At 46.0% G+C, this 113,566-nt stretch carries 112 protein-coding genes, 1 tRNA gene and 1 pseudogene (2 of these 114 only partly in view); 60 read left to right on the forward strand and 54 right to left on the reverse strand.

Features of this window, described 5'->3' with window-relative positions; genetic code table 11:
• Together mutY and E2R66_RS02305 are read left to right on the forward strand one after the other, a co-directional pair.
• A protein-coding gene (gene mutY / locus E2R66_RS02300) for an A/G-specific adenine glycosylase (protein WP_240049216.1) crosses the window boundary here: on the forward strand, nt 1–223 show its end. It extends 848 nt beyond the left edge of the window; the window shows 223 of its 1,071 coding nt (coding positions 849–1,071); its start codon lies beyond the left edge, outside the window; its stop codon occupies nt 221–223.
• 23 nt (nt 224–246) lie between these two features.
• The gene (locus tag E2R66_RS02305) at nt 247–678 is read left to right on the forward strand and encodes a single-stranded DNA-binding protein (RefSeq protein WP_240049217.1); all 432 of its coding nucleotides are present in this window, start codon (nt 247–249) and stop codon (nt 676–678) included.
• Nucleotides 679–991: 313 nt separating this feature from the next.
• Here E2R66_RS02305 and E2R66_RS02310 read toward each other — a convergent pair whose 3' ends face one another.
• Nucleotides 992–3,211 (reverse strand): S9 family peptidase, encoded by a 2,220-nt coding sequence (locus tag E2R66_RS02310; RefSeq protein WP_133226757.1) that lies wholly within the window; start codon nt 3,209–3,211, stop codon nt 992–994.
• 381 nt (nt 3,212–3,592) lie between these two features.
• Between E2R66_RS02310 and E2R66_RS02315 the strand changes: the two genes are divergently transcribed.
• Nucleotides 3,593–5,122 carry a serine hydrolase gene (locus tag E2R66_RS02315; protein ID WP_133226755.1) on the forward strand — a complete coding sequence of 510 codons (1,530 nt, stop codon included), beginning with the start codon at nt 3,593–3,595 and terminating at the stop codon, nt 5,120–5,122.
• 434 nt (nt 5,123–5,556) lie between these two features.
• Here the strand turns inward: E2R66_RS02315 and E2R66_RS02320 are convergent, their stop codons facing one another.
• Both E2R66_RS02320 and E2R66_RS02325 read right to left on the reverse strand, forming a co-directional pair.
• On the reverse strand, nt 5,557–6,213 hold the full coding sequence (locus E2R66_RS02320; RefSeq protein WP_133226753.1) for a hypothetical protein: 657 nt from the start codon (nt 6,211–6,213) through the stop codon (nt 5,557–5,559).
• Between the two features lie 29 nt (nt 6,214–6,242).
• Entirely contained in the window at nt 6,243–7,103 is an 861-nt protein-coding gene (locus tag E2R66_RS02325; protein WP_133226751.1) for a hypothetical protein, read from the reverse strand.
• A gap of 182 nt (nt 7,104–7,285) precedes the next feature.
• On the opposite strand from E2R66_RS02325, the gene E2R66_RS02330 reads away from it, so the two are divergent.
• Nucleotides 7,286–8,032 carry a protein NO VEIN domain-containing protein gene (locus E2R66_RS02330; RefSeq protein WP_133226749.1) on the forward strand — a complete coding sequence of 249 codons (747 nt, stop codon included), beginning with the start codon at nt 7,286–7,288 and terminating at the stop codon, nt 8,030–8,032.
• A gap of 305 nt (nt 8,033–8,337) precedes the next feature.
• Here E2R66_RS02330 and E2R66_RS02335 read toward each other — a convergent pair whose 3' ends face one another.
• Nucleotides 8,338–9,642 carry an amidohydrolase gene (locus E2R66_RS02335; RefSeq protein ID WP_133226747.1) on the reverse strand — a complete coding sequence of 435 codons (1,305 nt, stop codon included), beginning with the start codon at nt 9,640–9,642 and terminating at the stop codon, nt 8,338–8,340.
• A gap of 168 nt (nt 9,643–9,810) precedes the next feature.
• Complete coding sequence (locus tag E2R66_RS02340) at nt 9,811–11,550, reverse strand: PAS domain-containing protein (protein WP_133226745.1); 1,740 nt, start codon at nt 11,548–11,550, stop codon at nt 9,811–9,813.
• 191 nt (nt 11,551–11,741) lie between these two features.
• On the opposite strand from E2R66_RS02340, the gene E2R66_RS02345 reads away from it, so the two are divergent.
• On the forward strand, nt 11,742–12,263 hold the full coding sequence (locus tag E2R66_RS02345; protein ID WP_133226743.1) for a 30S ribosomal protein S16: 522 nt from the start codon (nt 11,742–11,744) through the stop codon (nt 12,261–12,263).
• 142 nt (nt 12,264–12,405) lie between these two features.
• Complete coding sequence (gene rimM / locus E2R66_RS02350; RefSeq protein WP_133226741.1) at nt 12,406–12,930, forward strand: ribosome maturation factor RimM; 525 nt, start codon at nt 12,406–12,408, stop codon at nt 12,928–12,930.
• On the opposite strand, the gene E2R66_RS02355 is transcribed toward rimM, so the two are convergent.
• Entirely contained in the window at nt 12,931–13,608 is a 678-nt protein-coding gene (locus E2R66_RS02355) for a hypothetical protein (protein WP_133226739.1), read from the reverse strand. It lies immediately after the preceding gene.
• Between the two features lie 339 nt (nt 13,609–13,947).
• On the opposite strand from E2R66_RS02355, the gene E2R66_RS02360 reads away from it, so the two are divergent.
• The 4 genes from E2R66_RS02360 to E2R66_RS02375 all read left to right on the forward strand — a co-directional run bounded on the left by E2R66_RS02360 (nt 13,948) and on the right by E2R66_RS02375 (nt 17,476).
• Complete coding sequence (locus E2R66_RS02360; protein ID WP_133226737.1) at nt 13,948–14,379, forward strand: MarR family winged helix-turn-helix transcriptional regulator; 432 nt, start codon at nt 13,948–13,950, stop codon at nt 14,377–14,379.
• 1 nt (nt 14,380) lies between these two features.
• Nucleotides 14,381–15,352: a S41 family peptidase gene (locus tag E2R66_RS02365; protein ID WP_133226735.1), complete on the forward strand. Its 972-nt coding sequence runs from the start codon at nt 14,381–14,383 to the stop codon at nt 15,350–15,352.
• A 181-nt stretch (nt 15,353–15,533) separates the two neighbouring features.
• A complete protein-coding gene (locus E2R66_RS02370) occupies nt 15,534–16,931 on the forward strand; it encodes a LutB/LldF family L-lactate oxidation iron-sulfur protein (RefSeq protein ID WP_133226733.1) in 1,398 nt (465 codons plus the stop codon).
• Nucleotides 16,931–17,476, forward strand: coding sequence for a dihydrofolate reductase family protein (locus E2R66_RS02375; RefSeq protein WP_133226731.1), 546 nt, complete (start codon nt 16,931–16,933; stop codon nt 17,474–17,476). Before E2R66_RS02370 ends, E2R66_RS02375 begins: the two co-directional genes overlap by 1 nt.
• An 89-nt stretch (nt 17,477–17,565) precedes the next feature.
• On the opposite strand, the gene E2R66_RS02380 is transcribed toward E2R66_RS02375, so the two are convergent.
• The gene (locus E2R66_RS02380; protein WP_133226729.1) at nt 17,566–18,420 is read right to left on the reverse strand and encodes a DUF4198 domain-containing protein; all 855 of its coding nucleotides are present in this window, start codon (nt 18,418–18,420) and stop codon (nt 17,566–17,568) included.
• Nucleotides 18,421–18,479: 59 nt separating this feature from the next.
• On the opposite strand from E2R66_RS02380, the gene E2R66_RS02385 reads away from it, so the two are divergent.
• The 5 genes from E2R66_RS02385 (at nt 18,480) to E2R66_RS02405 (ending at nt 24,925) form a co-directional block, all read left to right on the forward strand.
• A complete protein-coding gene (locus E2R66_RS02385; RefSeq protein ID WP_133226727.1) occupies nt 18,480–20,456 on the forward strand; it encodes an alpha-ketoacid dehydrogenase subunit alpha/beta in 1,977 nt (658 codons plus the stop codon).
• Nucleotides 20,457–20,467: 11 nt separating this feature from the next.
• Nucleotides 20,468–20,920 carry a hypothetical protein gene (locus tag E2R66_RS02390; RefSeq protein WP_134737897.1) on the forward strand — a complete coding sequence of 151 codons (453 nt, stop codon included), beginning with the start codon at nt 20,468–20,470 and terminating at the stop codon, nt 20,918–20,920.
• Nucleotides 20,921–21,206: 286 nt separating this feature from the next.
• Nucleotides 21,207–21,992 (forward strand): succinate dehydrogenase cytochrome b subunit, encoded by a 786-nt coding sequence (locus E2R66_RS02395; RefSeq protein ID WP_133226723.1) that lies wholly within the window; start codon nt 21,207–21,209, stop codon nt 21,990–21,992.
• A gap of 123 nt (nt 21,993–22,115) precedes the next feature.
• A complete protein-coding gene (locus tag E2R66_RS02400) occupies nt 22,116–24,050 on the forward strand; it encodes a fumarate reductase/succinate dehydrogenase flavoprotein subunit (RefSeq protein WP_133226721.1) in 1,935 nt (644 codons plus the stop codon).
• 86 nt (nt 24,051–24,136) lie between these two features.
• A complete protein-coding gene (locus E2R66_RS02405) occupies nt 24,137–24,925 on the forward strand; it encodes a succinate dehydrogenase/fumarate reductase iron-sulfur subunit (RefSeq protein WP_133226719.1) in 789 nt (262 codons plus the stop codon).
• A gap of 232 nt (nt 24,926–25,157) precedes the next feature.
• Here E2R66_RS02405 and E2R66_RS02410 read toward each other — a convergent pair whose 3' ends face one another.
• From E2R66_RS02410 to E2R66_RS02425, 4 genes are all read right to left on the reverse strand, one after another.
• A complete protein-coding gene (locus tag E2R66_RS02410) occupies nt 25,158–25,631 on the reverse strand; it encodes a TlpA family protein disulfide reductase (RefSeq protein ID WP_133226717.1) in 474 nt (157 codons plus the stop codon).
• 43 nt (nt 25,632–25,674) lie between these two features.
• Complete coding sequence (locus tag E2R66_RS02415; RefSeq protein WP_133226715.1) at nt 25,675–26,691, reverse strand: Gfo/Idh/MocA family oxidoreductase; 1,017 nt, start codon at nt 26,689–26,691, stop codon at nt 25,675–25,677.
• Nucleotides 26,692–26,735: 44 nt separating this feature from the next.
• Complete coding sequence (locus tag E2R66_RS02420) at nt 26,736–29,168, reverse strand: zinc-dependent metalloprotease (protein ID WP_133226713.1); 2,433 nt, start codon at nt 29,166–29,168, stop codon at nt 26,736–26,738.
• A 118-nt stretch (nt 29,169–29,286) separates the two neighbouring features.
• Nucleotides 29,287–29,868, reverse strand: a complete 582-nt coding sequence (locus E2R66_RS02425; RefSeq protein WP_133226711.1) for a DUF4142 domain-containing protein — start codon at nt 29,866–29,868, stop codon at nt 29,287–29,289.
• Between the two features lie 145 nt (nt 29,869–30,013).
• Between E2R66_RS02425 and gcvH the strand changes: the two genes are divergently transcribed.
• The 8 genes from gcvH (at nt 30,014) to E2R66_RS02460 (ending at nt 39,286) form a co-directional block, all read left to right on the forward strand.
• Nucleotides 30,014–30,394 carry a glycine cleavage system protein GcvH gene (gcvH, locus tag E2R66_RS02430; protein ID WP_133226709.1) on the forward strand — a complete coding sequence of 127 codons (381 nt, stop codon included), beginning with the start codon at nt 30,014–30,016 and terminating at the stop codon, nt 30,392–30,394.
• Entirely contained in the window at nt 30,394–30,789 is a 396-nt protein-coding gene (locus E2R66_RS02435; RefSeq protein ID WP_133226707.1) for a VanZ family protein, read from the forward strand. The genes gcvH and E2R66_RS02435 overlap by 1 nt, the downstream gene beginning before the upstream one ends.
• On the forward strand, nt 30,776–30,910 hold the full coding sequence (locus E2R66_RS29080; protein ID WP_262710284.1) for a hypothetical protein: 135 nt from the start codon (nt 30,776–30,778) through the stop codon (nt 30,908–30,910). The genes E2R66_RS02435 and E2R66_RS29080 overlap by 14 nt, the downstream gene beginning before the upstream one ends.
• A gap of 79 nt (nt 30,911–30,989) precedes the next feature.
• Complete coding sequence (locus tag E2R66_RS02440) at nt 30,990–31,205, forward strand: FeoA family protein (RefSeq protein ID WP_133226705.1); 216 nt, start codon at nt 30,990–30,992, stop codon at nt 31,203–31,205.
• 14 nt (nt 31,206–31,219) lie between these two features.
• A complete protein-coding gene (gene feoB, locus E2R66_RS02445) occupies nt 31,220–33,331 on the forward strand; it encodes a ferrous iron transport protein B (protein WP_133226703.1) in 2,112 nt (703 codons plus the stop codon).
• Between the two features lie 86 nt (nt 33,332–33,417).
• A complete protein-coding gene (locus E2R66_RS02450) occupies nt 33,418–34,041 on the forward strand; it encodes a SprT-like domain-containing protein (protein WP_133226701.1) in 624 nt (207 codons plus the stop codon).
• A gap of 147 nt (nt 34,042–34,188) precedes the next feature.
• A complete protein-coding gene (locus E2R66_RS02455) occupies nt 34,189–37,995 on the forward strand; it encodes a carboxypeptidase-like regulatory domain-containing protein (protein WP_133226700.1) in 3,807 nt (1,268 codons plus the stop codon).
• A gap of 145 nt (nt 37,996–38,140) precedes the next feature.
• A complete protein-coding gene (locus E2R66_RS02460; protein WP_133226699.1) occupies nt 38,141–39,286 on the forward strand; it encodes a TlpA family protein disulfide reductase in 1,146 nt (381 codons plus the stop codon).
• A 118-nt stretch (nt 39,287–39,404) separates the two neighbouring features.
• Here the strand turns inward: E2R66_RS02460 and pdeM are convergent, their stop codons facing one another.
• The 4 genes from pdeM to E2R66_RS02480 form a co-directional block, all read right to left on the reverse strand.
• Nucleotides 39,405–40,070 (reverse strand): ligase-associated DNA damage response endonuclease PdeM, encoded by a 666-nt coding sequence (gene pdeM / locus E2R66_RS02465; RefSeq protein WP_240049218.1) that lies wholly within the window; start codon nt 40,068–40,070, stop codon nt 39,405–39,407.
• A gap of 91 nt (nt 40,071–40,161) precedes the next feature.
• A complete protein-coding gene (locus E2R66_RS02470; protein ID WP_133226697.1) occupies nt 40,162–40,704 on the reverse strand; it encodes an SRPBCC family protein in 543 nt (180 codons plus the stop codon).
• A gap of 33 nt (nt 40,705–40,737) precedes the next feature.
• Nucleotides 40,738–41,046, reverse strand: a complete 309-nt coding sequence (locus E2R66_RS02475) for a VOC family protein (RefSeq protein WP_133226695.1) — start codon at nt 41,044–41,046, stop codon at nt 40,738–40,740.
• Nucleotides 41,047–41,179: 133 nt separating this feature from the next.
• Entirely contained in the window at nt 41,180–41,389 is a 210-nt protein-coding gene (locus tag E2R66_RS02480) for a hypothetical protein (protein ID WP_133226693.1), read from the reverse strand.
• Between the two features lie 110 nt (nt 41,390–41,499).
• Here E2R66_RS02480 and E2R66_RS02485 point away from each other — a divergent pair, with 110 nt between their 5' ends.
• The 3 genes from E2R66_RS02485 to E2R66_RS02495 all read left to right on the forward strand — a co-directional run bounded on the left by E2R66_RS02485 (nt 41,500) and on the right by E2R66_RS02495 (nt 43,729).
• A complete protein-coding gene (locus tag E2R66_RS02485) occupies nt 41,500–42,486 on the forward strand; it encodes a GlxA family transcriptional regulator (protein WP_133226691.1) in 987 nt (328 codons plus the stop codon).
• A 170-nt stretch (nt 42,487–42,656) separates the two neighbouring features.
• On the forward strand, nt 42,657–43,298 hold the full coding sequence (locus tag E2R66_RS02490; protein WP_133226689.1) for a DUF47 domain-containing protein: 642 nt from the start codon (nt 42,657–42,659) through the stop codon (nt 43,296–43,298).
• Between the two features lie 113 nt (nt 43,299–43,411).
• Complete coding sequence (locus E2R66_RS02495; RefSeq protein WP_133226687.1) at nt 43,412–43,729, forward strand: hypothetical protein; 318 nt, start codon at nt 43,412–43,414, stop codon at nt 43,727–43,729.
• A gap of 6 nt (nt 43,730–43,735) precedes the next feature.
• On the opposite strand, the gene E2R66_RS02500 is transcribed toward E2R66_RS02495, so the two are convergent.
• The 5 genes from E2R66_RS02500 to rlmF form a co-directional block, all read right to left on the reverse strand.
• A complete protein-coding gene (locus tag E2R66_RS02500) occupies nt 43,736–44,719 on the reverse strand; it encodes a T9SS type B sorting domain-containing protein (protein ID WP_133226685.1) in 984 nt (327 codons plus the stop codon).
• A complete protein-coding gene (locus tag E2R66_RS02505) occupies nt 44,701–45,216 on the reverse strand; it encodes a hypothetical protein (RefSeq protein ID WP_133226683.1) in 516 nt (171 codons plus the stop codon). Before E2R66_RS02505 ends, E2R66_RS02500 begins: the two co-directional genes overlap by 19 nt.
• Before the next feature lie 76 nt (nt 45,217–45,292).
• Nucleotides 45,293–46,222, reverse strand: a complete 930-nt coding sequence (locus E2R66_RS02510; protein ID WP_133226681.1) for an NAD(+)/NADH kinase — start codon at nt 46,220–46,222, stop codon at nt 45,293–45,295.
• A gap of 4 nt (nt 46,223–46,226) precedes the next feature.
• Nucleotides 46,227–47,243, reverse strand: a complete 1,017-nt coding sequence (locus tag E2R66_RS02515) for an SPFH domain-containing protein (protein WP_133226679.1) — start codon at nt 47,241–47,243, stop codon at nt 46,227–46,229.
• A gap of 127 nt (nt 47,244–47,370) precedes the next feature.
• Nucleotides 47,371–48,345, reverse strand: coding sequence for a 23S rRNA (adenine(1618)-N(6))-methyltransferase RlmF (rlmF, locus tag E2R66_RS02520; RefSeq protein WP_133226677.1), 975 nt, complete (start codon nt 48,343–48,345; stop codon nt 47,371–47,373).
• A gap of 81 nt (nt 48,346–48,426) precedes the next feature.
• Here rlmF and E2R66_RS02525 point away from each other — a divergent pair, with 81 nt between their 5' ends.
• A complete protein-coding gene (locus E2R66_RS02525) occupies nt 48,427–49,029 on the forward strand; it encodes a Crp/Fnr family transcriptional regulator (RefSeq protein ID WP_133226675.1) in 603 nt (200 codons plus the stop codon).
• A gap of 5 nt (nt 49,030–49,034) precedes the next feature.
• Here E2R66_RS02525 and E2R66_RS02530 read toward each other — a convergent pair whose 3' ends face one another.
• Entirely contained in the window at nt 49,035–49,400 is a 366-nt protein-coding gene (locus tag E2R66_RS02530) for a nuclear transport factor 2 family protein (RefSeq protein WP_133226673.1), read from the reverse strand.
• A 286-nt stretch (nt 49,401–49,686) separates the two neighbouring features.
• Between E2R66_RS02530 and E2R66_RS02535 the strand changes: the two genes are divergently transcribed.
• Nucleotides 49,687–50,205 carry a CbrC family protein gene (locus E2R66_RS02535; protein WP_158288323.1) on the forward strand — a complete coding sequence of 173 codons (519 nt, stop codon included), beginning with the start codon at nt 49,687–49,689 and terminating at the stop codon, nt 50,203–50,205.
• A 163-nt stretch (nt 50,206–50,368) separates the two neighbouring features.
• Here E2R66_RS02535 and E2R66_RS02540 read toward each other — a convergent pair.
• Together E2R66_RS02540 and metG are read right to left on the reverse strand one after the other, a co-directional pair.
• Nucleotides 50,369–50,440 (reverse strand) — tRNA-Arg (locus E2R66_RS02540).
• A gap of 129 nt (nt 50,441–50,569) precedes the next feature.
• Entirely contained in the window at nt 50,570–52,636 is a 2,067-nt protein-coding gene (gene metG / locus E2R66_RS02545; protein WP_133226669.1) for a methionine--tRNA ligase, read from the reverse strand.
• Between the two features lie 127 nt (nt 52,637–52,763).
• On the opposite strand from metG, the gene E2R66_RS02550 reads away from it, so the two are divergent.
• On the forward strand, nt 52,764–53,681 hold the full coding sequence (locus E2R66_RS02550; protein ID WP_133226667.1) for a S66 peptidase family protein: 918 nt from the start codon (nt 52,764–52,766) through the stop codon (nt 53,679–53,681).
• An 18-nt stretch (nt 53,682–53,699) separates the two neighbouring features.
• Nucleotides 53,700–54,107: a DoxX family protein gene (locus E2R66_RS02555; RefSeq protein WP_133226665.1), complete on the forward strand. Its 408-nt coding sequence runs from the start codon at nt 53,700–53,702 to the stop codon at nt 54,105–54,107.
• Between the two features lie 375 nt (nt 54,108–54,482).
• Here the strand turns inward: E2R66_RS02555 and E2R66_RS02560 are convergent, their stop codons facing one another.
• From E2R66_RS02560 to E2R66_RS02580, 5 genes are all read right to left on the reverse strand, one after another.
• Nucleotides 54,483–55,160, reverse strand: coding sequence for a hypothetical protein (locus tag E2R66_RS02560; RefSeq protein WP_133226663.1), 678 nt, complete (start codon nt 55,158–55,160; stop codon nt 54,483–54,485).
• Between the two features lie 279 nt (nt 55,161–55,439).
• The gene (locus E2R66_RS02565; RefSeq protein ID WP_158288324.1) at nt 55,440–56,498 is read right to left on the reverse strand and encodes a TlpA family protein disulfide reductase; all 1,059 of its coding nucleotides are present in this window, start codon (nt 56,496–56,498) and stop codon (nt 55,440–55,442) included.
• A 143-nt stretch (nt 56,499–56,641) separates the two neighbouring features.
• Nucleotides 56,642–57,616 (reverse strand): DUF1735 domain-containing protein, encoded by a 975-nt coding sequence (locus tag E2R66_RS02570; RefSeq protein WP_133226659.1) that lies wholly within the window; start codon nt 57,614–57,616, stop codon nt 56,642–56,644.
• Nucleotides 57,617–57,633: 17 nt separating this feature from the next.
• A complete protein-coding gene (locus E2R66_RS02575) occupies nt 57,634–59,226 on the reverse strand; it encodes a SusD/RagB family nutrient-binding outer membrane lipoprotein (protein WP_133226657.1) in 1,593 nt (530 codons plus the stop codon).
• A 10-nt stretch (nt 59,227–59,236) separates the two neighbouring features.
• On the reverse strand, nt 59,237–62,362 hold the full coding sequence (locus tag E2R66_RS02580) for a SusC/RagA family TonB-linked outer membrane protein (protein ID WP_133226655.1): 3,126 nt from the start codon (nt 62,360–62,362) through the stop codon (nt 59,237–59,239).
• Nucleotides 62,363–62,547: 185 nt separating this feature from the next.
• Between E2R66_RS02580 and E2R66_RS02585 the strand changes: the two genes are divergently transcribed.
• The 4 genes from E2R66_RS02585 (at nt 62,548) to E2R66_RS02600 (ending at nt 67,450) form a co-directional block, all read left to right on the forward strand.
• Nucleotides 62,548–62,883 carry a PadR family transcriptional regulator gene (locus E2R66_RS02585; RefSeq protein ID WP_133226653.1) on the forward strand — a complete coding sequence of 112 codons (336 nt, stop codon included), beginning with the start codon at nt 62,548–62,550 and terminating at the stop codon, nt 62,881–62,883.
• Nucleotides 62,884–62,908: 25 nt separating this feature from the next.
• A complete protein-coding gene (locus tag E2R66_RS02590) occupies nt 62,909–64,561 on the forward strand; it encodes a PspC domain-containing protein (protein WP_133226651.1) in 1,653 nt (550 codons plus the stop codon).
• Nucleotides 64,561–64,782 carry a hypothetical protein gene (locus E2R66_RS02595; RefSeq protein WP_133226649.1) on the forward strand — a complete coding sequence of 74 codons (222 nt, stop codon included), beginning with the start codon at nt 64,561–64,563 and terminating at the stop codon, nt 64,780–64,782. The genes E2R66_RS02590 and E2R66_RS02595 overlap by 1 nt, the downstream gene beginning before the upstream one ends.
• A gap of 217 nt (nt 64,783–64,999) precedes the next feature.
• Nucleotides 65,000–67,450: an outer membrane beta-barrel family protein gene (locus tag E2R66_RS02600; RefSeq protein ID WP_133226647.1), complete on the forward strand. Its 2,451-nt coding sequence runs from the start codon at nt 65,000–65,002 to the stop codon at nt 67,448–67,450.
• Between the two features lie 286 nt (nt 67,451–67,736).
• Here the strand turns inward: E2R66_RS02600 and E2R66_RS02605 are convergent, their stop codons facing one another.
• Complete coding sequence (locus tag E2R66_RS02605) at nt 67,737–70,232, reverse strand: M14 family zinc carboxypeptidase (protein ID WP_133226645.1); 2,496 nt, start codon at nt 70,230–70,232, stop codon at nt 67,737–67,739.
• A 219-nt stretch (nt 70,233–70,451) separates the two neighbouring features.
• Here E2R66_RS02605 and recQ point away from each other — a divergent pair, with 219 nt between their 5' ends.
• The 4 genes from recQ to E2R66_RS28650 are packed head-to-tail and all read left to right on the forward strand — an operon-like array spanning nt 70,452 to nt 74,658.
• On the forward strand, nt 70,452–72,590 hold the full coding sequence (recQ, locus tag E2R66_RS02610; protein WP_133226643.1) for a DNA helicase RecQ: 2,139 nt from the start codon (nt 70,452–70,454) through the stop codon (nt 72,588–72,590).
• An 8-nt stretch (nt 72,591–72,598) separates the two neighbouring features.
• A complete protein-coding gene (locus E2R66_RS02615) occupies nt 72,599–73,030 on the forward strand; it encodes a DinB family protein (RefSeq protein WP_133226641.1) in 432 nt (143 codons plus the stop codon).
• 52 nt (nt 73,031–73,082) lie between these two features.
• Nucleotides 73,083–74,447 carry a UDP-N-acetylmuramoyl-tripeptide--D-alanyl-D-alanine ligase gene (locus E2R66_RS02620; protein WP_133226639.1) on the forward strand — a complete coding sequence of 455 codons (1,365 nt, stop codon included), beginning with the start codon at nt 73,083–73,085 and terminating at the stop codon, nt 74,445–74,447.
• A 25-nt stretch (nt 74,448–74,472) separates the two neighbouring features.
• Nucleotides 74,473–74,658 carry a hypothetical protein gene (locus tag E2R66_RS28650; RefSeq protein ID WP_192901942.1) on the forward strand — a complete coding sequence of 62 codons (186 nt, stop codon included), beginning with the start codon at nt 74,473–74,475 and terminating at the stop codon, nt 74,656–74,658.
• On the opposite strand, the gene E2R66_RS02625 is transcribed toward E2R66_RS28650, so the two are convergent.
• Genes E2R66_RS02625 through E2R66_RS02635 form a run of 3 tightly spaced genes read right to left on the reverse strand, consistent with a single transcriptional unit; the run spans nt 74,600 to nt 76,265 of the window.
• On the reverse strand, nt 74,600–74,842 hold the full coding sequence (locus E2R66_RS02625) for a Txe/YoeB family addiction module toxin (RefSeq protein ID WP_133226883.1): 243 nt from the start codon (nt 74,840–74,842) through the stop codon (nt 74,600–74,602). The two genes, E2R66_RS28650 and E2R66_RS02625, sit on opposite strands and share 59 nt — an antisense overlap.
• Before the next feature lie 5 nt (nt 74,843–74,847).
• The gene (locus E2R66_RS02630; protein WP_133226637.1) at nt 74,848–75,051 is read right to left on the reverse strand and encodes a DUF2683 family protein; all 204 of its coding nucleotides are present in this window, start codon (nt 75,049–75,051) and stop codon (nt 74,848–74,850) included.
• 53 nt (nt 75,052–75,104) lie between these two features.
• A complete protein-coding gene (locus E2R66_RS02635; RefSeq protein ID WP_240049219.1) occupies nt 75,105–76,265 on the reverse strand; it encodes an NAD(P)/FAD-dependent oxidoreductase in 1,161 nt (386 codons plus the stop codon).
• Nucleotides 76,266–76,329: 64 nt separating this feature from the next.
• Here E2R66_RS02635 and E2R66_RS02640 point away from each other — a divergent pair, with 64 nt between their 5' ends.
• Both E2R66_RS02640 and E2R66_RS02645 read left to right on the forward strand, forming a co-directional pair.
• A complete protein-coding gene (locus E2R66_RS02640) occupies nt 76,330–77,058 on the forward strand; it encodes a zinc metallopeptidase (RefSeq protein ID WP_133226635.1) in 729 nt (242 codons plus the stop codon).
• A 117-nt stretch (nt 77,059–77,175) separates the two neighbouring features.
• Nucleotides 77,176–77,874 carry a hypothetical protein gene (locus E2R66_RS02645; RefSeq protein WP_133226633.1) on the forward strand — a complete coding sequence of 233 codons (699 nt, stop codon included), beginning with the start codon at nt 77,176–77,178 and terminating at the stop codon, nt 77,872–77,874.
• 135 nt (nt 77,875–78,009) lie between these two features.
• Here E2R66_RS02645 and apaG read toward each other — a convergent pair whose 3' ends face one another.
• Nucleotides 78,010–78,396 carry a Co2+/Mg2+ efflux protein ApaG gene (apaG, locus tag E2R66_RS02650; RefSeq protein ID WP_133226631.1) on the reverse strand — a complete coding sequence of 129 codons (387 nt, stop codon included), beginning with the start codon at nt 78,394–78,396 and terminating at the stop codon, nt 78,010–78,012.
• A gap of 47 nt (nt 78,397–78,443) precedes the next feature.
• On the reverse strand, nt 78,444–79,436 hold the full coding sequence (dusB, locus tag E2R66_RS02655) for a tRNA dihydrouridine synthase DusB (protein ID WP_133226629.1): 993 nt from the start codon (nt 79,434–79,436) through the stop codon (nt 78,444–78,446).
• 38 nt (nt 79,437–79,474) lie between these two features.
• Here dusB and E2R66_RS02660 point away from each other — a divergent pair, with 38 nt between their 5' ends.
• From E2R66_RS02660 to E2R66_RS02675, 4 genes and pseudogenes are all read left to right on the forward strand, one after another.
• The gene (locus tag E2R66_RS02660; protein ID WP_133226627.1) at nt 79,475–80,419 is read left to right on the forward strand and encodes a CPBP family intramembrane glutamic endopeptidase; all 945 of its coding nucleotides are present in this window, start codon (nt 79,475–79,477) and stop codon (nt 80,417–80,419) included.
• A complete protein-coding gene (locus E2R66_RS02665) occupies nt 80,400–80,612 on the forward strand; it encodes a putative signal transducing protein (RefSeq protein WP_133226625.1) in 213 nt (70 codons plus the stop codon). The genes E2R66_RS02660 and E2R66_RS02665 overlap by 20 nt, the downstream gene beginning before the upstream one ends.
• Entirely contained in the window at nt 80,609–81,466 is an 858-nt protein-coding gene (locus E2R66_RS02670; protein ID WP_133226623.1) for a phosphatidate cytidylyltransferase, read from the forward strand. The genes E2R66_RS02665 and E2R66_RS02670 overlap by 4 nt, the downstream gene beginning before the upstream one ends.
• 36 nt (nt 81,467–81,502) lie before the next feature.
• A pseudogene (locus tag E2R66_RS02675) lies at nt 81,503–82,156 on the forward strand (phosphatidylserine decarboxylase family protein); the annotation flags it as partial.
• A 349-nt stretch (nt 82,157–82,505) separates the two neighbouring features.
• On the opposite strand, the gene porN (E2R66_RS02680) reads toward E2R66_RS02675, so the two are convergent.
• The 17 genes from porN (E2R66_RS02680) to E2R66_RS02760 form a co-directional block, all read right to left on the reverse strand.
• Entirely contained in the window at nt 82,506–83,399 is an 894-nt protein-coding gene (gene porN, locus E2R66_RS02680) for a type IX secretion system ring subunit PorN/GldN (protein ID WP_133226619.1), read from the reverse strand.
• A gap of 159 nt (nt 83,400–83,558) precedes the next feature.
• Nucleotides 83,559–84,785: a type IX secretion system ring subunit PorN/GldN gene (gene porN, locus E2R66_RS02685; RefSeq protein ID WP_240049220.1), complete on the reverse strand. Its 1,227-nt coding sequence runs from the start codon at nt 84,783–84,785 to the stop codon at nt 83,559–83,561.
• A 72-nt stretch (nt 84,786–84,857) separates the two neighbouring features.
• Nucleotides 84,858–85,205, reverse strand: a complete 348-nt coding sequence (gene rplS, locus E2R66_RS02690) for a 50S ribosomal protein L19 (protein ID WP_133226617.1) — start codon at nt 85,203–85,205, stop codon at nt 84,858–84,860.
• Between the two features lie 293 nt (nt 85,206–85,498).
• The gene (gene trmD / locus E2R66_RS02695) at nt 85,499–86,173 is read right to left on the reverse strand and encodes a tRNA (guanosine(37)-N1)-methyltransferase TrmD (RefSeq protein ID WP_133226615.1); all 675 of its coding nucleotides are present in this window, start codon (nt 86,171–86,173) and stop codon (nt 85,499–85,501) included.
• Between the two features lie 281 nt (nt 86,174–86,454).
• Nucleotides 86,455–87,330 (reverse strand): hypothetical protein, encoded by an 876-nt coding sequence (locus E2R66_RS02700; protein ID WP_133226613.1) that lies wholly within the window; start codon nt 87,328–87,330, stop codon nt 86,455–86,457.
• A 105-nt stretch (nt 87,331–87,435) separates the two neighbouring features.
• Complete coding sequence (locus E2R66_RS02705) at nt 87,436–87,810, reverse strand: VOC family protein (RefSeq protein WP_133226611.1); 375 nt, start codon at nt 87,808–87,810, stop codon at nt 87,436–87,438.
• Between the two features lie 27 nt (nt 87,811–87,837).
• Complete coding sequence (locus E2R66_RS02710) at nt 87,838–88,293, reverse strand: VOC family protein (protein ID WP_133226609.1); 456 nt, start codon at nt 88,291–88,293, stop codon at nt 87,838–87,840.
• A 15-nt stretch (nt 88,294–88,308) separates the two neighbouring features.
• The gene (locus tag E2R66_RS29085; protein ID WP_192901939.1) at nt 88,309–88,506 is read right to left on the reverse strand and encodes a helix-turn-helix transcriptional regulator; all 198 of its coding nucleotides are present in this window, start codon (nt 88,504–88,506) and stop codon (nt 88,309–88,311) included.
• Between the two features lie 17 nt (nt 88,507–88,523).
• Nucleotides 88,524–90,098: a M28 family peptidase gene (locus E2R66_RS02720; protein ID WP_133226607.1), complete on the reverse strand. Its 1,575-nt coding sequence runs from the start codon at nt 90,096–90,098 to the stop codon at nt 88,524–88,526.
• Between the two features lie 29 nt (nt 90,099–90,127).
• Nucleotides 90,128–90,562, reverse strand: a complete 435-nt coding sequence (gene rpiB / locus E2R66_RS02725) for a ribose 5-phosphate isomerase B (RefSeq protein ID WP_133226605.1) — start codon at nt 90,560–90,562, stop codon at nt 90,128–90,130.
• Between the two features lie 190 nt (nt 90,563–90,752).
• The gene (gene tatC, locus E2R66_RS02730; protein WP_133226603.1) at nt 90,753–91,616 is read right to left on the reverse strand and encodes a twin-arginine translocase subunit TatC; all 864 of its coding nucleotides are present in this window, start codon (nt 91,614–91,616) and stop codon (nt 90,753–90,755) included.
• Between the two features lie 76 nt (nt 91,617–91,692).
• Nucleotides 91,693–93,027 (reverse strand): acetyl-CoA carboxylase biotin carboxylase subunit, encoded by a 1,335-nt coding sequence (gene accC, locus E2R66_RS02735; RefSeq protein ID WP_133226601.1) that lies wholly within the window; start codon nt 93,025–93,027, stop codon nt 91,693–91,695.
• 86 nt (nt 93,028–93,113) lie between these two features.
• Complete coding sequence (gene accB / locus E2R66_RS02740; RefSeq protein ID WP_133226599.1) at nt 93,114–93,578, reverse strand: acetyl-CoA carboxylase biotin carboxyl carrier protein; 465 nt, start codon at nt 93,576–93,578, stop codon at nt 93,114–93,116.
• Nucleotides 93,579–93,744: 166 nt separating this feature from the next.
• Nucleotides 93,745–94,740, reverse strand: a complete 996-nt coding sequence (locus tag E2R66_RS02745; protein WP_133226597.1) for a beta-ketoacyl-ACP synthase III — start codon at nt 94,738–94,740, stop codon at nt 93,745–93,747.
• Nucleotides 94,741–94,744: 4 nt separating this feature from the next.
• Nucleotides 94,745–95,683: a phosphate acyltransferase PlsX gene (gene plsX, locus E2R66_RS02750; protein ID WP_133226595.1), complete on the reverse strand. Its 939-nt coding sequence runs from the start codon at nt 95,681–95,683 to the stop codon at nt 94,745–94,747.
• Nucleotides 95,684–95,697: 14 nt separating this feature from the next.
• Nucleotides 95,698–95,889, reverse strand: coding sequence for a 50S ribosomal protein L32 (gene rpmF / locus E2R66_RS02755; protein ID WP_133226593.1), 192 nt, complete (start codon nt 95,887–95,889; stop codon nt 95,698–95,700).
• Nucleotides 95,890–95,905: 16 nt separating this feature from the next.
• On the reverse strand, nt 95,906–96,427 hold the full coding sequence (locus E2R66_RS02760) for a YceD family protein (RefSeq protein ID WP_133226591.1): 522 nt from the start codon (nt 96,425–96,427) through the stop codon (nt 95,906–95,908).
• A 313-nt stretch (nt 96,428–96,740) separates the two neighbouring features.
• Between E2R66_RS02760 and E2R66_RS02765 the strand changes: the two genes are divergently transcribed.
• On the forward strand, nt 96,741–97,025 hold the full coding sequence (locus E2R66_RS02765) for a hypothetical protein (protein ID WP_133226589.1): 285 nt from the start codon (nt 96,741–96,743) through the stop codon (nt 97,023–97,025).
• Nucleotides 97,026–97,051: 26 nt separating this feature from the next.
• Here the strand turns inward: E2R66_RS02765 and gltX are convergent, their stop codons facing one another.
• Nucleotides 97,052–98,581 carry a glutamate--tRNA ligase gene (gltX, locus tag E2R66_RS02770; RefSeq protein WP_133226587.1) on the reverse strand — a complete coding sequence of 510 codons (1,530 nt, stop codon included), beginning with the start codon at nt 98,579–98,581 and terminating at the stop codon, nt 97,052–97,054.
• Between the two features lie 277 nt (nt 98,582–98,858).
• Here gltX and E2R66_RS02775 point away from each other — a divergent pair, with 277 nt between their 5' ends.
• The 9 genes from E2R66_RS02775 to E2R66_RS02815 all read left to right on the forward strand — a co-directional run bounded on the left by E2R66_RS02775 (nt 98,859) and on the right by E2R66_RS02815 (nt 107,161).
• Nucleotides 98,859–99,212 carry an S-adenosylmethionine decarboxylase family protein gene (locus tag E2R66_RS02775; protein ID WP_133226585.1) on the forward strand — a complete coding sequence of 118 codons (354 nt, stop codon included), beginning with the start codon at nt 98,859–98,861 and terminating at the stop codon, nt 99,210–99,212.
• Nucleotide 99,213: 1 nt separating this feature from the next.
• Nucleotides 99,214–100,605: a DUF4178 domain-containing protein gene (locus tag E2R66_RS02780; protein ID WP_133226583.1), complete on the forward strand. Its 1,392-nt coding sequence runs from the start codon at nt 99,214–99,216 to the stop codon at nt 100,603–100,605.
• Entirely contained in the window at nt 100,605–100,784 is a 180-nt protein-coding gene (locus E2R66_RS02785; RefSeq protein WP_133226581.1) for a hypothetical protein, read from the forward strand. Before E2R66_RS02780 ends, E2R66_RS02785 begins: the two co-directional genes overlap by 1 nt.
• Nucleotides 100,785–100,796: 12 nt before the next feature.
• On the forward strand, nt 100,797–101,021 hold the full coding sequence (locus E2R66_RS02790) for a DUF350 domain-containing protein (protein ID WP_133226579.1): 225 nt from the start codon (nt 100,797–100,799) through the stop codon (nt 101,019–101,021).
• Between the two features lie 4 nt (nt 101,022–101,025).
• Nucleotides 101,026–102,534 (forward strand): polyamine aminopropyltransferase, encoded by a 1,509-nt coding sequence (locus E2R66_RS02795; protein WP_133226577.1) that lies wholly within the window; start codon nt 101,026–101,028, stop codon nt 102,532–102,534.
• Nucleotides 102,512–104,194, forward strand: coding sequence for an FAD-dependent oxidoreductase (locus tag E2R66_RS02800; RefSeq protein WP_133226575.1), 1,683 nt, complete (start codon nt 102,512–102,514; stop codon nt 104,192–104,194). The genes E2R66_RS02795 and E2R66_RS02800 overlap by 23 nt, the downstream gene beginning before the upstream one ends.
• Nucleotides 104,172–105,242, forward strand: coding sequence for a hypothetical protein (locus tag E2R66_RS02805; protein WP_133226573.1), 1,071 nt, complete (start codon nt 104,172–104,174; stop codon nt 105,240–105,242). The genes E2R66_RS02800 and E2R66_RS02805 overlap by 23 nt, the downstream gene beginning before the upstream one ends.
• A 208-nt stretch (nt 105,243–105,450) precedes the next feature.
• Nucleotides 105,451–106,671, forward strand: coding sequence for a sensor histidine kinase (locus tag E2R66_RS02810; protein WP_133226875.1), 1,221 nt, complete (start codon nt 105,451–105,453; stop codon nt 106,669–106,671).
• The gene (locus tag E2R66_RS02815; protein ID WP_133226571.1) at nt 106,649–107,161 is read left to right on the forward strand and encodes a DinB family protein; all 513 of its coding nucleotides are present in this window, start codon (nt 106,649–106,651) and stop codon (nt 107,159–107,161) included. Before E2R66_RS02810 ends, E2R66_RS02815 begins: the two co-directional genes overlap by 23 nt.
• A 56-nt stretch (nt 107,162–107,217) precedes the next feature.
• Here E2R66_RS02815 and E2R66_RS02820 read toward each other — a convergent pair whose 3' ends face one another.
• Nucleotides 107,218–107,589: a DUF6249 domain-containing protein gene (locus E2R66_RS02820; protein WP_240049221.1), complete on the reverse strand. Its 372-nt coding sequence runs from the start codon at nt 107,587–107,589 to the stop codon at nt 107,218–107,220.
• 276 nt (nt 107,590–107,865) lie between these two features.
• Here E2R66_RS02820 and E2R66_RS02825 point away from each other — a divergent pair, with 276 nt between their 5' ends.
• The 3 genes from E2R66_RS02825 (at nt 107,866) to E2R66_RS02835 (ending at nt 110,147) form a co-directional block, all read left to right on the forward strand.
• The gene (locus E2R66_RS02825; protein WP_133226569.1) at nt 107,866–108,447 is read left to right on the forward strand and encodes an RNA polymerase sigma factor; all 582 of its coding nucleotides are present in this window, start codon (nt 107,866–107,868) and stop codon (nt 108,445–108,447) included.
• Nucleotides 108,444–108,956 carry an anti-sigma factor family protein gene (locus E2R66_RS02830; protein ID WP_133226567.1) on the forward strand — a complete coding sequence of 171 codons (513 nt, stop codon included), beginning with the start codon at nt 108,444–108,446 and terminating at the stop codon, nt 108,954–108,956. Before E2R66_RS02825 ends, E2R66_RS02830 begins: the two co-directional genes overlap by 4 nt.
• A gap of 336 nt (nt 108,957–109,292) precedes the next feature.
• Nucleotides 109,293–110,147 (forward strand): DUF2911 domain-containing protein, encoded by an 855-nt coding sequence (locus tag E2R66_RS02835; protein ID WP_240049222.1) that lies wholly within the window; start codon nt 109,293–109,295, stop codon nt 110,145–110,147.
• 45 nt (nt 110,148–110,192) lie between these two features.
• On the opposite strand, the gene E2R66_RS02840 is transcribed toward E2R66_RS02835, so the two are convergent.
• A complete protein-coding gene (locus E2R66_RS02840; RefSeq protein ID WP_133226565.1) occupies nt 110,193–111,281 on the reverse strand; it encodes a metallophosphoesterase in 1,089 nt (362 codons plus the stop codon).
• A 419-nt stretch (nt 111,282–111,700) separates the two neighbouring features.
• On the opposite strand from E2R66_RS02840, the gene E2R66_RS02845 reads away from it, so the two are divergent.
• The 3 genes in view from E2R66_RS02845 to E2R66_RS02855 are tightly spaced (at most 59 nt apart) and all read left to right on the forward strand, a layout consistent with a single transcriptional unit that may run on beyond the window.
• Entirely contained in the window at nt 111,701–112,153 is a 453-nt protein-coding gene (locus E2R66_RS02845) for a hypothetical protein (RefSeq protein ID WP_133226563.1), read from the forward strand.
• A 59-nt stretch (nt 112,154–112,212) separates the two neighbouring features.
• Entirely contained in the window at nt 112,213–112,872 is a 660-nt protein-coding gene (locus E2R66_RS02850; protein ID WP_133226561.1) for a hypothetical protein, read from the forward strand.
• A protein-coding gene (locus E2R66_RS02855) for a sensor histidine kinase (RefSeq protein ID WP_133226559.1) crosses the window boundary here: on the forward strand, nt 112,836–113,566 show its 5' portion. Its footprint extends 73 nt past the window's final position; the window shows 731 of its 804 coding nt (coding positions 1–731); it begins with the start codon at nt 112,836–112,838; its stop codon lies off the right edge, out of view. Before E2R66_RS02850 ends, E2R66_RS02855 begins: the two co-directional genes overlap by 37 nt.

The following is a 113,566-nucleotide window of genomic DNA, read 5'->3' on the forward strand; positions in this document are numbered from 1 at the left end:
CGAAATAGTTGATTTTTTTGGCGAAAATGCAGTTATAAAGCAAAAAACAACTGTAATTAAGCATATACTTACGCATCAGCAACTATTTATTCGTTTTGTGATATTAGATGTTGCGCCGCTTAAGTTGAAAAAAAACTGGTTTTATACAACCGTTCGGAATACGGAAAATTTAGCTATGCCGAAGACTATTTTTATATTTATAAAAGATTTTTTTAATTTCTAAATAATTTTCCGTTATTTTATGGCATGTCTGGAATTAATAAAGTAATACTTGTAGGTCATTTAGGAAAGGACCCGGAGGTAAGGCATTTGGAAGGCGGCGTGGCCGTAGCAAGCTTTCCCTTAGCTACTTCTGAAACGTTTAACAAGGATGGCCGTAAGGTAGAGCAAACAGAGTGGCATAATATAGTAATGTGGAGGGGGCTGGCCGATGTAGCAGCTAAATTCTTGCAAAAAGGCAAGCTGGTTTACATAGAAGGCAAATTACGCACCCGTTCTTTTGAAGATAAAGAAGGCATCAAAAAGTACACTACAGAAGTGGTAGCCGAAAACTTTACCATGCTTGGCCGCAAAACCGATTTTGAGCATAGTGACAATACGCCCCGCAACGGCTTAAAGCATAATACTGATGCCAACGAAAGCGTCGAAATAGCCGATACAGACGGACTCTCCTTTTAACCCCTATTTAATTTAAACAATGAAGCCCTGCCGAGATGATCAGCAGGGTTTTTTTGTTTGTAGTTTGAATGTTGAACACCGAATGCTGAATACCGAATGATGAAGTTTTTACTTCGACATTCGATATTCAAATCCTCCAACTTTCCTTTCACCCCCCCCAGACAGTTTAAACAACGAAGCCCTGCCGGGATTCAGCAGGGCTTCGTCGTGTGTAGTTAGAATGTTGAACACCGAACGCTGAACTCCGAATGATGAAGTTTTTACTTCGCCATTCGGAGTTCGACATTCATCATTCGACATTCAAACAAGCCTATTACCTCGCTCCCGGCGGGCAATACTGGCGTAAATAGTTGGTGTACATGGTGTGCAGGTGCGTGCCGGTACCGGGGCCTTCTGATATACTGTGCGTGCGGTTGGGGTACAGCATCAGTTGGAACTGTTTATTGTACTTTACCAATTCGTTTATCAACTGCTCGGCGTTAGTGTAATGCACGTTATCGTCGCCGGTGCCATGTACGTAAAGCAGGTTGCCTTTAAGGTTTTTGGCGTAAGTAATAGGCGAGCCTTTGGTGAATGCTTCACGACCAGCCGCATCTACCGGCACGCCGGTGTAACGCTCCTGGTAAATATTATCGTAAGTAAGCTGGTTACCAACGGCTGCCACGGCTATACCGGTTTTAAATATATCGCCGTATTGGAACATCAGGTTAAGGGTTGATGAGCCACCGCCGCTCCAGCCCCATACCGCTACGCGGCTGCTATCCAGGTAGCTGCGGTCCTTAAGCAATTGCCTGGTACCCATCGCCACATCGCGGACGTTGGTAGTGCCAATGCCTTTGTAAATAGATTTGCGCCACTCGCGGCCTTTAGGCACTGGCGTGCCCCGGTTATCTATCGACATATAGATGTAGCCATCCTTAGCCATATCGCCGGTGTACATAAAGTTGTAATTTATGCCGTACTCATCCTTTACGGTTTGGCCCCATGGCTCGCCGTAAACGTATAGTACCACAGGGTATTTCTTTGTTGGGTCGAAATTATCTGGTTTTTGCATCCAGCCGTCCATTGTAACGCCATCTTCGGTTTTCACCTGGAAGAACTCCACGTTAGATTTTGCTTTTGCATCTGCCGATGCGCTGATGGCTTTCTGTACCTGCTCCTCGCCGCTAAAGGTTTTGTGCGTAGGTAATGCTACCACCTCGCTCACGCCCTGCGTGTAATAGTTAGTGAAAGAATGCGTTGCGGCTTTGCCGTTTGGCGATACATCGTACTCGTGGGTGCCGGGTTCGTTTAACGGCGTAAGGCGTTCGGCTTTGCCGCTGCCATCCAGTTTGGTGCGGTAGAGGTATTTCTGCGTGGCATTATCAGGCGAGGCCGAGAAATACACATAGCCCGAAAGTTCGTCAATGGCGTTTATCTGCATTACATCGTAATTGCCTTTGGTAATAAGCTTCTCCTTTTTGCCATCGCGGCTAATGCGGTACAAGTGGCGCCAGCCATCTTTCTCGCTGGCCCATAAAAACTCTTTGCCTTTGTTGAACCAGTTCCAGCCGCCATAATAATAGGTTGATTCCCACTCGGGCAGGATATCTATCCAGGCGGCATCAGTTTCCTGGTATATGGTGCTGCCTTTGCCGCTTGAAACGTTCAGCATCATTACTTCAGTATGGTTTTGTGCCCGGTTCATGTGCTCAATAATGAGTTCGCTGCTGTTGCCGGCCCACTCCATACGCGGCACGTACGATTGCAGCACGGCATCGGTTGGGATATCCATCCATTTGGTGCTGCCGCCTGCCGCGCTGATAACACCCACTTTAAAAGGCGATGGTGCTTCGCCGGCAATGGGGTACTCTACCGGTTTTACAAAGGGGTATATCGAATCGGTAGTGTTCAGCATCAGATAGTTTTTGGTTTTGCTGGCATCTATCTGCCAGTAGGCAATCTGCTTGCTATCGGGGCTCCAGCGGAAACCATCGCGGCAAAAGAATTCTTCCTCGTACACCCAATCGAAAGTACCGTTGATAAGTTTATCGGTACCATCGGTGGTAAGTTGCTTAATGCTGTTATCGGCCAATGTCTCTACATAAATGTTATGCCCGCTTACATAGCCTACCTTGCTGCCATCAGGCGAAAGCTTGCCAAACATTAAAGACGATACCGGCAATTTGCCGCCAAGCTGGGTGAGCTTTTTGGTGCTCAGATCGTACACCCAATAATCGCCACGGGTGCGGTAGCGCCAAACTTGTTTAGCGTTGGTATATATAAGCACCTTTTGCCCATCGGCACTCAGGTAAAACCTAAAAGGCGCAATGGCTTTGCCGCCTTGCGGGGTAAGCATTTCCTTGCTTAGCAATACGGTTTTTTTGGCGGCATCGCGGGCATCAAGCACCACAATTTCGCCGCTTTGTACTTTATAGTATTGGTAGCCATCATTTGCCCAATGGGTTGATGGTATTTGCGCAAATGCCGCCCTTTGGGCCAGCATCATCAATAAAAACATAACAAGGGCAAGGCCTCGGCGGTTGATTTTCATGTCGAAATGAGATTAAACGTTTGCTGATTTTTGGGGATAGCAGTTAAAAATAAGCGCCTCGGCTTGTAAAAAGAGGCTGCGATATCATAAAACTATTTAATAAAAACCGCTAGAAATAAATCTGGCTTAGTATGCGCTGTGTTTATTCCTTGGTGTGCTTAGTGGTTAATTTTTACCACAAAGAGCACCAGGATTTTGCACAAAGTTCACAAAGATATATTGTGGCTAAATTTTACGCTGTTGTTCGATCGTGGTTTTTGTTTATGATATTGCCCCTTGAAAACTTAAAAGCGATTACTGCTGTTATTTGTTAACAAACCATTACCCCGGTAAATTTTGCGTTAAATTAGCATTTTAAAGCCTTGATTTAAATATCCGCCCATGAAAAAAATGTACCTGCTTGTTTTTGCGCTTGTTGCGTTCGCCAATACGCATGCCCAAAACATCGATCGCAGTAAATTCATTAAAGACAGCCTCGTAAATTACATTAACCGCGCTATTACCAACTGGCGCATACCGGGCGCAGCGGTGTGTATTGTTAAAGATGGCAAGATAGTGCTCATGAAAGGCTTCGGCGTAAAAGAGCTGGGGCTGATGAACAAGGTTGATGAGAACACGCTGTTTATGATAGGCAGCAATACCAAGGCCTTTACGGCTACTGCACTGGCCATGTTGCAGGCCGATAAAAAACTATCGTTGGATGATAAGGTTACCCAATACATCCCCGAGTTTAAGCTGGATAACAAAGCCGCCGGCGAGTTGACTATTGTGAAAGATTTGCTTTGCCATCGATTGGGTTTCCGCACCTTTCAGGGCGATTTTACCTTTTACAATACCAATCTGGCCCGGCACGATGTGATAGACCGGTTAGGCAAAATGAAGGCTATCTACCCCTTCCGCACTACCTGGGGCTATACCAACGCGGCTTTTTTAACCGCCGGCGAAATTATCCCAAGAGCCATTGGCAGGCCCTGGGAAGCCTACGTAAAAGAAAATATTTTTGCGCCGCTGGGTATGGGCAATACCCTGGCCCTTAGTGCCGATATGCCCAAAGCCATTAACCGCACGGTGCCACATACACTGGTTGATGGTAGGCTTACAGCTATCCCCTATGCCGCTATTGATGGCCTTGCACCTGCGGGTTCTATCAGTTCATCGGTAAACGATTTGAGTAAATGGGTAATGGCCCTGCTGAACGATGGCAAGGTTGGTGCGCGCCAGGTGATACCCGCCGCCGCCATACAGGCCACCCGACAGCCGCAGGATATTGTAGGCAGCGTGAAGCACCTCAACGGCGAAACCAATTTTGAACTGTACGGACTGGGATGGGAGATAGAGGATTACAGCGGCCACCGCATTTATATGCATACCGGCGGGGTTAACGGTTACCTAACTTCGGTAACGCTGGTGCCGCAGGATAAGCTGGGCATTATTGTGCTCACCAATACCGACCAGAACAACTTTTACGAGGCCCTGAAGTGGGAGGTGATGGATGCTTACTTTAAGCAGCGTTTCCGTAATTACAGCGAGGTGTACCTGGACCAGTTTAAGGCTGTTGCCAGCCGCCAGCTACAGGCCGACCGAAAATTGCGCGATAGCGTGGCCCTGATGCCAAAACCCAAACTATCCCTAGGCGAATACACCGGCAAATACACCAACGAGTTTTACGGCAATATGGAAATTACCGCCGGAGAGAACGGCACACTGGAAATGCGTTTTGAGCATCACCAAAAAATGTATGCCAAGCTACAGGCCCTGGGTTGCAACCGCTTCTACGTAACCTTTAGCGACCCAACCCTGGGCAAAGCCGTATTCCCCTTTTTCACGTTTAATAATAAGGTAACTGGCGTACGCGTAAAAGTGGCCGATTTTATTGAGTACAACCCTTATGATTTTAAGAAGGTGCAGTGATTTGGGAATTCGGATGTGAGATTTCGGAATTTGAAAGCCGTTTCTTGTCGCACGAAGATTTGACTCACCCTATCTGCCGACAGGCAGGCCCGACGACCCGCATGCGCGGGCGTTGCCCTTCTGCTTCGCAAAGAGGGTTAGGAAAAGAAGTCAAATCAAAAAAGCCCCCTCTTTACGAAGTAGAGAGGGGGGGTGGGCCTGCCTGCCGGTAGGCAGGGGTGAGTCGAATCGCGACGCGGACATTTGCATTAGGTTTCGACACCGCAACTCAAGCCCGCCACTTCATGCCGATTACTTGTTTCGGCACCCCACACGGCAGGTCTACGACATGCAATACGGGTTAGCGCGTTGGCTAGTTTTATGATGGGGGTATTAGCGGGATGGAGATTTGTCAACTTTTAAAAAGTTGACAAATCTAAACGACTCTGAATATTTCAGGCCCGTAATAGTTGCATTGCAACTGCTGCTATAAAGCCCACTATGGCCAAGTAAAATATCACCCGGCCGTGTTCCCGGTCTTTATTGGTATAGGCGTAAACGGTTTCGCCATTAGGCAGAGTTCTTTTATGCCCCATTAAATGCCAGCCAATGAGCAAGCCGAACAAGCCGCCCAAAACTGCGCAGATATAACCGAGGATAATCCAGGTGGTTTGCGGCGGCTCAGGCTGTTTTAACTCGGATATCCTCTCCTGCTCCATCTGCGATAGTTTTTCCGCGCTCAGTTCCACACCGCGATCGCTGAGTATCTTTTGAGCAAGTTGGTAGTCATAGGCGCTCCATTCCTCGCGTTTTGCCAACAGATCCAGCAATTCATCGTTGCTAAAAGCAAATAAATAATGGTCGGACTCTACAGCATCTAAATCAACCGATTGTTCCTCGGCCAATATTTGGTTGGCTCTTGTAAAATCTTCGGGACTTATTTTTATGATGTATTCCTTGTCCAGTTCGTTATTCAGCGCCATCAGCGGGTTGGCACTGGTGGTGACCTGTTGTAAATGGTAGTTTATTTCGTGTTTTTCTAATACCTCCACCAGCGCATCGGCCAGGGTCGGGTCATTAAACGTTTGGAAGGTTGCAAATTCAGGTTCCATAAATGGGGAGGTGTTAATGTTGCGTTATATTATTGTTTAGGGTGCCGTGTTTTCTGGTCAGCGTTTATCCTGTCCCAAGCTTGTTTGGTTAATACGATTAGCGTGTCTTTTTCGCAATCCCAAATAGAGACATATTTTTTCGACATCACATAAGCCTGTTTCAAATCGTTTTCCTTTTCGTATAGCATCAGCGTGCAAATATCTGTAGCGCTCATGATTTCATCTTTTCCAATAAGGTGGGTATGCATAAGGGTCATCCCTTTCTGGCCTTTTGTATCCGTACTGATCAGGGTATTGTGTATCCGCTTTACCGAAGTGATCTGGTTATTGTTGTCTACAGTCAGCTGGTAATCGTTCCCCAGCGCAACCACCCGAAGTGCTTTTGGCGAGGTAAGGATATAGACGCGTTTTACGCCCTTGTTGATAAAAGGGATTACGTTGAAGTCGGTATTAAGGTACATTTTAAAGGTAGTATCGGTATGCAGCGCTTTAAACGCCGCTGCGCGCAAGGTGTACAGATCCATTTCTATGGCGTTCAGGGGCCTTGCAACGGTGTCCAATTGGTAGTTTTGTATATTAAAATCTTTGCCGAAGGTGATAATGCCCATGGTTTGTGGTTTATCGCCTTTGGTATAAAACACATTGATGAGGTTATCGGCGGTTTCGTAAGATACGTAGCCGCCTATCTGGTTTTCCCTTTCTTTAAACCGCTCAAAAAATATATCGGTGCCGTGCCAGGAGGCCCACTCGGAGCGGAACAGTGCCTTCCCTTCCGCTATAACGCTATCCGTTAGGCGGTCAACTTCGGCCCGGTCGGGTTCTTTATCCTGCGCAAAAGCTATCGCGAAGCAAATAAAAAGCATGATGGAGGTGAGGATGGTTTTTAGCATGGCTTAGGTTTTGGTTTTTGTGTTCGGGCGCGAGTTTTTATTATCCAAATATATATCCTTTTTATCTAGGTGTTCAATTTGTCGGAATATAACATCTAACAATTCTCGTTATTAATTTCTAATATTAAATTTGATTGTGAAGAGACCAAAATTTATTGGCTCCTTTTTGAGATTAGAAATTAATGCGGCATAGTTTTTCAATCAGAGATAAATCGATACTTATAGGCCTTTACCTATCCAAGTTTGATGACCAGGCATTAATCTATTTAGGATTTAAAACATTTAACGAAGCCTTTAATGTTTTTGGCTTCGCCCTTGGAACGAAACCTACCTCAATAAAGAATTATAGAGATGAATTCGATCCGTTCTTCCCTAACTTAAGAAAGGGCTGGCATAAGCGTGAAATTAGAGGATATTGCAAACACTTTCTTGATGGATTTTCCGATTTAGACTTCGAAACATTTACAGAATTGATAAAAAGCTTTGTTATAAAGAATTATGAAGTCGAAAGCATTATTGAGAAAATAGAAAAGAAGGATTACTCAGAGACTGTTGCAAAGAGACTGGCGACAGGTATTGCCGCTGAGGAGTACTTTAAGATAAATTATCAACAAGTTAGAAATTTTATAGGTTTTGAACTAAAGGATACAACTAACCTCGCCTGCGGATTCGATTTTAAGTTGTCGCTCGAAATCAAATATTATTGCGTGGAGGTGAAGGGGTTGGATACTAATTCCGGTAGCATTTCAATGACGGAGAAGGAGTTTTTATTGGCCCAATATCTTAAGGAAAAATATTGCCTTTTTATAGTCAAAAACTTTAATGACAAACCAGTTTGCCAGTATCATTTTGACCCACTGAATAGTAGGTTGATGTTTAAAAAAAATGAAAGGCAAACAACTCAAATAAATTATTCTACGTCAATATGAACGATCAGTGGGTGTGTTATTTATGTGGTTTAGCGGATGATTTCGAGAATGAAGCATCTGGCTTTTTGGGTGATTACCATCCTATTTGCCTAAACTGTGCAGATAACGTATATTACGATGAAGACCATGAGGACCGATTTAGACTTACCTACCATGAAGAATTCGGAAGTCTTATGTTTTTTAAAAACACATTTCTTTTTATCGATGACCGTAAGCTAAACTGATAACGCAACAACTCATATTGCCCGGGCAAACAGCATTTTCAGATAATACAGTAAGGTTATGGACGAGTTTAATCTGTCGCCTCATTTCTTCATCGCCATATACTCCAGCGTTAAATTGCACAGGGCCTTTACGCCGAGGCCGAATCCGCTTTCGTCGATATAAAAATCAGGCGTGTGATGCGATGGTGCAATGAGCGCGTTGCTGCCTTTGGGCATGCCGCCTAAAAAGAAGAAGATGCCCGGCGCCTTCTGCTGGTAAAAGCTAAAATCTTCTGCACCGGTTACGGGCGGGCGCAGGCTTACATTGTCTTTACCAGCGGTGCCTTCCAGGGTGGGCAGCATCAGGGCGGTAAGGGCAGGGTCGTTAAAAGTAACGGGGTAATGGTTGCTGTAGGGCAGCAGTACTTCGGCGGTTGCGCCATAAGCTTCGGCGGTTTTGGTGGCAATGCGGCGCACATTATCGGTTATCATTTTCTCGTCGCTTTTGGTAAAATAGCGCACTGTCCCCTGCATCTTTACGCTCTCGGCAATGATATTGAACCGCGTGCCGCCGGTAATGGCCCCTATGGTAACCACGGCGGGGTTCTCGGTGATGTTTACATTACGGCTTACAATGCTTTGCAGGCCGGTGATGATCTGGGCCGATACCACCATTGGGTCGACACTGCTCCAGGGGTATGCACCATGTGCCGAGCGGCCTTTCACGATAATCTGCAGATCGCTTACGCCGGCCATAATACCGCCCGTGCGGTACACAATTTTGCCTACTTCAGTTTGCGAGTTGATATGCAGGCCGAAGACTACATCCACATGCGGGTTCTCCATCACGCCCTCTTTTACCATTTGCTCGGCACCGCCCGCCTCGCCGAAGGGCGCGCCTTCCTCTGCCGGTTGGAAGATGAATTTCACCGTGCCGTGCAGGTCGTTTTTAATGCCCGATAATATTTCGGCAACGGCCATCAGTATAGCCATGTGCGAATCGTGACCGCAGGCGTGCATTACACCTACCTCGTTGCCGTTATATTGTGTTTTTACTTTGGATGCGAAAGGGAGGTCGACCCGCTCGGTAACCGGCAGTCCGTCCATATCGGCACGCAGGGCTACCACCGGGCCGGGCTTGGCACCTTTCAATACACCAACTACGCCGGTTGTTGCCACGCCGGTTTGTACTTCTATCCCCAGCGACTTTAAATGGGCGGCAATAATGCCCGCCGTGCGTACCTCGCGGTTACCCAGCTCCGGGTGTTCGTGGAAATCGCGCCGCCAGGCCACGATCTTAGTTTGCAGTGCATCGGCTTTGGTGCTGATGAGTTTACGGGTAGCGGCGTTTTGGGCCGATGCAGATAAGGATATAGCAGTTAAGGCAAGCAGTAGTAGTTTTTTCATGTGGGGAAGGGCCTGGTAATTTTTTTAAATATAGGTATTTGTGAGGAAAAAAGAGGGGGATTAGCGTGGAGCGGATGGTTTCAAACATCCAAAGCGGGGGGATGTGCGATTCCCCTCTTGTCCGAAGGACTCCTTTGGACAAGAGGGGAACGAAAATCTAAACGCAGCCTATTCCTCTTTATACACACCCGACAGCGAGCCGGTAAAGGTGCTATCTACTATGGCGCGTATTACCTCGTCTATCTCGTTGCCTACCACCAGCAACAGGTCAATGGCTTCCTTGTTATCGGGGTTGGCAAAATCTTCAAAATCTATCACGTTGATCAGGCCCAGCATGCTGGCCACGGGGCGGCGCAGCTCATGCGAGCTTAAAGAGGCAATATTACGCAGCCGTTCGTTTTGGGCGATGATTTCATTTTCGGCTTGCAGGCGCGCGGTAATGTCCCTGGCAAAACAGCCAGTACCCATAATTTCGCCCGCCTGGTTTGCGATGCAATTAAAACTAACATCATAATAAAAAACTTGCCCGGGCACCGAGTGCGTGTTCTCATATACAATAGAAAAACTCTCGCCACTTAGTGCGCGCCGGTAATACTCCGTCCACAACCTACGTGTGGCATCGGGGCCATAAACTACCGCTTCCTGCCCGTTGTGTGGTATTACACCGGCCCCTCTAAACACCGCATTTTTGTAAGCTTGATTGGTATAGATATAGCACCCATTTATACCTATAGACCATACCAGGTCCTCGGTATTGTTTATTAGCGACTCCAGGTTAATTCGCGTACGGTCAAGTTCCTCTTCGGCCATCTTCAGCCCGGTAATATCTTTCATGAAAATAGTAACCCCTTCTGCCGATGGATATAGGGTGTTACGAAACCAGAGCCCCATTACCGGCAAAAACTCGGTAAACTGTAAACTTCGTTTCGTTTCTGCCGCGATATATAGTTTTTTGGCAAAATCCAGGTTTACAATGTTGGGGAAAACCTCCCATACAGTTTTGCCTATCACTTCGCGTTGGGTAAGGTTAAATGTTTGGAGGAAGGCCCCGTTAATTTTAATAAACCGCCAGCTTTTATCCAATATGATGAACGAATCGGTAATGCTTTCAATAAAATTATCCAGCTTTTCGTTAGCGCGCATTACCCTGATCTCGGTTTCCATTCGGAAGCTGGTATCCTGCCCCAGGCCCCTTATCTCGCTCACCTCGCCGCGCTCATTTACAACAGATACAAATTCCCATTCTGTGGGGTGGCGTTTACCGGCTTTATCCAGCTTCTCGCGCGTCAGTGGAATTATTTTACCGGGGTTAGCCAGGCAATATTCAACGGCTGCCTGGGAGAGTGCCCTGTCTTCGGAAACGGAATTCATAGCAAAATGCTGCCCTTTAAGCTCATGGGCTGTGTAGCCAAAAACATCGCAGTATCTTTTGTTTGCAAATGTGAAGCAACCGGTTCTATCCAAACGCACCAGGAAATAGGTATGCGAATCAGCCAGCGATGCCAGGAATTGTTCGCTTTGAAGTGCATCACAGTTGCCATTCCCTGCTAACGGGGCGTGTGCAGCTACCTCGTTCAGCGTACAAAGCAATACCGGGTGCCCGGTGAGCGCATCGGTATAAATGCTGCGCCGCTCGGCAATGTGCCTTAGTGTACTGCCATCGGCAGGCAATATGCGGTAAGTAGTTTCCAGCGTGTTGCCGGGGGTAAGGCTGCTATATTCCTTGCTAACCCGCCCGGCATCATCGGGATGAATAATCGGAATCCAGAAATCAACATGGCTTGGGGTGGTTCCCTGTGGCTGGCCTGCAAGCATGCCCATGCCGGGCCCAATAGTAATATACTGTTGAAGTTGCAGGTTAAATGCTACTATACATTCTTTTATTAACGGCAAAACGCTAGCTTGCATAAGGCCCCGTCGGGTTGAAGTATAAAGTTATAACAAAATATGTATCAATAGATGCTTTTCTACTTAAATAAATCATAGCCTCCATTTATATCCAATTAATAATAAGCCTTTTAATTTATAAATTATTTACATACCTTTGCATCCCCGCAGAAATAACTCCGGGGACAATGTTGAATACATAAAATTTAAAAATGGCAACTAAGATCAGACTGCAAAGACACGGTAAAAAAGGCAAACCTTTTTACTACATCGTAGTAGCAGACGCCCGCGCACCCCGCGACGGCCGTTTCATTGAGCGTGTAGGTTCATACAACCCTAACACCAACCCAGCTACTATCGACATCAATTTCGACAAAACCCTTGAGTGGGTAAACAATGGCGCGCAGCCAACAGACACCTGCCGTGCAATACTGTCATACAAAGGCGTATTATACAAAAAACACTTACAGGGCGGCGTTAAAAAAGGCGCATTAACCGAAGAACAGGCAGATGCTAAATTTGCTGAGTGGCAAGAACAAAAAGACGGTAAAATCACCGGCAAAAAAACCGGTCTGGTTTCTGCAAAAGACGAAGCACGCAAACTTGCTTTAATTGCCGAAGCTAAGAAGAAGGAAGATAAAGCCGCTGCTATTGCTGCCAAAAACGCACCAGTTGCCGAAGAAGTAGCAGAAGAAGCCCCGGCTGCAGATGCTGAAGCAGAAAGCGCTGAATAATACTTTAATAGAAACAAGACAACAAGAAGCAAGAGACAAGAAAACTTTCTTGATTCCTGATTCTTTACTTCTTGATTCTGACACAAATGGCGAAGCAACCCAACGGTTCTTCGCCATTGTTATTTAACAAGGAATTCATCAAATGGATAGAGAAGGTTATTTCAGGATAGGCACGGTGCTTAAGACTAAAGGACTTAAGGGCGAGATGCAGTTGTATATGGATTACGATGGCGTGGAGAACATCAACATCACCTCAATGTTTTTGGATATCGCCGGCAAGCTCGTGCCTTTTTTTGTAGAATCGATAAAGCACAACCAAAAAAACAGTGCCTACCTGTACCTGGAAGATATCGACACCATCGAAAAAGCCAGCACCCTGGTGCGCAAGGATATTTTCCTGCCCAATAAAGCCAAACCCAAAAAACGGAAAGAAGATTTCGGCTTAAAAGATCTGAAAGGGTTTATAGCTGTAGACATCAACGAGGGCGAACTGGGCGAGATTACCGATATCCACGAATTTCCGCAGCAACTGATAGCTGCTGTTACCTATAAAAATAACGAAGTGCTTTTCCCGCTGAACGAGAGCATTATATTGGGGATAGACCGGGTGAAGAACATCGTAACGGTTGACCTGCCCGATGGCCTGCTGGACGTTTATATGGAGTAGTCAATTCCCCGCAAACACTACCGATTTTGTCGCCATCCATTTATTAGCCCGCGTTATTTCGCCCCGGTTTGGCGGATTGAGCCGATAACTTGATATCGTATCGCCCGTGGCGGTGGCAATAAGGTTAATTTCATAATCGAAATCGGCGGCCTTTACGTAACCAAAAAGCGGCGGCTCTACGCCATATCGGGGCGCGGTTAGCACATTCAGCACAAAAAGGCCGGCATTGCCCCAATTCGCCGCCTTTTGAGACATGTAACGCTCCCTATCCATCCGCACTTTTATCACCAAATCGGCACCAATCATACGGCCAACGCTGTCGGCGGGCATCGTCCATGCGGTACGCAGGTCGGCCATTTTGGTGAGCAAGCGTTTATTCACGGTGTCGGCATCCATCAACACTACGGTGTACTGCTGGTTGCCGCGGCCATGGCTGCATTTATAATCAAGCAGGGCCTGTTGCACTTCTGCCTGTAATTCGTGGCTTGCGGTTTGCTCCTGAGCGTACCAATCGTCCTGCCGCGGCTGTTTGCCGCTATAATAAACATCGGCCGGCAAAACAGCCAGCGTTTTGCTTCCAATGTTATGTTGCGATAGATATGCCTTGTTAACGTAGATGCCGCTGCTGCAGGATGCCAGCATAGCCGAAACGATAAGGATAGGTAGCCTGGTTTTCATAGTAAAGCAAATACGGTATATGGAGCAGAATATTATCCGTTATAAGAATAAAATAGGGCGGGAGCTACGTTTCAGCGCAGACACTTGCGCTTTGCAAGTTAATTCACCGTCCCCGTAGCTGTGGGGATTGGTCGCCTCTCTTTTAGGGCGTTAAAGAGGGTGAAAAAGGAACGAAAATACAGCCCCAATGTCTCCACATGTTTGCGCAGCAAATAATGCCAAAGGTTTCCGGGTCTCGAGCATTTCCAAATAAATTGTAAAAAACATTTTTCATCCATAAACCTAGTTAATAGTTGCATTTAATTGACATATCAATTATAATTGCATCAATTAAATAATATGGAAAAATTAGACGGCATACTTTTTTATTCTCTTGAAAAAGCGATTAAGTGTTACAGGCAATTTGCTCAACGCAACATGATGAAACATGGCTTTGATTTGACGATAGATCAGTGGCTTGTTTTAAAAGCAATAAGTGACAATCCAGACTGGACGCAGCAGGAAATAGCAGAAGCTGCTTTTAAAGATTTTGCTTCGGTAACGCGCATTGTCGAAATATTGGTCAAGAAACAATATCTCACCAGAACTATCCACATTAATGACCGCAGAAGATTCAACCTCACCCCCACAGATAAGGCAACGGTAAATTTACAAACCATGCAGCCTATAACCGAAAGTAACCGAAAAAAAGCACTTGATGGAATAAGTAAAGACGAAGTGGCACAGCTTCATGAATATTTAACCAAGATCATCGAAAACTGTAAATCCTAACATGAATAGATTAAACATAACACTGTCGCTAGTGATGGTTCTTGCAATAGGCACAACCAATGCGCAAACCGCGAAACTGACGAAAAAAGTGAAATCCGAAACGGTTGCAAGCATCTCCACGAGCCTTAAAGCAAATTATATCTACTTGGATACAGCTTTAAAGATGGGCGATTTTATTCAAGGCCAGCTTAAATCGGGCCGCTATGACACCATTCAAACTCAGGCTGTGTTTGCTGCTATACTTACCAGCGATCTATTGTCTGTGTATCACGACGGCCATTTATCCATTAGTTATGATCCTCTTTTCTCATCTGCCAATGGCAAAACAGATACAATTATGGAAAAAGAGAGGATGTTAAAATTCAGAAAAAGGGTGAATTTCGGTTTTGACAAAGCAGAGATATTGCCAGGAAATATCGGGTATTTAAAAATTGGTGGTTTTTTTGAGCCAGATTCTGCCGCTAAAGTAATGACACTCGCTGCATTCCGTTTCGTTAGCAACAGCGGAGCATTGATTATTGATTTGAGGAGCAATATGGGTGGAGATCCACGGATGGTGAGTTTCATTTGTGGGTTATTCTTTAATCAACAGACGCATTTGAACGATTTATATTCCAGAAAAGACAAATCCACAACAACATATTGGTCGAGTCCGGATACAATTATAAAGGGGTTTTACAATATGCCAATTTATATCTTAACCAGTAAACACACCTTTTCAGCTGGTGAAGAGCTAACCTACGACCTACAGACCCAAAAGCGGGCTGTTATTATTGGTGAAACTACAGCCGGGGGCGCCCATCCGGTACAACCATTTAGCGTTGGCAACGGATTTGTAGCTAATGTGCCTTTTGCCCGCGCTATTAATCCTATTACAAAATCAGATTGGGAAACAGTAGGGGTCAAACCTGATAAGGATATTCCGGCGGATCAAGCGCTTGATTTTGCAATAAGGATGGTGAATCACAAATAGAATCGCTGTATAACCGCCCCCCCCATGCAGCAAACGCTTCAACGATGGCAATTAACAACTACGTTGCTTTCATCAAGAACAAGGGTTTCTTCTTTCCCGGCAATACCCCCAACCCCTCCCACAAGCAAATAATTTAACCCGTTTAAAACATTCTTGCCCGCGTTTGCTTAATTTCGCATAAATGGGAAACATCGCAGCGGAATTTTTAGAGACGGCCGAACAGAAAGTGTTCGATACGGACCATCGGCGCATCATCAACCATAACATCGGCAAGTACGATGCATCAGTTGCCCGCGGCCTCTCGCGGATGATCAACCTCGATAATTCTAAAAAGAAGGGCCACGCCATCAAATGGAAAGTGATGGAGAACCTGGATAAGTTCCTGCCTGAGTTTGAAGCCAATTTCCAGAAACGTGGCGGCAAAGTAATCTGGGCCAACGATGCAGAGGAGGCCCAGCGCGAAATACTCAACATCCTCACCAGGGCAAACGCAAAAACGGTCATCAAGTCCAAATCGATGGCCACCGAAGAAATACACCTGAACGAGTTTTTGGAAAGCAATGATATTGAATCGGTAGAGAGCGACCTTGGCGAATACATCGTACAATTGCTAGGCCAACGCCCATATCATATTGTTACCCCGGCCATGCATCTTTCTAAGGAGGATATTGCCCGGCTGTTCCACAATCGTTTCGGCACGCCCATAGATGCCACGCCCGAGCAGCTTACCCAAAAAGCGCGCGAGTTGCTGCGCGAAAAATACCTGCGGGCAGATGTGGGCATTACCGGTGCCAATTTCCTGATAGCAGATACCGGCAGCATCTCCATCAGCGAGAACGAAGGCAACGCCAGACTCACCACCACCTTCCCCAAAATACAGATCAGCATCGTAGGTATAGAGAAAATAATCCCCTCCATTGCCGATTTGGATTTGTTCTTGCCCATGCTGGCTACCCACGGTACCGGCCAAAACCTAACCGTTTACAACACCTTGCTCAGCGGCCCGCGCCAACCCGGCGAAACTGATGGCCCGAACGAGATGTACGTCATACTGCTTGATAACGGCCGCACCAACTTGCTTGCCCAAAAAGAGCAGCGCCAGGGCCTCTACTGCATACGCTGCGGGGCCTGCCTTAATGTTTGCCCTATCTACAAAAACATAGGCGGCCACACATACGAAACCGCCTACACCGGCCCCATTGGCTCAGTAATAACACCGCACATGCGCGGCATGGAAGATTTTAAGCACCTAAGCTTTGCCAGCAGCCTTTGCGGGGCCTGTACCAGCGTTTGCCCGGTAAAAATAGATATCCACAAGATGCTGCTGCTTAACCGCCGCGATGCCGTAAAAGAAAACCTGGTAACCAAAAAAGAAAGATGGGGCTGGGCCGGCTGGAAAAAAGGCATGCTGAAACGCAAAACGATGGACTTTTTTAGCGGTAAAATGAAGAATTACCTGCTGAAGCTGTTCTTCAAAAAATCGTGGGGGCAGTATAAAGAGATGCCCGAGGTAGCCGAAAAATCGTTCAGCAAACAATGGGCAGAGCGTAGTCGGCCCGATAAAAACGAAGAAGATTGATGCGTAAAGTTATCTTGAATGTAGCGGTGAGCCTTGATGGGCTTATAGAGGGCCCAAACGGCGAATACGATTGGTGCCTCGACGATCATGATTACGGCCTTGCTGATTTTTTTGACAGCATTGATGCCTTATTTATCGGCCGTAAAAGCTATGAATTAATACGTGCCAACCCCGGCATGTTCCCCGGCAAAAAGCTATATGTTTTCTCAGATACGTTGGTGCCCGAGGAAGATGAAGACATAACCATTATTAACACGGCAAACTTCGAACATGCGGTTGAAAGTATATTGAATGATGCCGGCAAAAGCATCTGGCTGTTTGGCGGCGCAAGCCTCCTTTCGGCATTTATTGCTAAACGCTGGGTAACCGAATTACACCTATCTGTACATCCCGTTATTTTAGGGGCAGGCAAGCCATTGTTCCAAAATTTGAGCGAGCGGTTGAATCTGCAGTTTATTAGGCAGCAGGTTTATAGCAGCGGCCTTATACAACTGCATTATGCTTTAAGCCCAAAGTTTGATATGGAAATGTTGAAAATGCTTTAGGGTGAGTTTGGACCATGATTTTCTTGATTAAAAGATTACTTGATTGAAATCCTGCAGTCCATTAATCAGGAAAATCAAGGTTCAGACAATTAGTGTTTATTCCCGAAACCGAACTCACGATAAGTATTCGGCAGTTCATCCTGATTGCTGAAGGCGAAAGAGAAAGTGGCAAACCAGGTTTCGAAATCGGCGTCGTTGTTTTTAGATGGCTCTATGTGTACGCAGCGCAGCATATAAATACCATCCCTGCTGGGACTAAAAAACACTTGCCCGTTTGCATCCGAGGCTAGCAATTGTGGGTGTACATTTCCCGATGCAGTTTTGACATACAGCAGCACATTGCTGTTTTGAAGCGGTTTGCCCATAAAATAAACCACGGCAGCAATATCGTCGCCATAGCTTCTTTTGTAGGGGTTTTGTTTAAGCACAATCTCCAGATCGTTGCCCAACACCTTACTAAAAGCATTACCCCCGCCGCCATCTACACTCACCAGTGTTTTCAAGTAATAGCGGTATTTCTCTACTAAATTAAGGCGGGTATCGTCTTTTATTTTATCGGCCAGGTTATTGTAGCCTTGCTTGGTAAGATAAGCTACAAAATCTTCATGCGGTAGTTCGATGATATCATCTTTGGTGTTCAGTTCCACCATTACCAGTCCGGCGTTGGTGATGGGGTAACTTAATACCGGCGCGGCACTATCCTTTGCAACCTTTAGCAGGTCGGTTAATTTAGAGCCTTCGTATATGTTGAATTTGTTTGTCCGCTTGGCGTTGAAGCGTTCTTCTCCCTCTTGCACAAGGTTATCGCCAGTGAGCAAGTGCACGTTTAGTTTATCGCCTTTATGCAGGTAAAAGCTTTCGGGCAATAAAAACCCATCTGGTGCAAAGGCAGTTAAGCCCAAAACAGCAAACAAAACAAATAAAATAACGTACAAATGCTTCATAGCAAAAAGATGGATGACGTAAACATACAAAGTTTTAAAAACTTCTTAGCTTTACAGGGATGATTTTCGATCGTAAAAATATCGATAATGACGGTTTAATAACTTTCTACAAGAAATTATTATTACCGAGGCTTGTTGAAGAAAAAATGCTGGTGTTGCTACGCCAGGGCCGTATAGGCAAATGGTTCTCCGGCATTGGCCAGGAGGCTATTGCGATAGGCAGTACCCTGGCTATGGATGCCGATGAATATATTTTGCCCATGCACCGCAACCTGGGTGTATTTACGGCACGTAATATCCCCATTTCGCGGCTGATGGCGCAATGGCAGGGCAAGCTATCGGGCTTTACCCGCGGTCGCGACCGGTCTTTCCACTTCGGCACACAGGAATATAAAATCATCGGCATGATATCTCACCTGGGCCCGCAGCTGGCTCTGGCCGATGGCATTGCTTTGGCTGATAAGCTAAGCGCGCGCAAAAAAGTAACCCTGGTTTATACCGGTGAAGGCGCTACCAGTGAGGGCGATTTCCACGAGGCGCTCAACATTGCCGCCGTTTGGAGCCTCCCCGTAATTTTTTTGATAGAGAACAACGGCTACGGCCTGTCAACCCCTGTAAACGAGCAATACAAATGCGAATCGCTTGTCGATAGGGCCATTGGTTACGGCATAGAGGGCCGCAAGATTGATGGCAACAACGTGCTGGAGGTTTACCACACCGTAAACGAACAGGCAAAAAGTATGCGCCAACGCCCCCGCCCGGTGCTGTTGGAGTGCATGACCTTCCGTATGCGCGGCCACGAGGAAGCATCGGGCACCAAATACGTACCACCCGAGCTTTTTGAGCAATGGCAAAAGAAAGACCCTCTGGAAACTTTCGAAAAATACCTGTTGCAAGAACAGGTATTGCGGCCAGATTGGGTGCCCTACCTACGCAACGAGTTTACCAAACTGATAGATGCCGAAATAGAAAAAGTGTTTAACGAGCCGGATATCATCCCTCACGTACAAACCGAGGTGGATAGTATGTACCGGCTATACAGCATGCCCAAGCACCCGCCTTATGAGGTGTTATCTAACAAACGTTATATTGATGCCATAAGCGATGCCATGCGGCAGGCCATGCGCCGCCACACCAACCTTATCATAATGGGGCAGGATATTGCCGAATATGGCGGCGCGTTCAAAATTACCCAAGGTTTTGTGGAAGAATTTGGCAAGGAACGCGTGCGCAATACGCCCATATGCGAATCGGGCATTGTGGGTACGGCCATGGGCTTATCGCTCAATGGTTACAAAGCTATAGTAGAAATGCAGTTTGCCGATTTTGTAAGCTGCGGCTTCAATCAGGTGGTAAATAACCTGGCCAAAACTTATTACCGCTGGGGCCAGCCTATAGATGTGGTGATACGCATGCCTACGGGTGGCGGCACTGGTGCGGGGCCTTTCCACTCGCAAAGCAACGAAGCCTGGTTTACCAAAACACCGGGGCTGAAGGTGGTTTACCCCGCCTTCCCCGATGATGCCAAAGGCCTGCTGATGGCCGCCATTGCCGACCCTAACCCGGTAATGTACTTTGAGCATAAGGCCTTGTACCGCAGCATTAGCGGCAACGTGCCCGACGATGATTATTACGTAGAGATAGGCAAGGCCAACATTGTACGGCCGGGCACAAAGGCGAGTATCATCACTTACGGCTTGGGTGTACACTGGGCCATTGAATATGTCGAGAAACACCCCGAACACTCCATTGAGATATTGGACCTGCGTAGCCTGCAGCCCTGGGACAAGGAAGCCGTAGTAAAAACAGTAAAGAAAACCTCCAAGGTGCTTATCCTGCACGAAGACACGCTCACCAGCGGTTTCGGCGGGGAGCTAGCGGCCTACATTGGCGAGCACTGCTTCAAATACCTGGATGCGCCGGTAATGCGTTGCGCCAGTTTGGATACGGCCATCCCGATGAACAAAGCGCTGGAAGATCAATTCATGGCCAAAGCAAGGCTGGAAGAATGCATGGATACGTTATTGAAATATTAGTATCTTAGCATATGGTTACTTTGGAAGACATATACAAAGACGACCCCATTGAAAAGGGTATTGACGAAGATGCGGGACTGGGTGCCGAAGCCATGTTAAAAGCAGGCATTCCAATTTTTTACCGCGACGAGCAGTATCCTGAAACTCTTAAAGGCAATCTATTTATCAAAGAGTTTTCAATTGGCACTAAACACCTTGTCAGGATGGAATTGACAGCAGACTACAGGCTTTTAGAAGAAGTGGTTGTGATTTTAAAGGAAGTAGATGTTTCTGGCTGGAGCAATGAGCAATTATTAAAAGCGGGCCATCCGATAACCTATAGCGATGAACAATACCCTGAAACAATGATGGGGGAACTATTTGTTAGAGAATATAAAACAGGAGCAAAATCAATAGTACGGCGATTTATATCGGAAGATGGTCGTGCATTGGAAGAAAAGATAAGATCATTAACAACACTATAAAGTCTCCTTTTTGATAACTCCGGCACAAGGCGTTCACGCGCTGCCATATTCCAGGCTGGCAAATTATGGTGGCTAAACCCAAAGCATCTCCCTTTCATCAGGAGTTATTCGGTACCGACGAGGCTTAACCTAATACCCACTGCCCTAACAGGCCCTTCATAAAAGCTTTCTCGCCAAAATTCTTTTAGATTGTTTCTAAATAATGGATTATGCTTTATAAAGCCGAAACCATTTATATGTTTTGGCTTTTAATAAATACTTTTGCCTAAATAAATCTGAATTAATAATGAGCGAATTCAAACAAACCTTTAACTCATCACTGGGAAAGAAGCTGATAATGGCTTTAACTGGCTTGTTTTTGTGTACTTTCTTAATTGTTCACCTGGGTGGCAACCTGTTGCTATTCAAAAACGACCAGGGTTTCGCATTTAACAGCTACGCAAATTTCTTAACGCATTTTCCGCCGATTGAGGTTATCGCCTACATTCTGTACATCAGCATTATAGTGCATGCTATATATGCATTGGTGCTAACCCTTAAAAACCGTAAAGCACGCCCGGTAGGGTACGCGGTGCAAACCAAAAGCAAAGCATCATGGTCGTCAAAAAACATGGGGCTGTTGGGTTCTATCCTGCTGCTGTTCATTGTAATACACATGAGCGATTTTTGGTATGTGTACAAGTACGATAATGTACTTAAATTTAAAGAGTACCGTACCGATTTGGCAACTAACGTAACCACGGTTGGTGAATACATCCCTGCTACTGCCGAATTTGAAAGGTCGATCTCTACCGAAAACAATGTAGAAATTGTAAGGGTGAAAGATATCCATGCACGTGTGCAGGAAAGCTTTAGCAAACTTTGGTACGTTGCGTTTTACGTGATTGCAATGGGTGCGGTAGCGTTCCACTTATTGCATGGTTTCCAAAGCGCTTTCCAAACCCTGGGTTGGGTGCATAAAAAATACCAGCCGATAGTTTATTTCTTCGGTACCTGGTTCTTTGGCGTAATTATACCCCTTGGGTTTGCGCTGATGCCGGTTGTGTATTATTTCCAGAGTATATCAAAGTAGTAAAAGAGAATCAAGAGGTAAGAATCAAGATTCAAGACATTATTAAACGCACAAGACAGAGAAAAGAATCGCAGCCATTTATCCTGGTTCTTGATTCTTGTCTCTTTAATCTCAAATAAGAATATGGGTTTAGATGCTAAAATTCCGCAGGGGCCGCTGGCCGAAAAATGGAGCAAGCATAAATTTAACTTAAAGCTGGTTAACCCCGCTAACAAGCGTAAATACGATATCATTATCGTAGGTACCGGTTTGGCAGGCGCATCAGCAGCGGCATCGTTGGCCGAGCTTGGTTACAACGTTAAATCGTTCTGTTTCCAGGATAGTCCGCGCCGTGCGCACTCTATTGCAGCACAGGGCGGTATCAACGCAGCAAAAAACTATCAAAACGACGGTGACAGCGTTTACCGTTTGTTTTACGATACCATTAAAGGTGGTGACTACCGTGCCCGTGAAGGCAACGTGTACCGCCTGGCAGAGGTATCGGTAAATATTATCGATCAGTGCGTTGCACAGGGCGTGCCATTTGCCCGCGAATACGGCGGCCTGCTGGATAACCGTTCTTTCGGTGGTTCGCAGGTATCCCGTACTTTCTATGCACGTGGCCAAACAGGGCAGCAACTGTTATTAGGCGCTTACTCGGCCCTTAACCGCCAGATTCATTTAGGTAAGGTGAAAATGTACACCCGCACCGAGATGCTGGATGTGGTTGTAGTTGATGGCCATGCCAAAGGTATTGTAACCCGTAACCTAAAAACAGGCGAGATTGAAACACATGCGGCACATGCTGTGTTATTGGCAACTGGCGGTTACGGTAACGTATTCTACCTGTCTACCAATGCTATCGGCAGTAACGTAACGGCAGCATGGCGTGCCCACAAACGCGGTGCATTCTTTGCAAACCCTTGCTATACCCAAATTCACCCAACCTGTATCCCGGTAACCGGCGATCACCAGAGTAAGCTTACGCTGATGTCTGAATCGTTACGTAACGACGGACGTGTTTGGGCCCCTAAGACAAAAGAAACTGCCGAGAAATTGCGCAAAAAAGAAATTACCGCATCGCAGGTAAAAGAAGACGAAAGAGATTACTTCCTGGAAAGGAAATACCCATCTTTTGGTAACCTGGTTCCGCGCGACGTGGCCTCACGTAACGCAAAGGAAGTTGCCGACGAAGGTAAAGGTGTTGGCGCAACAGGTTTGGCCGTTTACCTTGATTTTGCAGAAGCGATACAACGCCTGGGCGAAGATACCGTACGTGCAAAATATGGTAACCTGTTTGATATGTATTATCAAATTACCGACGAGAACCCGTACAAACAACCTATGCGCATTTACCCTGCCGTACACTATACCATGGGTGGCCTTTGGGTTGATTATAATTTAAGTACAAACGTGCCGGGCCTTTACGCCATGGGCGAGTGTAACTTTAGCGATCACGGTGCAAACCGCCTTGGTGCATCCGCACTGATGCAGGGTTTATCAGATGGTTACTTTGTTATCCCTTACACTTTAGGAGATTACCTGGCTACCATTGGCCCGAAACCGGTTGACATAAACCACCCTGCGTTTGAGCAAACCCGGCAGGATGTAATTGCCTACAACAACAAACTGCTTGCCCTTAAAGGCAACAAAACAGTTGTAGAATACCACCGCGAACTTGGCCACATTATTTGGGAATATTGCGGTATGGCCCGTTCAGAAGAAGGGTTGAAACATGCAAAAAACCTGATCAAAGCCCTGAAAGCAGATTTCTGGAAGAATGCCATCGTGACCGGCGAGAACGATGAAGTAAACGCTGCGTTGGAAAGAGCAGGCCGTGTTGCCGACTTTATTGAACTGGGCGAACTGATGATTACCGATGCCTTAGACCGCAGAGAATCATGTGGTGGCCACTTCCGCCTCGAATCGCAAACACCTGAAGGCGAAGCCTTGCGCGACGACGAAAACTATGCTTATGTTGCAGCATGGGAGTTTAAGGGCGAAGACCAGGAAGAAGTGCTTCATAAAGAAGAACTGATCTTCGAAAATGTTAAGTTATCACAACGTAGTTATAAGTAATGGAGAATAGTTGATTGAGTGAGTAGAGAGTGGTTTAAACCATTCACCTAAGCAACTTAATCAACCACTCACTAATCTCAATAAAAATGAGCGGAAACATGAATCTGACGCTGAAAGTATGGCGCCAAAAAAATTCACAGGCAGCTGGTAAATTTGTTACCTATAAGGCAGAAGGTATTTCTGAGGACATGTCGTTCCTGGAGATGCTGGATGTGGTGAACGAAAGCCTTACCAAAAAGAACGACGAGCCAATTCATTTCGACCACGATTGTCGCGAAGGTATCTGCGGCTCTTGCTCGCTATATATCAATGGCCATCCGCACGGGCCAAAGCAGGCCATTACTACCTGCCAACTGCATATGCGTACTTTTAAAGATGGCGAAACTATCACTATTGAGCCTTGGCGCTCGGCAGCATTCCCGGTGATCAAAGACCTGGGTACGGATCGTTCGGCATTCGACAGGATTCAGCAAGCTGGTGGTTTTATTTCGGTAAATACCGGCGGTGCACAAGATGCTAACGCCATCCTGATACCTAAGGTTGTGGCTGATGAGGCTTTTAACTCGGCTACCTGTATTGGTTGCGGCGCTTGCGTAGCAGCCTGTAAAAATGCATCTGCTATGTTGTTCGTATCGGCAAAAATCACCCAGTTGGGCTTATTGCCACAAGGCCAGCCCGAGCGTTACAGCCGCGTACAAGCTATGGTTGCCCAAATGGACGAAGAAGGTTTTGGTAACTGTACCAACACCGGTGCCTGCGAAGCAGAATGCCCTAAAGAGATTAAGCTTACCAATATTGCCCGCATGAACAATGATTACTTCAGCGCGAAACTATTCCGCGAGCAACATGCCAATGATCACGCAGGTGGTGAATAATTTGAAGATATTCTTCCATCAACAAAAATCCCCGGCTACATCGTAGTTGGGGATTTTTGTTTTATATCTATTTCCCTTCCGCTGCCGCAAGCGTCCTCGCTTGTGGCCGGCAGGACGGGTAGCCATTATGTTTTTGGCAATGCATAGCGGACTTTGCAAACGGGGCCACAAGCGAGGAGGCTTGCGGCAGCGATGACTTCTCTTCCCTCGTAACAAAGAGGTGAATTGGCTATTACGCCTTCTTCACCGCCTCAACCAATTCAGGTATTTTGGGTACCTTTTCAAATGATTGCACCAGATGGCCATCTTTAGCATAAATGGCTATGTAAGGCGTGGTTTTAAGCTGGTAGTATTTCTGCACGGTGTAGGTATAGCCTTCGGTGCCTAAAGTGAAGTTTTTATAAGCCGATAGCCCGAAATCGTCGTTAAAAACCTTCACCATCTTAATATCGGTAAAGGTGATCATCACCACCTGGATATCTTTAAAACTTTTCATCACCGGCTTCATATCGTAAATAAGCTTTTGGCAATGACTGCAATCCGGCGCAAAGTAGATGAGCATAACTGGCTTGTCTTTCTTCAGATCAGCGGGAGTAGTCCAGGTGTTATCCAGTTTCAGCATCTTGTAGGGTGCAATTACCGGGGGTTGGGCTTTTGAGCATCCTGCAGCTATCAGCAGGGTTATGGCGAATAATAATTTCTTCATCTTTATATGTTGGGGGGCTATCAACAATTTTAGTCCCTAATTTCTAAGCTTCCAGCAGTTCTAACTGCCAGGCAATGTGTTCTTCTGTTACAGGGAATAACGCGTTATTGCGTATTGTATGATAAACAGCATCAAATATTTGCATGTAGTCGCCTTTGTCCGATGCTACCTTCTCTACAATTTTCCGGTTATCTTCATCGATCGTTACCAGTTTCCCTTCACTACCGGCAGGTTCCAAGCCGTAACCTTCGTCGGTTGGCATCATGCCTTTATCTAATTGTCCTTCCTGCACATCGGTACGCGCTTTCACGAAGCTGCCTAATGTGCCATTTACGATAAAGCCCGGCTGCTCTTCGGCTATCAGCAGACCCGAAGTTAAAAACACGTTTAGCTGGTTGGGATATAGCAGGTGGAAGTGGAAATAATCGGGTACTTCAGAACCCTCGCGGTAAATACCGGTAGTTTTGTGGAACGATAGCGGCCTGCCAAACAGGGCGATAGCATTATCTACCAAATGTGCGCCAAGGTCGTAAACCAGGCCATTGGCAGGTGTTTCTTTAGTTTCTTTAAATGCTTTCACATTTATCTGCATTTTGTAGCGGTCCAAACGGAAAATCACCTCCTGCAAGGTACCCAGGCGACCACTTTCAATGATGCTTTTAGTAGATATAAAACCACTATCGTACCGGCGGTTTTGGTACACCATTACATGCTTGCCGGTTTCGCGGCCCACGTCAAAAAGTTCTTTTACCTGCGCGGCAGTAGCAGCAGCGGGTTTTTCAACCAGTACATGCTTGCCCGCGCGCATGGCCGCAATAGCATGCTCCAGGTGCAGGTTATTGGGCGTGTTTACAATGATAAGCTCAACTTCCTCATCGGCAAGCAGCTCATCGATACTGTTATAGCTCACGATATCCGTGTAAACAGCGGCGGCCTTTTTCTGGCTACGCTCTACAATGCCTTTTAGGGTAAAGCCTGGGTTGCTATGGATGAACGGCGCGTGGAATATTCGGCCCGACATGCCGTAGGCCATTAAGCCGGTAACAATTGGTACTGCCATGTTTTTTGTTTTAGCGATGCAAGATAAGGGCTTTTGCGTAATTATTAATAAATAAGGTCTGCATCCGCGCCAATTGGTGAACCATCGGGCATGTTCAAAGGTTTTGCAGACTGGAATTTATCCGGCGTTTTTTCAAACTGACTTAACTGCGCCAGGCCGAAAAGCAAATTGGCTTTGCGGTTACCTGTTGCAGTTAGCAATGTGCTTTGCATCCATTTCTTCAAATCATCTATCTGCAGCAGAGCTATCCCACGCACGCTTTCGGCGGCATTAGTATTGGCGGCCAGTTGCAGCAGCTGTTTTAGGGTTAGGTTGTTTACTAACCTTTGCAGCTCGCCTTTATAGCCTGCGGCATCGGGTGCTTTCCAGGTTTGGGCAATCAGTTTATTCAAAACAGGCAACAGGCCGGGCTGCGCGGCATCGCGCGCTTGATACTCTACCAACCGGGCGGCACGCTCGGGTTGCAGCATAAAGGCTAGTGTTGTGCCAGCGGCAGCTTCAGCAGCAGCTAAAGGGTCGAAAGTAAGCCCCGTGCGGGCTTTGAAGGTTTCCCTAGTGCGCGGGTAGCCGGGCGGGCGGGGCGGTATCATGGCTATCAGCTTTTCGGGCATGGCCAGGGCATCGGGCTTTAAAGTGGCCATCAACGCATCAAAGGCTTTCCATTGCTGGGCTGACGGCACAAAGCGCGTTATGGTTTGCCCATCATTTTTTAATGCGTAGGTATAATATAAACCACCCAGCATTTTGGCTGCGGCTTCGGTTTGGTAGCGGTGTATCAGGTACATGGGCACCAAAACCTCTTCCATTGTGGCCATAGGCGCATCCTGCCTTATCGCCCGGGCCGAAAAATTATCCAGCACTTGCCTGCGCAGCAGCAGCAGTCGGTTAAGCTCATCAGCAGCATCGTTGCCGCTATCCCAAAGGTGGGCCTGCGGGTGCGCGCTACCTGCGGGACGCGCATCTTCATCGGTAATAAACAGGAAACCCTGTTTGATGGTTTCGCCAATAATCCCTTTCAGGGCCTCTTCGTCATTTGTCCCTGCTGCAAAATCCTGGTAACCGTAAAGAATGGCGCGTTTATCATATTCCCCAATATTGATTTTATAAGCCTTGTTTACATCAATGCTGCCATCGGCTTTTACAAGGCTCGCCACTGGTGGCGGGTAATCCATTACCGATGCCCTATCGTTTACGCTGGCCGTAAAATTATGCTGCAAGCCAAGTGTATGCCCAACCTCGTGGGCGGCTAACTGGCGCAGCCTTGCCAACGCCTGTTGCAGCATTTTATCACTCACGGGTTTACCATCTTCATAGGGTTGTAAAAGGCCTTCAGCAATTAAAAAATCCTGCCTATCGCGCAGCGAACCTAAAGAAACCTGGCCTTTGATAATCTCGCCGGTGCGCGGGTCGCTGATGGATGCCCCGTAAGACCAGCCCCTGGTTGAACGGTGCACCCATTGGATGATATTGTAGCGGATGTCCATCGGGTCGGCATCCTCGGGCAGTAATTTTACAATGAAAGCGTTTTTGTAGCCCGCCGCCTCGAAAGCCTGGTTCCACCAGCCGGCGCCCTCTATTAGTGCACTGCGCACCGGCTCGGGCGCGCCACGGTCAACATAATAAACGATAGGTTTTACCGGCTCGCTAATAGCGGCACTTGGGTCTTTCTTTTGCAAACGGTGCCTGCTCAGTAATCGCTGTACATTGGGGTCGCCTATGGGCTTGGCAAAATCCATGTATTCCACATCAAAATACCCAGAGCGCGGGTCGAACTTGCGGGGTTTGTAACCAGCATCGGGCAATTTAATGAAAGATTGATGCATGCGCACCGTTACCGCATTGGCATCGGGCGTAACGGAGCTTATCTCTGCCCCTGTGGCTTTACCCGCCAGGGTAACCATCGCTTCGAATTCTGTATTATCCGGAAAGCTTTTGGTATTGGCCAGGTACACAGCCGAGCGGCTCTCATCGGGACTATAGCTTCCCTGATCGCTGCCGCTAAGGCGGTCGGCCAGGCGGTGGCTGTCGCGCAGCAAAAAAGGGGTAAGGTCTATAAGTACTTTATCGCCCTCTTCGGCAAAAACCGTGGTGCCCCATATGGCCGATTGGGCAAAGGCCTCTTCTACAGATTTACGCTCATCGGCATTATTGCTTACCGCCCTAAAGTTGTAGTTCGGCTGTATCAGCATCACCTTAGGACCAATTTTGATGAATTTCACAATGCGGCTATCACCTATCTGCCCACGGTCGAGGCCCAAATCGTTGGAGCCCACGCCGGCCGGTAGCGAGTTCACGTACAAAAACTCCTGGTTAAGCTTATCTATCTCTAAATATACCTTACCTGCTTTTTCGTCCCAATAAAAATTGAAATAGCCGGTGTATTTGGCAAAGCCCTTTGTTTTGGTTTGAATATCCTGGGCTTTGAGTACATGATGGGCAAACAAAAGCGATAGGCATATCAACAGGTATTTTTTCATGAGGCGGCGTAGTTTATCTGCCTAAATTATTCAATAAAGTACGCCTCTGCAACCATAGCGCACAAAAAAGGGAACAGCATATGCCATTCCCATTTTCAGCAATATGTATTGCTATAAATTATTTCATGCTAGCCTTAATAGCCTCAATCTTGGCTAAATGGCCCTTTACTGTTGGCAATAATTTGGTAGCCAAAGTCATCAAATCAGAGTCTTTGCAATTTTTCGATGCATCTTCCAGCAAGTCTACGGTTTTCTTATGACCATCTACCATGGCGTCAACATAAGCAGCGTCGAAATCCTTACCTGTTTTTTCAGATAATTCGGTCATTTTTTTCTGGTGCTCTTCATCAGGTGCTACCGGCAGGCTAATGTTTTTTGTTTTAGCTATTTCCATTAGTTCCTCGTTGGCTTTACCGTGGTCAGATACCATCATTACTGCAAACTCTTTTATTTGCGGGTTGGTGGTTTTGCTTTCGGCAAGTTTGCCCAGGGCTACTTCGGCTAAACCGCCATTGGCAAGCTTGGTTGCAAACTCTGCGTCCATCTTATCAACCGCAATGCCCGTGCTGCCATCAGTGGTACTGTCTTTAACGGCGTTCAAGCTGTCGGCGGTGTCTTTACTGTCTTTTGCGGCATTGTTACATGCCTGGAATGATAATGCTGCAAGCACAACCATTGCCACTAAACTAATTCTTTTCATCTTGTAGATTATTTTTTGTTTTTATAGTTAACAAAAGGCATTCCATTTAGTTTTAGGCGGCAGGGTTTATTGTTGCTGTAAAATAAAGCGGCGTGTTGTTATACCTTAAAGTTTTGTTATTTTTGGGGTAAATAATTTAAGCATCATGAATTTTCCGGCTGAACTGAAATACACTAAAGACCACGAATGGATACGCGTTGAAGGCGATACTGCAACCATTGGAATTACCGAATTTGCGCAGGGCGAACTTGGCGATATTGTGTACGTAGATATCAACACCCTTGGGCAGGAAGTTGCCAAAGAAGCTATTTTTGGCACTGTAGAGGCCGTAAAAACTGTATCAGATTTATTTATGCCGGTAGCCGGTACTGTGGCAGAAATAAACCCACTGCTGGATAGCCAGCCCGAGTTGGTAAATTCTGACCCTTACGGTGATGGCTGGATGGTAAAAGTTACCCTTACAGATGCTGCCGAAGTAGATGGTTTATTATCTGCAGAGGAATACGCTGGCTTGATAGGCGCTTAATGAACGCTCGCTTTAAAGCATACTGGCCTGCAATTTTGTGGGCCTTATTTATTTTAGTGATATGCGGTGTAAAGCTGGGCGGCGTAAGCAAGGCGCCCATGTTTTTTGCCGGCTTTGATAAGCTTACCCACTGCGGTTTGTTTTTTGTACTGGCGGTGCTTTATTGCTATGGCAGCATTCGCAAATTCAAAACTCGTGGCCTGCGCATAGAAATAGCGATAAAAAACACCATCGTGTTGATTAGCTACGGCGCGCTAATAGAAGTACTGCAAAAGTATGTTTTCACCTGGCGCAGCGGCGAGCCTGCCGATTTGTTTTGCGATGCTTTAGGTGCATGCATGGGCATATTTGGTGTTTTAGTAACTTCTTACGCATTAAATAATGAAAGCATTTAAAGTTGGTTTGATAGCCGTTATTGCCGCAGCAGTACTTTCGTCATGCGGCTTATTCAAAAAAGATTGCGGTTGCCCGCATTTCGGGATGAAGAGGCTGCCCGCAAAAGTTTACAGGTCGTAGACATTTTCCTGAAAAAAAACCGCTAATCTTATTTGGATTTAGTATAAATAGCCCTACATTTGTATTCAAATAAATGCAAATGACACTCTCACAGCTTGAAATTGGAGAAACCGGGATAGTAAAAGAATTTACTGATCTGGAAATGTCTGTTAAGTTGATGGAAATGGGCTGCCTGCCCGGCGAAGAAGTGCGCATATCGCGCATAGCGCCGCTTGGCGATCCTATCGCAATTCATGTATCAGGCTACCAACTTAGCCTGCGCAGGTTTGAAGCATCCACCATTATTTTGCAGTAGTTACCTTGTAGCCATTGAAAGCTGATATCAGAGTAGCGCTTGTAGGCAACCCCAACACCGGTAAATCCACGCTCTTTAATGCACTTACCGGACTCAACCAAAAAATAGGGAATTTTCCGGGTGTTACCGTTGATAAAAAAGTAGGCTATTGCCAACTGCCCGATGGCCGCAACGCCGAAATCATTGACCTTCCCGGAACTTATAGCCTTTACCCCAAAAGCCGCGACGAATCTATCGTGTTCTCGGTACTGGCCGAGAAAGAAACTGAACTTACACCAGATCTGGTTGTCGTTATCCTTGATGCCACCAACCTTAAAAGGAACCTGCTGCTATACACCCAGGTTGCCGACCTGAAGATACCCGTTATTGTTGCCCTGAACATGATTGACCTGGCCAACAAAGCCGGTGTAATTATCGACACCGATTTGTTAGCACAAAAACTGGGCGTGCCTGTGGTACAGGTTTCAGCACGTAAACTGCAGGGTATAAAAGAACTGAAAGACACCATATCTTTTGCCAATAAATTTGCTCTGCAGCAAGACAGTATAGACATAAATGCGCTGGCACCCGGATTAATAAGTGCCATCAGCAAGGAAGTAAAAACCGATAACCCATACTTCGCCTTGCAGCTGGCTCACCAGCACGAAACCCTGAAGTTTTTAAGTCCCGCCGAAAGCGAGCGCATTGAAGAACTGGAGAAGCAGCACAGCTTCCATTCGCAAAAAGCACAGGCAGCCGAAACCATTGCGCGATACAACTATATCAATGATGTTTTATACGACACGGTTAAAACGCCCGTAACCGCCCAGGACGAAAGCCACAGTAACAAAATAGACAAGATACTCACCCATAAAATATTCGGCTTTGTTATTTTTATGGGGATACTGCTCTTTATGTTCCAATCGATATTTGCGTGGTCGCAATACCCCCAGGGACTAATTGAGGATGCCTTTGTTTGGGTGCAGGGAGCTTTGCGCGGCGTATTGCCTGCAGGCCCTTTAACCAGCCTGCTGATAGATGGTGTAGTGGCCGGCCTAAGCGGCGTGCTGGTGTTTATCCCACAGATTGCCATCCTTTTCGCGTTCATATCTATACTGGAAGATACCGGCTACATGTCGCGGGTTACTTTTATGATGGATAAAATTATGCGCAAGGTGGGGCTCAACGGCAAATCGGTAGTGCCGCTCATCGGCGGCTTTGCCTGTGCGGTACCCTCTATCATGAGCACCCGCACCATCGAGAATTGGAAAGACCGTATGATCACCATCATGGTCACGCCATTGGTGGCCTGCTCGGCGCGGCTGCCGGTTTATACGCTGCTTATTTCCCTGGTAGTACCCAGCCGCAACGTTTGGTGGATTTTTAACCTGCAGGGACTGGCGCTTACCGGCATGTATGTGCTCAGCCTGGTATCGGCCGTCATAGTAGCCTGGGTAATGAAGTTTATTTTAAAATCCCGCGAACGCGGCTACTTCATTATGGAGCTTCCCGTTTATCGCATGCCCCGGTGGAACAACGTTGCATTCTCGATGTATGAGCGGGCCAAAACCTTTGTCCTGGAGGCCGGCAAGGTGATCATCGCCGTATCGGTTATCCTGTGGGTGTTATCATCCTATGGACCGGGCGACAGGTTCAAAAACATCGATGCCAAATACAGCCAGCCGCAATACGCCAAAAGCATGAATCCCGATAGCCTTACCCGGGTTATTTCTACCGAAAAACTGGAGAACTCTTACGCCGGCGTATTGGGCCATACCATAGAGCCCGTAATAAGGCCCCTGGGCTTCGATTGGAAGATAGGCATAGCCCTGATAACCTCCTTTGCTGCACGAGAGGTATTCGTGGGCACCATGGCCACCATTTACAGCGTAGACGGCGATGCCGATAGGATTGATTCGGTACAGCAAAAAATGCGGAATGCTAAGAGGCCGGATGGCAGCCCGGTATTTACTTTGGGCGTTGCTTTCTCTTTAATGATGTTTTACGCTTTTGCCATGCAATGCGCCAGCACCATAGCCGTTGTTTACCGCGAAACCAAAGACTGGCGCTGGCCTGCTGTGCAATTCGCCTATATGACCCTGCTGGCCTATGGGGCGGCATTTTTGGTGTACCATCTGTTAAAATAGACGCGCTCTGTCATCTCTTCCTAACCTTTTACCTTTCGCCTTTTACCTTTCACCTCAATAAACTATCTTTGATACAGAGGTAACCATTGGATAAAGTAAAAATTTTAGAAAAGTATCTTCCGCCGGATGCGGCACCCTTAATTGGCCGCTGGATAGATTACTTTAAATGCGAGTTCAAGATATCGCGCAACCGCGGCACCAAATTTGGCGATTACCGCGCCCCGTTCGATGGCAAGGGCCACCGCATCTCCGTTAATTTCGATTTAAATCCCTACGCGTTTTTGGTAACCACCGTACACGAGTTTGCGCACCTGCACACCTGGAACGAGCATAAACACAAGGTAAAACCCCACGGGGCAGAGTGGAAGGCGAACTTCAAAAAAATGATGCAGCCTTTCTTCGAAAAAGAGGTTTTTCCGCCGGATATCAGGCAGGCTATTACGGGCTACCTGAATAACCCCGCCGCATCCAGCTGTTCCGATTTAACGCTGTACCGTTCCTTACGCCAATATGATGCACCCAAAGAATCGGTACATACGGTAGAGAAACTGCCCATCAAATCCCTGTTCAAGCTAAAGGATGGCCGCATCTTCCGCAAGGAAGAAAAGCTGCGCAAACGCTATAAATGCGTGGAAGTAAGCAGTCGTAGGGTTTATCTGTTTAGCCCTGTAGCGGAGGTGGAATTACTGACCGCTGATTTTAATGATTAAATGATTTCGCTGATTGGCAATGAATTTGTTCTAATCTACACCTATATCTGCATTTGCGCGTTGGTGTAATAGCTCTTTACATCATTTTTCAAATCTTTTTATGGAATACCGGCTGGTGCTGCATCTTACCTGCAAAACCAGCCAATTATGAAACGATTTTCCTTACTCACCATCCTGCTGATATTGTTCTTTACTGCCGCCCGCGCGCAATCGCCGCAGCTTTCGGTAGATGGTAAAAGCAACAACGGCGTTAAGCTGCAAAACCTTAAGATAGATGTAGCCATCTACGGCAATATCAGCCGCAGCACCTGGCAAATGACTTTTTATAACTCCACGGCGCAGGTACTAGAGGGTACCCTTACCTTCCCCTTAAAGGACGGCGTAAGCGTGAGCCGCTACGCTTTAGACATGAACGGCAAGATGCGCGAAGCCGTACCGGTAGACCGTGGCAAAGGCACGGTGGTATTCGAATCGATAGAACGTCGCAGGGTTGACCCGGGATTACTGGAAAAAGTAGCGGGCAACACCTTCCGTACGCGTATTTACCCCATCAACCCCCACAGCACCCGCACCATCATCATCGGGTACGAAGAAGAGCTACCCATGACCGCCAACGGCAGCCTAAAGTTTACCCTGCCTTTAAACCTGCAGGATACCGTTAAAACCTTCGCGCTTACGGCATCGGTTGTGCAAAGCGCAATGGCACCTATAGCCGATGATACCAGCGGCTATGCGCTCAAATTCGATAAGCATCAGAACACCTATACATCATCTTTTGAAAAAAGCAATTACACGCCGGGCCATACACTATCGTTCTACATCCCCAAACCAAAAGATGTTGCCGAAGTGATGATACAGGCGCAGGGCAATAAGTATTGCTGGTTTGTTAACACGGCCATCCCGGCCAATACCATCAACAAGCCCCTGCCGCATAGCATCGGCCTGTTATGGGATGCATCGCTAAGCGGCGCAGGCAGGGATATCAAAAAAGAAATTGCCCTGCTGGATGCCTACTTCAAAAAAATCAGCACTGTGCAGGTTAGCCTTGTGGCTTTCAGTAACGCTATCATCAAGAATAAAAGCTATGCTATAACAAACGGCAATTGGGCCGCGCTGAAAACCGAACTGGAACAAACCGTCTACGATGGCGCAACAAACTTCGGCAAACTGGACCTGACTAAAATCCCCGCAGATGAATACCTGCTGATGAGCGACGGCCACCAAACCTTTGGCGAAGGGCAGATAAAACTCGTGCGCAAACCGGTGTACTGCATCAACTCCTCCGCGGCAGCAGATTACAGCAACCTGAAACAGCTAGCCCTTAAAACCGGCGGCGAATTGATAGATCTCATCCGCGATGATGAGGCCAAAGCTCTCAGCGCCCTAACCCTGCAGCCATTGCGCTTCTTAGGCATAAAAGCCGGCAGCACCGTTAATGATGCTTATCCATCACTACCCGTTACGGTAAACGGGGCTTTCTCTGTAGCCGGCATTACCAAAAACCCCAACCAAACCATTACCCTGCAATATGGATACGGCAACAACGTAAGTATAGAAAAACAGGTTAGGCTCGATTTACAGGCAAACGCGGTGGACAATGTAGACGTGCCCAAACTTTGGGGTCAAAAGAAAATAAGCGAGTTGGATATCAATTACGCCGATAACCGCCAGGAGATAGAATCTTTAGGCAAACGTTTCGGCATCGTAACGCGTAATACTTCGCTCATTGTGCTGGAGACGGTTGCCGATTACATCCGGTACGGCATAGAGCCGCCCGCTGAACTGCGCGCCGAGTACGATGCCGTGATGAAGCAGCGTGGTACGGACGACGATGACGAGCCAGAAACAGCCGGTGCCAACCTGCCCGCCGCAGAAGAGATGCTAAAAGCCCTTACCAAATGGTGGGGTACCGATTTTACCCCGAAACCGGAGCCAAAACCGGTTAAACAGGCCGGGCATCCGCAACTTGTGGCTGTGCGGCCCATTGGTCCCGGCACAAACGGCAGTAACCGCATAACAAGAGGCACAATTAGAGGAACAATTACAGATTCGGGCACTGGTTTGCCGCTGGTTGGTGCAACCGTAACCGTGCGCCGTAATGGCGCTACGGCAACAACCTATAAGGCTGGACACTATATTATGGATGTGAGGCCGGGCGATATCGTCAAAGTATCCTGCGCAGGGTACAACGCCGAGGAAATGAACATCGGCGACAATGAAGTTTTGAACTTCACCCTCATTAAAACGGGCAACAATACCGCCCAAACCACGCGTACCGATACCGCAATAGCCCAAACAATTAATACGCCTACAGCGCGGGCTACCGGGCCGGGCATACAAGGCAAGATAACCTCCCAAACTGATGGGCTGCCGGTGCCTGGTGCAATGGTTAGGGTAAAAGGGACAAGTACAGGTACCCAAAGCGATGTTATTGGCGATTTTAGCCTGAATGCACCGGTGGGCAGCGTTTTGGTGGTATCTTACATTGGATATACAACTCAGGAAGTTACCGTTGGCAGCAACCGTATTTTAAATGTGCAATTGGAGGGATCCAACAACGCATTGAACGAGGTGGTAGTTGTGGGATATTCGTCCGTAAGACGAAAAGATGTTACAGGTTCAGTAACAACAGTAAGCCCTTTGTCTTATGACAGGCTGGACGAGCCGGTGGGCAATGCCAACAAAGCGGTAGTAACCAATAAAGACATTACCCAACAGTTGCAGGGCCGCGTTGCTGGTTTGCAGGTTACAACGCAGCGTGCCCCGGGCAGCACCAGTGTTGTACTAAGGAGTCAATCTACTATTAGTACAGGCCAGCCCATATATGTGGTAGATGGCGTGCAAACAAGCAGCATAGCCAACTTAAATCCCTCCGAAATAGAATCGATAAATGTACTGAAAGATGCGGGCGCAACCGCCATTTACGGCGCAGCAGGCAGCAATGGTGTGGTTGTGGTAACCACCAAAAACGGCGTAGCCGCAAAGCCATCGGCGCAAAGGGCAGATCCGGTTGCCGATGCACCAACTACCGGCGAAGGCATCACAATAGCCTACCAGGCACCCGATGCCGATTACCTTAAAGCCATACGCATTGCGGGCAAAACGGGCCAGTACCAAAAATACCTGGAGCTGCGCGCATCCAATGCAGGCAACCCGGTATATTACTTTGAAGTGGCCGATTATTTCCTGAAAACAGGGAATACCGAAGAAGGCGGGCGCATCCTCAGCAACCTGGCCGAAATGGGCCTGGACAACTATGAGCTGTATAAAATGCTGGGCTATAAACTGAAACAGCTTGGCGATTATGAGGGCGAAGTATTTGCCTTTAAGAAGGTGATGGAACTAAGGCCGCTGGATCCGCAAAGCTTCCGCGATTACGGGCTGGCCCTGGAAGATGCTGGTCATCATCAACAAGCCCTGGACGTGCTTTATAAAGCCATGGTAAGCAGCTATACCGATGATGCCGAAAACCTTTACGACGGCATCGAAGAGATAATACTGCCAGAGATAAACCGCATCATCGCCCTGAACAAAGGCAAGCTCAATATCAAAAGCATCCCAAAAACAGTGATTAAAAACCTGCCTGCCGATATTCGTATCGTGATGGACTGGAACATGAACAATACCGATATAGACCTTTGGGTAACCGACCCTAACGGCGAGAAATGCTACTACAGCCATAACCGTACCGCGCTGGGCGGCCGTATATCCGATGACATGACGCAAGGTTTCGGCCCCGAGCAGTTCCTGCTGAAAAAAGCCATAAAAGGCACCTACAAAATAGAGATAAACTACTATGGCGACAGGCAGGCCACCATCGCGGGCCCAACCACGGTAATGGCCGAGCTGTTTACCCACTACGGTACCCCGCAGGAGAAAAAAGAACTCATTGTACTGCAAATGAAAAAAGGCGATAAGGGCGGCGTTTACATCGGCGACCTGGATTTTAAATAGGTCCCCTGTCCGTTCGGTCCGTGTATGGCACAAGCCCTCTCGCTAGAGTTGCGGGAGGGCTTGTCTATTCCCTATGGAATCTGTGGCGAATATATTTTGGCTGCCGTGATTTTTTTTGTTTATTTAGCGAGGCTAAACCATACACATGAAAATACTTTATACCGCAAGCGCATCCCTCTTATTATTCCTCTCTGCCTGCAAAGATAACCCTAAATTAAACCTCACCATAAAGGCCAACGGCATAAACAACGGCGTGGTGATATTGAAACAGGCTAACGAAATTACCTTTAACGAACCCATCAAAAATGGTGAGTTGATTATTGACAAAGGCTTGCAGGCACCCGGCTACTATAGTCTTACCGTTATAGATAACGACAAGCCGATTACCTCGAAAGTGGCTTACGATATTTACCTGGAAAACGGCGACTACGTGGTAAATGCCAACGCCGCTAAACCTGCGGAATACCCCGCAGTTACCACCACCTCGGCCACGCAAAACGAATTATCAGCTTATTATAAAATTGCCAATACCTATGCCGGCGAGTTGGATGCCCGGATAGATCAGGCCATCCGTTACCTGCAAACCAGTGCGGCCAGGGCACTCCCCGCAGGCAAACGTGCCGGCATTTATGCCGATACTCGCGAACTGCAACGCCAGCGCCGCGACCTAGACCTGAAAATCATCAAAGAATACACCGATAAATACCCCAAGGCTACCATCGGCGCGCACATTATAGCGCAGGCCTACTTCCCCGAGCACCCGGCAGAGTACAATGCCATTTTTCAGAAACTGCCTGCCGATGTTAAAACCAGCGACGATGGCCTGAAAATAAGCAACAAGCTTGGCCCTGTATTGCAACAAATAGCCGGTGCCGATGCGCCCGAAATTGTGGGTAGCACACTTGCGGGCAAACCGTTCGACAAAAAGGCCATCAACAAGAAAATCATCCTGGTAGAGTTTTGGAAACCGGGCAACGGCACCAGCGACATGACGCACGCCCGGTTGGTACAGGGCATTATCCTAACCCCTGCAGACAATGCAAAGCTGGCCATCATCAGCGTAGCCATAGCAGATAAAACAAGTGATTGGCTGGCAGTTATCAAGAAAGACAATGCGCCTTTTACGCAAGTTAGCGATGGCAAAGGCGATGCATCGCCAAACGTTACGGCATGGGAAATCAAAACCCTGCCGATGTATTGCCTGTTAGATAAAAACTGGAAGGTGATAAAAACCAACGTGCCCTTTGGCGAGATAGATACCGAGGTGCATGATTATTTGCGCAAGAAGTAAGTGGTAAATGGTGAGTAGTGCGTGGTTGATTAGGTGGTGAATGGTTGGATAGCGGCAGTGTCCGCGGCTTTTGCGCCGAAACACAACCACTCTCTACTCAATCAACCACTCACCATTCCTAACCAATTGCAATAACTTTATCCTTCAACACCCCAAAGATACTGTCGTTTTTCTGGCTGCGGATGGCCACTTTCCCGGTGAATTTACCAAAAGAGGGGAGTATGGCCTGGTTTTTTCCGAAAGCGAAACAAGGCAAGGTAATGCTTTGCCTGCCGCGCCCCACCAGGTTTACGCCGGGGTGTATATGCCCGCATAAAACGTAGCCGCCCTCGGGGCGAATAGCCGGGTCGGCAAGGGGGTGGTGCAACATCAGGAAAGGGCCTACGCTCAGTTCTTCGGTCAACACAATATCCAGGTTGAGGTAATGCCGGTCGTGGATGATGTCGTGGTTTCCTTTTACGAGTATGATCTGTAGTTTGGGGAACTGCCTGCGCCACATCACAAACCAATCCCAATCGGCATTCAGGTCGCTGTGGAACAAATCTCCAAGAAAGATGATTTTCTCCGGACGATGCTCTGCAATCAGGTCTGATAGCATGGCCAGGTCGTCCTGCTCCATGTCCCTCGGTACGGCAATCCCCGCCTTACGGAAATGCCCCACCTTACCCAAATGCACATCAGCCGCAATCAAGGCTTTTTCCTGTTGCCAGTAAATAGCCTTTTGCGGCAGCAATAGCAAATCCTGTCCTAAAAAATTAAAAGGGGTACCCGCACTCATCATCATAACGGAGCAAAGATAACGCAGGCATGGGCAAACAAGCGCAGGGCTTGCCCTAAAAATCAAATCCCTTTAGCAAGCAAAAAATGTTAAGTTATTACGGTTGTTTTTCGATGATCTGCTTCAGGTTTTGCAGGCTCTCGTTAAGGTCCTTCCCCAGCATTTCGCCCATATCCATAAAAATCATTATCGCGTTCATGGGGTAAGGCATCTTGCTGGCAAAACCCCATTTTACCACGGTGGTATTATCCATGGTAGGTTCCGTAATCATATATGAATCAGATACAGCCGCAAATGGGCGTATAAATGCTATCTGTACATCAATCCTGCGGGCATCTTCAATTTTGGTAATTAACTGTTCGCCCTGCCCGGCTTGTTTATCGCCATCCCAGGCGTAGGCAAAGCCTACGGTTCCGTCCTGGCCTCGGTAATCTTTCCGGGCCATTGGGTCGCGCATTACCCATTTATTATAGTTATCCATGTTTTTAAGATACCTAACGTACCCAAAAACCTGCGATACCGGCTTATTGATGGTAATTTGCCGCTCAACTTCGTAGTCGCTTTTGGTAAAGGCTGCGGCCAACAATACAATAAGAATGATCGCTGCAATAATGGCCAAGATGATGAAGAGGATAATCATGATTAAAAAAAGACTTTATAAAGGGAAAGGTAATCATTTTTCTGCGCTAAAAACACCCCAGTTCACGCCAAATTTATCTGTAAGGTTACCCATAGCGCCGGCAAAAAATTCCATTATGGGGTGTGTAACTTTGCCGCCCTCGCTTAGCTTATCGAAAATGCTTTGCATCTCATTTTTGGTAGGGCAGCTAATCATCAGCCTGATATTGCCAGAACCTATGGCCTGGTTATTGCCCGGCAAATCGGTGCCGTTCAAGGTAAAATCTGCGCTCTCCAAAGTAGCGTGGAGTATCTTATCCTGGTGCGAAGCCGGGAACATCTCCTCCATCGGTGATTCGCCCACTACCTGTAGCGTGAGTTCGCCGCCAATAATTTCTTTTTAAAAGGTCATCGCTTCGCGGCAGGTATCGCTGAACCCGATGTATGCATTAACTTTTGGCATGGCTTATTATTTTGGTTAAGTAAATATGTTGGTTTTAACTCAGTATTTCGCAGTGGCACCCGTTCTGCTGCAATAGTTCGATGATACCCCTGGGGCAGAAGGTATCGCCTTCAACCCGCAGCACGCGGTCGCAATCTTCCAGATCGAAGTTTATCCGGCAGACTGAAAAACGCGCGGCAATCAAACCCATCAGCATGCGCGACCGGCTCCAATCATCCACATCCGTTTTAAAAACTTCTATCATCACTATGGGCTAACCACACAAAGGTGCAGCGCATTTAACCAAGCGGCAGGGTGCTATTACGACATTATAAGGGGTTGATTGCGACGAGGTTTACACTTATTTTTGATACTATGAAACACCTATCAATCCTTATACCGAAGGGTAACGTAAGCTTAAGCAACATCGAATCGACCTATAAGATGTTTACCGAGGTGAACAATGCCTTCGCCAGGATGAATAAAGCGCCCTTGTTTAAGATACAGTTGGTTGGCCTAAGCAAGGAAACCACGCTAAGCAACGGCCTTTTTGTAATTAAGCCCGATTACACGCTGAGTGAGGTTACCCAAACCGACCTGGTGGTTATCCCGGCAGTGCATGGCGATATGGCCAAAGTAGTGAGCGATAACCAGGAGTTTATTCCCTGGATAATTAAGCAGTACAAAGGAGGGGCCGAGGTGGTATCATTATGCATCGGTGCGTTCATACTCGCTTCAACCGGTTTGCTTAAAGGGCGTAACTGCACCACGCATTGGCTGGCAGCGGCTGAGTTTAGGGCGATGTTCCCGGATGTGAACCTGATGCCTTATAAAATAATTACCGATGAGGGTGGCATTTATACCAGTGGTGGTGCATACTCATCGCTTAACCTGTTGCTTTACCTTATTGAAAAATTTTCGGGCCGCGATATGGCCATCAGTTCCTCCAAAATGTTCGAGATTGATATAGAGCGCAACAGTCAATCGTTGTTCATCATCTTCCACGGGCAAAAAAACCACGAGGACGATGCTATCAAACGGGCACAGGAATTTATAGAATTAAACTATTCCGAGAAAATAACGGTGGACCACCTGGCATCTACCCTGGCCATGAGCCGCCGCCACCTGGAGCGCAGGTTTAAAAAGGCAACCTCCAACACCGTGGTAGAATACCTGCAGCGCGTACGCATAGAAGCCGCCAAAATGAGCCTGGAAACCCTGCGGGAGAACGTGAACGAGGTAATGTACAACGTGGGCTATACCGATACCAAGGCTTTCCGCGAAACTTTCAAGAAGATAACAGGCGTATCGCCGTTAGAGTATCGCAACAAATACAGCAAAAATGCGGCGGCAACAGTGTGATGAACCTCTTAGATGGCAAGATGCAGTTGCACAGCGAACGCCTAAAGGCACCAAAACAGCGATATTCATCCCTGGTGTGTAAAACTATAGGCTATTTGTAAACATTAAACCTAATATTAACATTAGCTTAATATCCATTTTTGTACGTTTGCTCAAATTCCAATACATATATGGTTTCAGCGTTCCGTAAGTTATTCATACCAAAAGAAAAGATATTCTTCGATCTGTTCAACCAGTCGTGCGCTATTAACGTGCAAATGGCCGAGTTCCTGTTCAAAATGGTAAGCAGTGAACCGGGCGACCACCATTTAGAACTTAGCCAGATAAGCCGCCTTAAACAAACAGGCAACGAAACCAAGCATAAAGTTTACCTGGCTTCTGCAAAAGCCTTCGTGTCTCCTTTTGCGCGTAGCGATATGTATGCGCTGGCTTCGTGTATCAACAATATTTGCGATTATATCCATATTTCATCCCGCAGGTTCAGCTTTTTCCAGTCAGAAGCGGCTACTCCTGCCATAAAGGAGCTATCGGGCCTTATTATCGAGAGCTGCAAGGAGCTACAGGCGGCGGTTGCCGGCTTAAGCAACTTAAACAACTCGGACGCCATCAAAGAAAACTGCAACAAGATAAAGCAGCTTGAACATTATGCCGACAAGGTATCGGCACAGGCAGTAAGTGCTGTTATGTCTACCGAAAAGAACTCCGTAGAGCTAATTAAATACACTGAAATATTGGCCGCGTTGGAGCGCACAACCGACAAGTGCGAGCACGCTACTGTGGTGATAGAGAGCATAATCATCAAAAATAAATAGTTGTATATCAAGCACTAAAACCACCCAATATTAACAACCCCTTGAGTTGTTAACATAATGATAACATGGAATTAACCTGTTCTTCATCTATATTTGCATATTAATTTGCAGATATGAAAAAAGATAAACTGAAATCACTGGTTAAATCAGCTAAAAAAAGCACAACCAAAACCATCCAGGCCTCCCTTACCGCGCAATTGAAAGATGCAGCCGATAAACTTGGCGTGTCATCAAAAAAAATCACCAAAGAGATTGAAAAAAGCGCTAAAAAATTAGCCAAAAAGCTTTCTGCAGGCATAAAGGTGGATAAAGTAGCTATTGCGGCAGCAGCAGAACCGATAGCAGCACAGGCACCCACTCCTGCACCAGAAGCCCCAAAGGCTGTTAAAGCCAGCCCGGCTAAGCCAAAAGCCGAAAAAGCAACCGTTTAAGCTTACTTACCTGATGATGGTAACCGCGCCGGAGATCACTTTCCCCGCAGCCAGGTTCACCAGGTAATAATATACCCCGCCGGGGCATGCCGCGCCACTATCATCAACACCGGCCCACGCCCCGGCGTTCCCCACTGCATGGAACACCATTTGCCCGTTACGGTTGTAAATCTTTAGCCTTGCATCGGGATACGCCTGTTGCCCCGGGAAAGCCCAGGTATCGTTTACACCATCGCCATTGGGCGTAAATATATTGGGGCTCGATGCAACTACGGGGATATTTATTTGCACCGTTACCGTGTCGGAAACAACCGTGTTGGAGGCAGTGCAATCGGCATTGCTTATTAATGTGCAGGTTATCTGGTCTCCGTTTCTAAAGGTAGAACTGGTAAATACCCCGTTGCCCGAGGCTGCTTCGATACCATTCACTTTCCAAACATACTGTGGTGCAGGGCCTCCATTATTGATGCTAGCCGTAAAGGTTATCGCCGTGCCTATGGTGGCCACCGTAGTATTTGCTGATATGCTCACCTCCGGCATAACCAGCGGGATGTGCTGCACTACAAACGGCTGGCTTGCGCCCACAGGCGACACCTGGCATATTTTGGCGTTACTTACCACACTGCAGGTTACCTGATCGTCATTTTTTAAAGTGGCAGACGTAAATGTGCTTGCAACGGCACCGGTAACCGCCGCATTGTTTACATACCATTGATAAGTAGGCGCATCACCAGCATTTTTGGGCGCAGCAGTGAACATTAGCGGCGTGCCCTCGCAGGGCTTCGCGGTGTTCAGCGCAAGGATTACCGCAGGATTTTCTACCGGTATATCGTCAATAATAATCGGTGTGCTTTCTACTACGGCCTTGGTGATGCAGTTATCACTGCTGGTCATTTCGCAGGTTACCCTGTCGCCCTTTTTTAAGCCTGTTGGTGCAAAAGCAGCAAGCGTTGTGCGGGGCGGGCCGTAGTTTACGTCATTACTTTCCATTGATAACTGGGAAACTCGCCATTATAAGTTGGCACAGCGGTAAAAACAGGGTCGGGAAAATCGGCACAGATTACATTAGAGCGGGTAGAGATAATAATGAGCGGGACCTTAAGATTAGTTATGGTTACCGAATTGGAATTTACCGCGCAACCACCCACCGTAATTATCTTAACGTAATACGTGCCGGCAACATCGCCTACATAGAATGGTGCCGTTGTTTGTGTAGCCAGCGAAATACCGTTTTCAAATATCCACTGTACCGAAGCTATTGGTTCGGTTGCCGTAACCGAAAGCGCGCTACCAATGCAGGTAGTGCCGGTTAAGTTGCCTATAACGGTGCAGCCATTCGCTTTTTTAGGTTTTTCTTTTTTTGTAGTATCGGTTGTGGCGGGTGCAAACGGAAACTTTGCGGCAAGTATATACCTGTTACCGGCACTGCCAAAGGCAGCAGCACAAAAAACTATGAAAAATAAAATAGCAGCAGTGCCGTGCCTCACGTATCGGGTTAATTGGTATTGCTAAAAATAAGCATGTTTTTGAGATTTTGAGCCTGGTGTAAAGCCTTAATGCAGATTATCGAACGGCTTTCAAAACCAGTTTGGCGGTTTCTGTAGCGAGTGAAATGGTGGCGGTGGCCCCGCTGTTGAATTTGAGGAAATCGGCTTCTACACCGTCACTGAAAATAACGCCGCCACCCGGCATCAACGATTCGATGACAATGCTGTGTGGCTGCCTAATGATACCCGCGGTAATGCCTGTTTGCGTGCGAATGCTTTGAAAAGGCTCTCTTACGGCAAACAGCAGTTCGTTATCTTTTAAGCGAGGCTTCTTAGGCTTAAGGTTTTTTTCGAAAAGCCCCGCAACGCCATAAGCCATGTTAAAAACCGAGCTGAGCCACCCGGTAGAGCCTGCCGGAGTAGATATAATAAGCCCGCTAGACGATTGCTCCTCGGTATTGTTCTTATACGATATTTTATACCGCGCAGAAACATGAGATGCCGCACCAATAAACAAATCGTTAAAGGCGAGCAACCGCTGCCCGTCGTTCAATCGGGCCTCGGCAAAACACATGGTTTTAGATTCATATTTATCTGTAAGTACCTGCTCTATGCCGGTAATAAAATTGGCGGTATTAAAGGGCAAAAGCACGCCATCATACCTTCCCTCATCAGGATTTACCGCAACTATTGGGATGCCACCAGAATACTTCGCCGTGTTAGCCACCAGGCCGTCCTGCCCGATAACGATAATCATTTGATTTGGTGAAAAAATAAATGAGGGTATAAAACCCCGCTCGATTATTTTGTATTTGACAACCTTGGATAGCTGGCCCTGCACCGAGCTTAACGATGCATGGAAGGTTTCGTGTTCCAGCTCATAGTCGTCGAAATTGCCTCCAAGGCTTTCTATGTAAAACCTGGCCTGCGCCTTTGTGTTGAAGCGTTCTACCAGTGCCTCCAGGCGGGTTTTATTTTTTACGATAATGGCATACTCTACGCTCATTTCCTTACGCCTCTGGCTTATCTTTCAACAGGGATTCCAGCAGCTCGGGGCTGATATTTAAGTTGCCTATTTTATCGGCGTTCTCGGCAAGTTGCCTAAAGGCAAGCGCAATATTAAATTTAGGGTCGGGATTATTATTTAATGCGGTAAGCGTTTTCCAATCGATATCCTTGTAAGGTTTCAGCGTAGCTTCAATTACGAAGCCCTGCGTTTCTGCCTCCTGTTTATCGTTGGCCGTTTTCTGCGCTATCAGTTCCTTACGCTGATTTTCCAGGGCAATATCTGCCTCCACCTTCATTTCCCGCAGTTTGCGGTCGTTATCGGCTTTCTGCACATCCGATTCCATCTTTTTCTCGGCTATCTGTTTACGCTTCTCTTCAACAGCAATCTCGGTGTTCAGCTCGGTCTCTTTTATGCGGCGTTCCTGTTCAACGGCAAAGTTGCGGCGTTCGTAAATGGCCTGGTCGGCCTCCTGCTGCAATTTCTCACGAGTATCTGTCTCCAGTGCACGGGCCATCTCGGGCGTGGCCGAAATGCCCAGTATATTAGCCCCTAATATCTCTATGCCCAGCATGCCTATAGCCGGCGATGACTTAAGCCCCTCCAATATCCTTTCTTCGATGGCCTTTGCCGATCGGATAGCATCCTTCAATTTAATACCATGGATGTAAGATGAGGTAGCGGTTTGCGCCTCGTTGATGATGCGCTGGTTCAACTTCTCTATATCGTTCTTTTTATAGGTACCGTAGTCGGTAACGGTAAAATCAAGCACATCGGCAAGCTCTTTAGGCCGACCAATTTTGTAGCTTATTTGCCCCTGTATGTTAACAGACTGGTAATCGTTTGTAGATTCGGCGAAGATAAAAGGCAAATCGTTACTCCCCATTGGGATAGCCACGATAGAACTATTGGGCGAAAAGTAAAAAAACGAAAGCCCACGACCCTCCCTTTTGATGGCGCCATTTTTAAAGTGGAGCACAAAGGTCATCGCGTCGAATTTGATGTGTTTTATACCGAACATAATAAGGTTTATTTTAGGTTAACGGCCATAAAGCCGCAATACATATTTTTTTTACTAATATATGTTTACATGGCATTAACTACAAGCCCGAAATCACATCCACTAACTATCTAGACGGAAAGCGAAATTATTGAGCCGCTTTCCAGTAAGTGTTGCGCCAGGTGCGCTGTGCGGCTTCGCTCAAAAACGTCCAGGCAACAATGCGACTGGTTTTTTGTCCCTGTGCCATCGTGATAGTTTTTACTTCCAACGCTTTTGCCTTGTTCAGCGCGCGGTACACGGCATCCAGGCTATCCTTCTTAGATACCAGCGTAGAGAACCACAGCACCCTATCGGCAAAAAGCGTACTTTGCTCGGCCATGTTACGGATAAAGGCCACCTCGCCGCCGGGGTACCAAAGCTCGGTGTTTTGGCCGCCAAAGTTAAGCGTTGGCTGTTGCGGCCTGCCATTATTCAGATTCTGGAGTTTCTTCAGCGTGCCCGCCTGCGCTTCCTTTTGCGATGCATGGAACGGTGGGTTGCAGATGGTAACATCGTATATCTCGCCTTGCGTAATGGCCCCTTTAAATATGTTGGCTTTATTGCTTTGCGGCCTTATTTTAATAGCAGAGCTAAAAGCGGGGTTAGCGGACGCTATTTTGTTGGACGAGCGGATGGCTTCTGCATCGGTATCTGTGCCGGTAAACTGCCAGCCGTAAACACTGTTACCAATAAGGGGGTACACGCAATTGGCACCTGTGCCAATATCCAGCACCTTTATGCTTTTGCCGGTAGGGCTTACACCGTTATTGCCTTCGGCCAGCAAATCGGCAATGTAATGAATATAATCTGCGCGACCGGGGATGGGCGGACAAAGGTATCCAGCCGGGATATCCCAATACTCCACCCCATAATAAAGTTTCAACAGCGCCTGGTTAAGGGTTTTCACTGCATCCGGAGAAGCAAAATCTATAGATTCAATGCCATGCGGGTTAAGCGCTACGAAAAATTTGAGGGCGGGCAGTACTTTTATCAGCATATCAAAATCATACCCTGCACGGTGCAGGTTGCGGGGGTGCAGGCTTTCTTTTTGGGCGGGTTTCTGTTTTTCGGGAGCGGGCATGATGAGCGTATTAAAAAGCAAATATCCGCATTATTTACTACAGACCATTGGGGATTTTATTTACATTTAGGTATAGTTATAATGAGTGAATCTGCCATATCCTTTGCACCTCTCTTTGCCTACATTGAAGAAAAATCGCAACTGCTTTTGAACGAAGCCGATAAATCAGCGATACAAAAAGCCTTTCGGGCTAAACACCTGCGCAAACGGCAGTATTTGCTGCAGGAGGGCGATGTTTGTAAGTACATGGCCTTTATAATAAAAGGGGCCGGTTGCATGTATAGCGTGAAGGAAAGCGGGCAGAAAACGATTATACGCCTAGGGGTAGAATCGTGGTGGTTAGGTGATTATGAAAGCTACAACCTGAGCACACCTTCGCTTTACCATATCGAAATGATTGAAGACGCTGACGTATTATTAATCACAGCAGAAGGCATACAGGAGTTATTGAAAGCCGTTCCGGCTGTTGACATCATGATACGGGAAATTGACCGGAAAGGAGCCATTGCATCACAGCAACGGATCCATTCAGCAATCAGTCTAAACGCAGAGGAGCGCTATGAGCAATTTGCGCAAACCTACCCGGAATTTATACGTCGTTTTCCACAAACCACTATTGCTTCCTATCTTGGCATTACTGCCGAAACGCTCAGCCGCATCCGAAAGAGTCAATTGCATAAATAGCAGATTTACGGTTTATCCAGAAACAAATACAAAGATTTGATTTTATCGTCTTCAACAACAGCAATGTCCATACCCGAGGCTACGGGCTCCGCTCCCGGTGCGCCAAGCGTCCAGGCGATATGCTGTACTGCATGATTTTTCAGAAACGATTGACTGAGCGCAAACTTAAAATCTAAGGGCCATTGCGCCTGCAAAACCGAGATTAAATTATTGATAGCTTCATGGCCTACAACAGGTTCACGATCATCCGATTCATAAAAGTGAATATCTTGTGCGTAGATATTTGTCATGGCTGCCAACCGGCTTTGGGCATTGCGGTCGTTCCATATTACCAATAGGCTTTCTTCGAGTAATTTTGTGTGTGTTTCCATATGATTATTGAGTTAATCAAATATACCACAGAACCCGCGGTAGATTATTGAGTTACATCATGAATTGATATTGATAAATGTCAATACGATAAGCGAAATATGCCGCCCCCTTAAGAAAATATCGAACCGGTCTGTTCCCAAAATGCATCGTTTCGGTGCACCTTAGACTACCAGACTTGGACTCTTTTATGGATGATTTATATTGTGCAGAGATTGGCCTGTCTAGTTGCTGATGAGGGCAATAATCTCAAACAACTTCTTATTTTTAGGTTCTAAAACGATTCCTATGACCTTCAAATATTTTAAAGGGCCAATTGACGAAATGAGCGGCCTTCTAATCGAACATTCCGTTTGCTCTATTTGTGGAAAAACAGCTTATTGTTTTGAATTAGATTACACCATTACGGATGTATTTAGCGACGATGACAAGGATGGAAAGTTTGGCTGTTACGCTTGTTTAAAGGAAGGAAAATTTGAATTTTGGCACGACACCGAGTTTGGGATGGTTGATGAAAATGGCTTAAGCAAAGTTTATAAACATAATATGGAGAACCCACCATCCATTGAGAACGAAAGGCTAATAGAGTTAAGAAGAACCCCACAAATTATCACCTGGCAACAAGAATTGTGGCTAACGCATTGTAATGATTTTATGACCTACAAAGGGACCTGGGCGCCCAAAGATTTTTATTTAAACAGTAACGATGGCGACGGGAAAGCTCTTTTTATGAGCATGACAGATAAAGAACTAAATCATTTGTGGGATGATAGCTTACCAGATAACGAAACAATACTCACAGAATGATATCCTACTTACTATGTATTCGAGTGCAGCCATTGTGGAAAAATGCGAGGTAACTGGGACTGTGATTAGTATCCCGATCGTTTTAAATTGAAAACCCTTCAGATTACATCTAAAGGGTTTTCAACAATCTTTCCCATGCCCTTCCCATGGATGGGTATAAATGTGGTCCCGACGAGAATCGAACTCATATCTAGAGTTTAGGAAACTCCTATTCTATCCGTTGAACTACGGGACCGGTTGCAGATGTGCAGATTTTAGATGTGCAGATATGCAAATTCTTATCCAAACGCAAAGGTGCAAATTATTGGCGATTTTGGCAACCCCATTTGCACATCTAAAATTTGCACATCTGCACATTTTCCGCTTACCGCACTACCGAGCCGTTCGGTATGGCATCGTGCGGTGCAACAAAGCTTAGCTTGCCATCGGCATCTTCGGCCATTAGTATCATCCCTTGCGATAGTATGCCTTTTATCTCGCGCGGCTCCAGGTTCACCAGCATGCTCACCTGCTTGCCTATAATGGCATCCGGTTCGTAGTGTTCCGCAATGCCCGATACTACCGTACGCTGATCTATACCGGTATCTATGGTCAGCTTCAGTAGCTTTTTAGTTTTGGCTACTTTTTCGGCTGTCAAGATGGTTCCGGTACGGATGTCCATCGTGGCAAAACTATCAAAGCTGATATTCGGCTTGGCGGGTATTACCGGCGGCGCAACTTTGGCTACGGTTGCCTGCTTCTTATCTGCAAGTTTTTGTATCTGGGCATCCATTGCCTCATCCTCTACCTTGGCAAAAAGCAGGGCAGCCTGGTTTAGCTGGTGGCCGTTGACAAATTCGATTTCCTCATCAAAGCCTACGGGCAAAATATTCAACATGCCGAATATCTTGCTGGCGGTAGCCGGTAAAAAAGGTTGCAGGCAGCTAGCAATATGGCCAACTAACACCAGGTTATTATGCAGGGCTGCTTTGGCCGCATCAGGGTCGGCTTTAATGGTTTTCCAAGGCTCTTGCTCGGTTAAATAGCGGTTGCCCATGCGTGCCATATCCATTACGTTTTGCAGCGCCGCACGGAAACGGTAGCCCTCCAGGTTTTTGCCCAGTTCGTCGTAATAACCGCCAAGCTCTGCATCTATTTTGGAGTCCGTCAATTTGATGACTTCGTTGCTGCTCTCTACTTTACCATCGTAATATTTATGCATCAGCACCATAATACGGTTGATGTAGTTACCCAATATAGCCACCAGTTCGTTGTTAACACGAGCCTGATAGTCTTTCCAAGTGAACTCGCTGTCGCTGGTTTCGGGCAGGATGGAGGTTAATACATAGCGCAACTCATCCTGTTTGCCCGGGAATTCCTCCAGGTACTCGTGCAGCCAAACCGCGTGGTTGCGCGAGGTGGAAAGCTTATCGCCCTCCAAATTCAAAAATTCATTGGCCGGCACATTTTGCGGTAAAATATAGTCGCCATGCGCTTTCAATATCGCCGGGAATATGATGCAGTGGAAAACAATATTATCCTTACCGATGAAGTGCAGCAGGCAGGCATCGTCCTCGTCATTATCTTGTTTCTTCCAGTACTGTTGCCAGTCCTTACCATTATCTATGGCCCATTGTTTGGTTGCCGAGATGTAGCCTATCGGCGCATCCATCCACACGTAAAGCTTTTTGCCTTTTGCTTCCTCCAGCGGAACGTCTATGCCCCAATCCAGATCGCGTGTCATAGAGCGCGGCTGCAGGCCCGATTTCAGCCAGGAGCGGCATTGACCAAACACGTTAACTTTCCACTCGCCTTCTTTCTCGTCTATCCATTTTTCCAGCCACGGTTGGTATTTGTCTAGCGGCAGATACCAATGCTTCGTGGGTTTTAGCACCGGGCGTTTATTGCTCAGGGTTGATACGGGGTCGATAAGGTCCGTAGGATTGAGCGATGTGCCGCAATTTTCGCACTGGTCGCCGTAGGCTTTGTCATAACTGCAAACGGGGCAAGTACCGATAATATAGCGATCGGCCAAAAACTGGTCGAAATCTTCATCGTAATATTGTTCAGAGAACTTTTCGATAAACTCGCCTTTCTCGTACAGGTTCAGGAAAAACTCCTGAGAAAGGTCGTGATGTATGGCAGACGAAGTGCGGTGATAGATATCGAACGCAATACCAAACTCCTCAAAGCTCTCTTTTATCTGCTTGTGGTATTTATCAATAATCGCCTGCGGGGTAGTTCCTTCTTTTTTGGCCTTAATGGTGATAGCCGCGCCGTGCTCATCCGAGCCGCAAATGTACACCACATCCTTTTTCATCAACCGCAGGTAGCGCACAAAAATATCTGCGGGCAGGTACGCGCCTGCCAGGTGCCCGATATGTAAGGGCCCGTTTGCATAAGGCAAAGCCGAGGTGATGGTGTATCTTTTATATTGATTAAGTTGCGACATTTAGCGGAGATGTTTATTAATTTGCAAAGATAAATCTTTTAAGTCAGAATTCGGGAAAGACGGCAAGCACGTAACATCGAAAGACTGAGGATATAAGCCCCAGCTACAAATTAATTCTTCCAGACTCATGCAGACTTCCGAGCCTTCGAATTTTAAAACGCCCACATACCTCAAAAAAGGCGATAAGGTTGCTATAACCTGCCCGGCCAAAAAGCTACCCGCACCAATGGCGGATGCAATAAAGCTGCTTACCGACTGGGGCCTGGAGGTGGTACTGGGCGAAACCGTCACTGCCTCTTACCACCAGTTCGCTGGCGACGACCATCTGCGTGCAAAAGATATGCAACGCTTTATTGATGATGACAGCATCAAGGCTGTGATAGCAGCACGGGGCGGCTACGGCACCATTCGGATGATTGATAGGGTTGATTTTAGCCGCCTTGCCACCAACCCTAAGTGGGTAGTCGGCTTTAGCGACATTACGCTGTTACATTCGCATATCATCAGCAACCATCAGATAGCCTGCATACACGGCCAAATGCCATTAAACATCCCCAATGCATCTGCCCATTCCTTAGAAACGCTCCGCATGGCCTTGTTTGGCGAAGACCTGAACTATAACCTGCCTCCTAACGCCTTAAACCGCATTGGCAACGCCAACGGCATCGTAATAGGTGGTAACCTCTCCCTGCTGGTAGCGTTAAACGGCTCGGTAAGCGATATGGACTACAGCGGCAAAATATTATTTGTAGAAGATGTGGGCGAATATCTTTATTCCGTAGACCGTATGCTACGATGTTTGAAACGTGCCGGTAAACTCAACAACCTCGCCGGGCTAATCGTTGGCGGCTTTACCGATATGAAAGATAACGATATCCCCTTTGGGCAAACTATACCAGAGATGGTGATGGATGTGGTAAGCAGATATGATTACCCTGTTTGCTTCGACTTCCCGGTCGGTCACATGCCCAACAATTGCAGCATCTTACTAGGGCAACAGGCCGCCCTATCTGTAAAACAAGATGGCGTAACACTAAGTTATTAAATAAACAAGCAACGATCTATGGCATATTTAAGCAGTTTAAACAAGTATAAGGATTTCGGATTACTCATCATACGCGTTGGGTTGGGTGCCATGTTTATTTACCATGGTTATCCAAAACTGATGGGCGGAAAAGAAGCCTGGATTGGATTGGGAACCTCTACAAAATACATCGGCATCACATTTTTACCTATGATGTGGGGTCTGCTAGCTGCGCTGGTAGAAACTGTGGGCGGACTACTGGTGATATTAGGCTTAACCTTCCGCCCGGTTTGCCTATTGCTGGTTATCAATTTAATTGTCGCAGCACTGTCGCATTTTGGACAGGGTGGCAACCTGGGCGATGCCTCACATGCTATTGAGGATGCTGTTGTATTTGCAGGGTTATTTACTATTGGGCCCGGACGATACAGCGTTGATAAGAAATAAAAAAAGGCATGCAACTCTAGGTAATTCTATTTCCATACAACCTATACAATCTGCAAGATTTTCGGACGATTCCGTACAATTTGGTACGGTTTCGGACAACCATTTTGCAATTTTGCAAATCTTCAAAAAACAGGAGCAAAATGTATAAAAAAGATGCAAAACTCCTGTTTAACGGGAAGCGCGAAATCTTAGGCCTCGAGTAAAGGCCTGCCGCTATCAGCGACACTTTCGCCAACCGGTCTTGCCCGGTGCTTTTAATTTCCTTTTAGGCTTTCTTATTGTGTAATCTATTCGATCCTCGATAGCCTTATTCCACACTAATGCTTCTAAAACCCCCAATTTACTTATCAATCAGCCAATTCTGTCGAATTATGATTAATCGTGCCAGCGGAATCTTCTCTGGCCGGAACCTTCTTCTAACAGTGTAGCATACACAGTAAACTCAGAATATATGGGCTGATTGTTGTACATCGCGGGTATCCAATCAATAGCAAACTTGTCCCCTTTTAGTTTCATCTCTTTAGGGGCTGTTTTCTTACTATTATCCACATAAGCAATGTAATACGTAGCTTTACCATCAATAGCTACATGCGCGGTTATTTCTAACTTAAGAGAATTACCCTTGTTGAAGTTATAAACCTCACTGGAAAGCAACGACGTATAATAGTCAATAGCACAAAGCGGCACGGGTGCCGAGGCGTTTTTAGCTACTTCTTCTTCAACGTTTGGAATTTCAACACCAACGGTGTTAAACATACTGTTATCAATATAAGCCACTTTTTTTTGATCGTAGTTGTAACGGAGCACCAATTTGTTTTCGCCAGAGAAAAAATACCAGTTACCTACACGCACGTCGTTCTTATAATTCCCTTGCACCAACACATTATTATTTTTGGTGTTTTGTATATAATAAGCCCCGTCTTTTATTTGTCCGTCGGGTGTAGAGTACACGAGTTGGGTGCTATCACTGATGCGGCTTTTCTTTTCGGCACGTTGCGCATTTGCCGAAACAGTAGCGACAAGGAACAGGACTGCTAATAGGCTTATCTTCATGATGCTTAAATTTATAGTATAAAGATAAACAACCTTTTTGTATTAAAAACAAACAAAAAAGAGATAAGATGCACTTCCATCTCTTTTTTGTTAAAATAACAAATAGCTGTATGTTCAATGCCGGTACAACAACCATTTTAATACCATAAAAACACCATCACCAAGCCGCCAAAAGATGGCAATCAGCCCAAAGTATATTCGTTTTCGCCGAAGGTGCTTGCAAATACAGAATGGTATAACAAGAGTGAGAATGGTGTTGATAAAAAATGACTGCCCAACCTACTTTAGGTAACGCTTAAGAGTATGAATAAGTGAATCTGGTGAAATCCCTTTAGCAACAATTTTACCGTCGGGCGCAAGCAAAAAATTATACGGTATGCTGTCTGCCTTAAAGGTATATACACTTGTTCCGGTCCAAACATCTTTGTCAATGACTTGGTGCCAATACAATTTATTTACGGATACATAGGCCTTCCAGTCGTTAACGTCCGGATCCAACGCAACACTAATCATCTGAAACTTCGCCGGACTAAACAACGCTTGCGCTTTCCTTTGTTGCTCAATAAAAGGATAACATTGAGGGCACCAGGTAGACCACAAATTAATGAGGCAGACTTTACCCTTACATAAATCTGTTGTAGATAAGGGTTTTTGCAATGTGTCTGGAAGCACCAATCCTGGCAACACATCACCGACATTGTATTCAACCGTCATTATATTAATATATTTTTGAACCTTACTTTCTAAGGCCATAAATGGCCGGTAATGCCCAAAGCGCCTGTGCGCTTTTTGCATAAAAGAATGCAATTTACCATAATCTTTCCCGAAGTCTACGGAATTATACGCCACCATAAATGCTGCGCCACTTTTAACAGTATCGGCATAGGAGATAGAATTCATGGTATATTTATAAAGTAGCGACATACGCTTTTGCTTTAACGACACCAATGTATCCAAAGCATTTGCGCGGTAGGCGCTATCCAAAGAATGGCCGCACTTAGTGATATCCCTGGCAATGTATGCTTGCCTGGAGTTAAATGCCAAAAGACTGACAGTAGCAGGCGAGTTGGAAACATCACTACTCCGTTTAAAATAATCAACATTTACAATTGTGTTGGTGGTATCGCTAATGATACTCACTGTGTAATTGTTAAAGGTTGACGTAATATCGTAAAGGCGGTCTTCATTAGAATGCAATTTCAATACCACCCCTGCCATACTCTCTTTGATAACAGCCGAATCTACAGTAATTTCCCTTTCATCACCAAAGGGCTTCCTGATAACATAAATTTTTTCGCCCGGCGCAATCCTAGGATAAATAGTTACAGTTCTCTTCAATGGGTCGGTTGTAACGCAGGAGTAGAACAATGAGCCTACCATACATACAACAAGAAAAAAAGCGCGGTTGTAATATAACATAATAGATGTAAATGCAAAAAGCTATCCGAAGATAGCTTTTTGCATTATAAATGGCTCAAATTTTATTGTCTAACCCATTTTTCGTAAATCTGACGAGTCCAACCAGTTTGACCCGCTGAGCCAACACCGTATCCATAGTGGAGAAAGAAGGTTTTAGATGCAGCATCGTAAGTGTTATTGTAAGTAGAGTGTACAAATCCATTTGTACCGGGAGTAGAAGGCGACCATGAACCTGTTGCACCAGGCTGGTCTGATGTGAAGAAACCAGATTGTGCACCGGTTGGCGTAGCACCAGCAGGAGCATAATTACTTAAGGCTGAACCATTTACGTCAAAGTCGACATAATAGTTAGAGCCACCTAAATCGCCCAATGGAATCTCTACCCTGACAGCGCTAACTGTAGACATCTTCTTAGTAGAGTTAAGCGCACGCCCTGCACTAGGGTGGAAGAAATAGCCTGTTGTAGTATAGCTAGCCTCGTAAATGTTCTTGGCGATAATTCTGTACAACAATGTACCGAAATTCCCACTTACACTACCAGAAGAAGCGGAAGTAATAGAAATAGGCAATACGTAAGCTGCGTTAAAATCATAGTCCGCAGTGTTTAATTTCAGTGTGATCATTACAACTGCTTTCCTTTGGCCTTTGGGTATAACCACTGATGCAGGAAAGGTTACCAAAGAGGTGGGAATTTGTACGTATGAAGTCTTTACAGCAGCATTGTAAGTAGCGATAGCAGCAGTATTAATCCCTAAGTTAACAGTAACATCCGTTGGAGCTGCAGTGCTACCACCGTATTGAACTGTAATCGGCATTTGCGCAGAGGCTACAGCGTCAAAAGAGCGGTTAAACACGTAAAATGGAGCACCAGCAGGTGATGACCATACCTCACCTACCGTACCATCGCTACCTGATGTTGAAAACGACACAGTAGACGGCGATCCATCAGGATCGATATTGGAGGTCTTGTCTTTCAGACAAGATGTTAAGCCGGCAAGACTAACCGACAATAACGTTAAGCATATAAATTTTTTCATCGTTTACTTTTTTAAAATTAGTTAGCGTCCCAAAATAATCTAGACGTATATACATTAATACCGCTTGGTACATTACCCGGGTTGTAAGTGTATTCCGAGCTTGGATATTGAACCCTAACCGGTAACCTGTCTGTACGGGTAGACTGTGAAGTAACAGATGCAAAAGAGGTGTTTGCAGCAGTACCAGTGGTAACAGGATAGCCTGTTCTGCGGTACTCGTTCCATGCTTCGTGCCCGTGTATAAAGTTTAGCGCTATATATTTCTGAGTGATAATTGCCTCTAATCTTTGTTCGTTCGTGGCAGCAAGGTTATAGTTCGCTAAATAGGCTTTGGCGGCACCTGCGTTTTCTAACTGGTAAGCGGTAGCATCTTCTTGTGGTGTATTATCCGCAATAGAACCACTTACGTCCTTTTCAAGGTAGGCAAATGATGCCGCAATACCCGCGTCGAAATTAGCTTGAGCTGTTCCTGCGAGCGCATAACCCTTTAAGGCTGCTTCTGCTAAAAGGAAATGGCTCTCTGCAGCAAGGAATAAAGGAGAGCCCATCGTACGGCCTTTTAAGACACCAACCGTGTTTGGGGCATTCGCGTAATTAGTACCGCCGATATACCATGCTGGTGTTCCGGATGGTGCGTTTGGTGGAGTGGCATCGTTACCTAGTTGGTTATTTGGTACAGTAACGCCGTGGTAGTAAGTTAAATCGGCACGAGTATCGTCCGTAAGCTTACCGCCATTATAAAACTGCAAAACATATGTAGATGGGATAAACTGACGGCCAAAACCACTTTGTGTCCCACCAGCGTTACTGTGGTAAGTGTTCCAAATTGGATTTTGCTTACCGTCGGTTACAATATAACCGGGGTTAATAATGGCATCGTCATTTAAAAAGCCATCTGCTGTATTAAAGCTGCCCAATTGCGTAGTTACGTAAGAAGAAAGGCTTGAGCCAGATGCACGGATCAGTATGCGCAATTTAATGGTATTGGCAAGTTGTTTCCATTTTTGCATATCGCCATGGAACATAATGTCGGCACTGCTAATATTTAACTGCGTACCTTCGTCAGCAGCATTAATATCAGCAATAGCTTTGTTTAATTGAACAATCAGGTCCTGATAGATAGCTTCCGCTTTATCATACTTCGGTGTTAAAAAATCTGCACCTTGAAGTGCTTCAGAATAAGGAATATCGCCATACTGGTCAACCAAAAGCTGGAAGTCGTAAGCTTTCATAATACGCGCTGCAGCGTTAAAATATGTAGAAGTAGCTACGCCTTCTGTTTGGCTAAGGATATATTGATAATCTCTCAGGTTATTGTACATAGATGTCCATAAACCAGTCTGTTCACTTGTAGAATAGTTGTAAGTAAATATAGTGCCCCAACCACCATAGCCACCAGCATTTACTTCGTATCCAACTGTTTGAGCACCATAATTGTGATAAGTAACATCTGTAGAAGATGCAGTAACAGCTAATGCGTTTGGTAAAACGTATGTAGGTGTAGAGGACGTCGCCTGGTTTGGATTAGTGTTGATATCCAAATACTTCTTGCACGATGTAAATGCAAGCAAGCAGGTGCCGAATAAAATTGAACTTATATATTTTTTCATTACTTTATGATTAGAATGTTAACGAAAGTGATGCACCGTAGTACCTGGTTGGAGGCGTTTGGCCTAAACCGGTGATACCAATTGCGTTGCCATCTGTGTTGCTATAATCCGGGTCTGTAAATTCATTAGTTTTTGGAACCCATAAGAATAGATTACGGCCCTGTAAACTAATAATTGCATTCTTGATAACCTTGGAGCCAGCCAGTATTGATTTTGGCAAAGTATAAGATAAAGATACCTCTCTCCATTTCCAGTAGTTACCAGAATAAACATAATTAGAAGTTACGTTACGGTTAAAACTTCCGCTTGTGAAGAAACCTGCACCACCATCCTGTACTTCTACATTGGTGTTTGGAACGTAAGTATTACTAACAGGATCCAGGTACGAAGAGTTAGGGAACACAAAGCGTTCGCGATCATAATACACAGAACGTAATGAAGAACCAGAGAAGTCTAAAGAACCGCCCGATTCTGAATACTGTGAATAGGAACCACGGTATTCGAACAACGTAGTAAAGCGTAAACCTTTAAACCTCACTTCAATATCTACACCAAGACGATGTTTAGGCTGGGCGTTGCCTAAAACTTTAACTTGTGGATCTACCTGTGGGTAACCAGTGATACGATCAACGATAACACGGCCCTGGTCGTCACGTAAGTAGTCGGTACCAAGCAATACCGGGAAAGGCTGATTTTCGATCGCATACGAGTTTGCGCTACCGTTAATGCTTAGGCGCGGTAGGTTTGCATTAATCGATTTAACATTGTTATTTAGATAAGTATAGTTACCGCCAATGGTTATTGATAAACCACCTGACGAACGAATAGGAGTGAAGTGTAAAGCACTCTCTATACCGCTATTCTGTACTTCACCTGTGTTGATGAGGTAAGATGTAAAACCAGTAGAGTTACTGATAGTAGTTTGTACAGTTTGATCAGTAGTACTTGATTTATAATAAGTAACACTACCGTCAATTCTGTTGCCTAACAAGGTGAAGTCGACACCAACCTCAAACGCTTTTGTGATCTCTGGCTTAAGATCAGGAGATACTAATACTGAGCTTTGTGAGAAACCGCCTAACGAACCATATGGGAAACCTGAGGTTGGGCTGAAAGTTGGTAATAACGAGTAAGCACCGTAAGGGTTACCTGTTGATGACTGCAAGTTTACGTTACCTACTTTAGACACACCAGCACGTAGTTTCAATACATCAATAACTTTGCTTTCTTTGATAAAAGAGAATGCGTCAGATGCTACAAACGATACGTCTGCTGCCGGATAGAAAAATGAACGATTTTTGGGAAGTAATACCGAAACCCAGTCGTTACGGCCTGTAACGTGCAAGAACAAATAATTCTTGTAGCCAACAGTTAAGTCGCCATACACGGCTTGCTGCCTTGCCATATAATTGCCTTCGCTTGCCTGTGCCTCACCTACACGGTTGCTTACATTGTATAAGCCCGGAATAAATATTGAGCTTGCACCAACACCAATTGATTTATATGAATTTTGTCGTAAAGATCCTGCAGCAATAAATTTCACAAGGAAGTCACCAAATTCTTTACGCAGCCTGGTTTGGAACTCAGCATTGATCTGAACATCAGATAGTGAACCGTCAGATTCTGAACCAGCAATATTTGATTTTGATGTATAGGTTTCAAGCGCATAAGGTGTAAACAGGAACTGACCCGTGTGTGCCTTGTTGTACTGGCTTCTGCTAGACAACCCAGCACGACCGGTAAAGCCTAACCAATCCAATGGATCGTAGTTCAGGTCAACATTGCCAGTAAGGTAGTTGTTACGGTTTAAGTTACGATTGTTATCTATGGTGAAATAAGGGTTAGCATAGTAACCGTTATAGTAACCATTAGGGTTTGCGTAAGGATTGTTTACGTAATCTTTGTAAGATAACAATGGAATTTGAGCAGGAGTTTGCAACAATTGGTCGTAAACAGTACTTGTTGCAGTAGTTAGGTCTGATGTATTCTGAACAAAACTCACAGCATATATAGCTTTCAATTTGTTACCAAAATCTCTTGTACCGTTCAACCTTACAGAAGCACGTTTGTAATTATCATTATTGGTAGTACCTTTAGTATTAAGGTATTGACCACTAAGGAACAATGTGGACTTTTCGTCACCAGAAGATAATGAGAAGTCTTCCTGATTGGTTAAACCACTTTGCCAAAAGTTGTATTTATCCCGGTTAGCAGTGTAAGGCACTGTCTGTACGCTACCATCCTGAAATGGAAGACCAATTTGCCTTAGGGTGCCATCAAAACGGGGACCATATTGCTGGTTCTCAATAGGGTCGTACACCTGCGTGTTTGAGGAAGAACCCGAACCAAATTCGCTTTGTAACTTTGGATAAAAGCTCACCTGCTCTACAGTAGATAAATGAGAAGCTTTTATTTCTGTTACACCTTTTTTACCTTTTTTAGTTGTAACAACCAATGCACCATTAGATGCATCTGAACCGTAAAGAGCGGCAGCACTTGCACCGTTAAGCACGGTGATGTCGTCGATATCTTCTGGGTTTAAGTTACCCAACACAGAGCTCGGTGTGATTACATTATCTAAAACCAATAAGGCCTGGTTGTTACCTGTTAATGAACGGTTACCACGTAGCACCAAACGATAGGTTGGATTAACACCACTGCTCACGGCATTAATTTGTAAACCAGCAACTTTACCTGTTAAACCAGCAGCCACAGTTGGCGCCTTGCCTTGAGTTAATTGATCACTCGTAACGCGTGTGTTTTGATAACCAAGTTCACGGGTTTTTCTTTGGATACCACCGGCAGCATTAATTACAACCTCGCCAAGTTGCTTAGCATCACCCGCTAGGGCTACATTAAGCACATTACGTTCAGGAGCACTAATGGTCTGCGACGCAAAACCAATAAAGGCAAACTTTAAAGTTACCGGCCCTGAGCCAGAAACCCTAAGAGAATAAGCACCGGTTGCATTGGTTTGAGTACCAATTGCAGTACCAGGAACTGTTACCGAAACCCCAGGAAGCGGAAGACCGTCATCCTTTGAAGTAACCGTACCAGTGATAACTCGATTTTGTGCGAATCCCTGCGTTACGCATAACATCAGGAAACACAAACTTACTAGTAGAAGTTTTTTCATGTTTGTTAATAATAAGATCAGTTAATAGTTAATTAATCATAAAAGTAGTGTTACGCTATCAATAAATCAAATAAAATGTAAAAAAAAGGATGATTTTGTTAAAAAAAGTGAAAAAATTAAAAAAAAACAAATCAATCCAGTACTATGCATTGCATAATACATTCCTAAACATATATCTTTGCATTATGATTGTTGAGAACACCCAAACCCAAATGAGGAAAGGCATACTGGAGTATTGCATCCTTTCTGTTATAGCAAAGGGCGAGATATATGCATCGGACATAATTGCCGAGCTGAAGAAGGCCCGGCTGCTGGTAGTTGAGGGTACTTTATACCCCCTGCTAACACGATTAAAAAACAATGGCCTGTTATCCTACAACTGGGTAGAGTCTACCTCGGGGCCGCCCCGTAAGTACTATGTGCTTAGCGATGAGGGCCGTAAAGTATTGGAACAGCTTGATACCACTTGGCAGGAATTAGCCTTCGCTGTACAAACCGCCATAGGCGACCGCAAAAATTAATCACCATCCTTTAATCACCACCATCATGAATAAAACGATCATCATCAATATAAACGGCATGGTTTTCCACATAGAGGAAGATGCCTACGAGATATTAAAAGCGTACATGTCGGCCGTAACGCGGCACTTTATGAATTCGGCCGATAGCCTGGAAATCACTACAGACATAGAAAACCGCATCGCGGAGATGTTCAACGAGATTTTGCAGCGCGAAAGCAAGCAGGTTGTAGTTGCGCAGGATGTAAACGCCGTTGTGCAGCAAATGGGCTCTGTAGAAGATTTTGAGGCCGAGGAAAACGGCGGGGCCGCCGGCCCCGCATTCGCATACGCCACCGAGAACCGCCGCCTTTTTCGCGATGCCGACGACCACCTGGTGGGAGGGGTATCTGCCGGTATATCCAACTACTTTGATATAGATGCAATTTGGGTAAGGCTTGGCTTTGTTTTGCTGTGCGCTGGCGGTGGCATTGGCCTGCTGCTATATATCATCCTTTGGATAGTTGTACCTAAGGCGATTACCCGTGCCGACCGTATGGCCATGAAAGGCCAGCGGCTGGATCTGCAAGGCTTTAAACAAAATTTTGAAGAGGAAATTAGCAGCGTAAAAGGCAACCTGCATGCCCTAAAGCACGAAGCCAAACCCCTCGCTTACAAAACCCGCGATTTTGCCGGCGATGTATTCACCCATTTCGGTACTTTTATTGGCGGCACCGCACGGCTGTTGCTTAAAGTAATAGCCATTGCGCTTTTAATAGGCTGCTTTGCCGCCATGATTGGGCTGGTTATTACCATAATTGCTTTTACGGCGTATGGCAACACCACGCTTGTTCACTTTTTCCCCTTCAATATTGTTAACCGGGAGGCTAACACCACTTTCTTTATCTGCGGTTTCCTTACGCTGGCTATGCCATTGCTGGCCATTATACTGGTTATCATCAACGCGGTATTCAATGGCCGCACTATTGGCCGTACAACCGGCGCTGCATTGCTGATGGTTTGGGTGGTTGCTATAAGCATCGTAATATACCAAAGCACCAAAGCACTTACCAATTTTAGAGAAGGTGCCAATTTTATACAAACCATCAATATTAAACCGCAAGCAGACAGCACTTATTACCTAAAGCTGAACGACATCAAATTTCTTACCCGCGAGGATAGTATACGGCTGGAGATAAAAGACAAGTTTGATGGCCGCATTATCTTAGACAACGACAACGATAACAATATGGATATGCCGGATAAAAACATCCATATCACTATTGAAAAAAGCGATGTAGCCCAACCCGTACTAACCGAATGGTTTAGCGCCCGCGGCCGTAACGATCAGGATGCACTGGCTAACGCACGTGCTATCATCTACCAGTTTAAACAAGAAGGCAATGTGCTGAAATTTAACCGCCGCTTAGAGAAACCAGCCGATAAATTCTGGCGGGCACAAGAGTTGCACCTTACCCTGAAAGTGCCGATCAACTCGAAGCTGGTGATAGATCAGTCCCTCGATAGGTTTATAGAGAGCGCAAGCGTTTGGCAATGCAACCGCGATAACAAACGCGAGGGTGCCCCATCGGCCAAATTCGTGATGACCGATAACGGCCTGCAATGCAAAATCGACACCCTGGTGCTTCCCCAAATTAAAAAGGCCGCTATCACCATAGATACTGCAACAACAGGCGAATAATGAAACCCCTTATCAAGTACATAAGCCTGCTGATGTTCAGCGGGCTTATATTACCTTTTTGCGATTTAAAATTCCAACAAGCGCAGCGGTTTTTGTTTCTCCAAAAAGCAGCGCAATCCATTAAAGCACAACCGCAAAAGCCTGCGGTCCAAGGCGTCCTTCTCTGCCGCGAAGTGCTGGAAACGCTGTTCCCCGTATTAAAAAGTGAAAAAAGCATGTAACCTTCACTGCTGTTTTTGCATCTAAACCGTAAACAAGGCCCCGGCCGTTAATACAAACGGCGGGATTAAACAGAAACCATGCAAAACAGCCATATAACCACTTCCCAAAACCCTGCTGCAATTTGATAGCACGGTACTAAACTCCAATTACTTACTAAACAAAAAAAATTGAGGGCCACGCCCCCAAGGGATTCCTATTGCTAAATTTTTACCCCCTATGAAAACCATCATCCGCCAACTATATATATTAATGTGCTTGTTGTCATGCGCAACAGCATATGCCCAACCCCAAATTACCGCGCCGCAAACACATACCATCACCGGCTCGTTGCTGAACGAACAAGGCAAGCCTGTAGATTATGCTACCGTTACACTGCTGCGCGCCAAGGACTCTACCGTTGTAAAAGGCACCCTAAGCACCGAGACCGGCACTTACATTTTCGATCATATTGCAGCAGGCAGCTACATCATTGCGGTAACCAATCTGGGCTACGCTAAGGCCTATAGCGCCGCTATAGCGGCAAACGGCAATCAACCAACTGTTGCTGTACCTACCATAAAAATGCAGGCCAACAGCCGTAACCTGCAAACGATAACCATAAGCGGCACAAAACCCTTGATAGAGCGCAAGATAGACCGCACCGTGATGAACGTAGAGAACAGCGTATTGGCAGCAGGGAACACCGCACTGGAAATACTGGCACGCGCCCCCGGCGTATCCCTCGATAAAGACGATAACATCAGCCTGAAGGGCAAAGAAGGGGTAACTGTGATGATAAACGATAAGCTCACCTATCTTACGGCAGCGCAATTGGCTACACTTTTGAGGTCTACCGATGGCAGTACTATCAAATCCATCGAAATCATTACCAACCCGTCGGCCAAATACGATGCAGCAGGAAACTCGGGTATCATTAACATTAAGTTGAAAAAGAACACACAATCAGGCACCAACGGCAGCCTCACTGCTGCTGTTGCTCGCGGTAATTACTGGCGCGAAAGTACCAACCTGAATTTAAACCATAAAGAGGGCGATTTAAATGTATTTGGCTCATTTGGCCGGGGCGATATCAAACGCGATCATGATTTGAGTATCAACCGCGTAATCACCGACGGCGCAGGCAACAACACCTACTTTAACCAAATATCAAAAATGCCGGGCGTAAACCATTACAACAACTACCGCCTCGGTGCTGATTACGACCTCACACCAAAACATACCATCGGTTTTGTGTTGAACGGTTATTCGAACACCGGCCGCGACGATAACAATACCTCTACTATTATAGGCAGGCAATTTGGCGTAGCCGATTCTTCGCTGCGCACTACATCGCTTGTAAACCAATCCTATAAAAACTTTGCACTTAATTTAAACGACCGCTATAAAATAGATACCGCGGGGCAGGAAATCAGCTTCGACCTGGATTACTCGAAGTTCCGGAACAACGCTAACGCCGATTACCACACCGATTACTTTTTGCCCGATGGCAGCACCCAGCACGCACCGCAGATATTGCGCAATCAAACACCCTCTACCATATCTATATATACTGGTAAGTTTGATTACACCAAACCCATCACTAAAACCATTAAACTGGAAACCGGCGCTAAATTCAGCAGCGTAAAAACGGATAACGACCTGCAGGCCCAGATAGTAAGCAACGGCGTGCTGATAAACGATGTAAACCGCACCAACCGCTTTATTTACGATGAGAAAATAAACGCTGGCTACATTAACCTGAACAAGCAGTTCAAAAAAACATCTATTCAGGTAGGTTTGCGCGCAGAGCAAACAAAATCTAACGGCAACCTCATTGGCAGCAGCCCGGTAAACCGCAGCTACCTTAATTTTTTCCCAAGCGTATTCATCAACCAAACGCTAAATGATAAAAACGAGCTGAATTTTTCGTACAGTCGCCGCATAGATCGCCCGGGCTACGATGACCTTAACCCCTTCATCTACTACCTGGATCCATACACCTATAGCCAGGGCAACGCGTTCTTAAACCCGCAATACACCCAAAATTTCGAGCTGAATTATACTTACAACCACAATTTGAACGTAAGCCTGGGTTACAGCCTTACTACCGATGTGATTACCGAACTGATATTAACACAAGGCAACAAGTCTTTTGAGACGCATCAGAACTTAAAAACTCAGAAAAGCTACAATGTCAACGTGAATACACCTTTCACCATCGCCAAATGGTGGACCGGTAACATCAACGTAAACGCGTTTTACCTGGGTTTCAACACCGACTCTACCTCAATAGTGAACTTTAACGACGGGCAATTGGCAGCACAGGGTAAATTAACGCAAACCTTTACCTTCGGTGCTTACCGCTTTGAAGTGCTGGGTGATTACCGTTCGCCGTTAACTTACGGCATTTATAAAATAAAAGCCCGCTACTCTATTGATGCCGGCGTGAGCCACTCGTTTGCCGCCAAAAAACTGAATGTAAAACTAGCTTGCGACGATATCTTCTTCCTGCGCCGCAACGACCTAAGCAGCCATATCGTAAATAATAACTTTGATATTAAGCAACGAAACGATAGCCGCGTAGTGCGCCTTACGCTCACCTATAACTTTGGCAACAGTGCTATCAAAAGCCGACAGCATCGCACAGGTGCCGATGATGAAAGCAACAGGGTGAAGGGGTCGAATTAAACCCACAACTAGCTGTCCGCTGAACTCCTTTTTAGAAGGGCCGTTTCATTGCCACAACTATTATTACACGGAAAGCCGATCTGATAAAACGGATAGGCTTTTCTGCTTATGAGTGTTTTTTGACGTTGAACCCTACCGTTTCCTGGGTAAAGCCTATAAAGAAAGGCTGCCGCCTGAATATTTAATAAGCCTATTTAAATAAACAAAGCCCACATTACACTTTTTAATTTGTGTAATGTGGGCGCTTTAAGCTTTTTAAAACCAATCGATTAAGGGATATGGGGACCTACTGCCCCACCATAAACACGGCATTACTAAAGAGTAGCTTGCCATTTTCCCAAAAACTGCGGAACAGGGGGTTATCAGCCATTAAGATAACCGAGCCCCGGCCCATGCTTTGCACGCCCAGCAATAAGCCGTTGGCTATCCGTTGCTTAGATTGCGCACCAACGAAACCCGATACATAGGCGTCTTTTTTGATGGTGCCCACGTTCCAGCCATCGTCGCCAAGCAACTCGTAAATATCGTCGTTCATTTTCAGCGTGTAGTAAAAGTTGGGCAAGCCAAAACCCAGCGGATGCGTATTATCCAAATTCATTTTGAATATGGCACCAGGGATTCCGGTAGATATTGCATCGCGCTCCCGGTTGGCATAGATCCTTACCGCTGCGGCATCTTTCTTATCGTCTTTTTTGCCTTCTTTCAGCTTAATGCCGAAGTCCTTTTTATCTGCCAGTAACGATGCGGCATTCTCCATCGCTATCAGCCTGCCGCCGTCGCGTATCCAGGCCATCAATTTATCAGATGGGAAGCCATCATAACGCCCGTCAGGGAAAATCATCACATCGAAATCCGACAGCCTGCTGCGACCAAGATCCTGATACCTTACCAGGCTGATAGGGTAACCTATCTGCTGTTCAAACAAATGCCAAACCTCACCCATCGCTTCGGAGTTCACGCCATCGCCTGCCATCAGCGCAACGCGTGGCTGTTTGATGAAATGCACCTCGCTGGAGCCGATGTCGTTACCCTTATCCATAAAACCAGTGGATATTGGCGTAAGCTCGTGACCCAGTTCGGCGGCGACTTGCGTAACCACCTGGTCAAAGTCTGCACGGTCGTTACCTGCGCGGGTCACCAATACGGATCCTGCCGGGAATTTCTTGCCCGCAATTTCAAACGGCGTTTCAGAGTAACGAGCTTTAATACCTTTCTTCATAATGGCTGCCAAAAACCGTACATCCGCTATCGATTGCCAGGATGAGATATAGGCATAAGCATGCGTATTTTGTAAGGCGGCTGGTTTTGCAACATTCCAGCTTGCAGTTGCCGGTTTAAGCGATTCTTTTAACCCATACGCACGCAGGCCATACGCATAAGGTAGCGCCCAGGCGGTAATATCATAAGTGGCCGAATCAGCAATAAATGTGGTGGGTTCCATCAAAACGTTAAGCAATACCGCTTTGGGCTGATAGGCGTTTATCACCAGATCATTAGCATCCACATTATACGTTTCACTTTTACCGCTGAAGTAATCGTAGCCGGTAACTGTTTTAGTAGACAAGCCGTAGCCGTATTGTATGCCGTTACGCGCCAGCAATTTCGCCAACTGGTCTACCTTTTCGTTATTGTCGTTCCTAACCACATACGTTTTGTACGCGCCCGGCGGATTGGTCCTGGCGTTATCGTAAAACTTCTTAAACTCTGTTAATAGCTTAGTGGCATTATCAGACGTGGTTTGAATAGTGCTGATAGCCGTAGAGTGGTGGTGTGCCACGCGTTGTACCAAGGTTAAAGTATCTCCGCTGCGGGTAACTACTGCCAGGCCGGCGCCAATGCCGCCTTGCTCGTAGGTCATCCCTATCGAACCATTATACAGCGGGTAGGTATCACCGTACGATGGGTACAGTAAATCGAACACCTGCTTGGTAAAATACATCCAGCCGTTCTTATCAAAATCCTTGGCGTTGTTTTTACCTATAGTAACCTGAAAATCGCGTTGCCATTGCGTAATATCTTTATGGTACGGTTCTGCAGCGGGTGCAAAATAATATGGCGCGTTATAACCCTGTTCATGGTAATCTACATGCACCTCTGGTAACCATTGGTTATAAAGACCAACCCGGTTCTGGGTTTCTTTTTGTGCCTGCCATGACCAGTCGCGGTTCAGATCGAAATAGTAATGGTTCACCCGGCCACCCGGCCATGGCTCCATGTGTTCGCGCGCGGTTGGCGTTGGGTCGGGCTTCGCGCCTTTAACCGAGTTATAAAAATTCACATAGCGATCGCGGCCATCGGGGTTAAGGCATGGGTCTATCACCACCAAAGTGTTCTTCAACCAGTCTTTATTGCGGGTGTTTGCCGGGTCAACCAAATCAAAGAGCGTCCACATCGCAGCCTCGCTCGAGGCTGGCTCGTTACCGTGTACGTTAAAGCTTAACCATAAAATAACCGGCGCATTGGGCAAATCCGCCTTTCCGCTTTCTATGCCCGCCAGTTTTAAGTTATTATGGCGAATATCCTCCAGGCGGCCAATGTTCTCGTCCGAAGCAATGAACATGGCCAGTTGTGGCCTTCCCTCGTTGGTTGTACCAAACTGCTGCAGTTTTACACTTTTTGATGCTGATGCAATATATTTAAAGTACTCCACAATGCGGTAATGCGGCGTAAATTGTTCGCCGGGCTTATAGCCTAAAAATTGCTCGGGCGATTGTATGGTTTGGGCAATAGCAGCCGTAAAAGACGCAACAGCTACGAAAACGAAGAGTAATCTTTTTATCATATGATCTAACTTGGGAGGATGCAATGGCTAATATGAGGAATTTTTTTGATGTGCTGATATGCAGATTTCAAATGTGCAGATGAAACAAGTAAATGTTTGGTTACAAGCTCGAATTTCTAATATTTTTAGCATTTTACATTCAAATTCCATAATTTGCACATCTGAAATCTGCATATTTGCACATCTAAACTTATCTGCACATTTGAAATTTGCACATCTATGACTCCGTTACAAGCCCTTCAAAAATATTTTGGCTACAGCAACTTCAGGCATTCGCAGGAGGCCATTATACAGCATGTGCTCAGCAAGCAGGATGTGATGGTGCTGATGCCCACCGGCGGCGGCAAATCTCTTTGCTACCAACTACCAGCGGTATTATTGAATGGGCTTACCATTGTGATATCCCCGCTGATTGCGCTGATGAAAGACCAGGTAGATAGCCTTAACCTCAGCGGCATCCCCGCAGCGTTCCTAAACAGCAGCCAGGACCCTGACGAGCAAAAGGATATCGCTATCCGGTTGAAGAATAATCAACTACGTTTGCTATACGTTGCCCCTGAGCGTTTATTCGGGAAGGATGACCGCCTGATGACCTTCCTGAAAACACTGGAGGTGGTGCAGATAGCTATCGACGAGGCGCACTGCATATCGCAATGGGGGCACGATTTCCGGCCCGAATACCTCATGCTGGCGGGTTTAAAGAACGAATTCCCAGGCGTGCCGGTAATCGCTTTGACCGCAACCGCCGATAAACTCACCCAAAAAGACATCCTGGATAAACTGAACCTGCACAAACCGGCGGTGTTTATCTCCTCGTTCAACCGCGAGAATATTACCTACCGTGTCAATCCAAAAAACAACAGCTTTAACCAGCTCATCAATTTTTTAGGCCAGCGCAAAGAAGAGTCGGGCATTATCTACTGCCTTTCGCGTAAGTCTACAGAGTTATTAGCGGATAATTTAAAAGACGAGGGCTTTGCTGCCGAGGCATATCATGCGGGTTTAACCAACGACAAAAAAGCCAAAAATCAGGAAGCATTCCTTCGGGATGATGTAAAGATTATCGTTGCGACGATAGCATTTGGCATGGGTATCAATAAATCGAACGTGCGGTATGTGGTGCATATGGATCTGCCCAAAAACATCGAAGGTTATTACCAGGAAACCGGTCGCGCGGGGCGCGACGGCCTCCCATCGGATGCCCTGTTGCTTTACTCGCCGGGCGATGCTATCAAGCTGCGCAAATTTGCTACCGTGGAGAATAATGCTGAGCAAAGCGCCATTATGCTGAAGAAGCTGGACGATATGGTTGGTTATTGCCAGCTGCATGCCTGCCGCCGCCAGTACCTAATGCAGTATTTCGATGAGGCCTTCCCCGATACATGCGGCTCCTGCGATTACTGCCTGAGCGAATTCGTGAAATTTGATGGCACGCTCATCGCGCAAAAGGCCCTTTCGGCGGTAACACGGCTCAAAGAACGTTTTGGGGTTACGTATATCGTTGATTTCCTGCGCGGGTCACGCAGTGAAAAAATATGGCCCGAGCATAAAGAATTGAAAACTTATGGCGCAGGCGCAGATATCAGCAAAGCCGACTGGCAGCGTTACCTGCGCGAATTAATTGCTATGGGTTACCTGCGCGTTACCGATGATGCCTATGCATCGCTGAAGCTGACGGCAAAAAGCGAACTGGCATTAAAGGGCCTGCAGAAGGTAGAGCTCATTTCCTCGCAAACTACCGACGAGAAAGAGATTGCTCCGCTGGATTTCGAGGCTGATTTACTCAACGCCCTGCGCAAAAAACGCCAGGAGATTGCTGTAATGGAAAACCTGCCTCCTGATATTATTTTATCTGACCCTAGTTTATTGGAAATTGCCACTTACCTACCCCAAAAGCTGGAGGAATTGCGGCAGATATCCGGCTTCGGCGATATTAAGCTGGCGCGATACGGGCGTGAGTTTTTGGCTTTGGTTACGCAATATTGCACGCAAAAGAAACTTGAATCGCGCATTGGCCAGAAAACACCAAAACGCGAGCGCAAACCTAAAAAAGAACAGATATCAGAAACCGCAAAAGCATCGCTGGCATTGTTTAAGCAAGGGCTTTCGGTAACCGATATTGCGCAGTTACGCAGCCTGGCAGCCACCACTATCGAAGGGCACTTAAGTGTTTTTGTACAAAGCGGAGAACTGGATGTATTTACGTTTGTTAAAGAGGAGAAGATACCGGCGATAAAAGATGCGGTTGAAAAATATGGCAATGAACGATTGGCGCCGTTGAAAGAGATTTTAGGCGAGGATTATACCTACGGCGAGATACGGGCAGTAATTGCCTGGCTAAACCGGCAAAGTAAATAACAATTAAGATGACAGCTGCAAAACTGATTATCCTGAATGCTGAAGAGGTGCGCCGCCGCAGTATTTTGCTGATGGAGAGCATACCTGCCGATGTGATACACTGGAAGCCCGATGAGGAAGCCATGTCGATCATTGAAATGGTGCGACATATGCTGGAGTCGGAATACATCTACAGCATTATCGTACAAAATGGCGGCAATTTAGGCGAGGAATTTGTTTCGCCCTGGGAGGGCAGGCCGTTTACTACTATCGCAGATGAAATAGCGTTTTCTACAAGCTATCACCAGCAATTTATACAGGGCCTTCGCAATTATTCGGCGCAGGATTTGGCCGGGATAGAAATCAACCGCGAGGAACGGAACCAACGGCGCAAACTGGGTGATTATTTGCTGCGGATTGCTTATCACGAAAGCGTACACGCCGGCAATTTGCTCTCATAATTAAGAATCCTTAATATTGAACGCCCGGATATCTGGGATTAATATTGCAACCATGGCCACTACAGAAGACATTTACCAACTTTACCTGCAGCACCCTGTAATCAGTACCGATACGCGTAAAATTGCGCCCGGCAGCCTATTCTTTGCCCTAAAAGGCGATAAGTTTGATGCCAATACCTTTGCCGAAAAAGCGATAGAGGCGGGTGCTGCATACGCCATTATAGATAACCCGGCATATGCACTTGGCCAAAAATACATTCTGGTAGCCGATGGCTTGACAGCCCTTCAAGAACTCGCCACTCATCACCGCAGACAATTGCACATCCCGATTATCGGCCTTACCGGCACCAATGGCAAAACGACCACCAAGGAGCTTATCAACGCGGTATTGTCGCAACGTTTCAATACACTTGCCACAGAAGGCAACCTCAATAACCACATTGGCGTGCCATTAACCCTGCTTAAAATTACGGCAGAGCACGAAATGGCGGTGATAGAAATGGGGGCGAATCACCAACGCGAGATTGCGCTGCTTTGCAGCATTGCCCAACCCTCGCACGGGCTCATTACCAATGTGGGCAAGGCGCACCTGGAAGGTTTCGGCGGTGTGGAAGGTGTTAAAAAAGGTAAGGGCGAGATGTATGATTATTTAACCCCACAGCCCCCTGAAGGGGATGCTTTTGAAAAGCACAATGGCGTTGCCTTTATTAATAGCGATGATGCTGTTTTAATGGCTATGAAAGATGAACGCGGGCTTAGCAGCGTAATTTATTACGGTAAGAACGATCATTCGGACAATATCGTAAGCGGCAAGCTGCTGGATAGCTCGCCATTGCTGATTTTGGAGTGGAAAGATAATTTAGAGGGCGGTACCTACACTGTAGCTACCCACTTAACAGGTGCCTATAACCTGGATAATATTTTGGTGGCTATAGCAGTCGGCTCAACTTTCGGGCTTTCGCCGGAAGAGATAAACGCAGGCGTAGCGGGCTACGAACCAAAGAACAACCGCTCGCAAATATTGCACACAGCAAACAACACGCTCATCTGTGATTTTTATAACGCCAACCCCAGCAGCATGTTTGTAGCCATCGAAAATATGGATAAGATGCAGAGCGGCCATAAAGTGCTGATATTGGGGGATATGTTCGAAATGGGCGATGAATCAGCTGCGGAACATGCCGCCGTACTCCAGAAAGCAAGAGAAGCAAATGTGAATGAAAGGATCTTCATCGGGAAAGATTTTGCCTCCGTTTCTCCTACCGCTGATGAGTCACTAACTGCTGATAAGCCAACATTCTATCTAACCGCCGAAGATGCGATGGTTGGGTTGAAAAGGAACCCTATCACCAATGCTACTGTGCTAATAAAAGGTTCACGCGGGATGGCTTTGGAAAGATTGGTGGCCTTGTTTTAATTAGGGATCTATTTTAATTTTTGACATGAAAAATATTAAAACCACTGAAACAGACTATATAAACGCATCTCCGGCAATGATAGCGCGAATTGAACTGGCAGATATAGCTATTGCTGCCGGCAAGGGCATCAAAATAAATATCAACGAATTCTTCAGTAATGGCCCCGTAAGGAGTGAACTATTATTGAGTCGTCGAGCACCTCGTAAATAATCCTGTGTTCCAAATTAATCCTCCTCGACCATAACCCAGCCCAATTATATTTTAATTCTTCGGGCTGGCCAATACCCGTGAATGGGTTTTCTTGAATTGCCTGAATTAATTGTGTTATTTTTTTCTGCGCCTGGATATTGCCGCTCTTTTTCCAGTAGATAAGGTCGGCTAATGCCTTATCCATATACCTTACTTCCACAAATCCTCTGTTTTGATTATGGTGCCTTTTCCTTCCCTTGCTTGCTTACGGCTCTCATCAATTTTAGCCATAAACTCAGCATCGTAAGTCCTATCCAAATCTGGTTCTTCCTCAAAAGGTATTTGCATCGCTTCTAAAACAGCTCTTACCGCCTTTTCCTGTGCTTCAGTTATTGGATGTACTGCGTATGTCATGGCTAACGATTTAATACCCTAATCTACGATTAATTTTTTACCTTTAAACTATTTCAACCTCTCAACACCAAATCCGCCACTTCTTCGCCCACCAAACTACCCATGGCCACCCCCATGCCGTTGCAGCGCACGGCGCAATAAATACCAGGCTCTATCTGTTTTACGATGGGGCTAATATCTTCGCCGAAGCCCATGATACCGCTCCACCAATAATCAATTTCAGCATTCTGTCCGGGGAGAATAACCTCGTTAAGGTAATGGATGAGGCTTTGCTTGACGGCATCGCTATGCCCGAATTCGGCAGTTTCTTCAGCAGCGAAATCAAGGTTGCGGCCGCCGCCAAAAAGTACCCTACAATCGATATTGCGGAAATAATAATACCCTTCGTTGAAATGATAAGTCCCCTGCAATCTTAAACCTGAGATGGGTTTGGTCACCAATACCTGCCCGCGGCCTGGCACTACGTCCAGATCGGGAAAAAAGCTTTTGGCAAAAGCGTTGGTTGCCAATATTACTTTACCCGCCTTAAATGCACCTACAGAAGTTTCCAGCCGGACATGGTTATCCTCCTCTGTAACCGAGGTAATTTCGCAGCCGTTCAGTACCAGTACATCATTTTGATATACCTTATTCAACAGGGTTCGCATCATTTTACCGGTATGTATCTGCCCTTCGAAGGGGTTGTATATCATACGGCTTACCTTAGCCAAGCCAAAAGCTGCAATTTTTTCATTGGATACTGCATAAATGTCATGCTCACCTATGGCGTTCTTCAATAATTTATTAAGGTAATCAATCTGTTCTATGCACTCGTCGGCATGACGCTCTTCGCCCAGCATAAACAATTCGTGACCGCCATGCTGGTGGTAATCGATATTAGCATCGCCCAGGTTTTGCCGCAGGCGCTGCAAGCCGCGCCATTTGTGATTAACCAAACGCGCAACTTCGTCTTCGGAAGAGTGCTTTAAGGCCGACAATTGCTCGGAAACGGTGCCGAAACAGGCAAAACCGGCGTTTTTTGTGCTAGCACCGCTGGGCAGGAAGCCCCGCTCCAGCACAAGCACCTTTAAGTTGGGTTCGCGGGTTTTGAGGTGCAGGGCCGCGCTTAGGCCCACGATGCCGCTACCGATGATTATCACGTCGGCATTATCTATGAACGCAGTGCGTTCCCAGTATGAAAAGTTCGGTTCCAAACTCAAAAGTAAGGTCTGCATCGTGATTTCCTGCGTAATATGGAATACTTTTTGAAATACCCATTATATAAAAATCAATCATACGATGTTTCAATTAAATCATATACTATTATTCATCAACCCTGGCTCTGCCTGGTTATTGATGATTGTGATAGCCCTGGTGAGTTTTTTGGTGCAGATGCGCTTTAAAAGTAAATTCAGGCAATACGCCGAGATGCCACTGCTCTCAGGCTTATCCGGGCAGGAGGTAGCCGAAAAAATGCTGCGCGACCATGGCATTTACGATGTGCGCGTAATTTCGGTAGAAGGTCAGCTTACCGATCATTACAACCCCGCCAACAAAACGGTTAACCTTAGTCCCGACGTATATTACAGCCGCAGCGTAGCCGCCGCCGCTGTCGCCGCACACGAGTGTGGCCACGCCGTACAGCATGCTAAGGCGTACGCCTGGCTAAACCTGCGCTCTTCATTGGTACCGGTAGTCAACGTGGCCTCTAACCTCACGCAATGGGCGCTGATGATTGGCGTTATGCTGATGATATTCATCCACAGTACATTTGTATTGGCCATTGGTGTTGGTGCACTTGCATTGGTAACGCTGTTTAGCTTTGTTACGCTGCCGGTAGAATTCGATGCCAGCAATCGCGCGTTGGCCTGGCTGAACAATAACTACACCGTAGTGCAAACCAGCAACGAGCAGGCGCAGGCGAAAGATGCGCTTTGGTGGGCCGCCATGACCTACGTCGTCGCCGCCGTTGGCTCATTAGCCACCTTAGTTTATTACGCTTCGTTTTTGGTGAACAGAAGGAACTAAAGCAGAAGCTAGACGACAAGATTAAAGAACCAGGACATGAGCGCGCCTATTAAGTTGGTGCGCTTTTTTTTGTTCTAATTGTAACGCTTCATAGTTGCTCTCCGTCATGGTGGTACTATGAAAAAATATTTACTATCAGCTCTTTGCGTAGCCATGCTTACGCAGGCTTGCAAAAAAGATAATTCAGATACTAACCAGCCTGTTAAGCAATTACCCGGCGGTGTTGTAGTAATACCCGAGTTACCAGTGGGCACTACACCCGACAATGGTGATGCCCCATCTGCTGATGAGCCCGTTACCGATGGCTTTGCTTATCGCAAACTCAATAAAACCTTAGGCTATAATAAGCCCTTGTTTTTAGATGTAGATGCCGATGGCACAACCGACTTTACTTTCTCGAGCGTACTGCTTGAAGAAAACGATAAGCCATACCTTTACTTACTGGCCACCACCAAAAGCGGCAGCGGCAATAAAGTATTCGTGCAGAAAGGGCCGGAGTTGGTTATCAATGCGCTGTACACCTATCCGTTCGAAGATGGCCAAACCATCGAAACAACGGCTGCCAATAACGGTAAGTGGACCGAAATTGGCCAGAAGGGTTTCATCCTTGGCGTATCGGAAACCAGTGCTGGTAAAGATCAATATGGATTGTGGGTAAACAAAACCGACAAATACCTGGGCATCCAATTCAAAATTGCCGGGCAGGTGCGTTACGGCTGGGTAAAGCTAAGCCACGATGCCGCCAAAAACGAAATCGTAATCAAAGGTTTTGGATACAATAAAACCGGCGGAGTGATTAAGGCGGGGCAGAAATAAGAATTTAGAATCAAGAGCCAAGAAACAAGACACCAGAGTCAAGAGTCAAGAGATAAAAAAAGGCCCGCTTCTTATATAAAGCTGGCCTTCTATACTATTTATCTTGGCTCTTGACTCTTATTTCTTGACGCTCTCTTAATTATACCTATACGGCGCTATCAAATAAAACTCGGGGATTTGTACATTGAAGAGAGAACTATCCAGCAGGCGTTCCATTTGGTATTCGCCTTTCATGCTGCCCATATCGGTTTTGAGGTTGCAGCCCGATACATATTCGTGGGAGTTACCGGGTTCAATAATGGGTTGCTGACCTACTACGCCTTCGCCCTCTACCTCGCGTTTGGCGCCGTTAGAATCGAAAATATACCAGTGGCGGCTGAGTAAGCGCACGGCATAATTGCCCATGTTCTCTATGATTACCCGGTAGGCAAACATAAAGTGATCATTAGCCGGGTTTGAATATTCGGGCTGGTAAATTGTTTCAACTGAAACCTTAACACCTTCAGTTATAGTAGTAGCCATTGCTTCTTAATCTCTTTTAATTCAAATATATAGCATCGCAACAAATATTACGCCATTTCAAAGGCATATTTTTTATCTACCTCGGCTAATATATCCATAATCTCTTCTACGGTGGCGGCGGTAACAAGTTTCATCCGGTGTTCCTTAAAATCGGGCACTCCTTTAAAATAGTTGCTATAGTGGCGCCGCATCTCAAAAATGCCGGTGCGAGGGCCTTTCCATTCCATGCTTTTTTGCAGGTGGGTTTTGCAAACCTCAATACGTTCGACAATGGTTGGCTTATCCAAATGTTCGCCTGTTGCAAAATAATGCTTTATCTCGCGGAATATCCATGGATATCCAATAGCCGCACGGCCAATCATCATACCATCCACCTCATACTGCATGCGCCATTCGGCAGCCTTTTCGGGCGAATCGATGTCGCCGTTCCCAAAAATGGGTATTTTGATGCGCGGATTTTTCTTGATGGAATGTATCAGGCTCCAGTCGGCCACGCCTTTGTACATCTGTGCGCGGGTACGGCCATGTATGGTGAGTGCTTTTATGCCTACATCCTGTAAACGTTCGGCAACTTCGTAAACGTTCTTGGTGTTATCGTCCCAGCCCAAGCGGGTTTTAACCGTTACGGGTAAATGGGTAGCATTCACAACCGCTTTGGTCATGGCCACCATCTTGTCAATATCCTGCAAAAGGCTTGCACCAGCACCGCGGCAGGCTACCTGCTTTACAGGGCAACCGTAGTTGATGTCCATCAGGTCGGGACCAGCCTGGGTGGCTATCTCGGTAGCTTCGCGCATATGGTCGATATCGCTGCCGAAGATCTGTATACCTATGGGGCGTTCGTACTCGAATATATCCAGCTTCTGCCGGCTTTTTGCGGCATCGCGTATCAAACCCTCCGAAGAAATAAACTCCGTGTACATCATATCCGCGCCGTTTTGCTTGCATACGTAACGGAAAGGCGGATCGCTCACGTCTTCCATTGGTGCCAGCAGCAGCGGGAAGTCCCCTAAATCTATATTTCCTATTTGTACCGCCATGGTTTATATTAGTTGCAAATTTACAAAAATTACGCTAAATGTTAAAAGGCACTGAAAATCAGCTCTCGCCGCGCAAACAGCTCTTGTATTTTGCGCTGGTGTTTATCGGTATTTTTGTTGCTTGTAATGTAATGGGCATTATTCTGCTCGAGGTTTTGTATCCATCTGGCTTGGTACACGCCCTCTCTGAATCTGATTTTACAGTGCCGGGCACAGCATCTGCACTTTATCTGCTGCAAATAGTCACCATGACATTACCCATTTTTTTGGCTCCCCTATTTTTTGCACGCGTTACCGTAAAAAACACAGCCGCATATCTTAAACCGGAATTTCAGTTTCATTGGTTACTCTTGATTGTAGTTTTTTTTACTATGATGACCTCTGCGCCTGTAATAGAGGGCTTAAGTAATATTAACCAGCAAATGGTGCTACCAAAATGGCTAAACTGGCTGGAAAATTGGATGAAATCAAGTGAAAGGCAGGCCGAAATGATGACTAACGCCATTTTAAAAATGGATACCGTGGCAGACATGCTGAAAAACGTATTACTGGTAGGTTTGCTTACGGCGATTGCAGAAGAGTTTATGTTTCGTGGTGTATTGCAAACCATTATGCTACGCATTACAAAAAATACGCACGCCGCAGTTTGGATAACAGCAGCTATATTCAGCGCCTTCCATATGGAGTTTTATGGCTTTTTACCCAGGTTGTTACTAGGTGGGCTATTTGGTTATTTTGTTGTCTGGAGTGGTAGCATTTGGCCGGGCGTTTGGGCTCATTTTATTAATAATGCTACAGCTGTAGTTGTAACCTATTTGTACCAACAGAAAAAGATTGCTATAAACCCCGATGATACGCACACATTTACTTACGGAGGCTATATATTTAGCGCAATAATTATTATAATTTTGCTTTTAGTTTATAAAAGCATCGCATCGGGCAAAAAGCAGCCAGCAATTATTAATGGAGAAGAACTGGGTTAAAATTTTTACATCCTCCAATTTTTATCAATCAGAAATTGTTAAGCAAATGCTTACCGGCCACCATATCGATGCCGTATTACTCAACCGGCAGGCATCATCGCACCATGATTTTGGGGATATCGAAGTTTACATTCACCAGAAAGACTTTAGCACCGCCCTCGAGATCATGATTTTGAACCAATTGAACTTATGAAGACACGCGCCATCACAGGCTTCTTTTTTATTATTGTAATGTTAGGCTCGGTTATGCTGAGCGATTATGTTTTCGGCGGATTTTACCTTTTACTTTGCTTGCTTTGCCTGCACGAGTTTTATGGGCTCAACATCAAAAGCGGCATACAACCCAACAGATTAGCCGGATTTATAACGGCAATATTAGTATTCTCGGGCTTTGCGCTTATTAATTACTCCAGCCTTTCGGTATTGCCTGCAACAGAAACCACATTGGTTTGGGGCCATAGGCTGCTGTTTCTTTTACCGATCTCTGTTAGCGCCATATTCATTCATGAGCTTTTTAAAATAGATGCATCGCCGTTCACTAACATAGCTTATACCATCCTAGGTATTGTACTCATATGCATCCCCTTTAGCTTTTTTATTGCATTGGCTTATGTAAAGCTGCCCGGCTCAACAGGTGTGCATAGCTTGCACATCCCGCTGGGTTTTTTGCTGATGCTTTGGAGTAACGATACCGGTGCCTATCTGGTTGGCCGTGCCATTGGCCGTACCAAATTGTTCGAGCGGCACTCGCCCAAGAAAACCTGGGAGGGTTTCATTGGCGGGGTGTTGATTGCCGCGTTGGTAGGTTTCATCATCAGCCTGTATTTTAAAGACCTCCCCTGGAACCAATGGGTTTCAATAGCCATCATCATCAGCTGCTTCGGCACACTGGGCGATTTGGTAGAATCGATGTTCAAGCGCAGCATCAACATCAAAGATTCGGGCGGCATACTGCCGGGTCACGGCGGCCTGCTCGATAGGTTCGACGGCTTTTTAATTGCCGCGCCGGTTGTATATACCTATCTGTACTTCGCTGTAAATGTTTAGTTTTGTAATAATTTATTAACCCCTTTATAAGCTCCTATGACTATCCATAAAGAAGGATACACCTCCATAGCCTTGTGCATACTGTTCATCGCGGTTGTAAACGCTGCTATTCAATTTTACTACCCCGAAGCCAATACGCTGCGTTGGATAGTGTACATCCTATCGGCCATGCTGTTTTTTATTATCCTGCAGTTTTTCCGCAGCCCGGTGCTGGCACTTAATGCCGAGGAAACCGAAGTGCTTTGCCCCGCCGATGGCAAGGTAGTGGTTATAGAAGAAACCGTAGAAACCGAATATTTTAAAGATAAACGCATCCAGGTATCGGTATTTATGTCGCCGGTGAATGTGCACATCAACCGCAACCCAATAAGCGGTATCGTAAAATACTTTAAATACCACCCGGGTAAATACCTGGTGGCCTGGCACCCAAAATCGTCTACCGAGAACGAACGCACTACTGTTGTTACCGAAAACAGCGAAGGCGTTGCCGTATTGTTCCGCCAGATTGCCGGCGCATTAGCCCGCCGCATTGTATGGTATGTAAAAGAGGGCGATCTGGTGCAACAAGGGCACCAGTTCGGTTTTATTAAGTTTGGTTCGAGGGTGGATATCTTTTTGCCGCTTAACGCCAAGATAAACGTATCTATAAACGAGGTTGTTAAAGGGGGCCGTACCGTATTGGCCGAACTGCCAAGCGTTGGCAAATTTGTTGATATTGACGATGTACCTGATGATATGGAGATACCGGATTTTACCCAACCATCTAAAGCTCCCTTATCTGACGAGCATGGCGAGCCAACCATGATTGTAGAGCACGAAGCTAAACCCAGAAGAGCTAGCACCCGCAAAGCAAAAACAGCCCCTAAAGAGAAATTTGCAAAGGTTAAGAAATAGTGAGCGGTGAATGGTTGATTTGGTAAGTAGTTTCTTGCTTGCCTGATATAAAAAAAGGTTCGCAGCGATAATCTTGCGAACCTTTTTTATAAGTTGTTAAGTGTTGCAAATAAGAACCACTCACCCAATAAACTACTCACCAACCTTAATACACCCAAACATCAATCTCCCAGTCCATTAATCTTTTCTTTATCCTGTCCGATTCGTAGATGTTGTCTATACCCTGGGCATAATTGCGGATTCGTTCATCCTTATCGTTAGATTGTTTGATGATGTAGCTGGTAAACAAGCGCTTAAAAAACACATCGGCATAGCTTAAGCCTGTAGCGTTGTTATTGGCATCAAACACCTCGGTATTGGCTAATAATTTTTTTGCCTGCTCAAAATTTATCCAAAAGGCGGGTTGATAGGTTGTATTGATGCCTGCGACATTTACTTTTACCATAGGGGCAATACCAATAATACGCAAAACGTAAACGGCGCGTTGTTTCTCGAAAACCCAATCCTCTTTAACGCGGAATTTAACAACACTATCCGGGTTAAATTCACCGGCTACTACCTTTGAGCCTGTTTTATCGCCCGTTTTATTATCGATAATATCAACCACAGTGCTATCGGCCATTTTCCTACGTGCCTGAATTGGGCTTAGCGGATTGGCAAAGCCGTCGCCGTTGATGTTATTTGGTGCGCTTTGGGCATCGTAGGCCGTTAAGGTGCCGGCATCTATAGCTTTCATCAAAATATCGATCAGGCGCTGCTTAGGCGAATTCATATACCGGTTCATCTTCTCGCGGGTATCTATTTCCCGCCAAACACGTTTGGCATAAAGCACATCGGCTTCACGCACATTCGGCAGGGGCTTTAATTCCGTCGGTTTAAATGTGACAGCTTTTTTGTAATAGCCGTCCTGAGGCTGCGTAACCCCCTTCCTGATGACAGCAGTATCGGCCATGGGTGCGGTAAGGGTAGGGGGTTTAATTTGAGCCCGGATAATGCCGGCAATAAAAAGCATCGCAAATAAAAAGAGTAGACGCATCATAATAAGGTACGCCTAAGGTAGCAAAACATAAGTTATTAACAAACAAGTGGTTGCCGCTTAATTATCCGCGAAACTGTTTAAGAGAGGATTAATATTATTAAAAGATAATTGAAGCGCGCGACAGATTGTGCGCGAGCCCTGGCGTTTGTTAACCAAACCTTAATATTGCCACAAACCCAATTCCCAACCCATCAGGTTCAGTTTCTGCCTTTCGGCCTCGTAAAGCTTATCTATGCCTTGGGAATAGTCGCGTATACGCTCGTCGCGGTCGTTAGACTGTTTTACCACATAGCTATTAAACAGCCTTTTCATAAAAACATCGTCGAAACTTAAGCCTGTTGCGTCGTTATCGCGCCTTATCGCTTCTTTGGTTGCCAGCAGGGGGCGCGCCTCAGGGAAGTATATCCAAAACGCTGGCTGGTATTCGGTGTTGCTTACATTACCCGCTATTTTTACTTTTATCAGTGGAGCTATGCCGATGATGCGCGGCTCAAAAATACCACGTTGCTTATCGTACAGCCAATCTTCCTTAATCCGGAATTTAACCACATTATCGGGGTTAAATTCGCCGGCTACCAATTTCGAGCCGGTTTTGTCGCCTGTCTTACTATCAACGATATCAATTACGGTGCTATCTGCCAGCATGCCGCGTGCCTGTTCCACAGTAAGGCGTGTAGCAAAACTATCGCCGTTGCGGTCGTTCTTTGTAGAACGCGGGTCATAAGCCGCAATATCGCGGTTATCAATGCCCGCTAAGATCACATCTATCAACCTACGCTTGGGCGATGCCAGGTATTGGTTCATCTTCTCGCGCAGGTCAATCTCACGCCATACGCGCTTGGCAAATACCACATCGCGCTCATGCACGGCGGCATAGGTGGTAGTTTTGGTAGAATTGGGTATATTGGTTTTACGGTAATACCCATCTAGCGGGCGTATGAAGGCTGGCCTCACTATGGTAAACCGGCCGGGCACGCAAGTACTTGTAAGGTAGGCTTTCCCATTAAAAGAGCGGTCGCTGCTCCAGGTGCCATCTATTACGAAGAGCGTGCTGAGCGAGTCTACCGTAAAAGTACCTTTCATTTTCTTGAGGCAAAACTCATAGTGGCCGCTTTCACAATCGCAGCTAACGCCTTTGTATTCTTCCAGCGTAACCTTGTTGCCATCTATAGTGCCTTGCAGGGCAAAAACAACCTTATGGTTATCCACCGTGCTGAAAGTAGATGTGCCCGTGAGCGTTTTGCCGGTTTGCACCAGGTCCATCTCCAGCTTAAATTTAACGTCCTTGTTATCTTGCGGCAGCTCGCCCAGCCATTTGCCGGTAAGGTTTTGGCCATGGACGGTGACAGCGGTAAAAAAAGCAAACAAGATCAACAAGTGTTTCATCAGCAAGCCGTAGGGTAACAAAAAAAGCCTCTCTGCAATATGCAGAAAGGCTTTAATATACAAAAATGTAAATTAAACTCTTTTTGATTTGATACGGGCTGCTTTACCTGTAAGGGCACGCAGGTAGTACAATTTGGCACGGCGAACTTTACCAACGCTGTTCACTTCAATTTTATCAATGTTTGGTGAATTGTATGGGAATATACGCTCAACGCCTATACCATTAGAAACTTTACGCACGGTAAAAGTTTCGCTGTTGCCAACGCTATTGCGCTGTAAAACAACACCTTGGTAAAGCTGGATACGTTCTTTTGCACCTTCTTTAATTTTATAATATACGCTAACAGTATCACCGGCTTTAAAAGCGGGAAATTGATTCTTAACTACTGATTGCTCTTCTACAAATTTTACTAAATCCATGATTTCTAGCCTTTAAAGCGACTTTTAACCCGTAAAAATCGGAGTGCAATAATAGGGATTTTATTTGAAATAAAAAAGTATGTTTTAAAAATTTCCACATTTTATGTTTTATGCACAATTGTGTGGGGTGAGTGGTTGATTGAGTTAAGTAGGAGAATGGTTAAATAGCTGGCATCCATTTACCTAATCGCTGCTTACTTTAAACCTAAGTTCGCACTTGGTCTTACCGGTTTATTGCGGTTTTTGCAGGTTTTCATTAAAACTCACGTGTTGCCATCATTAATGAGGGCTCCTTATTCCAACAAATCCGGCCTTCTCTGTTTAGTGCGCTCTACAGCCTGTTCAAAGCGCCATTGCTCTACCTTTGGGGTATCGCCGCTCAGCAGTATATCCGGTACCTTGTGGCCGTTCCAGTCGGCGGGGCGGGTGTAAACCGGGGCATCCAGCAAGTCGTTCTGGAAAGAATCTGACAGGGCGGAGGTTTCGTCGGACAATACGCCGGGTATCAACCGCACTACGGCATCAACCAATACGGCTGCGGGCAGTTCTCCGCCAGAGAGTACGTAATCGCCTATGGAAATCTCGCGGGTAACGAAGATGTCGCGGATGCGTTGGTCGATGCCTTTATAATGGCCGCAAAGGATAATGATGTTCCCTTTAATAGAAAGCTGGTTGGCTATTCTCTGGTTGAGCGTTTCGCCATCGGGCGACATGAAGATGACCTCGTCATACTCCCGCTCAGATTTCAGCTTTTCGATACAGGCAGCAAAGGGCGGTATGGTCATTACCATGCCACTGCCGCCACCGTAAGGGTAATCATCTACGCTTTTTTGTTTGCCGGGGGCATAATCGCGCAGGTTGTGCACCACAATTTCGGCTATACCCTTTTTTTGGGCACGCTGCAAAATAGAGTGGGCAAAGGGGCTTTCCAGCAAGCCCGGCAATACAGATATGATATCAAAACGCATGCTGCAAAGATAGCGTTTTGGCAGATGTGCAGATCAATGTCGTTTACTTAAGCCATTTCGAAGTGCGCCATAGGTGCAAAAGGTCGGTAGCTAATCGATAATCTGCTACTCGCATGCCATAGGTATGCTACATCGCCAGTATTGTACCTACGGCACAAAGGTGGTTTTTGCTTGTTTGCTACCGACATTTGGCCCCGATGGGGCCGGGGCTTCCTTAAGTAAACGACATTGATGTGCAGATATGCAGATTTCAGGTGTGCAGATGAAGCGGGCTAAGTGGCCTATTCAACCGAATCTTCAGTAACCATTTTGGGGGCTTTGTACCTCATCCAAAAAAACACAACCAAAAAAATAAGTTGACTCGAGACCACGCTGCAGCCCAGCACATCGGCATAATCCCACCCGTAAACCACCCAATAGACCAAGATAAACAAAAGGTAATGAACAAATATGCTTAACTGTACTGCGTTCAGCCTGGTGGCAAATAACGCTTTATCTTCATGCGGTTCTTTTGCGCATACCCATAGCGCAATTACCAACGGAAAGAGCGTAAATATAACGGGGTAGCTATTGTTTGATGTAAAGAATAAGCCTGTTATGATACCAACCAACATAAATAGCAAAGTAGCGCATTTGCCAAGGATGTTTATCGCAGGACTGCGTACCAAATAAACCGGCTTTAGTTGATCCCCATGCTTAATTGTGCTCCTCAAATACCAAAATACAGGGAAAAAAACAATGATCGGTACCAGGAAATTATACACGATGAATAAATTCCCTAAGATGACGAAAAGGTCGAATAAGCGCGAGGGGGCGATGAAATCGAAGAAGTTCATCAAGATAAAATACATTGCAGTTGTGGCCCAGGTGATACTGGCCGCCCAGTAAAATGCATATTGCCTTATTTTACTTATCAATGCGTTCTCGTCCTTACGTTTCCCGAAGGCCAAAAAAACCAAAGTCAATACAAACAAAGTGGTTGTTACTTCGTCAGAGTAATCGTAGCCGCGGTCTACAAATATGCTTACCCTGCCAGCGGGTTTATGAAAATCCAGGAAAGGGATAACGTAGTGCCTTAATTGCACCATTGCGGCCAATACCAATGCGGGGAACCAAAGTATCCGGCCAATTATTTTGCAGATGCGGGGTAGTAACATTTGCCCTAAAGATAGGTAAGAGAAGCAAGACTTTAGAATCAAGAGCCAAGGTACTTTTTGCGAGCCCTTTCTTGACTCTTGCATCTGACAGTCTTGTCTCTGAGCCTATCCTCCATGCTGGTAAATCGTCCACACATTACCTGATGGGTCGGCAAAACGGGCAATAGGGATTCCGGAATCAGCATCAAACGGCTCAACAACCGTTCCGCCTGCCGCTACGATATCTTTTAGGGTCTTCTGCGCATCATCAACCATAATAGATACGCGCATGCCCATTGTTGTAACCGGTTCATTTACCTTATACCATATGCCGCTTACGCCGCCCGTGCCATCGTCGAAATTGGCGTTGCCCTGCTCGTCGCTGCGTATCTCCCAGCCGAATACCGATTGATAGAAGGATATTGCCTGCGCTATATCTAGCGCAGGTATCTCTACATAACAGATTTTTCCGTGCCCGAAAATGGGTTCCTGATTTGCCATTGGTTTATTGCTTGTTTTCTAATTGAATTAAATGCTTTCGGAAGCTCCCCCTTCAGGGGGTTGGGGGGCAATCGCTTTCTGTATTTGCCACTGGTGCCCAAATGGATCAATAATGGAGCCCTGCCGGTAGCCATAATCGTAATCCTGTACCAGCGAGGCAATTTTTGCGCCTTCCGCTACCGCCTGCGCCACTACTGCATGCACATCATCTACAAAAAGCCCGATAAGCACCGTGGTGACACCAGCGGGACTTAATCCGCCTGAATGCTGCGTTTGCTCGTGCAGGTGAAACATCGCATCTCCAATCATAAACTCCGAAACATGGATGGTTCCATCGTCGTTGCCAAAACGCCGCAGTTCTACGGCGCCGAATGCTTTCTCGTAAAAGCTTACATCGCTTACCCCATTGGGTATGTACAATTCCGGAGCAAACCCTTTCGGCTCCCGCGGCGCTGATTCCTGATCAAAAATCTTGACATTCATTTCTTTATCCGTTACTTAATCCTCTTCCTCTAATATAAACACTTCTTCAACTGGTTTGCCAAACACTTTGGCAATTTTTAGTGCCAATATGGTAGATGGCACATAGCGGTTACTTTCAATGGTGTTGATGGTTTGCCGCGATACGTTAGGTGCCCCAAGACAAGACGGTACTATGCTCCATAAAAAAAGCGCCCTTGCCGGGCGCTTCCTGATAAAATATTTATGAAACCTTAGCGCACGCCGCCGACAGGCTTTTTATCTACAACGGGGCGGTTATCGCGGTTAGCCAGTTCCCAGCCGGTATAAAACGCCAGTTGTGAGCGTTTTGCCAGCAGCGGGAAGTTGATTTTACTCACCTCGTCGCCGGGCTGATGGTAATCGGCATGTACGCCATTAAAGTAAAATATAATCGGCACGTTGTAACGGGCAAAGTTGTAATGATCGCTGCGGTAGTAGAAACGGTTAGGATCGTTAGGGTCATCATACTTATAATCCAATTTCATTTGGGTATAAGTGTTGTTGGCATCCTCTCCAATCTTGTTCAGATCCGAGCTAAGCATGTTAGAGCCGATAGAGTACACGTAGTTGGCAGAATCGGGTTTACCAATGTATTCTTCGCCTACGCGGCCAATCATATCAATATTCAAATCGGCAATGGTGTTAGCCAACGGATAAACCGGATGATCGGTATAGTATTCAGAACCTAACAGACCTTTTTCTTCGCCAACGTTAGCCAGGAACAGTACGCTGCGGCGCGGGCCATGGCCATCTTTCTTAGCTTTGGCAAATGCCTGTGCAATTTCCAATACACCAGTAGTTCCACTACCATCATCATCGGCGCCGTTATTTACTTTATCGGTAGCACCAGGGGTGGTAACCAGGCCAATATGATCGTAGTGAGCCGAGAAGATCAAAACCTCATCCTTCAGCTTAGGATCGCTTCCGGGCAGAAAACCCAGAACGTCAACAGCCTTCACATCTTTGTTTTCGGTTGCGTAAGCAATGGTTGCGGTTGATTTGATAGCTTGAGTTTGGCTTGCAGTAGCTGCTGCCGTCTTCAAATCGGTATAGCTTTTGCCGGTAGGCTTAACAACCGCATCGGCAACGGCAAGGGTAACGTTAAAAACGGCTGCAGTTGGGTTAAGCTTAACACCGCCATCTTTCTTAATTGCCAAACGCCCGCCTCGTACACTGCTACCAAAGCGTTTCAGTAATGGGCCAAGCTCGCCGTTTGCAGCCAATATAGCAGCAGGGTTCTTAGCTTGTATGGCTTTAACTACGGCCTGACGCGCGGTGCTCATACGGTAGCTGGTGTTTGGCGTTTTGCCTGCTTCAGGCTTATCTTCGTTTATCCAAAGCACTACTTTGCCGGCTATATCGGTATTGGCCAATTCTGCCTCGGTACCATAACCAACAAAAACCACATCTGTAGCATTAATGCTCTTATCGGCAAAAAGGCCGTTCAAAAAGAAATCATCGCCGTTGTTGAATGTTTGCCCGTTAATGGCAAAAGCCGTTATGTTAAGCTTGGTTTCTGCTAAAGGCACATCAAAAAAATACGAGCCGTTAACGGGAGCTACAAGGCCCAGTTTCTTAAACTCGTTTGCTATGTAATTGGCTGCTTTATCTGCACCGGGTTTGCCGGTTTCGCGGCCTTCAAAATCATCTGATGCCAAAATGCTCAAGTGCTTCTTAGCGTCGTTGGCTGTAATCAACTTGCCGTATTTAAGGGCAGTGGCATTCTGCTGTGCGCATGCACTAGAGGCAATAGCAAGGGCAGCAATCCATAAGGATACTTTCTTCATTTATTTAAGTTTTACGTTTATGTATGGTTTTAACAGCTAATCTTGTCTACGCGGCGGGCATGGCGGCCACCTTCGAATTCCTCGGTCAAAAATCTTTCGATGATGGTTTTTGCTTCGTCTAAGGTAACGTGGCGGGCGGGGATGCACAGCACGTTGGCGTCGTTGTGCGTACGGGCAGGGATAGCTACTTCTTCTTTCCAGCAAATGGCTGCGCGGATGCCCTGGTGCTTATTGGCCGTCATGGCCACCCCGTTGGCGCTGCCGCAAAGCAGGAAGCCATAGTCGAAATCGCCGCTTTCCACAGCCGAAGCTACGGCGTGCGCAAAATCGGGATAATCGGCAGATTCTGTGGAATAAGTGCCAAAATCCTGGAATGTAATATCATCAAACATGCCCAATATGGCCTGCTTGTATTCGAAGCCTGCGTGGTCTGCACCAATGGCTATCTTTAACCCTGTTTTCATTATCCAAATGTATAATTTTTATGCAAGGGCTTACGTAAATTTTTTGATAGGAAGAAAGGGAGGGGGGATTTCGGATTTTCGATTTCGGAATTGTTTAAACAGGGGGAACCCCAAATTAATTCGGTAGGCGCGGACAAAAAAATAGCGATGAGCTTGAAACCCATCGCTATGTAAATTTTATCATAAAAGCTTACAAATCCAACTCTGCTGCGCGTTTTAACTTGCGCTTTTCTACAACACCAGCAACCACTATACCCACCTCATACAATATAAACAGCGGGATGCTCACGATGGTCATGGTCATCATATCGGGAGTAGGGGTAATTACTGCCGAGACAACTAAAATAGCCACTACGGCATACCGCCGGCCGCTACGCATAAACTTAGGAGTTAAAATACCCAGACTGGATAAGATATACACCAATATCGGTAGCTGGAAAACTATGCCAGTAGCTAGTGTTAGCGTGGCTACCGATGACAGGTACGAATCGATATCGAAATAGTTCTCGATCTTATCGCTAACGGTAAACCCCGATAAAAAGTTGATCGACTCGGGCGTAATTACGTAATAGCCAAAAAGGATACCAAGCACAAACAGGAAGGTGGCGTAAAACACAAAACCGGATGCAGCCTTACGCTCTTTCTCGTGCAGGGCGGGTTTTACAAACAGCCAGATCTCGTACAACAGGTATGGGAAACCCAGCATTACGCCAATCAGCAAACAAGAGTTTATTTGCAGCGTAAATTGCCCGGCCATCTCCGTGTTAATAAGCTTGATGTTTATCTTATCGATGCAAAAACCCGATTTCCCTAACAGGTCGCCCAGCTTGCAAAGCATACGGTACGTCCAAAAATCTGTGCGGCTTGGGCCCAGAATAATGGTATCGAATATAAAGCTGTAAAAATAAAACGCGCCAATAGTGAATATGACGATGGCAATAGCTGCCCGGATGAGGTGCCATCTTAAAGCCTCCAAATGGTCAAAAAATGACATTTCGGCTTCCATCGTCTGGCCTTTTTCTTTTATCGCCTTTATTAGTTTGTTATCGCTCATTATCTGTTTCAAATATCACTCCTTAACGTTCAGGAATGCTATTTACGTTTTATGTGGCCTTAAAAGTTTTTATATATTAATATTCAAAGGTCTCCATAAACTTGGTGGTAAAATTACCGGCCCTGAAATTAGGATCTTTCAGTAATTTTAAATGGAATGGAATGGTGGTTTTGATACCTTCGATAACGAACTCGCTCAACGCGCGCTCCATGGTTGCCAGCGCTTCTTCTCGGGTTTGGGCCATGCAGATAACCTTGGCTATCATCGAATCGTAATTCGGCGGGATCACATAGCCGCTGTACACATGTGTATCTACACGTACACCATGACCACCTGGCGAATGGAAGTTGGTTATTTTACCCGGCGAAGGGCGGAAGTTATTTGCTGGGTCTTCAGCGTTAATGCGGCACTCTATGGCGCACATGGTTGGCTCGTAGTTTTTACCCGATATAGGGATACCTGCAGCAACTTTAATCTGCTCCTTTATCAGGTCGAAATTGATTACCTCTTCGGTAACCGGGTGCTCTACCTGTATACGGGTGTTCATTTCCATAAAGTAGAAGTTACGGTCTTTATCAACCAAAAACTCTACCGTACCGGCACCTTCATATTTAACGGCTTTAGCACCTTTTATAGCGGCCTCGCCCATTTTCTTACGCAATTTCTCGGTCATGAAAGGCGATGGGGCTTCTTCTACCAGTTTCTGGTGGCGGCGCTGAATAGAGCAATCGCGTTCAGATAAATGGCAAACTTTACCGTACTGGTCGCCCACAACCTGTATCTCAATGTGGCGGGGATCCTGCACGTATTTCTCCAGGTATAGGCCATCGTTACCAAAGGCTGCGCCTGATTCGGCACGTGCGCTATCCCATGCATTCTCAAATTCTTCGTCTTTCCAAACAATACGCATCCCGCGGCCACCACCACCGGCAGTAGCTTTCAATATAATGGGGTAGCCAATTTTATTGGCTATGGCAATACCTGTTTTGATGTCAGACAGTAAACCGTCTGAACCTGGAACGATAGGTACGCCGGCTTTTTTCATTGTTTCTTTGGCCGAAGCCTTATCGCCCATTTTGTTTATTTGATCTGCTGTAGCGCCTATGAATTTTATACCGTATTCGGCACAAATGGCAGAAAACTTAGCATTTTCTGAAAGGAAACCGTAACCGGGGTGTATAGCATCGGCATTGGTTAACTCAGCAGCAGCAATTATATTAGGGATATTGAGGTAAGAATCGCGGCTGGCGGGTGGGCCTATACACACAGCCTCATCAGCGAAACGCACGTGAAGGCTATCCCTATCGGCCGTAGAATAAACAGCGATGGTTTTGATGCCCATTTCCTTACACGTACGTATAATACGCAAGGCAATCTCGCCACGGTTGGCTATCAATATTTTTTTAAACATGATTTCGATTTTAGGATTACACCAATTTAAAAGATTGCACCGATAAAAATCTGTGAAATCGCGTTAATCGGTGAAATCAACAAAAATTACTTAGGTTCTACCAAAAACAAAGGCTGGTCGTATTCTACCGGCGATGCGTTATCAACCAGCACTTTTACTATGCGGCCTGATACTTCTGATTCTATTTCGTTGAATAGCTTCATGGCTTCGATGATGCAAAGTACGCTGCCGCTGCTTATCTCGTCGCCTACGTTTACGAACAACGGTTTCTCCGGCGATGCCGAGCGGTAGAAAGTACCGATCATAGGCGATTTTATGGTAATATAGTTGCTGGTATCGGCTATAGCTGCAACAGGTTCCGCTACAGGTGCTGGTGCCGGGGCAGCCACTGCTGCAACCGGTGCAGGTGGAGGCAACGTGGCGTGATAAACAGCTTGTGCCGGCTCGTTGGTTTTAATCGTAATTTTGAAATTCTCTTGTTCGATAGAAACCTCGTTTACGCCCGATTTTGAAACAAAGCGTATAAGATCCTGAATTTGTTTAATATCCATGTTGGAGCTAATTGGTTTTGGATAAAAGTATGTATAAAATGTGCAGATATGCAAATATGCAAATGTGCAAATGATTTTTAACTACAATGTTACTTAACAGGTATGTTTTTAAGATGTTTTGATCTGATATGTGCTATCAGTATCTGCACATCTGATACCTCCACATTTATGAATTGTACGCCCATTTTAAATAGATCGAACCCCAGGTAAAGCCGCCGCCGAACGCCGCTAATATCAGGTTATCGCCTTTTTTGAATTTGCTTTCCCACTCCCACAGGCACAAAGGTAGGGTACCATTGGTGGTGTTACCATAACGTTCTATATTGATGATAACCTTATCGGTACTTATACCTGTACGGTTGGCTGTTGCATCAATAATGCGCTTATTGGCCTGGTGGGGTACCAGCCAGGCAATATCATCGGCCGTAAGGCTGTTGCGCTCCATTACTTCGGCGGCAACATCGGCCATATTGGTTACTGCGAATTTAAACACCGCTTGCCCTTCCTGGTAAGCATAATGCTCTTTGTTGGCAACAGTTTCGTAGCTGGCTGGCCGCACAGATCCGCCAGCTTTTTGATATAGGAGCTGCGCGCCCGCACCATCGGTTTTCAAGACAGAATCCATGATGCCTAAGCCATCTTCATTAGGCTCAAGCAAGGCGCAGCCACAACCATCGCCGAATATAATACAGGTAGCACGATCTTCGTAATTGATTATAGACGACATTTTATCGCCGCCTACTATCAAAACCTTTTGATGTTTCCCGCTTTCGATAAACTGCGCACCAGTCGCGAGCCCGAACAAAAAACCCGAGCAGGCCGCCTGCAAATCGTATCCCCAGGCGTTTTTTGCGCCTATTTTATGCGCCAATATGTTTGCCGTAGCTGGGAAAGTAAGATCTGGAGTTACAGTGCAAAAAATAATCAAGTCGATTTCCTCTGCGCTTATGCCGCGTTTTTTCAGCAAGCCTTCTACAGCCGGTACGGCCATTTCAGACGTGCCCATTCCTTCACCTTTCAATATTCTGCGTTCCTTGATACCGGTACGGCTCATTATCCACTCGTCGTTGGTATCCACCATTGTTTCGAGTTCGTGGTTTGTGAGAACGTAATCGGGTACGTAACCATTTACTGCAGTAATAGCGGCATGGATCTTACTCATATTTTTACTGAAAAGCCTGTTTAATTTTATCGATGAGGTTGGTCTCTATCATGTTTTTTGATAGCAGCACCATGTTTTTAATGGCTTCGGGACTGGAGATACCGTGCCCTACCACCACCGGCGCATTTACCCCAAGTATGGGGCTGCCGCCGTATTGCTCGTAATTAAAGCGATCGAAGAACTCGTCCTTCAGCCTCTTTTTAAGGGTAATTACGTAAAACGATTCGGCAAGCTTCAGTATCACGTTGCCTGTAAAACCGTCGCACACTACAACGTCGTTATTGTCTTCGAACAAGTCGCGCCCCTCTACGTTGCCAACGAAGTTAAACAGCTTGGTATCGCGCATGAGCGGGAAAGTAGCCAAACTAAGTAAATTGCCTTTTTCTTCCTCCTCACCAATGTTCATAAGGGCTACGCGGGGATTAGGTATGCCATAAATCGACTCGGCCAACAGGCTGCCCAATACACCAAATTGCAAAAGCACATCGGGTTTGCAATCGGCATTGGCACCAACATCCAACAAAATACCCAAACCGCCTTTCAGTTTGGGTACAATGCTTGTCATGGCCGGGCGTATAACGCCGGGTATGGTTTTTACGCTGAACATAGAACCTACCAACATGGCACCCGTGTTGCCTGCCGAAGAAAACGCTTGTATGCTATTTTCTTTCAGCATTTTAAAGCCCACAGCAATGCTGCTATCCGGCTTTTGCATGATTGCCTTGGTAGGGTGCTCGCCCATAGTTATCACTTCGGTTGTATGAACAAACTCGAAGAGATCCGGGCTGGTATTATTTTCCTGAAGAATAGTAACTGCGATATTCCTATCGCCTATAAGCACCAGTTTTTGGTCGGCAGACAGCGTTTTTTGCGCCTCTATCGCCCCTAAAACAGCTGCCTTGGGGGCATAGTCGCCACCCATTATATCTAAGCCAATCTTCATTTCAGAAAATTAACTTATACAGCTACTGCTTTCTCTATAAGGATTTTACCGTTGAAGTAAACATTACCGTCAACAGTGTAAGCACGGTGTGGCAAGTGTACTGCGCCGGTTGTTTGGCAAGTAGTTAATGTTGGCGCGATAGCCTTATCGTGGGTACGACGTTTATCTCTTCTCGATTTCGAAATTTTTCTTTTTGGATGTGGCATGATCCTGTTGTTTAATTTACTTTAATTTTTTCAGAGCGTCCCACCTCGGGTCTATTTTCTCTGCTTGTTCATCAGTTACCGATAGCTTGTTTAAGCTATCCAGCATTTGTTCATCGCATTGTTTCCCGTCTTCCTGGTTGCTGCACATGGCAACAAACGGCAGGGCAACGTTTACATACTCATATATCAACCCGGCAACACTAATCTCATGATCGTTTTTACCGAGGGTAATAATCTCGTCGTCTTCGCCCATTTCTTCTTCGCTAAAACGGGCTATCTGCTGCTCTTCTATATCGATTGGCTGCTGATATTCAGACAGGCACTTATCGCAAGTGGCGGTCACCGTACCCTTAATATCAAAATTAAGGATAATCATGGTTTCCTGCTTGTCCAGCTCAAGCTTGCAAAGCAAGTTGGCTTTCTTAACCAGCGAGTACTCGAACTCTTTAAAAAACTCGTCACCTATTTGGTATTCAAACAGGTGCTTCCCCAGCTTCAGGCCGGTAAAGGGAATAGCGTATGTCCGTAGCAATTTCAATGAGCAACAATTAGCCCGCAAATGTAGGTAAAATTCTTAAAACAGGAAACTGTTTTTTTAAATAGGGAAGAGGTTGTTAACAATGGCTTTGTCTGAACCATGATTCGCCTGATTTTCGGATTTTGGGATTAACTGGGTTGTTTTTTCTGAACCCGAATTTTGAACGACTTTTAAGAATGGGCAGAATTTTTAAAAGGGCGCTATCTGTTTCTGTAAATTCCATTAAACCCATAAAATTAGAGTTCAGACTATCGCCGACATTGCAACATCAGCAAAGTATTTTTTTACCTATTTTAGCTACAAAATTTTGGTAATGAAAAAAATGTTGCTCAGTTTTTCTTTGTTGTTACTTACCCTTACCTCGTGCACCGGCTGGAGTGCCGATTACAAACAAACGGTAAAGGATACAATTACTACACGCCTTAAGCTGAACATGCCAAATGCCGCCGGCACCAAACAACAAAAAGCCGAACTTTGTGACTGCATGGTAAAAGTTTTCGAAAAAACATACCCAGGTAAATTACCTGCCGAAGGCATACCAAAAGACACCCTGCGCAAAGCATTTTATCACTGCTGCCCCTGGATACAAAAAATATAACCCTACAAGTGCTTAAGCGCCGGCTGCTATGCAGCCGGTGCGCTAAATACGGCTAATGCTGTATCTATCCTGCGTAAGGTTTCGCCTTCGCCAAGTAGCGCGGCTATATCAAACACATGCGGACCAAATTTACCGCCTACCAGCATAATACGGAAGGGTAGCATCACATCGCCCAGTTTCAAGCCTTTTTCTTCTGCAAGGGCTTTAAAACGGGCCTCCAGGTCGGCAGGCTCAAAGGCTGCCGATAGGCTGAAAGACTCTTTTAAGGCCGCAAAGAATTGGTTTTTTGCATCGTTCCATTTAGGTATTACCGATGCGGCATCGTACTCCGCTGGTGCACGGAAGAAGTAACCCGCCTGCTGATAAAAATCTGCGAGCAGTACGCAGCGGTCTTTTACCACATCTATTATCTTCAGCAGGTACGCTTCTTTATTTATCGTTATGCCCTGTGCAGTAAGCACCTCGGCCACTTTTACTTTCAGCTTTTCCGCCGATGCGTGCTTTATCCATTCGGCGTTGTACCATTTGGCTTTTTCGAAATCGAATTTAGCACCGGCTTTGCTTACGCGCTCTATCGAAAACTTCTGTACCAGTTCATCCAGCGTAAATATTTCCTGGTCGGTACCATCGTTCCAGCCCAGCATAGCCAACAGGTTTATGAAGGCCTCTGGCAAAAAACCCAGCTCGCGGAAACCAGGAGTAAGCTCATCTGTTTTAGCATCGTACCAGCTCATGGCATACACCGGGAAGCCCAGGCGTGCGCCATCGCGCTTACTTAGCTTGCCGTGCCCATCGGGCTTTAAAATCAAGGGCAAGTGCGCCCATTGCGGCATGTCGGCCTTCCAGCCCAAATACTCCCAAAGCAGCAAGTGTACGGGTGCCGATGGCAACCACTCCTCGCCGCGGAAAGCATGTGATATCTTCATCAGGTAATCATCAACCACCACGGCTAAGTGATAGGTGGGCATGCCGTCGGCTTTTAATAAAACCTTATCATCCACCTGCGCGGTTTCAAAGCTTACGAAGCCACGTATCATATCATGAAAGCTGATGGTTTCGTCATCAGGCATTTTGATGCGGATAACATGCGGCGTGCCATTGTGAAGCAGGGTTTCCACTTCCTGCAAAGGCAGCGTAAGCGAATTACGCAAACCACTGCGGTGCGCATGCCCGTATTGAAAGTTTGGCACTTCCTTGCGTTTGGCATCCAGTTCTTCCGGCGTATCAAAAGCATAGTAGGCATGCCCCTGCGCTACCAGCCTTTCGGCGTATTCGCGGTAAATTACCTTGCGTTCGCTTTGACGGTAAGGTGCGTATTGGCCACCAACGGCAGGGCTTTCATCGGGGATGAGGCCGCACCAGGCCAGGCAATCGGCTATATATTTTTCGGCACCTTCAACGTAGCGGCTTTGGTCGGTATCTTCAATACGCAAAACAAAATCGCCGCCGTGTTTTTTGGCAAACAGGTAATTAAACAATACGGTGCGCACGCCGCCAAGGTGTAAACCACCTGTAGGGCTCGGCGCAAAACGGACTCTTACTTTTTTCTCAGACATTGCAGGGCAAAGATAGGGTTTACGGCTGAAGTGGGAAAGGTGGAAAACTATTTGACATTATAGGGATATGCGCGTTGACGGGGAACTACCACTGCGCCGTCACGGAATAATTGGTTTAGGAATTCGCTTAATTTCACGTCCTTTAAATTAAAGCAAAATAATTTGATTGACCAAGCATTTAAAAAGTTTACGTTTTAAATAAAAGGCCTGTATTAATTTTGGCGGACAAACATCTTTTATCCGATTAATTTCTATTTTTGGTTTAGCGCAAACCGAAATGCCTTATCAACCCGGCCTCCATATTTTAGCTGAATTTTCTGTCGCCGATGTTCAACGCCTTTCGGCATCTGCTCCGTGCAAGTCATTTTTCGATGGGCTGATAGCCGACTACGGCCTGGAGAAAGTAGGGGAAGTTTATCATGATTTTAACGGCGCTGGGTTCACTGGCGTGGTTTGCTTAACAGAATCGCACCTTTCAATTCATACCTGGCCGGAATTTAACCTGGCAACCTTTGATATATTCTTGTCAAATTACCAAAAAGACAACTCTGAAAAGGTAAGGGCTATTTATCGTGAAGTACTGCGCTTTTTTGAAGCTACAGAAATTAAAAAAACCGAACTGGTAAGGTAATATGGCTACAATAAACCTAAAAGCTTTCCCTTACGCCGAAGATGTTGCCTGCCCAAAATGCAAGCATCAAATAACGCTTTACGACCCCGAAGGAAGCGAGTACTGCGTTTGCACATCTTGTAACTCGTTCATTCATTTTACCAAAAACGATATTGCCCTCATTCAAAAGCAGGCCGCCCCGATCAGTCAACAACCCGTGCTTAAGCTGGGCAGCGTTGGCATGTTTAAAGGCTTTCAGTTTAAAGTAATTGGCTATGTAGAGAAGAAGGAACAAAGCGCACCTTATGCCTGGCGCGAATATATCCTGTATAACTACGAACAAGGATACGCCAACTTTGCCGAATACGATGGACACTGGACCTTTGTTGCCGGTAAAGAGTTTTATCCCGCCCTGGGCGAATTAAAAAACCGGGGGTGGACGTTCATCAATTACGAAGAGAACGAATACACGCTTTTTAGTAAATATACGGCGGTTACCACAGCCCTTATTGGCGAGTTTGATTGGGACATTTTGTTTGAACGCCCTAAAACAACTGAATTTGTAGCCCCCCCGCAAATTCTTTACATAGAGCATGTACCCAATCAAACCGCCGCCCAGTTTTACCTGGGCGAATATACTGAGCCGGTCGAAATTGCGGATGCCTTTAAAACAGACATCAAGCTGTTCCCTGAAAGGGTTGGGATAGGCTCCAATCAGCCATCGGTTCATGCACAAAGGTGGTTCGCGATATATAAACTCCTCCCTTTTATTGTTGTATTTATGGCGGTGATTGGGTTTGGCGCCTCCTATATCTCGCCTCAGTATGAAGTATTGGATAGCTATCACAATACAGAACGCGATACTGCTAAGGCCAATGAGTTTAAGCCTTACCTCACGCCCTCTTTCGAATTACAAAAACAATCGGCGCTAAATTTTAAGATAATAGCACCGGTTGATAACAACTGGCTGGAGGCAACAGTGGTACTGGTGAACGAGAAGAATAACCAAAGCTGGGAAGTAACCGAAAGTATTGAATACTACCACGGCTATGAAGACGGCGAAAACTGGTCTGAGGGTTCGCAGGAAGCAGATGTATTGTTGTCGGCTATCCCGGCAGGTAAATACCACCTCAACATTTACCCTGCGGCCGGTGAGCCGACCATTAGTACTCCCCCAGGCGCAGCCTATAACTCCACTAATCCTTATGTTTTAAATACCGATTCGATTACGGTTAAAAGCGCCGGCCCAACTGTGCACATTAATGTTACGGCCAACCCTATTATATGGAAGAATTTTTGGGTGAGTGTGTTACTACTTTGCCTGTACCCGCTGTACACCTGGTGGCGCATGCGCACCTACGAAAAGAAACGCTGGATGAACAGTGATTATTCACCTTACGAAACAGACGAATAATGATGGAAACAATTAAAGACGCGCGTATTTACCTACTTTTCGTATTGCTGATTATCGGGTACTATGCCTATTCGGCAATTAACGGTATTGCTTTTTGGGAAAGCAGCACCGTAACCCGCAACACCGAATACAACAACAATAGCCGCACAAGAGGCGTTCACGCATTTTATCACAAATAAACCATTACCATTATGAGCTTACATGAATTAATTAACTTTAAATACATTATCGCTTCGGTATTGTATTCTGTAATAGGCATCGTTATTTTACTGGTGTCTTTCTGGGTAATTGAAAAGATCACGCCCGAAAATTTATGGAAAGAGATCGTTCATAATAACAATACAGCGCTAGCCATCGTTTGCGCCTCGTTTATGATCGCTGTAGCACTCATCATTAGTTCGGCAATACACGGGTAGGCTTATGAACAAAAAACTGCACGCACTGCTGCTCATCTCCGTTTTTGTAGTAGCAACCTGCGGGCTCATCTATGAACTGATAGCGGGCACATTGGCCAGCTACCTCCTGGGCGATTCGGTAACCCAATTCTCCACCATTATTGGGGTTTACCTGTTCTCTATGGGGATAGGCTCCTGGGTGTCCAAGTACTTCGAAAAAAATATCATTTCGTGGTTTATCCAGTTAGAGATATTGGTTGGCCTGGTTGGGGGCACCAGTTCAACCATACTGTTCCTTGTTTTCGAAAGCATCGCCTCGTTCCGCATTATACTTTACAGTCTGGTGGGAATTACCGGCATATTGGTGGGCCTGGAGATCCCGCTATTGATGCGCATACTAAAAGACCGGTATGAATTTAAGGACCTGGTATCGAAAGTATTTACCTTTGATTATATCGGCGCTCTACTGGCTTCGCTTATTTTCCCCTTGCTACTTATCCCATATCTCGGGCTGGTAAAAACATCTTACCTGGTGGGCATTCTTAATGTTGGGGTAGCGCTTATTGTTTGCGTAAGTTTTAAAAAGGAGATAAAAGCCGCTGCATACCTGCAAACAAGTGCAGTTATCAGCATACTGGCCCTTTTGGTGGGCTTTGTTTATGCGGGTGTTATTACCAATTTTTCGGAAAGCCTTACTTATGCCGATACCATCATCTACTCAAAAAGTACGCCTTACCAGCGTATCATCCTCACCAAAAAAGGCAAAGTGCTGCGCTTGTTTTTAAACGGCAACCTACAGTTTAGTTCCGATGACGAATACCGTTACCACGAGGCATTGGTGCACCCGGGTTTACAGGCCCTGCCCAACGCACGCAATGTACTGGTAATGGGCGGCGGCGACGGGCTGGCCGTGCGGGAGATATTAAAGTACCCCAACATCAAAAGTGTAACACTGGTAGATTTGGACAAAGGGATGACGGGATTGTTCAAATCAAACCGGATGCTGCTAAACCTTAACAAAAGCTCGCTGCTATCGCCTAAGGTAATGGTGATCAATGCCGATGCATTTACCTGGCTGCGGCAAAATAAAACAAAGTTTGATTTTATGGTGATAGACTTTCCCGATCCCTCAAACTATTCGGTGGGCAAGCTCTATACTAATTCTTTTTATAAACTAGCCAAGGGCATACTTGCTCCTGGCGGCATTATGGTGATACAGGCAACATCCCCTTATGTGGCACCAAAGTCCTTTTGGACGGTTGATACCACTCTGCGTTCGGTGGGTCTGCATACCATCCCTTATCATAATTACGTACCATCCTTTGGCGAATGGGGGTATATTATGGCTACAGAAAACCCGGTATACAAAAAGCCATCAATGTTTTTGCCGGGGATGCGCTTTATCACCAAAGAAAGCCTCGACCTGATGTTTTACTTCCCCAAGGATATGGCCAAAGTACAAACAGAGGTTAATAAGTTAAACAACCAGGTGCTGGTAAAATACTTCGAAGATGAGTGGTCGTCCGTTTTATAAACGCGGGGGCTTTGTAAACACGCTGAGCCGCCGTTCGTTCCTGCTAAAGGCCGGTATTATCACAACGGGGATCCTTTTAAACGGCTGTATCCGCAGGCTTAAACCAAACGGCGCTTATAAAAACATCAAAGGCAGCATGAAGGGGCCAAATGCCAAAGCAGGGCATATCCTGCGCGATAAACTGCCCTTACCGGCACCCATTGGCAACCGAAAAGTAAAAACCCTTATTATCGGCGGTGGCATCTCGGGTCTGTCGGCAGCGCGCTGGCTAAAAAGGCAGGGTTATAACGACTTCGAACTGCTGGAACTGGAAGACCATGTGGGTGGTAATTCGCATTCGGGTAAAAACGGCGTATCACCTTACCCGCTTGGTGCGCATTACATCACCATAGCCAACAATGACGACACCCTGCTCACTGGTTTTTTACAGGATTGTGGCGTAATTATCGGATTTGAGAACAACCTCCCGGTTTACAATGATTACTACCTATGTTTCGACCCGGAAGAGCGCCTGCTCATCAACGGCCAATGGCAGGAAGGCATAGTGCCCGATTTTGGCCTGCAGCCAGGCGATAAGGCGCAGATAAAGCAGTTTTTCGCACTGGTAGATGAGCTAAAAAAAGCAAAAGGAAACGATGGTAAATATGCCTTTGATATCCCGATAGATAACAGTTCGGCCGATGAAAAGTACCGCGCCCTGGATAGTATTACTTTTAAAGAGTACCTCCATCAGCAAAAGCTTACCTCTGTTTACCTGCACTGGTATTTAAACTATTGCTGTAAAGATGATTACGGGCAGAAGATAGATAAAGTATCGGCATGGGCAGGGATGCATTACTTTGCCTCGCGCAGAGGCAAGGCCGCAAATGCCGATACTAACGCCGTATTAACCTGGCCCGAAGGGAATGGCTGGCTAACCAAAAAATTGGCCGCCGATGCAAGTGGCCATATCATAAAAGGCCATATGTGTTATAGTATAGCCCATAATGCCCAGGGTAAAGTAGTTACCTCCATTTACGATATAGCCAAAGGCACTACAAGCCTTATAACGGCGGATAATGTTATTATGGCTACCCCTCAGTTTGTCAATCAACGGCTTTTTAAAGACCATATAATAAGGCCTGTTGATTACGCCAGCCTGAATTATTCCCCCTGGTTTATTGCGAATATTACCGTTAATAGTTTGCCACAGGCAAAAGGCACTGGCCTGTGCTGGGATAATGTGGCCTACGATACGCCATCGGTAGGGTATGTAAATGCCGGGCAGCAAAGCGTTAAGCTAACCGACAATAAAAGGGTTTTAACCTGGTACCTGCCATTATGCGACCACGAGCCACGCATAGCGCGACTGGCCGCTTATACCCGTACTTACGAGCAATGGATGGACATAATGATGCCTGAGCTGGAATACATGCACCCGGGTATTACCGATGCTATTGAAAACGTTGAATGCTGGGTGTGGGGCCATGGTATGATATACCCGGCTGTAAACCATATTTGGGGAGCAAACCGAAAGGCAGCGCAACAGCCGGTAAATAACAACGTCTTTTTTGCCAATACCGATCTTAGCGGGATTTCTATTTTTGAAGAAGCATTTCACCAGGGCATCCGTGCCGCCAGCCAGGTTTTAGCCAACTATGGAAAACAAGCTATCACATAAACAGCCCTGGTTGCATTCGCCGGTTATTGATGGGGTTTTTATCCTGTCGCCACCGTTTGTGGCTTTGCTGCTGGTTGTTTGCTTTCCCGCGCAGTTCCAGGCATCATCTACCATTCCGGTTTATTATTGGTTGTTTTTAGTGGTTTTTATTGATGTTGCACATGTGTACAGCACGCTATACCGTACTTATTTTATTCGCGGTGCCTTTAAAAAAGATGCTTTTTTGATTGCCGTACCTATTGCCTGTTATATAGTTGGTGTATTGCTGCACAATTATGATGGAATGCTTTTTTGGCGTACGTTGGCCTACCTGGCAGTTTTTCATTTCATACGACAGCAATACGGATTTATGCGGCTCTATTCCAGGCAGGAAAGTGACAAACACTGGTTCAAGGTTATAGATAAGATAGCTATTTACACCGCAACTATTTATCCGCTTTTTTACTGGCATTTTGAAGGGAACAGAAACTTCAGCTGGTTTGTGGAGAATGATATCCTGTCGTTCCACTCGCCCTTGCCCCTTGGTGCGGGTTCGGTTTTATATCTTTTAATTATAGTCCTTTATGTAGTAAAAGAGGGGATTTATATCATCCGTACCAAAGAATTTAACGGGCCGCGCAACTTGTTAATTGCGGGCACATTCCTATCCTGGTATTTTGGCATCGTATATTTTAACGGCGATATGGCTTTTACCACCCTTAACGTGGTGTCGCACGGGATACCTTATATGGCTTTGATATGGATCTTTGAGAAAAAGAAACAGGTAAAAAACAGCAACCCTGGTAGCCTTATTATAAAATACACCTTTAGCAAATATGGAGGAGTACTGTTTTTTGTGCTGCTGCTGGCCCTGCTCGCCTACATGGAAGAGGGCCTCTGGGATGGAATGATCTGGAAAGAGCACGGTACCGTCTTTAAACTTTTCTCCAACTTGCCAAAAATAGGCAACGAACAAATGTTGTCACTCGTGATTCCATTGCTTGCTTTACCGCAGTCGACACATTACATATTAGACGGCTTTATTTGGAAAGTTAACAGAGAAAAGTAAAGGCGCAAAGCCGCAACTTTTCTGAAACCCAGTTATTGTTTGTTCCGGTGGGGCTGCCTACAAACCAGAAAGCCCCGAATCGAGAGATCGGAGGCTTTTTGCGTTTGGGCTTTTGAAGCAGTACACAATATCATTCAATAAAAACATTTTATGTAATTTGCCCCTTCTTCGGACGTTACAGCATCCGGACTGTGGACTTTTACTCATGATGAACCCATACCAACAAAAACGTGCCTGGAAATATTCGTTACTTGCCTTTGCGGTGGTTATTGCCAGTGGTTCGTTACTTTATACCAGCTACCTGGTACGCAACATTGCCAAATCTGAACGTACGCGGGCACAGGTGTGGGCATTGAGCATGCGGCAGATGATGTCTTCTGACGATAACGATTTCCTCAACTATGTATTCGCTGTGCGCGATAGTTCGGTTGTGCCCTCGCTGGTGGTAAATGCCAAGGGCGAGTTTCAGCTTACCCGAGGGTTGGATACCACCAAAACCTTTATTAAGCTTGATGCTGCAGAGCTTAAGCTTAAGCATCAGAAGTACGACCCAGGTTACTTTAAAGATGAGCTGGAATATATGAAATCCCAGCACGAACCGATACAGTTAACCATCTTAAACGAGCGCTGGTTGGTTTATTATAAAGATTCGCCCCTGCTTACACAGTTAAAAATATTCCCATACATTCAATTATCCGTGATCGCCATATTTTTGATGGTTGCCTATACGGCGTTCAGCTCGTCGCGAAAATCTGAGCAGAACCAGGTGTGGGTAGGCCTTGCCAAGGAGACTGCCCATCAGTTGGGTACGCCTATATCCTCTTTGATGGCATGGATAGAACTCATCAAAGACAAGTTTGATGCGGAAGACGACCCGCTGCTGGCCGAGATGGGGAATGACGTAAAACGGCTGGAGATAGTGGCCGACCGATTCTCTAAAATAGGCTCGAAGCCAAAGCTGGAGACCCACCCTGTGTATGATGTGGTGAAAGATTTTGTAGATTATTTTAAAGTGCGCGTAAGCGATAAGATCAGCTTCGAACTTACTGGTAACCAGCATTTGTTAGCCGGCCTCAATATCCCGCTGTTTGATTGGGTGCTTGAAAACCTGCTGAAAAACGCCGTTAATGCTATAGACGGTACCGGTAGCATTAAAGTGGTTATCAGCGGCAGCCGGGCAAAAAAGCAGGTTTTTATCGACGTATCTGATACCGGCAAAGGCATACCCCGCTCTAAATTCGAAACGGTTTTCCAACCGGGGTACACTACGCGCAAGCGTGGCTGGGGGCTGGGGCTATCGCTCACCAAGCGTATGATACAAAACTACCATAACGGGCAGATATTCGTGCGCGATTCGGAGCTTGGAAAAGGCACCACATTCAGGATAGCATTAAAAAGTTTAACAGATGATACAAAGGCCACAACCTAACCAATACCCGGTATTTGCCGGCACTTACGTAAACATGGTACCCGAGGGTGCCGATGTGATGCAGCTACTAACCGATTCACTTACGCATGCTTACGATTTGTTCACCAGCCTGCCCGAAGATAAGCACCTGTATGCTTATGCCGATGGCAAGTGGACGGTAAAGGAAGTGCTGGGCCACATCATAGATACGGAACGCGTGTTCGCTTTCAGGGCTTTTTGTTTCTCGCGCGAGCAAATCGTACTGCCGGGTTTCGATCAGGACATTTACGTAAACAACACCGATTACAACAGCCGCAGCCTGGCCGAGCTAGCCGAAGAGTTTAGGGTTACCCGCCAATCTAACCTGTACGTTTTCCGCAACCTGACAGAAGAGCCGCTAAACCGCAGCGGGACCGCCAGCGGCAACTACCTTACCGTGCGCGCACTGCTATTTATGACAGCCGGGCACGAGTTGCATCACCTGCGGATACTAAAAGAACGGTATTTATAAAATTAAAAAGGGTAACGCAATGCGCTACCCTTTTTAATTTGTAAGCTTTTTCAGGCTTACCCTTTATCGTTATTGTAAAGCTCTTTTTTCTCGATACGGTAAGATAAGATCAACCCTAAGCCCCCAAAGATTGCTATTAAGGCAAAGTAGATGGCTGCGTTCTGATCGTCGTAACGGTCTGCACCTGCAAAAACGGTACGATCAAGCAAGAAGGCAAGGAAAAGGCCAAAACCTGCACCAACCAATAGTAAACCCCATTTTAAGTTTTGATATGGCGCTGGTTGTGGTTTATAACTGCGAGGATCCATCCCTCTTTCAATCATTGCCATTTTTTCGCGCCTGCTCAAATAAATTGTTCCAAAAATTGTGGCAAAAAGACTTATGATTGCTATGATGCCTGCCAGTACGCCTAAAGTTGCGGTTCCCATGATATTATAATTTTATATGTGTGTGTTTTTGTTTGCCAATGCACCACCACGGTGTATTTGTAAGCTATGACCACACGCTTTTTAAGCAGGTTACAGGTAAGGGAGAAAATATTTTAGCATTTAGATTTACTATTGTAGATGTAGCATATAATAGTAGGAGAAGGATATAATGAACGTCGTGCGGATAAACGAACCAAATCGTGATTCGTAAATCTAAAATCGTAAATTTAACCTGTAACCTATTTCCGCGCCATGTAGTCAGAGAGGTTGTATCATATGCAAAGCAAGCCTTCAGATATCGAATTGATAGAACAAACCCTGGCAGGTAATCAATCGGCCTATGCCGATTTGGTTAAACGGCACCAACGTTTTGTTTTTACGCTGGCGCTGCGTTTTACAAAGGGGCGCGAGGACGCTGAAGAGGTTGCGCAAGACTGCTTCGTAAAAGCTTATCGCTCGTTGGGTAGCTTTCAGCAACAAAGCAAGTTCAGCACCTGGCTTTACAGTATTGTATATACCACCGCCATGACGTTTTTGCGTAAGAAACGGGTAGATACCTCTTCCATAGACGATGACGAGGCTTATATACAGATAGAAAACAAACCAGGCGCGTATGATGCGCACAACATTGAGAACAAATCGAGGTCGTTTTACCTTAACCAGGCCATAGCACAACTATTGCCCGATGATGCAACTATTATTACGCTGTTTTATAAAGGCGAGCAATCCTTAGATGAAATAGCACAAACCTTAGGTATAGAGGCAAATACCGTTAAGGTGAAACTATTTAGGGCGCGCCAGCGTTTGAAAGAAAAGCTGGAGCGTAATTTAAAACACGAAGTTAAAGAACTGATATGAACAGTATAGATGAACAACTTTGGAGCTACATTGATGGTACCTGCAGCCCGGCAGAGCAGCAGGCCATAGCGCAGCTTATTGCGCAGGACGAGGCCCTGCGCATACAGTATAACGAACTGCTGAAACTGAACGAGGAATTCAGTACAATGGAACTTGACGAGCCATCGATGGCTTTCACTTACAACGTAATGGAAAATATCCGTACGGAAAACGCCATGCAACCACTTAAAGCAACCATCAATAAGCGGATAATATGGGGGATAGCGGCATTTTTTATTATCACCATAGCGGCGCTGCTCATATTTGTGTTAACGTCTGTTAACTGGAACGCTGGCTCGGCTGTGGCAATCGACATCAACATAAAAATGCCCCAGCAATTGGATGCATCTCACATCAAAAGTTTTTTTTCGGGCTCGGTATTAAAAGGCTTCCTGTTTTTCGATGTGGTAATAGGCCTGTTCCTGCTGGATACCTATCTGCGCAAACGGCAGGGGATAAAACAACACTAATTGTGTACACTGTTGTACAATTTTCCTGACAAATTGTACAGCCATGGCAAGGGCTCTCAAAACAAGACTCAAAAAATGGTGCGTTTTGTATCCTATTTGCAATAAAAGTGCGCGTTTAAACACGCAATAGTTTTTGGTACAGTATTTGTAATACACTCAACGGACCGGTAATCCTTACCGGTTAATTGTGATAAGGTTTAGGTTGAAAGTCCCCCGGAGCAAGTCTAGGGGGCTTTTATTTTTTTAAGGCGATTGAACCTTTGGCCCGCGCGCAAGTCTATTTCATTTAAAATTCATTCAACAATCATTACCTTAGTAGTAAATTTATACCTGACGATGAAGAAGTCTTTTTACTGCCTGTGCTTTATGTTGCTTGCCTGTTGTACAACAGCCCAAACATTTGCCCAGGAACTGCGCATACCCGAAGCCAGCTCTACCCAAACCATTATACAGGATTTTGGCTTAGGCAAAATAACCGTAACCTACTCGCGCCCCAACGTAAAAGGCCGTAAAATATTCGGCGGTATAAACCCTTACGGCCAGGTTTGGCGCACCGGTGCCAACGCGGCCACAACTATCACCTTTACCGAGAATGTAATTTTTGAAGGGAACAAAGTGCCGGCCGGTACTTATGCCCTCTTTAGCATACCCGAGGAAACCGACTGGACCATCATCCTCAACAAAACCGCCAAACAATGGGGAGCTTATGGCTACAAACAAGAGGATGACGTGTTGCGCGTAAAAGTAAAATCACGCCCGGTTGATGAAAAACGGGAGACCTTTACCATGCAGTTTGCTAACTCTACCACAAAAACTACCGAGCTGTACCTGGTTTGGGATAATACGGCAGTACCCATACGCCTGCAAACAGACGATGATGCCCAAATTACCGCCAATATTGAAAAGTTGATGCTGGGCGATAAAAACAAACGCCCCTATTTCAACGCCATACAGTACTTTTACGAGAACGATAAAGACCTTAACAAGGCCATGCAATGGGCTTTAGAAGCGGAGCAAATGGAACCGAACGGCCCGTGGTATAAATTATGGAAGGCCCGTATCCAACTCAAAATGGGCGAAAAGGCGAAAGCCATTGCGACAGCCCAGGAAGGCGTTAACCTGGCGAAAGCCACTAATGATGACGAGTACGTGCGCCTTAACCAAGCCGTAATAACGCAGGCAAAAGACTAAACCCGCCAAAGTGGCGCCTGTTGCAAAAAGCCCAAAGCAAAACGCTTACTGCAGCTTCAAATCTTCCAGGCTGCATTCTTCCAGCACAATTCTTTCACTAGTATGGTGGCGGTAATGCCATTTTACCAGGCGGATGTGGCCGTCGGCTATTTCTATGCCCGTAATGTCTCCGTCATCAAAGCAGCAACAGCCGGTGTTGAAGTAAGTATCCAGGTAACCGTTAAAGTCGGGCTGGGTATGCCCTTCCAGGTGCAAGGCTGTTATTTTTTTCTCTAATAGTGCCGCTTCGGCATCTTCACCTTTGTTTTTGGAGCGTTCTAAGCGTGCATATAAGTTTTCCAGTTGTGTAAACGAGCGGAACACGGGCTGATGCGTATGTCCCGTAACCAACAGCATGTCTTTACGTTGGCTACTCCATTCGTACATGATGCGGTTATGGTCAGTTTTTAGCTGGTTGTTAAAAGCCGGCGTGTTGGGGTTAATGCGCAGATAGGCTTGCAATGGCCCCCATATATCCGAAACGAACCACTTGCTAAACCAATTACCGTCGCTTTGCAGATCGCCCTGGTGACCGTGGGTCATAAATATGGATAGCATTTTACCTTTTATATAGGTTTGCAACACCGCGCCTTCATAAATCCGGATAGCTTTGCCATATATCTCCGCAAGGCTAAGCATGGCCAGCGGATCATTGCCCCAATACAAATCGTGATTGCCGAATATCTTAACGAACCTATCTGCATCAACAAACAACGTCTCTTTATCAAAGGTGGCTTTGTTGTGCTTTTTTACGGTAAGGAAAAGGTTTCCCCAAAGCTCTTCGCTATCGCCCAGGTTGATGTAGGTAAACAAGCTATCGTAGTAATAGTCGAGGGCGGCAAGGTAGTTTTTCTCGGCACCGGCAAATATATCGGCACCATCGCGCGCGCCTTTGTGCTGGTCAGACAGGATTACAAATTTATCCTTAGCGGCATCGAAACTGATGAGCGGCCCTTTTTTGCCCGGCCGGGTAGTAATGTTTTTGAATAACGCAGCCAGCGCCTTATCCACCCGCCTCTTGTCCGGGCGCGAAGAAAACTTATCAGCAAGGCGCGATACGCGCTCATACAATAATTTCTTTAGAAAACTGCGCATGGCAAAGATAACATGCAAAAGGCGTAAATTGTTGCAGGTAGATGCAGGGTCTTTAGATGCCTTTTGCTGTTAATTTTTTGATTTTATTTGGAAGGAGGCGTGGGGGCGAGATGCCCCCATAACCATTTCCTTCCATCCCTAAATTCCCCCGAAGTAGGGATTAACTTTAAAACGCTTATTTGAGCTTTGGCGTTTTTAACACTTTTTCCCGCGACAAGTTTTTGGAATCACTTAGCATGGGTACAATCAACTAATTATCTGTTAAGTCAAAGTACGGTTCAAATTGGCTTATTCAAAAGAAGTAGAACACCCAAATAACCCGTGGTTTTCGCGGTAAAAAATACCGTGAAAACACTGTCTTTTATAAGGGTAAAAAACTTAATTTAGAGATTAGTTTTAACCCTTAACACAATTAAGCTATGGCAAAAGAATTAAACGCAGGCGTATCGGCCGCCAAAATCAAACGCTTGTCTGACAACTACTTTAAACGCATGCAGATTATGCGCGAAGACGGCACATTTGAAGCGCTCGACCCCGAGAAAGACAGCAAGTCGGTTTGGTTTTCTAAGGAAGCTATCGATAAATTGTTTGCTGACAATGGCTACGACGGCGACTCCACTGGTTTCGGTTTGCGCATCTACTTTGGCATACACGATAAAAAAAATATTTTGACCGATATACCGGAACATGCGCATAACAAGCTAATGACAGTACTCGTAGCAACTAAGGCCCCTTCGGCCGAATCCGCACATGTCGATCTGTTGACGAGCGCGGAAGCTAAAACGGCAGCAACAGCTGGTGGCGGCACTACAACAAGTGGCGGCGATGGCCTAAACCATGGCAAAATATGCCCACCCGAGAATTGCACCTAGTCGGCGGATATATCTACAGTAAAATGTTATATTGCTACGGCATTTTCCCCCGTAGCAATATGACATTTGATATTTATTTTGGCTTTGAACTGTTGGCCTTGTTCATTGCCATAATCAAAAGCAAATCGCTTTTGCAGTCCGTTTATAAGTATTTCTTACCGTTCCTGGTATTGATTGTGCTGTACGAAACCGGCTCACTGTATAACAAATTTGCTATAGGCAACAACAATACCTTGGCCACCAATGTAATAACTACCATTGAGTTTGCTTTTTATAGCTTTTTTATCAGGAATACATTAAAAAATCAATCATACAAAAAAATCATACTCATCTCTATCTATGCTTGCCTCGCCTATAACCTTATCAGCCTGGTGTTTATTCAGGGTCTCATGACGCTGAATGTTAGTGCCATTATAATGCAAACTATCGTAATTATATTAATTACTGGCGTTTACTTTTGGGAGCTAATGCAGGTTTCTTTCAGCAACAGCCTCAGCATTATTAAGTTGCCCGGCTTTTGGCTAACCACCGGCGTATTGTTTTTTTACCTGGGCGAGTTTTTATTTTTTGCATCCTTTGGCTATATGGCTTACAAGCGCCATTATGAATATATTATGCTTTACCGAATGATAGCTGATATGGCCAACGCTGTATTGTACACCTGTTTAATTATTTCTTTCCTATGCCTCAAACCGACCAGGAAGTTATCAATATCGTAATAGCCGGCACAGGGATGCTTTTGCTGCTGGCCGTATTTATTATTGGTTTTTTGTTTTTGTACCAGCGTAGGCACAATAAGTACCACATGGAGCAGGAGCAACTTAAAGCTGCCTTTAGCCAGGAATTGCTTAAAACGCAAATAGAAATGCAGGAGCAAACGCTTAACTACGTAAGCCGCGAAATACACGATAACATTACTCAAGTGTTATCATTCGTAAAGCTTAACCTGGCTTTTACGGCCAACCTTACCGATGCCGACCGCACGCATAAAATAGACGAGAGCCGCAAGCTGGTAGCCCAAGCCATTGGCGATTTGCGCGACTTATCAAAAAGCTTAAGTTTTGAGCATATTGCCCAGTTGGGGCTGGTAAAAACAATTGCTATTGAGGCTGACCGGATAAACAAAAGCAGCATTATGGAAGCTGTAATGGATGTTGAAGGGCAGCCCTTTAGCCTGGGTGATGAGCGCGAACTGGTATTTTTCCGCATTTTTCAGGAAACACTGAATAATGCCCTTAAACACGCCGGTGCCAGCCAGTTCAAAATTAGCATGCGGTATGATGACAATGCGTTCAATTTAACCATTGCAGATAACGGCGCCGGTTTTGATTACGATGCCCTTACTGTGGGCGGCTCGGGCCTGCGCAATATGCAAAACAGGGCATCATTAGTAGGCGCGGTTGCCAAAATAAG

The organism is Mucilaginibacter psychrotolerans (assembly GCF_004519315.1).
Classification (GTDB): Bacteria; Bacteroidota; Bacteroidia; order Sphingobacteriales; family Sphingobacteriaceae; genus Mucilaginibacter; species Mucilaginibacter psychrotolerans.

What these genes read in the sequence shown, in the direction of transcription:
- E2R66_RS02390 (WP_134737897.1), top strand. Translation starts at nt 20,468, where the DNA reads ATGGTTACTTTGGAAGACATATACAAAGACGACCCCATTGAAAAGGGT.
- E2R66_RS02625 (WP_133226883.1), bottom strand. Translation starts at nt 74,842, where the DNA reads ATGGATAAGGCATTAGCCGACCTTATCTACTGGAAAAAGAGCGGCAAT.
- E2R66_RS02490 (WP_133226689.1), top strand. Translation starts at nt 42,657, where the DNA reads ATGGTTTCAGCGTTCCGTAAGTTATTCATACCAAAAGAAAAGATATTC.
- E2R66_RS02365 (WP_133226735.1), top strand. Translation starts at nt 14,381, where the DNA reads ATGAATAGATTAAACATAACACTGTCGCTAGTGATGGTTCTTGCAATA.
- E2R66_RS02635 (WP_240049219.1), bottom strand. Translation starts at nt 76,265, where the DNA reads ATGCAGACCTTACTTTTGAGTTTGGAACCGAACTTTTCATACTGGGAA.
- E2R66_RS02705 (WP_133226611.1), bottom strand. Translation starts at nt 87,810, where the DNA reads ATGGCAAATCAGGAACCCATTTTCGGGCACGGAAAAATCTGTTATGTA.
- rpiB (WP_133226605.1), bottom strand. Translation starts at nt 90,562, where the DNA reads ATGAAAACAGGGTTAAAGATAGCCATTGGTGCAGACCACGCAGGCTTC.
- E2R66_RS02745 (WP_133226597.1), bottom strand. Translation starts at nt 94,740, where the DNA reads ATGAGTAAGATCCATGCCGCTATTACTGCAGTAAATGGTTACGTACCC.
- E2R66_RS02645 (WP_133226633.1), top strand. Translation starts at nt 77,176, where the DNA reads ATGAAAAAATATTTACTATCAGCTCTTTGCGTAGCCATGCTTACGCAG.
- E2R66_RS02370 (WP_133226733.1), top strand. Translation starts at nt 15,534, where the DNA reads ATGGGAAACATCGCAGCGGAATTTTTAGAGACGGCCGAACAGAAAGTG.
- rpmF (WP_133226593.1), bottom strand. Translation starts at nt 95,889, where the DNA reads ATGCCACATCCAAAAAGAAAAATTTCGAAATCGAGAAGAGATAAACGT.
- E2R66_RS02455 (WP_133226700.1), top strand. Translation starts at nt 34,189, where the DNA reads ATGAAACGATTTTCCTTACTCACCATCCTGCTGATATTGTTCTTTACT.
- E2R66_RS02440 (WP_133226705.1), top strand. Translation starts at nt 30,990, where the DNA reads ATGACACTCTCACAGCTTGAAATTGGAGAAACCGGGATAGTAAAAGAA.
- E2R66_RS02345 (WP_133226743.1), top strand. Translation starts at nt 11,742, where the DNA reads ATGGCAACTAAGATCAGACTGCAAAGACACGGTAAAAAAGGCAAACCT.
- E2R66_RS02550 (WP_133226667.1), top strand. Translation starts at nt 52,764, where the DNA reads ATGCAGACTTCCGAGCCTTCGAATTTTAAAACGCCCACATACCTCAAA.
- E2R66_RS02305 (WP_240049217.1), top strand. Translation starts at nt 247, where the DNA reads ATGTCTGGAATTAATAAAGTAATACTTGTAGGTCATTTAGGAAAGGAC.
- E2R66_RS02630 (WP_133226637.1), bottom strand. Translation starts at nt 75,051, where the DNA reads ATGACATACGCAGTACATCCAATAACTGAAGCACAGGAAAAGGCGGTA.
- rlmF (WP_133226677.1), bottom strand. Translation starts at nt 48,345, where the DNA reads ATGCCCGCTCCCGAAAAACAGAAACCCGCCCAAAAAGAAAGCCTGCAC.
- E2R66_RS02830 (WP_133226567.1), top strand. Translation starts at nt 108,444, where the DNA reads ATGAACAGTATAGATGAACAACTTTGGAGCTACATTGATGGTACCTGC.
- E2R66_RS02585 (WP_133226653.1), top strand. Translation starts at nt 62,548, where the DNA reads ATGATTGTTGAGAACACCCAAACCCAAATGAGGAAAGGCATACTGGAG.
- E2R66_RS02670 (WP_133226623.1), top strand. Translation starts at nt 80,609, where the DNA reads ATGAAGACACGCGCCATCACAGGCTTCTTTTTTATTATTGTAATGTTA.
- E2R66_RS02310 (WP_133226757.1), bottom strand. Translation starts at nt 3,211, where the DNA reads ATGAAAATCAACCGCCGAGGCCTTGCCCTTGTTATGTTTTTATTGATG.
- plsX (WP_133226595.1), bottom strand. Translation starts at nt 95,683, where the DNA reads ATGAAGATTGGCTTAGATATAATGGGTGGCGACTATGCCCCCAAGGCA.
- E2R66_RS02620 (WP_133226639.1), top strand. Translation starts at nt 73,083, where the DNA reads ATGGCCACTACAGAAGACATTTACCAACTTTACCTGCAGCACCCTGTA.
- E2R66_RS02785 (WP_133226581.1), top strand. Translation starts at nt 100,605, where the DNA reads ATGATGGAAACAATTAAAGACGCGCGTATTTACCTACTTTTCGTATTG.
- rplS (WP_133226617.1), bottom strand. Translation starts at nt 85,205, where the DNA reads ATGGATTTAGTAAAATTTGTAGAAGAGCAATCAGTAGTTAAGAATCAA.
- E2R66_RS28650 (WP_192901942.1), top strand. Translation starts at nt 74,473, where the DNA reads ATGAAAAATATTAAAACCACTGAAACAGACTATATAAACGCATCTCCG.
- dusB (WP_133226629.1), bottom strand. Translation starts at nt 79,436, where the DNA reads ATGGCGGTACAAATAGGAAATATAGATTTAGGGGACTTCCCGCTGCTG.
- accC (WP_133226601.1), bottom strand. Translation starts at nt 93,027, where the DNA reads ATGTTTAAAAAAATATTGATAGCCAACCGTGGCGAGATTGCCTTGCGT.
- E2R66_RS02720 (WP_133226607.1), bottom strand. Translation starts at nt 90,098, where the DNA reads ATGAAGAAAGTATCCTTATGGATTGCTGCCCTTGCTATTGCCTCTAGT.
- E2R66_RS02410 (WP_133226717.1), bottom strand. Translation starts at nt 25,631, where the DNA reads ATGAAGAAATTATTATTCGCCATAACCCTGCTGATAGCTGCAGGATGC.
- E2R66_RS02315 (WP_133226755.1), top strand. Translation starts at nt 3,593, where the DNA reads ATGAAAAAAATGTACCTGCTTGTTTTTGCGCTTGTTGCGTTCGCCAAT.
- E2R66_RS02790 (WP_133226579.1), top strand. Translation starts at nt 100,797, where the DNA reads ATGAGCTTACATGAATTAATTAACTTTAAATACATTATCGCTTCGGTA.
- E2R66_RS02840 (WP_133226565.1), bottom strand. Translation starts at nt 111,281, where the DNA reads ATGCGCAGTTTTCTAAAGAAATTATTGTATGAGCGCGTATCGCGCCTT.
- E2R66_RS02525 (WP_133226675.1), top strand. Translation starts at nt 48,427, where the DNA reads ATGAGTGAATCTGCCATATCCTTTGCACCTCTCTTTGCCTACATTGAA.
- E2R66_RS02660 (WP_133226627.1), top strand. Translation starts at nt 79,475, where the DNA reads ATGTTAAAAGGCACTGAAAATCAGCTCTCGCCGCGCAAACAGCTCTTG.
- E2R66_RS02495 (WP_133226687.1), top strand. Translation starts at nt 43,412, where the DNA reads ATGAAAAAAGATAAACTGAAATCACTGGTTAAATCAGCTAAAAAAAGC.
- E2R66_RS02375 (WP_133226731.1), top strand. Translation starts at nt 16,931, where the DNA reads ATGCGTAAAGTTATCTTGAATGTAGCGGTGAGCCTTGATGGGCTTATA.
- E2R66_RS02460 (WP_133226699.1), top strand. Translation starts at nt 38,141, where the DNA reads ATGAAAATACTTTATACCGCAAGCGCATCCCTCTTATTATTCCTCTCT.
- E2R66_RS02405 (WP_133226719.1), top strand. Translation starts at nt 24,137, where the DNA reads ATGAGCGGAAACATGAATCTGACGCTGAAAGTATGGCGCCAAAAAAAT.
- pdeM (WP_240049218.1), bottom strand. Translation starts at nt 40,070, where the DNA reads ATGATGATGAGTGCGGGTACCCCTTTTAATTTTTTAGGACAGGATTTG.
- E2R66_RS02710 (WP_133226609.1), bottom strand. Translation starts at nt 88,293, where the DNA reads ATGAATGTCAAGATTTTTGATCAGGAATCAGCGCCGCGGGAGCCGAAA.
- E2R66_RS02575 (WP_133226657.1), bottom strand. Translation starts at nt 59,226, where the DNA reads ATGAAAAAATATATAAGTTCAATTTTATTCGGCACCTGCTTGCTTGCA.
- apaG (WP_133226631.1), bottom strand. Translation starts at nt 78,396, where the DNA reads ATGGCTACTACTATAACTGAAGGTGTTAAGGTTTCAGTTGAAACAATT.
- E2R66_RS02435 (WP_133226707.1), top strand. Translation starts at nt 30,394, where the DNA reads ATGAACGCTCGCTTTAAAGCATACTGGCCTGCAATTTTGTGGGCCTTA.
- E2R66_RS02640 (WP_133226635.1), top strand. Translation starts at nt 76,330, where the DNA reads ATGTTTCAATTAAATCATATACTATTATTCATCAACCCTGGCTCTGCC.
- rimM (WP_133226741.1), top strand. Translation starts at nt 12,406, where the DNA reads ATGGATAGAGAAGGTTATTTCAGGATAGGCACGGTGCTTAAGACTAAA.
- E2R66_RS02820 (WP_240049221.1), bottom strand. Translation starts at nt 107,589, where the DNA reads ATGGGAACCGCAACTTTAGGCGTACTGGCAGGCATCATAGCAATCATA.
- E2R66_RS02380 (WP_133226729.1), bottom strand. Translation starts at nt 18,420, where the DNA reads ATGAAGCATTTGTACGTTATTTTATTTGTTTTGTTTGCTGTTTTGGGC.
- E2R66_RS02580 (WP_133226655.1), bottom strand. Translation starts at nt 62,362, where the DNA reads ATGAAAAAACTTCTACTAGTAAGTTTGTGTTTCCTGATGTTATGCGTA.
- recQ (WP_133226643.1), top strand. Translation starts at nt 70,452, where the DNA reads ATGACTCCGTTACAAGCCCTTCAAAAATATTTTGGCTACAGCAACTTC.
- gcvH (WP_133226709.1), top strand. Translation starts at nt 30,014, where the DNA reads ATGAATTTTCCGGCTGAACTGAAATACACTAAAGACCACGAATGGATA.
- E2R66_RS02360 (WP_133226737.1), top strand. Translation starts at nt 13,948, where the DNA reads ATGGAAAAATTAGACGGCATACTTTTTTATTCTCTTGAAAAAGCGATT.
- E2R66_RS02815 (WP_133226571.1), top strand. Translation starts at nt 106,649, where the DNA reads ATGATACAAAGGCCACAACCTAACCAATACCCGGTATTTGCCGGCACT.
- E2R66_RS02805 (WP_133226573.1), top strand. Translation starts at nt 104,172, where the DNA reads ATGGAAAACAAGCTATCACATAAACAGCCCTGGTTGCATTCGCCGGTT.
- E2R66_RS02605 (WP_133226645.1), bottom strand. Translation starts at nt 70,232, where the DNA reads ATGATAAAAAGATTACTCTTCGTTTTCGTAGCTGTTGCGTCTTTTACG.
- E2R66_RS02325 (WP_133226751.1), bottom strand. Translation starts at nt 7,103, where the DNA reads ATGCTAAAAACCATCCTCACCTCCATCATGCTTTTTATTTGCTTCGCG.
- E2R66_RS02400 (WP_133226721.1), top strand. Translation starts at nt 22,116, where the DNA reads ATGGGTTTAGATGCTAAAATTCCGCAGGGGCCGCTGGCCGAAAAATGG.
- E2R66_RS02615 (WP_133226641.1), top strand. Translation starts at nt 72,599, where the DNA reads ATGACAGCTGCAAAACTGATTATCCTGAATGCTGAAGAGGTGCGCCGC.
- E2R66_RS02600 (WP_133226647.1), top strand. Translation starts at nt 65,000, where the DNA reads ATGAAAACCATCATCCGCCAACTATATATATTAATGTGCTTGTTGTCA.
- E2R66_RS02570 (WP_133226659.1), bottom strand. Translation starts at nt 57,616, where the DNA reads ATGAAAAAATTTATATGCTTAACGTTATTGTCGGTTAGTCTTGCCGGC.
- E2R66_RS02850 (WP_133226561.1), top strand. Translation starts at nt 112,213, where the DNA reads ATGACATTTGATATTTATTTTGGCTTTGAACTGTTGGCCTTGTTCATT.
- E2R66_RS02515 (WP_133226679.1), bottom strand. Translation starts at nt 47,243, where the DNA reads ATGTTCGGTATAAAACACATCAAATTCGACGCGATGACCTTTGTGCTC.
- gltX (WP_133226587.1), bottom strand. Translation starts at nt 98,581, where the DNA reads ATGTCTGAGAAAAAAGTAAGAGTCCGTTTTGCGCCGAGCCCTACAGGT.
- metG (WP_133226669.1), bottom strand. Translation starts at nt 52,636, where the DNA reads ATGTCGCAACTTAATCAATATAAAAGATACACCATCACCTCGGCTTTG.
- E2R66_RS02415 (WP_133226715.1), bottom strand. Translation starts at nt 26,691, where the DNA reads ATGGCAGTACCAATTGTTACCGGCTTAATGGCCTACGGCATGTCGGGC.
- E2R66_RS02595 (WP_133226649.1), top strand. Translation starts at nt 64,561, where the DNA reads ATGAAACCCCTTATCAAGTACATAAGCCTGCTGATGTTCAGCGGGCTT.
- E2R66_RS02835 (WP_240049222.1), top strand. Translation starts at nt 109,293, where the DNA reads ATGAAGAAGTCTTTTTACTGCCTGTGCTTTATGTTGCTTGCCTGTTGT.
- E2R66_RS02470 (WP_133226697.1), bottom strand. Translation starts at nt 40,704, where the DNA reads ATGATTATCCTCTTCATCATCTTGGCCATTATTGCAGCGATCATTCTT.
- E2R66_RS02780 (WP_133226583.1), top strand. Translation starts at nt 99,214, where the DNA reads ATGGCTACAATAAACCTAAAAGCTTTCCCTTACGCCGAAGATGTTGCC.
- E2R66_RS02535 (WP_158288323.1), top strand. Translation starts at nt 49,687, where the DNA reads ATGACCTTCAAATATTTTAAAGGGCCAATTGACGAAATGAGCGGCCTT.
- E2R66_RS02335 (WP_133226747.1), bottom strand. Translation starts at nt 9,642, where the DNA reads ATGAAAAAACTACTACTGCTTGCCTTAACTGCTATATCCTTATCTGCA.
- tatC (WP_133226603.1), bottom strand. Translation starts at nt 91,616, where the DNA reads ATGAGCGATAACAAACTAATAAAGGCGATAAAAGAAAAAGGCCAGACG.
- E2R66_RS02340 (WP_133226745.1), bottom strand. Translation starts at nt 11,550, where the DNA reads ATGCAAGCTAGCGTTTTGCCGTTAATAAAAGAATGTATAGTAGCATTT.
- E2R66_RS02425 (WP_133226711.1), bottom strand. Translation starts at nt 29,868, where the DNA reads ATGAAAAGAATTAGTTTAGTGGCAATGGTTGTGCTTGCAGCATTATCA.
- E2R66_RS02765 (WP_133226589.1), top strand. Translation starts at nt 96,741, where the DNA reads ATGAAAAAAATGTTGCTCAGTTTTTCTTTGTTGTTACTTACCCTTACC.
- E2R66_RS02480 (WP_133226693.1), bottom strand. Translation starts at nt 41,389, where the DNA reads ATGATAGAAGTTTTTAAAACGGATGTGGATGATTGGAGCCGGTCGCGC.
- E2R66_RS02665 (WP_133226625.1), top strand. Translation starts at nt 80,400, where the DNA reads ATGGAGAAGAACTGGGTTAAAATTTTTACATCCTCCAATTTTTATCAA.
- E2R66_RS29080 (WP_262710284.1), top strand. Translation starts at nt 30,776, where the DNA reads ATGAAAGCATTTAAAGTTGGTTTGATAGCCGTTATTGCCGCAGCAGTA.
- E2R66_RS02845 (WP_133226563.1), top strand. Translation starts at nt 111,701, where the DNA reads ATGGCAAAAGAATTAAACGCAGGCGTATCGGCCGCCAAAATCAAACGC.
- porN (WP_133226619.1), bottom strand. Translation starts at nt 83,399, where the DNA reads ATGATGCGTCTACTCTTTTTATTTGCGATGCTTTTTATTGCCGGCATT.
- E2R66_RS02500 (WP_133226685.1), bottom strand. Translation starts at nt 44,719, where the DNA reads ATGGAAAGTAATGACGTAAACTACGGCCCGCCCCGCACAACGCTTGCT.
- porN (WP_240049220.1), bottom strand. Translation starts at nt 84,785, where the DNA reads ATGAAACACTTGTTGATCTTGTTTGCTTTTTTTACCGCTGTCACCGTC.
- trmD (WP_133226615.1), bottom strand. Translation starts at nt 86,173, where the DNA reads ATGCGTTTTGATATCATATCTGTATTGCCGGGCTTGCTGGAAAGCCCC.
- E2R66_RS02385 (WP_133226727.1), top strand. Translation starts at nt 18,480, where the DNA reads ATGATTTTCGATCGTAAAAATATCGATAATGACGGTTTAATAACTTTC.
- E2R66_RS02510 (WP_133226681.1), bottom strand. Translation starts at nt 46,222, where the DNA reads ATGAGCGTAGAGTATGCCATTATCGTAAAAAATAAAACCCGCCTGGAG.
- E2R66_RS02700 (WP_133226613.1), bottom strand. Translation starts at nt 87,330, where the DNA reads ATGTTACTACCCCGCATCTGCAAAATAATTGGCCGGATACTTTGGTTC.
- E2R66_RS02395 (WP_133226723.1), top strand. Translation starts at nt 21,207, where the DNA reads ATGAGCGAATTCAAACAAACCTTTAACTCATCACTGGGAAAGAAGCTG.
- E2R66_RS02800 (WP_133226575.1), top strand. Translation starts at nt 102,512, where the DNA reads ATGAGTGGTCGTCCGTTTTATAAACGCGGGGGCTTTGTAAACACGCTG.
- E2R66_RS02795 (WP_133226577.1), top strand. Translation starts at nt 101,026, where the DNA reads ATGAACAAAAAACTGCACGCACTGCTGCTCATCTCCGTTTTTGTAGTA.
- E2R66_RS02320 (WP_133226753.1), bottom strand. Translation starts at nt 6,213, where the DNA reads ATGGAACCTGAATTTGCAACCTTCCAAACGTTTAATGACCCGACCCTG.
- E2R66_RS02775 (WP_133226585.1), top strand. Translation starts at nt 98,859, where the DNA reads ATGCCTTATCAACCCGGCCTCCATATTTTAGCTGAATTTTCTGTCGCC.
- E2R66_RS02485 (WP_133226691.1), top strand. Translation starts at nt 41,500, where the DNA reads ATGAAACACCTATCAATCCTTATACCGAAGGGTAACGTAAGCTTAAGC.
- E2R66_RS02330 (WP_133226749.1), top strand. Translation starts at nt 7,286, where the DNA reads ATGCGGCATAGTTTTTCAATCAGAGATAAATCGATACTTATAGGCCTT.
- E2R66_RS02825 (WP_133226569.1), top strand. Translation starts at nt 107,866, where the DNA reads ATGCAAAGCAAGCCTTCAGATATCGAATTGATAGAACAAACCCTGGCA.
- accB (WP_133226599.1), bottom strand. Translation starts at nt 93,578, where the DNA reads ATGGATATTAAACAAATTCAGGATCTTATACGCTTTGTTTCAAAATCG.
- E2R66_RS02555 (WP_133226665.1), top strand. Translation starts at nt 53,700, where the DNA reads ATGGCATATTTAAGCAGTTTAAACAAGTATAAGGATTTCGGATTACTC.
- E2R66_RS02590 (WP_133226651.1), top strand. Translation starts at nt 62,909, where the DNA reads ATGAATAAAACGATCATCATCAATATAAACGGCATGGTTTTCCACATA.
- E2R66_RS02560 (WP_133226663.1), bottom strand. Translation starts at nt 55,160, where the DNA reads ATGAAGATAAGCCTATTAGCAGTCCTGTTCCTTGTCGCTACTGTTTCG.
- E2R66_RS02810 (WP_133226875.1), top strand. Translation starts at nt 105,451, where the DNA reads ATGAACCCATACCAACAAAAACGTGCCTGGAAATATTCGTTACTTGCC.
- E2R66_RS02420 (WP_133226713.1), bottom strand. Translation starts at nt 29,168, where the DNA reads ATGAAAAAATACCTGTTGATATGCCTATCGCTTTTGTTTGCCCATCAT.
- E2R66_RS02530 (WP_133226673.1), bottom strand. Translation starts at nt 49,400, where the DNA reads ATGGAAACACACACAAAATTACTCGAAGAAAGCCTATTGGTAATATGG.
- E2R66_RS02355 (WP_133226739.1), bottom strand. Translation starts at nt 13,608, where the DNA reads ATGAAAACCAGGCTACCTATCCTTATCGTTTCGGCTATGCTGGCATCC.